An 81,881-nucleotide genomic window follows, 5' to 3' on the forward strand; every position below is an offset into this window, starting at 1 on the left:
GTCCCTGATATTCGAAATCCTCGAAAGTAGCGATCACCTTGTCTTTAATTGCAGCATCTACATTAAAGAAAGAAAAGTTGTTTTTTACCTCGACACGGTTCACATCATCTCTTCCCAGCTCTAAAGTTTCCTTTAGAAAATCTTTCAGGCTCATCCAGTCAAAATCATCTTTTACCCCAACATTAATGAAGAAACGTGTGCTGTCTCCTGCATCCTGATAAGTGTCTCCGCTCGTTTTCGCATTAAGATCTGAAGCGTTGTTATAGTAATTAAAGAAACGGGTAAATTCAACTGAAAAGAATTTTTTAATAAGCTCTTCTTTGCTGAAATCTTCCAGTACTTCGTTGATCCCGGGAAGGTAAGTATCAATCTCATGATTGATCTCGGTATTCTTGATTTGGTTTGCCAGGTGGAATAACTGCACTTCACAGATCTCCATTCCGTCAGGAATTTCCTTTTTCTCAAAAGTCTGGCCAATGATGCGTTCAATTCCTTTGATCTTCCTCACTTCGCTCTTTGCAGCGATCACCATGGAAACTCCGCTTTTTCCAGCTCTTCCGGTACGGCCACTTCGGTGGGTGTAGATCTCAGGCTCGTCTGGTAATTGGTAATGGATTACGTGCGTAATGTCATCTACATCAATTCCTCGGGCAGCAACATCAGTAGCAACTAGTGTCTGAATTTGACGTGCCCTGAAGCTCTTCATCACAAGGTCACGCTGATTCTGACTTAAATCTCCGTGTAATGCAGCAGCGTTGTAGCCGTCTTCGATCAATTGTTCTGCAACTTTCTGAGTATCTCTTTTGGTTCTGCAAAAAACCACAGAGAAGATATCAGGATTTGCATCAGATAATCTTTTTAAAGCTGCATAACGGTCTCTGGCATTAACAACATAGTATTCATGAGATACATTGGAAGTACTTTTGTTTTTGGTACCAACAGTAATCTCCACAGGGTTGTTCATGAATTTTTTAGCAATGACAGATACTTCTTTTGGCATAGTAGCCGAAAACAGCCAGGTGCTTTTTTCTTTAGGAGTATGCGATAAAATCGCAGTGATATCCTCAAAGAATCCCATGTTAAGCATTTCATCTGCTTCATCCAGCACGCAGTAATCAATAGAAGAAATGTCTACCAGTCTTCTGTTCACCATATCCTGCATACGTCCCGGAGTGGCCACGATGATTTGTGCTCCTCTTTTTATCTGGTTTGCCTGGTCTGTAATACTGGCACCACCATAAATGGCAACCGTGTTTAAACCTCTGGCATACTTGGAATAATTCTGTAATTCGTTGGTGATTTGTAAACATAGTTCCCGAGTTGGAGAAAGAATTAATCCCTGGGTCTTTTTGCTGTCTATGTTTATTTTTTGGATAAGCGGAAAACCAAATGCTGCGGTTTTTCCGGTTCCGGTTTGGGCAAGAGCAACCATATCGGTCTCCTCCTGCAGTAAAATAGGTATTGCTTTTTCTTGTACTTCACTAGGCTCGGTAAAGCCCATGTCTTCAATAGCCTTCAATAAGGCGGTATTCAATCCTAATAATTCAAATTTGTTCATATAGATATAATAAGTTGCAAAGGTACGGATAAGTTAGCAGCTTATTAGATAAAACTTTAGCGAATAAAAAAGACCTTATTTTGACAGGTAATCGATCAATTCACGCATGGCTTTACTACGATGACTTAGCTGGGATTTTTCTTTTAAAGTCATTTCTGCAAATGTTTTGTCAAATCCATCGGGTTGGAAGACAGGATCATAACCAAATCCATGCGATCCTCTTTTCGCTGTAGTGATACTTCCCGTACAAATTCCTGTAAAAAGAATTTCATGTCCATTCATGTTAAGTGCGATCACAGTTTTAAACCGGGCTCTTCGGTTTTGCTGCCCCTCCATCTCCTTTAAAAGTTTTTGAACATTGGCTTCGTCGTTCTTCTCTTCTCCGGCATAACGGGCAGAATAAACCCCGGGTGCTCCATCTAAAGCTTCTACCATAAGCCCCGTGTCGTCGGCAAAACAATCATACCCTAATTGATTTTTTACGAAATCTGCTTTTAAGATGGCATTTCCGTCTATGGTGTCGGCAGTTTCAGGGATATCTTCGGTGTGGTTGATATCCTTCAGGCAAAGAAGTTTGATGTTTTCAGGAAGCATGACCTGGATTTCTTCCATCTTGTTCCGGTTTTGGGTGGCAAAGACGAGTTCCAGTTTGGTGATTTCTTTTGTGCTCATATTATTTATGGTGGTAGGGTTCATTTTTAAGAATGGTGAATGCCCGGTACAGCTGCTCTACAAAGAACAGACGTACCATTTGATGGGAAAAAGTCATTTTTGACAAAGAAAGTTTACTTTGAGCCCGGCTATAGACCTCTTCAGAAAATCCATAGGGCCCGCCAATCACGAAAATTAGTTGTTTCATGCCGCTGTTTAAGCGCTTCTGAATATATTCTGAAAAACCTTCTGAAGAAAATTGTTTTCCATTTTCGTCAAGCAGTACTAAAAAATCTGAAGGAGCTATCTTGTCTAATATTAATTTTCCTTCCTTTGTTTTTTGTTGCTCGGTATCCAGGTGTTTGGTCTTTTTAAGATCGGGGATGACTTCAAATTCAAATTTGTTGTAGTGGCCCAGCCTGTTTACATAAGTGTCGATAAGGTTTTTAAGTGCAGTATCATCGGTTTTTCCTATGCTGAGCAATTTTATCGTCATGCTGTTAAATTAGTGTTTACTTTGTAACTTTAGCAAAAATAACGACTCCAATGATTTCAAAAGAACAATTTGAGAAGGAAATTGAATTAATTATTGAAAATGCCATTCGGGAAGATGTTGGTCCCGGAGATCATAGTTCCCTCGCCTGTATACCTCAAAATGCCACCGGAAAAGCAAAATTACTGGTAAAAGATGAAGGCATCCTCGCCGGAGTGGAATTTGCAAAACAGGTTTTTGAACGTGTGGATTCTTCTTTGCAGATGGAGATTGTGATCAATGACGGAGAAAAAATTAAATCTAAAGATATTGTTTTTTATGTAGAAGGCTCTTCTCAGTCCATTCTTAAAGCAGAACGTCTTGTACTGAATGCCATGCAACGCATGAGTGCCATTGCGACCAAAACCAAAACATTTGTGGATAAACTGGAGGGGACCAAGGCCAAGATCCTGGATACCCGAAAAACCACTCCCGGAATTCGTGCCCTGGAAAAATGGGCCGTGAAAATAGGGGGTGGTGAAAATCACCGGTTCGCTTTGTATGATATGATTATGTTAAAGGACAATCATATCGATTTTGCAGGCGGTGTCAAACCAGCCATTAGAAAGACCCTGGATTACCTAAGGGAAAATGATCTTGACCTAAAGATAATTGTGGAGGCCCGTAATATGTCAGAGATTCGAAGTATTCTTGAAATGGAAGGCGTTCATCGTATTTTAATCGACAACTTTAATTATGAAGACACTAAAAAAGCTGTACAACTTATAGACGGAAAATGCCAGACTGAATCCAGCGGAGGGATCACTTTGGAAAGTGCCCGAAAATATGCAGAATGTGGGGTGGATTATATTTCCAGCGGGGCATTGACCCATTCGGTTTACAATCTGGATTTGAGCTTAAAGGCAATGTAATAAATGGCAAAAAAGGCAGAATCTAAAACAAAGGCTTTAAAAGAGTGGTGGGTCCGCAATACAAAAGCTGTTATTCTGCCGGGCCTTGAAGGTCTTACTCTGTATGATCTTCTGGTAATTTTCTACGGTGGAATTTTAAAGGGAACCTTTTCAACTCGTGCCAGTGCAATTGCCTTCAGCTTCTTTATGGCGGTATTTCCGTTTTTGCTTTTTATCCTGAACCTTATTCCTTTTATTACTTTTATTGATGATTTTCAGATAGAGTTTCTTTATTTCATGGATTCTCTTTTACCTCCCGAAACTTCAGAGTTTTTTGATAGTATCTTTGAAGATATTGCTGCAAAACGAAGAGGAGGATTATTGTCTTTTGTATTTATTCTTTCGGTGTTTCTAATGGCGAACGGGGTGAATGCCATCTTCACAGGATTTGAATTTTCTTATCACACCAAAATAAATCGTTCCATAATTAGGCAGTATATCATTGCCGTGGGAATTTCCATTATACTGGCAATTTTGCTCCTCACAGTGGTGGTGGTAAACTTGTATTTAACCTATATCATGGAAGACCTGAAATCTGTGGGTGTGGTTTCGAACGCGGTGTTATGGGCAAATATTGGCAGGTATTTAATGTTTGTGATGATGATCTATATAAGTGTCGCAACGCTCTATTATTTCGGAACAAAAGAAGGCCGCCTTTCCCGTTTCTTTTCAATAGGTGCGTTTTTCACTACCATCCTTATTGTGATCATGACCTATCTCTTTGGGATTTACATAGAACATTTTTCTTCTTATAATGAGCTTTATGGCTCGATTGGTGCATTGCTTATATTTATGGTGTATATATGGATAAATTCTAATATATTGTTGCTCGGTTTTGAACTTAATGCATCATTAATCAAACTTAGAAAGAAATAATCTAATTCAATTCTCAAAATTATGAAAAACCTGTTTTTACTATTTTCTGCTGTATTTTTTGTAGCTGTTTCTACAGCACAAACCAAAGTAGGCGGCATAACAATGCCAAATACTGAAACTTATAAAAATCACAAGCTGGTATTGAACGGCAGTGGCGTTCGTGAAAAAATGTGGATTGACCTTTATGCTGCAGGCCTTTACCTTAACCAGAAAAATGGTGATGCCGCTAGTATATTGAACAGCGATGAACCTATGGCTATTAAATTGCATATTGTGTCGAAATTGATAAGTAGTGATAAGATGGTAGATGCGGTAACTGAGGGATTTGAAAATTCCACAAAAGGTAATACTGCGCCAATCCAAAAGGAAATTAATCAAATTTTAGGCTATTTTAAAGAAGACATCAAGAAGAATGATGTTTTTGACTTGGTGTATCTTCCCTCCGAAGGTGGTGTGGTAGCTTATAAAAATGGAGAAGAAAAAGGAGTTATTAAAGGAATGGAATTCAAAAAGGGGCTTTTTGGGATTTGGTTGTCTAACCGTCCTGCAGATGACGGATTAAGAGGTGATCTTCTGGGGAAGTAAACCTTTTTCTGTAATAAAATTATGATGAAGCCACTCTTTTAAGGGTGGTTTTCTTTTTTATGCTGAAAGAATTATATTTTTGCTGAAAACCCACTGAATGTCCCACTTTATAAATGTTATTTTACCTCTTCCGCTGGAAAAGCATTTTACGTACAGTGTCTCTCCGGCTGAAGCCGATTTTTTGCAGGTAGGAATGAGGGTGGCGGTACCCTTTGGAAAGTCAAAGATCTACACCGGAATTATTTCCAAAATTCACCAACAGGCGCCTGAAATTTATGAAGCCAAGCCCATTGAGCAGATCCTCGATGAGAAGCCTATTGTGACTGCTACTCAGCTTAAATTCTGGGAATGGATCGCTTCTTATTATATGTGTGCCGAAGGGGAAGTGCTAAGAGCTGCTATTCCAAGTGCTTTTCTTCTGGAAAGCGAAACGGTAGTGCAGCTTTATAAAAAGATAGAAATAGAAGAAAGGGCGTTGACAGATGATGAATTTCTTCTTTTTGAGGCCCTGCAGCGGCAGTCATCTATGAAAATACAGGAGATCATTCAGTTACTGGATAAAAAAACAGTGCTTCCTGTAATTAATTCTCTGGTGGAGAAAAGAGTGGTGGTGGTGAATCAGGAGATTTATGAGCAGTACAAACCAAAGCTGGAAAGATATGTTCAGTTGCACAGCAGTTATTCCGGTGAAGCCAGGATGCATGAGCTGCTCGATAATCTGGACCGGGCGCCCAGGCAACGGGAAGTGGTGTTAACCTTGTTCTCCCTTTCAGCAAGAACCAAAAAACCAATAAAGGTTTCAGAATTAGCGAAGGAAGCAAAAACCACCACGGCTACCATAAAGTCTCTCATCGATAAGAATGTTCTGGAAGAATTTCACCTTCAGACGCAGCGTGTCCAATACGAAGAAAGGAAACTGGCCGGCGAGATCGAATTAAATGAATTTCAGGAGCAGACTTTTAGCGAAGTGGAGCAGGCTTTTGAATCTGAAAGCGTCTGCCTGTTACACGGAGTTACTTCTTCCGGAAAAACAGAGATCTACATCAAACTTATCGAAAAAGTCATTGCAGAAGGCAAGCAGGTACTGTTTCTCCTGCCTGAAATTGCATTAACGGCACAGCTTATTTCCCGGCTTCAGAATTATTTTGGAGAGCAGGTGATGGTGTATCACAGTAAATATTCGGTGAATGAGCGGGTGGAGGTGTATCAAAATATCCTGAACAATAGTGAAAAAGCAAAGATCGTGGTAGGGGTGAGGTCCAGCATTTTTCTTCCTTTCCAAAAGCTTGGGTTGATCGTGGTAGATGAGGAGCATGAATCTACTTTTAAACAATATGATCCTGCGCCCCGTTATAATGCTCGCGATGCTTCTGTGGTACTGGGGAATTTGCATAGCAGCAACGTTCTTTTGGGAACCGCTACGCCGGCCATTGAATCTTATTTCAATGCAGAGCACCATAAGTACAAACTGGTGAATCTTAACCGTCGCTTCGGAAATGTGCTGTTGCCAAAAATCGAGGTGGTGGACATAAAAGAGAAGCACCGGAAAAAACGTATGATGGGACATTTCTCAGATCGGCTTCAGGAAGAAATTACCGAAACCCTGAAAAATGGGGAGCAGGTGATCCTTTTTCAGAACCGCAGAGGCTTTTCTCCAATTCTGGAATGCAATACCTGTGGGCATTCGCCGCAGTGCCCAAACTGTGACGTTAGTCTTACGTTTCATAACCATAACAATCAGTTGAGGTGTCATTACTGCGGATATCATATGGCGCTTCAGAAGAAATGTATGAAATGCGGGAGCCCCGAACTTACCACTAAAGGTTTTGGTACCGAACAGGTAGAAACTGAGCTAAAAGCTCTTTTTCCTGAACATAAAATTGGCCGTATGGATCTCGACACGACCCGCGGGAAACACGGCTATGAAAAAATAATCGCTGCTTTTGAAGCGAAGGAAATAGATATTCTGGTAGGTACCCAAATGCTGACCAAAGGGCTCGATTTTCGAAATGTAAGGCTGGTGGGGATTATGAATGCCGATACGCTGCTTAATTTCCCCGACTTCAGGGCGCATGAACGAAGCTTCCAGCTAATGCTGCAGGTGGCAGGCCGCGCCGGAAGAACCAAGGAGCAGGGGCTGGTCTTGATTCAAACCTATAACCCCCATCACAGGATCGTGCAGCAGGTTTCTACTAACAGCTATGTTGAGATGTATGAGGAGCAGACAGAAGAGCGCAGGCAATATAAATATCCGCCGTATTACCGGTTGATCCGTATTACTCTAAAAAGCAGGGATTATTCCAGGGTGAATGAAGGGGCAGACTGGCTGGCGAAAGGGTTGAAGCAGGCGTTTCAGGAAAATGTTCTGGGGCCGGAATTTCCACCGGTTGCAAGGATCAGGAATGAGTATTACAAAAACATCCTGATAAAAATTCCCCAGAAACAATCCATTTCCAAAACCAAAAAGGTGATGGAAAGGATCTTTACCAGCTTTAAAGCCATTGGAGGCTTTAGAAGTATAAAACTTGTAATAAATGTTGACCCTTATTGATTGGCAGCCAAAGCTTCAATAAGGTTAGATTTTTTATGACGGCTTAATGGTATTTGCTGCTTGTCAATTTCGATGTTCCTGCTGTTATATCGCTCAATCTTATCCAGGTTCACGATATAAGATTTATGGATCCTCAAAAACTTATCAGAAGGGAGTTGGTTTTCAAAAGACTTCATGGTAGCCAGTACCACGAAATTGTCTTTTTCGGTAACAAATTTCACATAATCCCCTAAAGCTTCTATATATTTAAGCTTGCTAAGGAATACTTTTCGGTTTTTGAGATTGCTTTTTACGAAGATGTAGTTTTCATCTTCTACTGCAGCTCCTTCATTTTTTAACCTGTAGAGGTTAATAGCTTTGGAGACTGCGTTCATAAACCTGTCTTTGGAAATAGGTTTGTGCAGGTAGTCTATGGCGTCATAATCAAATGCCTTAAAAGCATACTTTGTTTTTCCTGTAACAAAAATGATTTGCGGTTTGTTTGGCAAATCATCCAGTAGGTCGAATCCCGAAAGTATCGGCATCTCGATGTCCAGAAATATCAGATCAACTTCGGTGTCTAATAAGCCATTCTTTGTTTCAATGGCATTGTTGTATTCTGCTACTAGTTTAAGGGAAGGATGATCCTTTATCAGCTTTACAATAGACAAACGTTGTAAGCTGGAATCATCAACTACAGCACATTTTAGTATAACATCTTCCACAGTAGTTAAATAGGTTAGTTTTAAGCAATATTACACATAATTATCAAAATAGACAATTTATAATAGGAATAGAACAATATAAAATGCATTTTATCACTACACTATAGCTTTGAAAATAGAAATAATAGTTCTACTTTTGCAGCCAAATTAATTTAAAGTAAATTTTTATGAATCATTATGAAACTGTTTTCATCTTGAATCCCGTTTTATCTGATGACCAGATAAAGGAAACAGTTAAGAAATACGAAGATTTTCTTGTTTCTAAAGGTGCCAAGATGATATCAAAGGAAAATTGGGGGCTAAAAAAACTAGCTTATCCAATTCAACACAAAAAAAGTGGTTTTTATCACTTATTGGAGTACACTGTTCCAGGTGAAGCTATTTCTCCACTGGAACTAGAATTCAGAAGAGATGAGCGTATCATGCGTTATCTTACTGTAAGTTTAGACAAGCATGCAATTGCCTGGGCTGAGAAAAGAAGAAACAGAAACAAAGAAAAAGCGTAAGTATGTCATCTATAGAGCAACAAGCGAAAGGAAAAAAAGACGGGGAGATCAGGTATTTAACCCCGTTGAATATCGAGACCAACAAAGCGAAGAAATACTGTCGTTTTAAAAGGTCCGGAATTAAATATATTGACTATAAAGACCCGGATTTCTTAATGAGTTTTGTGAACGAGCAAGGTAAATTGTTACCTCGTCGTCTTACAGGAACTTCTTTGAAATATCAAAGAAAAGTGGCTGTAGCTGTAAAACGTGCACGTCATTTAGCATTAATGCCTTATGTTGGCGATTTATTAAAATAAAAAGGGGCTATTATGGAATTGATACTTAAAAAAGACGTAGAAAAATTAGGTTTTAAAGATGACGTTGTAAACGTGAAGAACGGATACGGCCGAAACTATTTGATCCCTCATGGTTTTGCTGAACTGGCAACTCCTTCTACTAGAAAAGTTTTGAATGAAACTCTTAAGCAACGTGCTTATAAAGAGAAGAAACAAATAGATGAAGCTAAAAAACAGGCTGAAAAACTTAACGGACTTGATATCAAACTTACTGCTAAAGCAGGAGCTGGTGACAAGATCTATGGTTCTGTAACTGATGCTGATTTAGCTGATGCTTTGGCTAAAGAAGGTGTGGAAATCGAAAAGAAATACATTAGTATTGCCGGTGGAAACATTAAGCGTTTAGGACAGTATGATGCTACTTTGCGTTTTCACCGTGAAGTAATTTCAAACTTTAGTTTTGATGTTGTTGCGGAAGCACAAGGTTAATTTGCCTAATATATAATCTAAAGCCTGCTTCTTTTGAAGTAGGCTTTTTTATTGTCGAAAGTCATAGTTTTATAGCATGAAATACGCCCGATTAACCAAAGAACAGTTTGAAGAACTTCACCAGGAATTTATTAATTTCCTGGCATCTCAATCTATTACAGCAGATGAATGGGAGGATATAAAGATCAATAAGCCACAAACGGCCGAAGAAGAACTGGATGTTTTCAGCGACCTTGTATGGGAAGGAGTGTTGAATCAGGCAAAATTTCTGGAACATTTCTCACCCCAGCAAATCTATCTCTTTAAAATTACAGAAGCTGCAATGTATCTCATTGCTATTAAAGTAGAAAATACGGCTATTGATGTCACTACAAGGGAAGGTTATGACTGGTTGCAGAAGAATCTTCTGGATGACTCTGTTTCCTTATACACTTCTTCCAAAGCCATTAGCGATGACAGGAACAAAGATATTTTTGCTTTGATCCAGCAAGGTGCGGCCATTACCAAAGGTGAATTATACGGATTTTTTGAAAAGCACCTGGAGCTGTAGATAGCTTATTGTTCATGGTTCGTGGTTTCTAGCACCGGGATTTTTTTTAATTTCTTCGTAACTCACTCTTGTTTAGCTGCCACGAATTCACGAATGATTTTGCTGTGTAGCTTCAAATATTACAGGTGAAAAAACAGACACTCCGCTGGAGCTCTGCTTTTTCACACTTCCCCAAATTCTATAAATTTTATGAACCTACGAGGCTCCCCCTTCCAAGTTTTTACAGTGACCTGATAAAATTTCAGATAAGAAATGACGCTCCTATGGACTTCTTTTTTTAGTTTAATCCCTGTGATGCTATAAGAATATCGACCTACGGAACTTCATTAAATTAGAAGAGTATACTTGTCTCTTTATTCTTTTTGAACTTCTGTCCTCGTACTTTCTGAACCTCTGACTTCAAAAATCACTCGTACCTCAACGATTCAATAGGATCCTGTTTTGCTGCCTTTGCGGCCGGATAACTTCCGGCGAGAACCGCTACTAGAATAGTAATTCCCGTTGCCCAAAGAATCGCAACCCACGGAGTGACAAAATTGAATCCGGCGGCGGCAGAAATTCCGAAGCCTATGAGGATTCCAAGTAAAATTCCGAGTAATCCACCCAACTGACCAATAATCAGGGTTTCCATAAAAAATTGCGTGGCGATCGTATTTTTCTTGGCTCCGAGCGCTTTCCTTACCCCAATTTCACGGGTTCTTTCGGTAACCGATACCAGCATAATATTCATCAAAGCTATGGAGGATCCAAAAATTGTAATGATGGAAATGGCCCAGGCGGCCATGTTCAGGTAGCTGGTGATGGAAAAGATCCTGTTGATGAGGTCATCACTACGGCCCATTCCGAAATTATTTTCTTCTATGGGATTTAATCCGCGAATGTTCCGGAAAGTAATAATAGCTTCATCTTCGGCTCCTTCCAGCATTTCCTTATTATCAACTTTCACACTTATATTGTAATTGATACTTGGCTGAGTAAAAACGGAACGGGCAATCTCAATGGGAATTAAAACTCGCAGATCCTGATTGTTTCCGAAGGTGGAACCTTTAGATTCGAGAATTCCGATAACGGTAAATTTAACTCCACGTACACTAATTGTTTTCCCAATTGGATCTTCATTCTCAAAAAGTCCATCCTGAAAATCTGATCCCAGGATGGCGACATTATTATTGTTCTGTACATCAAAATATGTAATATCCCTTCCGGCTTCTAATTCGAGTCCGGAATTGGATAAGAAAAATTCATTTACCCCAAGAATGCTTACTTCGGGATCGGTTTTTTCATTGCCGTATTTTACTTCAGCCGAAGAAGTTCCCGTAAAAGAAATGGATGTTTGTGTTCCCGGGTATTCAAAGGCTTCCTTGAACCTCTTTACTTCGCGATAACCAATAATGGGATTGATCTTTTCCCTGCCGCCATCCATTCGAACTTCAGATTCATAGCGCTGCAAATTAAAGGTGTTGGCACCCATAGAGGCAAAATCACTACTTATAGTGTTTTCCAGGGCATTAACAGCACTTAGAATCCCTACAAGCGCAGTAATCCCAATGGCTATGATCAAAACAGTGAGGATGGTTCTTAGAAGCTGACTTTTAATAGAATCAAAAGCGATCCTTACATTTTCTTTGAAAAGTGAAAACATTCGTTTGGCTAAATTTATTAATTAGACGCATTTCGGGTAAAGATGTTACAGAAGAAATTCTTTAGGCAGGAATTTTATCTGAAATAATTCCCGTAATTGGAGATAACAGATGGACAACCTCAGATTCTTATGAGGCGAAAGTCTCGGATTTGTTCATTTTTTATGATATTTGCACTTCTAAATTTAAAATGTAAAAATGGCTCAAAAACCTTCTATTCCTAAAGGAACCCGTGATTTTTCTCCAGCTGAAGTTTCTAAACGAAATTTTATTTTCGAGACTATTCGGGGGCAGTTTCAGAAATTCGGATTCCAGGCCATTGAAACTCCGAGTTTTGAAAACAGCGAAACTTTGATGGGGAAATATGGGGAGGAAGGTGACCGGCTCATTTTTAAGATCCTCAATTCCGGAGACTTTTTAAAGAAAGCAGATTCCCAAGCTTTAGGGCAAAAAGACAGCCATAAAATTACTTCTTACATTAGCGAAAAAGCCCTGCGATACGATCTTACTGTTCCGTTTGCTCGATATGTAGTGCAGCATCAAAACGAACTGGAATTTCCATTCAAACGTTACCAGATCCAACCAGTCTGGAGGGCAGACAGGCCTCAAAAAGGACGTTTCAGAGAGTTTTTCCAGTGCGATGCAGATGTCGTGGGAAGTACCAGTTTATGGCAGGAAGTTGAATTTGTGCAGCTTTATGATGCTGTTTTTACGGCTTTAGGATTGAAAGGAACTACAATAAAGATTAACAACAGGAAGGTTTTGTCGGGTTTTGCTGAAGTGATTGGAGAATCTGAAAGATTGATTGATTTTACGGTAGCACTGGATAAACTGGACAAAATAGGAGAGGACGGCGTGAAAAAGGAGATGCAGGAAAAAGGAATTTCTTCGGAAGCCATTGAGAAAATTCAGCCTATTTTCAACTTAACCGGAAGTTTTTCCGATAAAACGGAAGGATTAAAAGATATTCTTGCTACCTCTGAAGTCGGCAAAAAAGGGATTGAAGAACTGGAATTTATAAACTCATCGCTCGAATCGCTTGGGCTTCAAACAGCGACTTTAGACCTGGATGTTACCCTCGCCCGTGGACTGAACTATTATACGGGAGCCATTTTCGAAGTGGCTGCTCCAAAAGAGGTGAAATTAGGTTCCATTGGTGGTGGAGGTCGTTACGATGATCTCACCGGGATTTTCGGATTAAAAGACATGAGCGGAGTAGGGATCTCTTTCGGACTCGACCGAATCTATCTCGTTCTTGAAGAATTAAATCTTTTTCCGGAAACCGTTGCGCAAAACACGAAAGTGCTGTTTATCAATTTCGGAGAAAAAGAAGCCCTTTATGGGTTAAAAGCCATAAAAAAACTTAGAACTTCCGGCATCACGGCTGAATTATATCCCGAAGATGCAAAGATGAAAAAGCAGATGAATTATGCCAACCGCCGGGAGATTCCATTTGTTGTGCTTGCGGGCGCCGAAGAGATGGAACAGGAAAAATTTACGTTGAAGAACATGAAATCCGGCGAGCAGTTTTCGGTTTCTGTCTATGAGTTGGTGGAGAAGTTGAAATAAATGCTTTTTTTAAATATTGGTTAAAAAAAAGTCCGGAGCGTCGTGATTCGGGTTTTCTTTTTAATACGATTTCCGTTAGCGCAGATTTTCAAGCCTGCTGATTTACCTCTACTATTCTTTAATACAGAATACAATCCATGCCATCGTCAATTTTTTATTCTCCTCTTTACCTGAAATCTGACCTGCATCGCCTAAAAACCTTAAAAAGCTTCTTTTTATTTTAATGTAGTGTCTTACAAGGTCAAAAAAAGACCTTGCAGGTTAGTTGTAATAGGGTCGCCACTAAAGAACAAGATTCTGAAACAAGTTCAGAATGAAGACTAGTTACTCGCCTCGACTTTATCAAAACAAAGTGTCATTTCAACCGAAGGGAGAAATCTCAAATCTCAAATCGATCACTCACTCACTTCATTCAGCCTTTGCATTTCCTCTTCTGAAAGTTTCAGGTTTACAGCTTCCTGGAAAGATTTTAGGTGAGAGGATTTTGTTGCACTGGCAATCGGGGCTGTGATTCCGGGACGCTGAATCAGCCACGCTAAAGCTACTCCTGCATTTGAAACTTCATGATTGCGGGAAATTTCATCCATCGTGCTGATTATTTTCAAACCTTTTTTATTGAAATAAGCCTTTACCATATCTTTTCGGTCCTGTCCCTCCAGGTCTGCTTCTTTCCGGTATTTTCCGGTGAGAAATCCGCTGGCAAGGGAGAAATAGGGAATTACGCCCAGATTATTTTCCAGACAAATATCTTTAATTACTCCCTCAAATTTGCTGCGTTCTGCCAGGCTGTATTCTGGTTGAAACACTTTGTATTTTGGCAGGTTGTTGTTTTTGGCTGCATTAAGTGATTCCTGAAGCCTTTCTGCAGACATATTGGAAGCCCCGATATTTCGTACTTTCCCCTCATCGATTAGCTGTTGATATGCTTCCAGGGTTTCTTCTACCGGAGTTTTATTGTCGTCGTAATGCGTAAAATACAAATCGATATAATCGGTTTGCAGCCGCTTTAGAGAATCTTCCGAAGCTTTTAAAATATAGTCTTTAGAGATGTTTTTATCTCCACCCTGTTGCATGCTGGAGCCTACTTTGGTGATGAGAGTGATCTTATCCCGCACTTTCCGCTCTTTCATCCATTTTCCAATGATCCTTTCCGAGGTTCCGCCTTCCACACCTTCGGCCCAGCGCGAATAAACATCTGCAGTATCTATCGTGTCAAATCCTCTTTCAAAGATCTCATCCAGCATTTTAAACGATTCTTTTTCATTCAGGGTCCATCCAAAAACGTTTCCGCCAAAAACAATAGGAGAAGTCGTTAGAGGTGTATTTCCTAGTTGTATCTTTTCCATATTTGTAATTCTGTTGATTTCTTTTATAAAGATAGCCAGAGTATTATAGAATAATGACTGGGGAAGGGGGTTTTAGAATGATTTAACGTAAATAAAATGTATCAACTTGTGCTTTTCCAAATCCATTTTTTCAAAACCTTTATATTGCAGTACTAATTCCCACGAAATGAAAATAGTCTCTCTCATTATTTTTGTAGTATTTAGTTACGTACAGCTTTTTTCGCAGAACAGCGTTTCCGGTTTTGTAAATATGGAAACTACTGTAGGTCAGGAACAGCAAGTTGTACTGACCAAATTGACTCCTCAAGGCAATCCGGATCCCAATCAGGTGGTATCGACAGCGAAGATTCAGAAAGATGGATTTTTTGCCTTTGAGGATGCTGTTCTTTCAGCGAAGGACCAGGCGTATGCTGTTCAGGTGAAAGGAAAACCTTCAGAAGGGAAAAAGCAGCTGGATACGATTATTAGCGATTTCAGGTCTTTTATATTATCGGGTAAAGACACCTTATTTTTTCATAAAGGCAGTGAACTGTTTTCTGAATATTCCACTAATAGTAAGGCCGATCAAGAGTGGCAGAAACTGAAGGAATATGAGAAAAAAGTAAAATATCAGGATCAAATTACCCCAGATGAATATGCATTGCAAACCCGAAAATATACAAAGGATTCTTTACAAATTCTGCTGGTAAAGCTTTTTAGTATCCAGACTCTGGACAAAAAGAAACTGCTGGATAAGGACATTAAAGAAAATCCTGATTTTTACCTTGATCTGCTCAAAAAGCTGCAGCAGAGTGACCTTGAGCCTTCTTCCTATGCATACTTGGAAAACAAAATCATGATGACGCACCAGGATATTATCGAGAGAAAGTACACTATAAGCATGGTTTTTAATTTTCTCGGATTTTCAGGGATTTTAGGCCTGCTGTTTGTGGTCTTCAGGATGCGCAAAAAATCTCATTTTACTCCTACTGTACCTCTAAGCAAGCAGGAAAATAATGTAAAAGACCTGATCATGCAGGGCAAAACCAACAAAGAAATTGCAGCTGAGCTGTTTATCAGCATTAGCACTGTGAAAACACACACTTCCAACATTTACAGCAAGTTAAATGTATCCAATAGGAAGGAATTGCTGCTGAAACAATAAATCATACCGGTACTAGTACCTATTTCAGCTAAATTAAACCAGATTTTTGGAGTTAATCTGAAGTTATTTGTTTCAAAAGCATTTTTGATGAAACGAATCAATTTCAGTTTTAATTTTTTAAATCAGTTTTTGGGATGGCTGGTCTTTGTAATAGCTCTTGTTGTTTACACATGGACTCTTGAGCCCACTACCAGCTTTTGGGATGCCGGAGAATATATTGCGACTGCTGCCAATCTGGAAGTTGGTCATCCTCCCGGTGCACCTGTATATCAAATGTTTGGAGCATTTTTCGCCACTTTTGCTCTAGATTCGTCTCAGGTTGCTTTGATGGTTAATTTTATGTCTGCCCTATCCAGTGCCTTTACTATAATGTTTATGTTCCGGTCTATTGTTTTATTGCTTCTGAAAATTTCCGGCTCTAATGATGAATCATCTATCGGCAGTAAAATAGCGGTCCTGGGAAGTGCTTTAACAGGCGCGCTGGCATTTACCTTTACCGACAGTTTTTGGTTTAACGCCGTAGAAGCTGAAGTTTATGCCATGTCTACGTGTTTTATGGCTCTACTCTTCTACCTGGGGCTCCTTTGGGAACGGGATATGTTTAAGTATCGGGGAAATCGTTGGGTGATCCTTATTTGTTTTATGACCGGTCTGTCATTCGGAGTTCATTTTCTTACACTACTGGCGCTTCCGGCGGTGGGGTTGTTGTACTACTTCAAAAACTACCAGAAAGTGACCATTCGAAATTTTATCAGGGCAAATATCGTGGTGGTAGTTGTTCTGTTGTTCATTTTTAAATTCCTTTTACCGTATACCCTTAGGTTTACTGCTGCTTCGGAAATTTTTTTTACCAATACGATGAAGTTTCCGTTTAACTCCGGGACAGTGATTTCCGTAGTACTGATTATCTCCATTTTCTACTTCGGAATTAATTATACCCGCAGGAAAGGCTTTTTTCAGCTGAATACGCTTCTGCTGTGTATCCTTTTCATCCTGATAGGTTTTTCCGGCTGGACAATGTTGCCAATCCGGGCCAATGCTAATACGGTCATCAATGAAAACAGTCCCGATAATGCCCGGGAACTTCTGGCTTATTACAACCGGGAGCAATATGGAGAGGTCCCATTGTTTTACGGCCCACAATATACAGAGATGTACAGCGGATTAGATCCTGAAAACCCTTACAAAGATGATGCTCCCAATTACGAAAAAAACAAGGAATCGAACAGATATATTATTGTAAACGATTATGAAAATGCGCGATATAATTTTCACGACAAACATAAAACCTTCCTCCCAAGAATGTGGAGTAAAGAACATATTGCAAATTATATGAGGATTGCAGGTACACCTAAATTTAATATTAAACAGGAATATCAGGGAGAGGAGCAATTGGTACAGGCTGTTGCAGAATTCCGCCGAAATGTCAATTCAGGAAGAGTAGGAGGAGAGGAGTACCACAGCTTTCTCAACAGGTTCCGGGATTATCTGGAGATTGAAAAACCTTCTTTTCTTCAAAATGTTCAGTTCATGCTCGAATACCAGATGGGCTACATGTACTGGCGTTATTTCATGTGGAACTTTGTTGGTCGACAAAATGATATACAGGGAAAGTACACTGACCTGAATGGAAACTGGCTCAGTGGGATCGATGTTATTGATGAAGCAAGACTGGGTTCTCAGGAAAATTTACCGGCTGATATGGAGTCCAATAAAGCCCGAAATACATATTACTTTATTCCGCTCCTCCTGGGAATTGCAGGATTGCTATTCCATTTTCAGCGGGATTGGAAGATGTTTTGGGTGTTGACGGTTTTCTTCCTCTTCACCGGAATTGCACTCAAAGTTTACCTCAACGAATACCCTTTTCAGGTGAGGGAGCGGGATTATGCTTTGGTAGGATCTTTTTATGTATTTTCAATATGGATTGGATTTGGGGTTTATGCATTTTTCACAGCTTTGATCCGAATTTTTAAACCAAAATCTGCTTCCATATTCGCTACTGTTATTTCCCTCTTTGCGGGTCCGGTTTTACTGGCTTCAGAGAACTGGGACGATCATGACCGCTCCGGCAGGTATACAGCTCTGGCTATGGCAAAGATGTATTTGGATTCTGTTGATGAAGATGCCATTCTGTTCACCACAGGAGATAATGATACGTTTCTGTTATGGTATGTCCAGCAAATTGAGGGATACCGGCGGGATGTACGGATTGTGAACACAATGCTTCTTGGTACCGACTGGTATATTGACCAGATGAAGCGGAAAGCCTGGGACAGTGAACCTGTACCCTCTCAACTCGAGCATAAGCAGTATAGGGCAGGAACAAATGATTATATCATGCATCAGCCCGTAACCAGTGATACATTGAATATCAAATCATGGATGAATTGGATTGAAAGTGATAATTCTAGTACCATGGCAGAACTGCAGAGCGGCCGCATGGTAAAAACTTTTCCTACCAAATTAATAAGTGTTCCCGTGAACAAAGAAAAAGTATTGGAAAAAGGAATTGTACACCCCAAAGATGCCGATGAGATAGTAGATAACATTTATATAGAATTAAAGGATAATGCAATTTATAAAAACGAACTTCTTATGCTCGATATCCTTGCCAATAATGACTGGACCCGTCCTGTTTATTTTTCGGGAGGGAGCTTTGGTGACGAAGATTACCTATGGATGAAAGACCATCTTCAGTTGGACGGGATCGCCTACAAGCTGGTTCCGATAAAAACCTCCACAGATCCTGAAAATCCGTTGCAAATGGGTAGAATAGAGACAGATAAGATGTACGAAATTGTAAACAAGTGGGACTGGGGGAACATGGGAGATGAAACCATCTACCACGATCCTGAAACTCGTAGGAATAGTATTTCGTACAGGACGAGCCTGGCACGTCTTGTAAACCAGTTATTACAGGAAGGTGATGAAGAAAGAGCTAAAATAATCTTGGATATGGCAATGAAAAATATGCCGGTGGATTTCTATAATTTTTATTTCTTATATGATCCCTATATCAATGGATATTTTGAAGTAAATGAACCTGAAAAAGCATTAATCCTTTGGGAAAATGTGGCCGCTAAATATCAGGAAAACCTTCTTTATTACAGTGGCTGGGATCTGGAAAGGCAGTATGAAAACACCGATCAAATATTCAGGGACCTTCAGCAATATCATTCCTTGCTGGAGTTATTAAACTTGGATGCCGAAGAAGAATTTGCTGCTCAAAAAAAGGAAGAATTCAATCAGTATTTAAACCTGTTTCAATATTTTCTACAGCAGCAATAGATGTAAATTTTTTCAGGGAACTAATCTTCTTTGTAAAAAAATTGTATGAAATTGGGTAATAAAGATCAGCAATTCTCTTCCAGATCCTCTCGTATATCCTCGAGGTAAGCAATTTCCATTTCACTATTGAAAATACAGTCCTGGTCTTCGGGATTCTTTTTGATAGTCTCTATTAATACTTCAATCCTATCATAGATTTCTAGTAAAGTCATTTCGTAGGGGGTTTGAATTACATAGATAATACATTGGGAACTAATTTCAAAGCAGCTGGATTCAATTTTATTCTTTGGAAGAAGTTCTAAATTCTGAAAATATCAATACTCAGTTTTGTGCTGAAAGATGTTTAATTCAATAATATACTATCAGTCTATTCTCCTCCCGGCTTTTCAGAAGAACCTGTAAGCTTTATAATATTTCAAAAATAAATATATTCTTTACTACTGATTTTCAGTATAATGTATGCTTATTTTTTATAAATTTAAAGAAATAGCAGCCTTATGAAATTCCTGAAAATATGTCTTGTGGCTTTACCTGTGCTTCTGCTTTCCGGAAATTTGAAAGCACAGGAACATCTTGATCCTAATAGTTATAACGGGGATTTGATATCATATCTCACAGAAGTGAATTTATGGATGGAAAATCAAATGCTTCTTAATTCCTGTAGGTGTGCTGAGAATGAAGATTTTCTTACCGAATACCAAAATGTAAGATCGGCGTATAATTCCTGGATCAATAGTCAGCTAATGCATCTGGGGCTTTTAAAGCCCCGGAAAGCAGTCAATGCTTTTGAAGATATGAAACGAAATGGGAGGATGAAAGTCACTCCGGAATTATTTGAGGCCCATCGTGCTCTGGAACGCTTTTATGGATTTGGAGTTTCCTCCTGTAGAGAACAAAGTATAATTCCCGGAATTGTAACTGTGGCAGAATTGGTTTCTGTTGCAAACACGGTGGTAGGAATATTGAGTGAAACGCAGAAAAGGAGGGAAGCGCAAAAGTTATTGATAATCCAAACGCTTGAAGATTTTAAATTACCACCGGTTAGCGATTATAAGTGTTCAGAAAAATAATTAAAGATGAGAAATAGTATTTTTTCCTGTTCCTGTAAAAATCATAATCCTTTGTATTGCATTGTTCCTCCTTACATGCTGGAGGCAATGGCCACTTCTCGAAATGAGCAGGTTCGAAAAATGGCGATCAGGAATATTGAATGCTCTACAGAGATAAGAACTGAAAGACGTTTAACCGCTCCGGAAACTGTGGCTTCACTGCTGCCAAACAGGAAAGGAAAGTACAGGGAGGTGTACGATATGCAGAACAAACCAAACCGAAGGGATTTGTTGCCCGGAATATTGGTAAGAAAAGAAGGTGATTTAGCCGTAGAGGATAATGCAGTGAATGAAGCATATGATAAATCTGGCTGCACCTATGATTTTTACAAGGAAATCTTTGGTCGGGATTCTCTGGATGACCATGGACTTGCCTTAATTTCATCGGTACATCTTGATGAAAATTACAGCAATGCTTTCTGGAACGGAAATCAAATGGCGTATGGGGATGGTGACGGAATTGTTTTCAGGAGATTTACCAGGTCTCTGGATGTAATTGGGCACGAATTGACCCACGGAGTTATTTCATATACCTCAAATCTCGTCTATAGAAATGAACCAGGAGCGATCAATGAACACTTGGCCGATGTGTTTGGCAGCCTGGTAAAACAATGGGTAAATCAACAGGATGTAGAAATTGCTGACTGGCTTATAGGGAACGAGGTGATTGTTCCAGCTCCAACCCGAAGAGCCATTCGGGATATGAAAAATCCGGGAACTGCTTACATTAATGATCCCGATTTGAACGGAACAGATCCTCAGCCCGATCATATCTCCAAAAAATATACCGGCTCCCGGGATAATGGAGGAGTACATATCAATTCCGGTATACCTAACAAGGCATTTTGCGAAGCAGCAATACAAATGGGCGGATATGCTTGGGAAAAAGCTGGGAGGATATGGTATGAAACCATGTTGCAGCTTACACCAAACTCCGATTTTAATCGGTTGGTGAAGATCACAAAAAATATTGCAGAGACTACCTATGGTGCAAACAGTGAAGAATATAAAGCCGTTTCATACGGCTGGAAAACAGTGGGTTTATGATCATTAAATGTATGAAGAGCGGGGGATTTTTGGGACAGACAAAAAGCTGTGACCTTGTGTTAGAGGAATTAGATGCCACTGAAGCCAATGCGCTGCGGGAAATTCAAAAAAGCAGCCGAAGGAATGAGGATAGCCGGGATTCTTACCTGTACCATTTTGTGTTTTTTGAAGAAAATAAGGAAAGAGAGGTGGTCATAGACGAAACCCTTATTAATAATGAGATGCTGCCAATCATTAAAAAAGTTAATGAAAAGCTGAGATGAAGGAAGTGTTAGTGTTTACTGATCTTATTTTTTTTCCTGCTTTCTGGATCCTGGAAGTTTTGGGAGGACCTGCTGGAATATTTCCCGTGAATTGGTATATCCTGATTTCCGCTGTTACAGGATGTGTGATTCAGGAATTTATCTACTGGTTTGAACTGCGACATCAAATAGCCCGGGGACAGGCTCCGCCAGAGTTAACTTCTACGCCCTATTGGATCATCACCATATGTTCTATTCTAGTTTTTTCGCTTGGTTCTTACTTCTACTTTGCATTAAATGAAAACAGGGCTGATCTCAATTTTTTTACCATAGCAATATTTTCAGCCGGATTTCCAAGGCTTTTTAAAGGAGCTGTACAACAACTGGGGGCTACCCCGGAAAAATCTAGAAATAAAACCTTTACAGCAGAACCTGAAAGAAAGTTCGGTATAAAGGATTATTTAATGATGAGGTCGGATAAGAGGTAATCTTCTTTCTTTGTCGGCTGGCAAGAAATTTAGTTTGCTGCTGAAGATATGTTTCGAATTAACAACATTTTCAGGTTCTGCCTTTGCCGTAGTAGATTGGTGGATATTCAGCTTTTCTAACATGTGAATTTTACAGAGCGGCAAACTCATGGAAATGAAGTTTTTACTACGGGTTGGAACACAATGAATACTCCAGGAATTTTAGGCGGAATAGGTTATCTTTATTTCCACATGAATTGGGGCTGGGGTGGAAATTACATTGGCTGGTTTGCCTTTAATAATATAAATTAAGGCAATGGTAATTATAAATACGCAAGAAAAGACTTTTATATTGTCTAAACAATGAACACTATGAAAACGTTAAAAATATTTGGCTTGGTAGCTTTGATCATGATATCATCATCTTGTGAACGCCCTCCAATTCATGTTGAACCAGAGTTCATATCCTATAATTTATATTTGAGCTTTCAGGATATTTCAGGAAATGATTTAGTAAAAGGAATAGAATTCAATGACTCTTCAGGCTCTGTTAAAGACTCTTTATATACCTTAGATATTATTGTTTCTGAACCATGTTGGAATTGGGATAATGATATTTACAATGCTCCTGCCAGACCTGGCTTTGAACCAGATGTTAACCGGCCAACATTCGGATTGTCGAGATTTAATGGTTATTCTTATTTGACAAATCAGTTTGGTTTACCTGTAAACGATTGTCCCGAACAGAAAATACTTACTTACAAATTAAAATGCCCTTATTTATTTGGCGATGATGCGGTACATGAATTGGTTACCTATTGGGATATTTCAAAGGATAAAAGAAATCCTTCTGCTAAATGTTACCGGATAGATTTTGAAGATAATGAGATAACACCAGCCCCTATGGATAATTATGAATATAATTATACAGCTGCTATAATCCTAGAATAGAACGGACTTTGTTTTTTGACGATGGTAAAGTTTTCCCGAAGGCAATTGTCTAAATTGTAAATATGAACTTAGAGGATTTTTAAAGAACTAAATATAATGGCCGGATATTTAAAAAGTAGGTAGGGAGTATTATAAGGAGGTGGCTGTTTTGGAGTAATGATGGCTCTTCGTCACTTTTGGAAGTTGCAATTTGACCTCCAAGGGACTTGCACAGGTTCAAATTCCTTCTAGAAATTATTATCAGCAAGGTACATATGCTTTTAATTCTGTAATTATTCATCATAAGTTATAGAATAATATATAATACCAGTCAACCTATCTATAGTAGATAAAATGGTAGTATAATAAATTGATTTTTCTTTAGCAGCAAAAATAAATGAGATTTTCTCTTTAGATATTAGCGGAACATTAAAAAATATTATTATCAGAAAGCATTAGACACATCTTTCTCATTAGTAATAAAGTGCTCCTCACTCAAAATAACCGTGCTAAAAATAGTATAGTTGGTTTAAGCATAGGTATATGTACTTCTATATAGAAGTAGTAATTTAAAATTCGTTTCCAGATCTTGCATATTTCAATAACTGTGATTAGTATATCTTAACAGGGTTACAGTACAAGTTGCTTGATTAGGATTGTAAAAATTTTAAAATTTAAAAACATAAAATTTTTACCTAAAACAAAAAACTTTCAAGTTTAATCAAAAAATGTCTCTGAAACGGAAAGATTATAAGTTTCAGTAAATATTACTATTTTTTTTCGGAAGGAATAAATAAATAAGGTTTCAATCTGGATTCAGCGAATCCATCAAAAATCTTTGAGCTGGAATGAAGAGCTCCAATTTTGTTCAGTTTTAAAGGAGCTATGGACGTCTCAATCATAGTCAAGAGCAGTATGAAATAAAATGGTAAGGCTCAAGAAATTTTAATGCCTTGCGAATCAGGAAACCCTTGTCCGATTAAAACTTGTTCGTATATTTGCAGCCAATTATCAAGAATCTCAAAAAGAGATAGCAACCTGCATAACGAGCAAGGTGCTAAAAAAGATAAGCCATTCTCTGGAAAAAACGTTACTCCTCAGCTACGCTTATTATTCTTGAAGGTTTTAAAACTTTAAATTAATGAGCGAAACATCATCATCTTCAAAAGGAAGCTTTATTGCCCTTTTACCGTTAGTATTATTTGTAGCTACCTTTCTTGGAGCAGGTATTTATTTAAATGATTTCTATGCATTTCCATCTCCGATTGCCGTCACCCTGGGAATCATTCTTGCCTTTTGCTTGTTTAAAGACCCTATAGAAGCTAAAGTCTCAACATTTCTGAAAGGATGCGGAGATGAGAAAATAATGACCATGTGTTTAATCTATCTCCTGGCAGGTGCTTTTACGGTAGTAAGTAAAGCTACAGGTAGCGTCGATGCGATTGTAGATCTGGGAATAAATTACATTTCTCTTCCATTCCTTTACGCCGGGATATTCATAATAAGTGCTTTTTTATCATTTTCAACGGGAACTTCTGTGGGGGCTATTGTTGCCCTTGTCGCAATAGTGATCAGCTTAGCGGAGAAAACAGGCGCTTCGCTACCTGTATTAAGTGCCTCCCTGTTAGGAGGAGCGATGTTTGGGGATAACCTCTCTTTTATTTCAGATACTACCATTGCGGCTACCCAAACCCTTGGGTGCAAAATGAAAGATAAATTTAGACAGAATCTGAAAGTTGCTCTTCCCGCCGCGCTTTTAACGATTATGGTTTTAATATTCCAGGGATTCTTACTGAACGATCAGGCAATTGAATTCAGCAGTACAGAAGTTGAATTGGTGAAAATTATCCCTTATCTCCTGGTAATTTCCCTTGCCATAGCAGGGTTGAATGTCTTTGTAGTATTAATGATAGGAATATTTTCAGCAGGAATAATTGGTATAATTAATAACAATTTTAGCTGGCTGGGGTTTGCAAAACTTGGTTATGAAGGATTTGAAGGGATGACAGAAATATTTTTGTTATCTCTACTCACAGGAGGACTCGCTGCCATGGTCGCAAAGGCAGGAGGATTAAATTATATCACTCGGATCATCACCGGGAAGATCAATAAAAAATCTGCATATTTAGGAATAGGAGGCCTTGTAGGTATGACTAATATTACAATTGCCAACAATACTGTTTCTATACTTGTTACCGGAAATATAGCTAAAGAGTTGAGAAGCCAAATGAAGTTGAAAAAAGTAAAAGTAGCTTCTGTCCTCGATATATTTGCTTGTGTTGTTCAGGGGATTCTTCCATATGGTGCCCAGGTGCTGCTCCTTTTGAGTTATGCAGAAGGTAAAATGGATTACCGGGAACTCATAGGCAATGCCTGGTACATCTGGTTTCTTCTGGCAGGGACCATTGTTTATTTCGGAGAGTTCAAAAAAATGAACCATCTAAAAAAGAACAGAACATTAAAAAGAATACAGGTAAAGCAGGCAGCATAGGAATTTGAAATTCAAGGGGGCGTAAGAAGGATGAATTTCATTCCCTAAAAAATATGACATCTACCGTAGTGGATGGTGCCCAAGAGGTTCAGGTGGTTTACAAATTTTGCCTGGGGTAGAATAGGTGAAAATCTTTTGCTGGAAATAGTATAGAAAATGATCAAATTGAACAGGAAAGGCCCAAAAGCGGTAGAAAAAACGTTGGGGTACAAAAAAAAGTTTACATTTGAAGCCATTCAACTGAAAATTAAGAGAATTTTTGGTAGTTGAACCAAAGAATCTAAATAGAATGAGCATAAGAATCTTCTTGTTTTTTTTATTAGTTACAATTACTTCTTCCTGGGTCAGAAGTCAAGAAACTTCTCATGACTATGTGGAAGTTTATAAGGATTTTGATAGTATTTTTGGATTGGAAAACACTTCACTTTTCCATGGTGTTGAATATATTGAAGAGCACCGAATGGTTAATGAAAAACAAAAGTTTTTCAAGACAAGATATTTCACAAAAGCCAGAATAGAGTATGATGGTAAAGTCTTTTATGATGTACCTGCTAAATACTCCATCTGGGATGACGAATTGCTCGTAAGTGTGGAAGGGAAAACACGTACCTCCATTTTTAAATTATTAGAAAACCGGTTAACCAGGTTTAATTTATTTTCTCAGGAATTTGTGAATATTTATTCTCCTGAATCATCTTTTTCAGGTATTTACGAACTGCTTTTGGAAAACAGTTTGATTCAGGTTTTGAAGAAACACAGCGTTAGGGAAAAAAAGATTTCCGAAAACAGATATATCCACTATGAATTTGAGCCTGTTACTCCTAAATATTTCTTTCTGTATGAAGGAGAGGTAAAGGAAGTCACTAGAAAAAACATACTGGCAGCTTTTCCTGAACAAACATCCCTGGTGCGGGAAAAATTCAGGATATACCGTAATCAACCCAGGCATCTCCAGGAACAATCAATTGTCAACATGTTTGAAAGTATAATTCAAACACCTAAAAATTCAAGTTTGTGAAGAATATAATTTTTTGCATGTTTTGTGTCTTCACCTTCAGTCTACAAGCCCAAAATTCCAGGAAAATTACTATATCTATTCAAAATGCTCCTTTACAAGAAGTTTTGTTCAGGATTGGAGAAGAAGCAGAGTTGGAAATATTTTTTCTTCCGGAGTGGTTGCCTCAGACTAGTTTCTCGGCGAATTATTCTAATACACACGTGCGACAAATAATGGAGGAGCTCTTAGATAATACTGCGTTGAACTATTATCTTCTTGAAGATCGAATCATTCTTACCAGGAACAATGTACTTTACGACGATTTGCCAGAACAATTTTTTGGAATGTCTGCAGAGGACACTGCTGGAATAATAAATGAGGTTAATGAAAAAGATCATCTTCCGGTATTTTCAGATTGGGAAAAATCGTCTTCGCCCTCTAATGTTGAAAGCGTAAACATTGGGAAAGCGAACCCGGCAACAGGAACAAATCGCTTTTTTCTCAGCGGTACGGTGGTAAGCGCAGTAGATGGAAAACCGATATCTAATCTAGCATTGACCGTTCAGGGAAGTGACCAGGGAACGGCCACAAATGAAAACGGGTTCTATAGTATTCAATTACCTGCTGGAGAAAACTATATTAAAACTCAATCCTTTGGGTACGAGGAGACAGTAAAGAGAGTAGTAATATATAATGATGGGACACTAAACTTCCGGCTTAGGGAGGATTATGAACAATTAAATGAAGTTTTGCTGGAGTCAGGTTTAGATGAGAATGTGAGTCAGGCGGTAAGTGGTGCTGAAGAGGTAGACGTGGAGGAAATAAAGAACATTCCTCTTGTACTGGGAGAAAGAGATATTCTGAAAGTAAGTGCGACATTACCAGGAATTTCCACAGCGGGTGAAGGTGCTGCAGGGTTTAATGTACGTGGCGGGAGAGCAGACCAGAACCTGATTCTTCTGGACAATGCAGTAATCTATAATCCAGCACATTTTTTTGGTATTTTTTCGGCTTTAAATCCCTTTACCACCGGTACAGCTAATATTTATAAAGGACACATTCCAGCCCAATATGGTGGTCGCTTATCATCTGTTTTTGATCTCAGGACGAAAAAAGCAAGTACTTCGGATTTTGCAGGGGAAGGTTCTATCGGTCCTGTAACCGGAAATCTAACCCTCGAAGCGCCCATAATCAAAGAAAAAGCCGGACTCATGGTAGGAGTGAGAAGTACTTATTCTGACTGGATATTGAAATCGCTTGATGAAGAATCTTTAAAGGACAATGAAGCCTCTTTTTATGACGTTACAGCTAAGTATAATCACAAAATAGGAGAGAACACTGATCTGGATGTTTCGGGATATTACAGTAAGGATAAGTTTAATATTACGTCGGACTCTCTTTATTCCTACAACAACAGACTTTTTTCAGTTGAATTAGGCCACAGGTTCAATGATCGGCATCGGGGAGGAGTTATACTAACCAACTCTAACTACCAGTTTGACATTGACTATACGGGGGAATTTAGCAATGATTTCAGATCAGGTTATCAGATCAACGAAACAGGAGCAAAGATACACATGAGGTACAGGCTGAATAAGAAAAATTCCTTACAATACGGTTTAGCTTCCAAATTGTACCTGATAGAACCCGGTTCCATTAAACCGACCGGTTCTGAATCTGCAATAACTGCTTTAAGTATTCCACAGGAAAAAGGTATTGAGGCAGGTATTTTCGTGGCAGATGAATTTCAGGTGAATGAGAAATTATTAATCAATGCTGGTTTCAGGTTTTCGATGTTTGCGGCACTGGGAAAAGGAGAGGAGAGAATTTACCAGGGAGGTGCGCCAAAAAGAGAATCCTCTGTGGTTGAAATCAATCACTATGGACAGAATGAAGTTATGAAGACCTATGGAGGTCCGGAAGTAAGAGTTTCTGCCCGGTACCTCTTACAGGAGGATTTATCAGTTAAAGCCAGCTACAACAGCGTTTATCAATACATTCATACTCTGTCCACCAATACTACAGTTTCCCCCACAGATACCTATAAATTATCTGACGGGACTATAAAACCTCAGAAAGCCAATCAGTACTCTTTAGGATTATTTAAAAACTTTCTTGACAATACCTATGAACTCAGCTTGGATGGATATTATAAAACTTCAGATAATATTGTAGATTACAAAGTTGGAGCATCGCTTTTCCTAAATCCTACCATTGAAACTGAAGTTTTACAGGGGAAAGGGAGGTCGTATGGAGTTGAATTTCTTGTTAAAAAAACGAAGGGAAAACTTAATGGCTGGCTGGGGTACAGTTATTCTAAATCCCTCATACAGCTGAAGGGAGATTTTCGGGAGGAGACAGTGAATAATGGGGAATACTTTCCGTCAAACTTCGACAAACCACATGATTTTTCCGTGGTAGCCAATTACAAACTAACCCGGAGATTCAGTTTTTCTGGAAATTTCGTATATCAAACGGGACGACCGATAACCTATCCCGTGGGTAAATACAATTACAACAATTCAGAATATGTAATGTATAGTAACAGGAATGAATTCAGGATTCCAGACTATTACAGGTTGGACCTCAGTCTGAATATTGAGGGAAATCACAGGATCGACAAACTGGCGCATAGCTTCTGGAGTATTTCGGTATATAATGTGCTGGGAAGGAATAATCCCTATTCAGTTTTCTTTGTGACGAAAGATAATGAGGTAAAAGCATATCAGAGTTCTATCTTTTCAATCCCCGTTCCGACTATTACCTATAATTTCAAATTTTAATTCCTCCAGATGACCATGAAGCAGAATTATTTAATAAAAAAGGTAGGGTCGATACTTTTACTGGTGCTGGTTTTTGCCTGTGTTGAACCTATTGAAATTGAGTCCCAAACTTATGAAGATACTTTAGTAGTAGAAGCCATAATAACGGATCAATTGGAATATCAGGAGGTACAGTTGCGCCGTACTTTTAGTCTGGAAGATTCCGGGCCGGTGCAGGAAAGAAATGCAGCAGTAATTGTTAGGAGTGAAAACGACATTTATGAATTTACTGAAACCGAGCCCGGGCAATATGTTTCAATTGAACCTTTTCAGGCTTTAGAAGGAAGGTCATATACTGTTGAAATAACTTCAAAAGACGGAAGAACATATTACTCAGAATCCGAGCAGCTTCCCCAAAGAGCTGAGCTAAAAGAACTGTATGCAGAGCGATCTATGTATGAAGGAGAAGATGGAGTAGCTATTCTTGTGGATTTGGAAGGACCGGAATCCACTTCAGGATATTATAAATATGATTATACTGAAACTTACAAAATCATTTCCCCTTTTTCTTTTCCAGCGGATTTAATCATTAGAAACGGAGAATTCATTGAAATACCTAAAACCAAAGAGGAGAAGACATGTTATGTAACTCAGGAATCAAGTGATATTCTTTTGGCAAATACCAGTTTTCAGGCAGGAAATGATGTAGATGGATTTTTAGTGAAATTCATGAACTCCAGGAATTTTAAAACGGCTTATCGTTATAGCATTTTAGTGCGTCAGTATTCCCTGAGCAGTGAAGCATTTTCTTTTTATGAAACCCTGGAGGATTTTTCTGATTCCGAAAGTCTGTTTTCCCAAAATCAGTTAGGATTAATAAGTGGAAATATTATTTCAGAAACTGATTCAAATGAAAAAGTGATAGGTTATTTTGCAATAGCAGGAGTAAGTTCCAAAAGGATTTTCTTTGATTTTGAAGATATATATGAGCCCTTCGAATTTTCCCCGGCCAGTCATGTGGAATGTGAAGTGGAAATACCCGATATGACACCCCAGGCTCTCCCTGTCTTAGGAGAAAAGCTTGATAACGGAATACTTAAGTACATAGGGTTTTCCATGGTATCTGTAGAGGGAGGTACCGGAGCAAAAAAAGTACACAGATTTACTAAAGCTGAATGTGTGGATTGCACACTGTTTGGAGAGAATGTCGCACCCGATTTTTGGGAAGAATAGATTTAATATGAAATACAAATTAATATTATTAATTACCTGTTGGTTGGTTCTTTCAGCCGGGGCATCTGCCCAGGTAAAGCGAACCTCTGTTCCAGTCGATTTTATAAGTGAGATGCCACGGGAAGATATCCATGTACATCTAAATTCGACTGTTTTCTTTCCAGGTGAATATCTGCTATACAGTCTGTATACATTAAATGCACAAACAGGAAAAGCTTCCACACTCAGTAAAGTAGCTTATGTTGAGCTAATCGGTGAAAAGCAGGGGCAGGTGTTTCACCACAGGCTTAACCTTGAGCAGGGAAAGGGGAGCAGCGATTATTTTGTCACCACAAATATTCCATCCGGAAAATATAAACTGGTAGCTTACACTAACTGGATGAGGAATTTTAAAGATAATTTTTTCGAAGGAGATGTGATCATAATTAATCCTTATCAGTCAGACCAAAGAAATTTATTAAACCAGAATAAAAAAGTTTCAGATATAGCAATTCCTATGAAAGGAAATGCAAAAAATGAAGCAATAGATAACCGATTTTTTGAATTCAGTTTAAACAAGCGGCATTTCAGGAAAAGAGACCAAGTTTTATTGAATTTGAGCAAAAACGGAAATTTCAACGGAACTTTTTCGCTTTCAGTTCGAAAGCTGAGTGAATTACCTTCTCCCGAGAGAAAATCAGCAGCAGTCTTTCCTTCAGGAAAAACGACTTCACCGAAAAATGTTGATGAAGAATTCTTTCTACCTGAATTACGTGGTCCAATATTATCAGGAAAGGCGGAACACACTGATTCAAAAGACACTAAAATACAGGGAAACATTATATTTTCGATACCTTCCGATGATTACCTGGCTCAGATTGTTAATTTAAGGCAAGATGGAAAATTTTTACTCAATCTGGACGGGAAAAACAGGGGTGGGGAGGCTGTGATATCCTTTAACGGAAACGATAAAGAACAAATAGAAATTCATATTGATGAATTTAAGAGCTTAGGACGGAAAGAACTTGTATTCGCTGATTATACTATTTCTCCGGAAATGGAGGAAATCATTATAAAAAGAAGTTTGTACAATCAGATCGAGAATGCTTATTTTTCAGCTAAGCCTGATACTTTAGTAACTGAAGCAGCAAGGGATATATTACCTGCTGAGCTGGTTGAAATTTATCATCTTGATGAATTTACAAGGTTTGAGACAGTCTCTGAGACTGTTGTCGAGATCATTAAATCTGCCTGGACCACAAGGACTTCTGAAGGCCATTCAATTATTGAAGTTCGAGGATTTGAAAATACCCTGGGAATGGGGCAGCAGGCATTAGTAGTTATCGATGGTATTGTGGAGCAGGATCATGAAAATTTTATCAGGATGGATGCGGAGGAAATAAAGAATATAAAGATTGTTCGGGATATGTTGTTTATAGGCCCGGAAAATTTTCCAGGAGCTGTGGTAGTAGAAACTCATGAAGGAGATTATATCGATAGAATATCCACTGCTTCTGGTGAGAGAGTAAAAATACCCACTGCTCAAATTCCTAAGAAATATTTCCGGCAGACATATGAGAATCAATCTGAAGGCAATACTATTCCAGACTACAGGTTTCAATTATTTTGGAATCCAGATATAACGATTCAGGATGAAAAAACTGTACTGGAATTTTTCACCTCAGATGTAGAGGGCGAATTTGAGATAGTACTGGAAGGATTTACGAATGATGGACAGGCGGTTTCGTTAAAGGAACAATTTATAGTAGAATAATTGCCGTAAAATGAATAGAATCTATTTAATCTTATTGACTGTTAAATACCTAGGTTGAGTGACGGTGCCTATTAGGAGTGCCCTCTTTCATTTCCTGAAGGAAGTTTTAATCTATTAGATTAGGGTCTATACTCTTTTATAAAATTACAATTTTCAGGGAACACAATCCCCAAAAAACATTGTATTTGGGGAATACAATCCCTAAATATGATCAAAAGAGCGCTAGAAGAGAAGATCAAGATTCGTTTTTGTTTTCCAATGGTGATTCGCATAAACAACTACTTGCCAGGAGCAGATACCTACTCTAAAAAGGGATCAATCTCACAAGTTGTGGAGGAATTGAAGTAAAATCTGATATTTCCAGAAAAACTAGAGGTGGATAATTACCTGGATTTACTCAAGCTTGTACTACCACAGTTCCTTGTGGAGAATTTCGATTTGATAAGAAGTAATAAAGAAAAAGAAGTACTTCATCTTTACTTTGAAGAGCGTAATGTCCCTCCTCAGGAACATTCCTCCAGATTGTTAGCATCTAAGGTTTCCACAAAGAAGTCACTATTCAGGATTTTCCGCTCCGGGGGAACACAGTTTATCTTCATGTTAAACGCCGTAGATGGATAGATAAGGATACCGGTCAGGTAGTACAAAGGGACTGGAATTTAGTAGCACAGGGAACGCGTATGACCAACGAGTTCGCTGCTTTTTTAAAAGAAATTAGTCGATACGAAGGCCTCTGATTGCCATACCATCGGATCGTTCTTTGCTTTTAATGGAAAGAAGTTGCAGCGCCAGTATAAGGACCATCTGAGTGACTTTACCCAATGGAAGGAAAAGAAACATGCAAAGCGCTATTTAATTTTCCCTGAAAATATTGGTCCTCATCTCTCCCTGGATGAAACAGCTTTATCCCAGGGAGAACTCTACACCATAATCACCAACAAAAGAGCTAAAGGAAAGAAGGGTGCTTTGGTTGCAATAATAGCGGGAACAAAGGCAGAACCAATCGTTAATCAGCTCCTTAAAATACCCTCACCCCTTCGCAGCAAAGTCCGGGAAATAATTTTGGATATGGCCTTTTCGATGAAGCATATCGCCTCGAAATGCTTCCCAAAAGCCATTCAGGTAACTGATAGATTCCACGTTCAAAAGTTGGCTATAGAGGCACTTCAGGATCTAAGGGTTAAACATCGCTGGGTGGCCATATATAAAGAAAATGAACAGCTGCAAAAGGTTAAGAAAACAAAAGAACGCTATATACCATAATTATTGAAAAATGGTGATTCTCACAGGCAACTGTTAGTTCGAAGCAGATATCTTCTCTACAAAGCAGCTTCCAATGGACAAAGAAGCAATCAAAGCGGGCAGAGATCCTCTTCAAGGAATATCCCGATATCCACCAGGCGTACTCTCTGGTAAACAATCTAAGAAACATCTTTAACCAAACAAAAGATAAAGGTGTAGCCTTCACAAAATTAGCACACTGGTATAGAGAAGTGGAAGAAACTGGTTTTACAGCTTTCAACACTGTAGTCAATAGCATTAAGCTTAATTACAGATCAATCCTAAATTACTTCACAAATAGAAGTACTAATGCCTCTGCAGAATCTTTTAATGCAAAAATAAAAGCCTTTAGGAGTCAGTTCAGAGGAGTAAAAAACATTAATTTCTTCCTCTTCAGAATAACTAGAATATTTGCTTAATCCACAACATTTAGTCATGATCCGAAAACTCCTACTTTGGTTTCCATGATTTTCGACATTTCCATGGCCATCGATTTGTACACCGAATAGGATGATAAAAAATGATATTATTTGATATGGGTAAAAATGAAAAAGCCCGCAAACGCTGAGTTTACGGGCTTTTTACTTTAAATTGGAAGTTATCCAGCGGAGAAAGAGGGATTCGAACCCCCGGAGGTGTGACCCTCAACAGTTTTCAAGACTGCCGCATTCGACCACTCTGCCATTTCTCCTTAGCGGATGCAAATATAGAAAGCTTTTTCAATTTCAGGAAAGAATTTTACTCTTTTTTGAAGCTAAATTTTTCTTCCGCTGAAAATCAGATGGTTGAAATCAAAAAAAATCTACTTCAAGTGCTTCAATTTGCTTTACAAGGTTTTTGTAGCTTTTTGATGTTTAAAAAACAGCTGTGAGACAGGAATGAACATCATTCCTGCAATAAGAAATAATACGAAGGAAACCTGTAGATTAAACAGGTGTGCGAGGTAACCTACCAGTGGAGGACCTAGCAACATGCCAACAATAGCATAAGTAGTGATAATGGAAATGGCCATTCCGGGAGAATATTTTTCAGAAGTACCTGCAAGAATAAAGGTCATGGGCACCACGGCAGCAACCCCCATTCCTACGAGACTGAATCCTATGATAGCCGGCCAGAAGTACGGAAAAGAGATCATCATCAAAATTCCTGTGGCAATAAAAGAGGAACTTATAATATAGGTTCTTGGCATTCCAAGCCGCTCCATGATCTTGTCTGAAAAAAAACGGGAAAGCGCCATGAACAACATGAAAATCAGGTATCCTAAGGTAAATACCTCTTCTCCGACCACTTCTTTGAAGTAAACTCCGCTCCAATCAAACATGCCTCCTTCGCATAAAGAGGCAAAGAAAACCAGGAGCCCCAGGTAAAGTATAAATTTATCAGGTTTTCCAAATTTAATTTTATTTCCGGCGGTTGATTTATCCTTAGTGAGAAGAAAGGTGTAGGAGGAGAGTGCTGCAATTAAACCCAGCCCCGCCACCATTAAAAAGTGCTGGTGCATGGGGATTTTAAGATCTATAATGAGTGTTGAAAAAGCCACCCCAGTAAGTCCGCCGGTACTCCATAATCCGTGGAAGGATCCTACGATTTTTTTGGTGAAACTTTTCTGTAGGGTGATTGATTGGGTATTCATGGAAATATTAAAGATCCTTATGGAGAAAGCGAAAATGGAAACAGCTGCCACAAGGGCAAAAATATTTTCGGCAAAACCAATCCATGACAAGGCAAGCGCCAGTAAGATAAAGGAATTTAAAAGCGGAAACCGGCTTTCATACTTCGATACCAGCCAGCCTGAAATTGGAAGGCCTATAAGAGACCCAATGGGCATGGCAAGAAGCAGGTTTCCCAGTTCGGCTTCGTTCAGGTGAAAACTCTCTTTTATACTCGGAATTCTGGAAGCCCAGGATGAAAAGAAAAACCCGGAAATAAAAAAGTAGGTGCTTAAAGAGATGCGTTGTTTTGATCTGGTTTCCATATGCTCTTTTGAGAAGCTGCAAATATCTGTTCAAATTCCAGAAGGATAAAATTTTTCGGAATTATTTACTTTTTGGAAACATAAAATATTGGAAATGCCTAGATAAAAAGAGGAATTTCATTCCTTCCTGAAGGACCTTTTTCATCAAACTTCTTTCTACAAGTCAAAAAAATGCTAATAGTTTATGATTTTCAGATTCACAATTTCGCCCGTAAAAAAATTAATTAGATTTAATCTAAATAAGTGATTGCAGATTATATTTTCCTTTTATATTTGCATCTGTTTATAATAAGTCTAAATAAAGAAGTCATTACTAGCAGCATGAAAATTCTTCATTTTACCATATCCTATATTGTTTTAATGCTATTTAGTAATGGAATACTTGCCCAGGATGCACGCGTTTTCGGGAAAGTGGAATCCCAGTCAGGTGAAACAATTTCAGGGGTAACGTTGCTTCTTAAAGGTACAGGTATGGGAACAATGACCAACCTTGATGGGGATTACGAGATCAACAATCTTAAAGCGGGCAAGTACCAGTTACAGGTAAGGTTTTTGGGTTATGAAAGCAGGGAGTTTACCCTGGATCTTTCAGAAAATGAGGAAAGAAATCTTGATGTGGTGCTGCAGGATAAAACAGAAGAAATAGAAGTGGTTACGGTGCTTGGTAAATCGGTTGCCGGGCAGGTAAGGGAACAGTCTTACATGGTAAGTGCGATTTCTACAAAAGATCTTTATAACAGTACATCAGATGCTCAGCAGGTGTTAAACCGAGTACCCGGAGTCCGGATACTGGAGGAGGGCGGACTTGGATCTGACATGAATTTTACCCTCAACGGATTTTCCGGAGACCAGGTCAAATTTTTTATGGACGGAATCCCGATGGATCATTTTGGTTCTGCCCTCGGTCTCAATAATATTCCGGTGAATTCCATTGATAGAATAGAGGTATACAAAGGTGTAGTTCCCGTATGGCTGGGAACAGATGCTTTGGGTGGTGCAGTCAATATCATTACCAATCAGGGTGCGAACTTTCTGGATGCTTCCTATTCGCTTGGCTCTTTTAATACGCATCGTGCTTCGGTTAATGGTGCCTATACGCAGCTTGAATCTGGTTTTACTTTCCGCGGAAACATCAATTACAATTATTCAGATAATGACTATAAGGTATGGGTTCCCATTAGAGAAGGGAATAATATTATTGACACGACCGAAGTGGAACGTTTTCACGATCGTTACCGCTCTGGTAGTGCCAAAATAGAAACCGGCCTGGTGAATAAAAGTTATGCCGATCAACTTCTGGTTGGAGTCCTTGCAGCTGCAAACGATAAGGAAGTGCAGCATGGAGCAACCATGAAAAGGGTTTTTGGCGGGATTACCCGTAACAGTGAATCAATTGTTCCAACCTTGAAATATAGCAAGGAAGATTTGTTTACTCCAGGGCTCGATGTTAGTTTTTATACAGCTTACAATATGACCAAGAGTGAGGTTATTGATACACTAAGCGGAGTCACTTACAACTGGCTTGGCGAAGCGACCTACATTCCAGGTTCTACAGATGGGGAACTTCGAAGGACTTTCACGACCATGGATGATAATGATTTCAGCAGTCGTTTAAACGCCGGGTTTGAGTTCAATGAGCAGCATTCTGTTGCTTTCAATTATTCATACTCTCATTTTTCCAGGGACATTTTTGATGCAGAGAACCCCGACAGGATCGAGAATATGTTTCCTAAATCTTTGGGGAAGCAGGTAGGAGGGCTGGCTTACAAATTTGATCCTAATAAAAAATGGAGTACAACGCTCTTCGGAAAATACTACAATATTTTAGCTGAAGGAAGCAAACAATATGATTTTGGACTGGAGACGCAGCGGATTGATTCCTTTGAAGCCTCGCAGGATAATTTCGGGTATGGATTGGCAACTTCTTATTTTTTGTTGCCACAGCTTCAACTGAAGGCTTCTTATGAACATACCTACAGAATGCCTACTGCTACCGAAATGTTTGGGGACGGACTCTTTACCAATCCCAATCCAGACCTGGGACCGGAGCAGAGCAATAATTTTAATTTCGGAGCAGGGTATAATATGACCATAAAGGATGAGCATTTTTTATCTGTTGGAAGTAGCTTTATTTACCGCAATGCACAGGATCTTATCTATCAGGTGGTAACCGTTGCCAGTCCGCAAACGCGGTTCGACAACCTCAGTGAGACCCGTACGCTGGGGGTAGAAGGAAACATTAACTACGAGTGGGGAAATTTTTTCCAGCTGGGAGGAAATGTAACCTATCAGGATATTACAGACCAGGCAGATTTTGTGTACAATGAATCCTATACCAATACAGGGTACCAGCGAAATTTTCAGAAGGGATTCCGGTTGCCCAATACTCCTTATTTCTTCGGAAATGCAACTGCAGGATTTACTTTCAAAAATGTTTTTTCAGAAGAAACTTTGCTGAATGTGCTTTACAGGTATAACTATGTGGAAGAATATTTCCTTAGCTGGGCCGAACTGGGATCCAGGGATTCCAAAAAGATCATTCCTACCCAGTCTTCTCATGATCTTGAACTCTCTTATTCTCTCAACAACGGGAAATATAATATTTCTTTTGAAGTAAGGAACCTTACCAATGCAAGATTATATGATAAATATTTTCTGCAAAAACCGGGTAGGGCGTTCTACCTGAAACTTAGATATGCTTTATAAAAACAAATAATATGAACCCTAAAACGAAGATCAATATGTTTTCAATTAAAAGAGCAGGCAAAATGGTGCTGCCGGCATTAGGACTTTTTGCAACACTTTTTGTAACTTCCTGCAGCAGCGATGATGATGAGGTAAACCCAAACCCAAATCCAACCCCTGAACCTACAGAAGAGCCTTTTGTGCTTTCACTGTCCATCATGGGAAGTGAAGGGAATTTCACCTATTACACAGTACTCTTTGACGATGTAATGTCGGGAACGCTATCTGCTGCAGGGCAGGGAATCGAACAGCCGGGATATTACGATTTCAAGCAAATCGACAATGCCATTTACAGTATTGGAGGTCTGGACGATGTGAATGTGGTAGGAATTACCAGGGGAGAAGACGGGGAACTTGTACAAACAGGAGATGTGTCTTATGACAGGAGTCTTTCTGATATTATTAAGGCAGATGATAATACTTTGGTAGCAGTAAGTATTGACGGAGATTCAGATGTGATTACATTTCACACCTTAAATGAAACTTCTGTCACTGCAACAAGTACGGTGAGCCGTCCAGTTTCTGATCTTACAGAAGTTGATGCTCCCGCTTATTCCGGAATGCGAATAGAGGGAGGGAACCTGTTTCTTAGCTACTACATCAGCGATCCGGTAAGTTTTGAGACCAATATGACTGATGTGGCAAGAGTTGCCGTGTATTCTTACCCGGGATTCGAATTTCAGGAGGTGATCACAGATGATCGTGTGGGACCCATTGGAGGTTTTAACACCAAATCTGGATTGATAGAGGATGAGAACGGAAGGATTTATGCATTTTCTCATTCCAATCCCGCTAACGGTTTTAGTCAGGTAACCAATGACAGTGGAATTCTGCGTATCAACAGCGGTGAAACTGCATTTGATGAAGAATATTATTTTGATATTGCAGAAGTAGCAGGTGGTACTCCTGCACATGTAAAATATCTTGGTAACGGAAAAGTTTTTGCTGAAATGAATATGGCTTCCAGGAATGAGCAGGAAAGATGGTCTGATAGTCCTTTACAATCTGCCATCATCGACCTGAATGATCAAACGGTGAATTTCATAAGTGGCATTCCTGAGCATAACGGCGCCGGAAGGAGACTCGCTGCTCTTCATGATGGAGATTACGTTTATCTTACAATTCCTGAAGATAACGTGGTTTCGGTTTACAGGGTAAATACAACAGATTATACTGCTACAAAAGGAGCCGAAGTGGAAGCTAATTTTGTTGCCGGATTTTTTAAATTTTAATATTTAATAACCTTATCACCGGCTTCACATTATTCGTGAAGTCGGTTTTTCTAATATCTTATGAACCGCAAGAAGAAGCCCAAAAAAAGCACTTTTAGAAAGATCAATGACTGGCTTCATTTATGGCTGGGATTGTTTTCCGGGATCGTTGTTTTCATTGTGAGCATTACCGGTTGTTTCTACGCTTTTCAGCAGGAAATAAAAGATGCCATGGAGCCATGGCGTTTTGTAGAAGCAAGGGATCAGGCTTTTGTGCCTCCAAGTCAGTTACTCGATACCGCGCGGGTTCACATGCCGGGAATGGAACCTACGGGGCTTACCTACAGCAACAGGGAAGGTGCAGCCGCAGTGGGATATCACACCTTTGGAGAAAAAGAGGGATTTTCGGTTATTTTCCTGAATCCTTATACTGCAGAACCAATAAAAAGTATGCAGACAGTGGGCAACGGCGAATTCGATTTCTTTCATTTCATTATCGACGGGCACCGGGCCTTGTGGTTGCCTTATTCCATAGGCCAACCTATAGTAGGAATTGCTACTTTGATCTTCCTGGTGATGTTGATCTCGGGCCTTATCATGTGGTGGCCCAAAAAATGGAATAAAAATACCTATAAGAAGAGTTTTAACATCAAATGGAATGCAAAATTTAAACGGGTGAATTATGATCTTCATAACGTGCTCGGTTTTTATTCCCTGGTATTTGCTTTCATTATTGGAGTAACAGGACTGGTGTGGAGCTTCGAATGGTTTGAGGATTCGCTTTACTATGTGACTTCAGGAGGGGAATCGCATCCCGGACATCATCATCCACATTCTGATATTTCAAAGGCAGAATTGGCAGAAAATGAAATTATTCCGGTGCTGGACAGGGCATGGTATAAAGTGGTGAAACAGGAGCCCGATGCGCAGGGAATGTATCTTACACCAACCCCTGAAGATCCCGAAGATGCCATTGAGATCATTGCTTATCAGGACAAGGGTACCTGGTACAACCGAAATGAATATTATTTTGATCAATACACCCTGGAACGCTACAGGGTTCAGGGAGATGTGTATGAAGATGCGGGTTTTGCAGATCAGCTAATGATGCTTAACCACGACATACATGTAGGAGCTGTATGGGGATTAGCCGGCAAAATTCTTGCTTTCCTGATAAGCCTTGTTAGTGCCAGCTTACCCGTAACGGGATTCCTGGTGTGGTGGAACAAAAAGAAAAAAGATAAAAAAGTGGTGAAGCGGGAGCTTGAGACTGCTTAAGAAATATTTCTAATTTATTCTGAAAGAGGCCAGTTGATTGGCCTCTTTTTTATTTACTGAAAAATCATCAGGCTGTAACCCCCGGATGATTAAAAGATAAGATTCCTCCTGAAAGCAGCATTTTTAAGTCTGGAATTATTCATCATTCCCATGAAGCCCATTATCCACAATTGATTCGCTGTTAAAATGCTGATTCTGCCGGGAAAATCTATTCTGATTTTCAGATTTAATCACTGAGCTGATTATTTAATAAACTTTCTTACGAGGTTATAAGGTAGGTGACATATATAATATATAGGATCAGAAATAAAAATCCTTCCCATCGTTCTACCTTTCTTCCTTTTCCGGTAAAGATGAAAAGGAATAGCAGTAAACTGGCCGCAATATTTGTGAAAATATCCACAAAAGATCCTGCATTTATAGCCACCGGAGTAATGGTGGTCGAGAGTCCCAGGATAAAGAAAATATTGAAAATATTGGAGCCCACCACGTTTCCTATCGCTATATCCAGATTCTTTTTACGTACGGCTACAATGGAAGTGGCAAGTTCAGGAAGTGAGGTGCCTATAGAAATAACAGTAAGGCCAATTACCCTTTCGGAAAGTCCTGCTACCCTGGCAATTTCTACTGCATTATCTACAATTAGCCTGCCTCCCAGGATAAGTCCGGCAAAGCCCAGGATGATATAAACCACAGCCTTTCCTGTAGCGTATTCTTTCGTTTCCATCTTTTCTGTGGTTTCACTTGACTTTGCAATTAAAAGATTATATACTAGGAAAATGATGAAGAATAACAGCATGATCAATCCTTCAGATCTTGACACCAGGTTTACCGATGCACTATCCAGTGCCACGTCTGCTGCGACAATTAAAACACAAACGGCGGCCAGTAGGCTTAAAGGAATTTCCAGCCATGTAGTGGTGGATTTCACCGTAAGGGGATAAATAATTGCTGAAATACCAAGGATCCCCAGGATATTGAAAATATTACTTCCAAGGACATTTCCCATAACAACCTCAGTACTTCCGCTAAAAGCTGCCATAAGGTTTACCACCAGCTCAGGTGCAGAAGTACCGAAAGCTACAATGGTAAGACCTATAACAATACTGGGTATTCCCAGCTTAACGGCAATACTGGAAGCAGCTTCTACCAACTTTGTTGCTCCAAAAACAAGAGCAACAAAACCTGCCAGTAACAATAAAAAATTTAATATCATATCAGCTTTTTAAACGGTGTAAATATACTATTCCTGGCGAATTTTAAACAGGTGCTAAAAAGAATTTTTCAGGGCTTAAGTGATACATTTTCAGTTAATTATTTCAGATTCTTTTTTCTGAAATTCATATTGATTACTCGGCATTAGAGCTTGATTTTCCTAAGGGTACCTGGATAGAATTCGGAGATCTGGGTTTATCAAAACAGGCGTAGTTTCGCAGTTCCTGGAAAGTTAAGTTTTACAACCTTACGTCATATGCAATAAAGTAGATCTGCATCCATTTACCGTTATTGTAGTGGTGCTGCTGGGCGGTGCTTGTGGGGAATCATTGGAATTATCCCGGCTATTTCTGTAATGGCTATCGCAGCAGTCATTTTTCAGCATATTCCGCCTTTGCAGCTTTTCGGATTTTTATTCAGCAGGAAGAATTCACCAGATTGAATTTTTAAATACACGACCTGCTGCTTAACTGCGGACTAACTCTTTTAAAAAAATCAGGTTTCAGGATTGTCTTTTTTATCATGGATAATTCCAAGGCGCCGGGCTCGCTTTTCCCAGTTTTGTCTTGCAAGTTCCTGCATGTCTTCCACATTATCGCTTTCATCCATTATTTCAAGACCAAGAAGGGTTTCTATAATGTCTTCCATGGTGACCAGACCAACGGCATTTCCATAGTCATCTACGATAATGGCCATGTGAGATCTTTCTTTAACGAAACGGTCAAAAAGATCTGTAATAGGAGTTTCCATGGAGGCAAAAGGCATATTCTTTTTGATGGAACTCAATGGCTCCGGACCTTTATCATCCAGCATTTCTTCCAGAACTTCATCTTTAAGTATAAAGCCTGTGACATTTCCGGGGGTGTTTTCATAGATCGGAATCCTGGAAAAGATTAGGTCCTTGTTTGCTCTGTGAAAGTTTTCTATGGAAATAGATTGATCTGCAATAACAGCTACAGAAAATGGCGTCATTACATTTTTAGCCTGTACAGATTTAAACAAAAGGATGTTGCGTATTAAGGTGTTTTCACTTTCTTCAAAAACACCTTCTTCCACGGCAGCATCTGTCATGGCAAGATATTCTTCCCTGCTTAAGGCAGAACCTTCACCAGATTTTCCTATCAGCCGCGTGATCTGCATCATGATCCATAACAGTCCGGTGTATTTCATTGGGATGATTAATGCCTTTAACGTAAGTGCAGTAAATTTCCCTAAAGACTGCCAGTAAGTGGCTCCGATAGTTTTGGGAATAATTTCTGACAAAACCAAGATGGCAAAGGTCATTACTGCCGATATGATCCCCACCATATTTTCCCCGTTCTCGAATGCTTTCTCTGCCTGGACTCCCACAAGAATAGCTCCAACAGTGTGGGCAATGGTATTAAGAGTTAATAATGCGATAAGAGGTTGATCTACATCTTCCTTCAATTTTTCGAGCAAATTTGCATAAGATTTTCCTTCGTTTCGTTTAACCCGAATATAACTCGGGGTCATGCTTAGAAAAGCAGCTTCAAGAATGGAGCAAAGGAATGAGAAGAAAATTGAAATAATTGCATAAAAAATTAATAGACCCATTTAGCTGATTTTTTTGTAAAGTTAGCTATTTTTAAAAGTAGAAGTGAATAAAACAGTATGGTTTCAATGAATTTTCTTTTACATAATGCTATTTTTGATCACAAATTCTGCCAGCATTGGGAAATGATCAGACCCAAAAGGAGGCAATCTTTCCAGGTGGCGCACAGAAACTCCGGCGGTGACGAAATAATGATCCAGTGGCCATCTCAATAATTTGGAATTTGCATCAAAGGAATTATATAACCCTCTTCCAATTCTTACATTATTCAGGTTTCCGGTGTCTTCAAATAATCTGGAGGTATTGGACCAGGAAACATCATTAAAGTCACCGGCTACAATAGCGGGTAGTGATTCTTCTGCGACAAGTTCGGCTGTTTTGAGCAAGGCTACCTCCTCTTTTCCAACATTGTCGGGATATCTTCCGCTGGGGACAGGAGCCACTGGGTGAACCCCGTGAAAATAAAACTCCTTATCTGAAGGTAACGTTACCCTGGCATGAAAAGAAGGAACATCATTGTGTTGAAAAAAGCGCATTTCTCTTTCTTCCAGCGGAAATTTAGAATAAAGTGCCATTCCGTAGGCATTATCCAGCGGATATTCCATGGTATGAGGATATTGCTTTTTAAGAGGCTGAAGTTGGTCCAGCCACCATTGATTCAATTCCATCACCAGGAGCATATCGGGTGCGGCATTTGTTACGATCTCAAGAAACTTTTCGCTTTCTTTATTGGTGATCAGCACATTTGCTATTAAGATGCTGACGTTGTCACCCGCGTCTGCCACTGCTTCACGTGCATCGGGAACTGTCTTTTCAGCGGCAAAATAAGGCAGGATCTTAGCAGATTGGATCCCAATGGAAGCGAACAAGCCAATCCCGATCATCATAGAAAACAAGTTCCACTTTTTATTTACGGCAATGAAAAGCAAAAGAAACAGCACTCCCGTAATTAAATATTGTAGCCTGGGAAAATCCAGAACTTTAGAGTACCACAGGGAAAGGTTGTGGATTAGGGAAAGAAAACTAACTACTATCAAAATAATAGAACCTGCGATGATCAGATAGTAGAAGATTTTTCTGGTGATGGACATTTTAAAAAATTAGTTTAAGAATTTGATTAGGTTTTATATTTAAAAAGAGCCAAATGCTGGATGAGGGTTTTACTTTCCAATCCTCCCGCCAGGGCACCAGTTGTAACTCCCACAGTGCTTATAAATGCCGCAAGACGGATTTTGTCTGCAAGGGTAACTTCCGGTTTGTTTAAAGTGGGCCAGGTGGTTATTAAATCGGGAGGAAATACGTAGAGCTCAATGATCATCATTAATCCGCCCACCAGTATGAACAAGCCTATACAGGCTAAAAATACACTGGTGTAAATGACCGCATTTGCTACGGCTAAATGTTCGGTAAGGATTCTTTTTTCTTTTCTGGGGAGGAATAAATTCTGAACCCTCACCAGGTAAAAACTTCCGAACATAATGCTTATAATAGCAAAAAATGTGGCGGTTCCATTGGTCATTCCCAATCCTACATCCCAAATCTCTGCAGTAAAAACAAGAATAAGTGCCGGTGCAACCGCTGCTGTGGCCAGGTTAGGAAGGGAAAGAGGGAGCAGGATCGCCCAGTTTCTAAGCAAGGGTTTAAAGTATTTACCCAGGTGCCTGAATGTCATTAGGAGATGAAAAATGAAAGTTTCCAGAAAGTTTCCGTTTTTCAGTTCCCTGTCCGGTAGATTGGCTGAGTTTTTTTTCAGGAAAGCTCTTTCTTTTTCTGTAAAAGAAGGTACTGCAGCAATGGATTTTTTAAAATTGAAATCCCGCATTAACGGACTAACTGCAGAATGTTTTACTCCCAGAATATGTCCTATAAGGTGAAGGAGCAGATAAACGGTGTTTAATTGTACCGGTTCATCATGATATGTTCGGGTTGCTACCCTTCTTTGGGTAGAGAGAATATTTTTGGTGGAAATAACAGCCACCCTGGTTACCGAGGATCCCAGCCCTGCACTTAAAATGTTTTTCCTGGACATCAATGCCACATCTGTCACTACCACCACCAAATCATAAGGACCTTCTGCCATCTGCAGGCTTGCCCTATCCAGGAAATCTGATGGATATCGTGGGTTATCGTTCTCGAGGTGAGTAGTATCTGCAATATCAAAGAACCATTGGGTACCTGTACTCATTTCCATTTCCCGCTTTACATGGTCACTTACCCGGTGAATGAAATTTTTTATTTGTTCCTGCTGCTCTTTATCTGCGGAAGCAATGAGGATGCCTACATTCATTTCGGGAGAAGGCTGAGGCCCCTGAGCTTCTTTTAAAGCTGAAAAAAATCTTTTTCCCGACGTCAGTGCCCGAATAATATTTGTGGAAGTGATTAATCGAACCGAACCCAGGATGCGGAAGGCATTCAGTAATCTTAAAACCCGAAATGCCGGAATGATCAACGCCACAATAGTAATGATATTCTGTTTAAGGTAACCTATTTTACGAGGAGCCAGGAACAGTTTTAGCAGGAATTCCAGGATGAAAATCCCCCAGATACCGTAAATTAAATACTCTTGGGTAGGGCTAAGGCCTTCAACGATTTCAATGATAAAGAAGTATAGCCACAACACTGCAAGCAGGAACATTGGGATCTCCAGGTGCTCTTCAATTTTATAGAACAATCGATATTTCTTGCGGTTGCTGTTCATTCCAAAGAAAGTTACAACAATTACGAGGTGATGCTGTTAATTTTTTTGTAAGATAGGACTACAACTGCTAATAGGATTTCACATATTGGTGCATGGAGCCATATATTTAACTTAAAAAAGATTAGTTTATTGAAGCTGATGTAGTTGTAAAAGCTGTAATTATGGAGTTGTAATATTACATTGTAAGTATTATTGATTTTGAAATAAATTAAAAATTTTTTATCTGACAAACTTGCTGGGAAAACCTATGGAAGTTCTGGTATTAAATAATTCTGGAGTTTTGAAGTGTTTAGGTAGGGCGGAGAATTTGCTCATTTTCTCCAATATGATGAAGTGGAAATACGCTCGCAAATGGCTGGCAACTAGCTCCTATTTCGATTGGAATGAAGTGATGATTTTAATGAACAGGAGACATTAGAATTAATAAAAGATGAGATGCTTAGATCGGTTAGTAGAATATAAAATATGAAAAAGAAACCTTTAGGTTTTGACTACGGCGGTTTACAAGGAGCTCTCAATTCTTTCCTGAATCGACTAACAATTTTCAAGAAAATTCTTAGTCGAAAAAAATTGCTATCTTAAGTCGATTAGGACTTTAAAATCTATTGCAATGAAAACCAACGTTAAATGGTACAACGACCCACAGATGGTTGGCACTTTGTTGATCTTTTGGCCTCCGGTTGGGATTTACGGGGTGTACAAAAGTGAAACTATAAAGTCCAATTGGAAAAAAACAGTATACGGAGTTCTTTTCTTTGTTCTTATTTTGTTTGTGATAAAGTTTCTGACCTAATTTTTTTTAGATTCCTTCCAGCTCCAAAGCAATAACTGAAATTTTATGTATTGCTGATAATTAGAATAAATTCTGAAATATTTAATTTTCAAATTTTTGCCAGCTATAATAAAACGGAAGCACAACATAAAATGAACTCTTCAGTTGTAGATAAGAACTCTGTGGTTACCTGCAGCACCAAATTTTTCAGGCTGGTTTCTTAAGCGTCTGGAAATCTGACAGGGAAATTCTGAATTAGGAGGTAGTATAATATTAAGTTTCAGAAATGATCACAGAAATCAAGAATGCGATAAGGCCCTTAGCCGAATTACCAGATTCAGAAATTTCTGAACTTACCGGTATTGCGACCATTAAAAAGTATCCTTTTAAATCTCATTTTATAAAAGCCGGACAAATCCCCACTGAATTTGGAATTGTTATAAACGGGCTGTTCCGATACATTTATATTTCAGAAGAAGGCAAAGAGTTTACCAAAGTTTTCATGCCTGAAAAGAGTTTTATTAGTTCCTATACTGCAATGATTTCGGGAACAACTTCTTTCTTCTTCATAGAAGCAATAGAAGATTCAGAAGTACTGGTAATTCCCTATCACAATTGGCAAAAATTGAACTCACATAATTCTAAATGGAATTTATTGCTGGAGAAATTACTGGAAAAAGGATATGCAGCAAAGGAAAAAAGGGAACGGGAATTTTTATTGCTGGATGCGGAGAGCAGATACAGAATTTTCCTGGAAGAATTTCCAACCCTGGAAAACAGGGTTAAACAGCATATGATAGCATCATACCTTGGCATAACTCCAATAGCTTTAAGTAGAATAAAGAAAAAATGAAGGCATAAACCTATGTTAATGCAATTGGGCTCACTTCAAAATATATTTGTGGAAACAATTAATTTTTTGAGGTATGAGAAAAATAATCCCACCTTTACTTTTTCTGTTCTGCATTCTTCTTATGGTTGCTATGAAATATCTTGTGGTCATCGTGGAAATTGTTCCAAAACCATATAATTATTTGGGCATAGTTTTAATAATCCTGGGTATTGCGCTTACTATTGTAGTTCGTAAAAGATTTGAAAAAACAGGCACAGAAATACATACATTTAGACAACCCAGAAAACTGGTAACCAACGGACCGTTTAAAATTAGTAGAAATCCCTTCTATCTCGGTTTTACGATCAGCTTACTTGGAGTATGGATCTTACTCGGAACAATTCTTCCGGTAATTGGAATGTTCATTTTTATTACAATCACAAATTTCTATTATATTCCCTTCGAGGAACAGATGATGCAAAACACTTTTGGAAAGGAATACAAAGAATACAGGTTTAAAGTGAGGAAGTGGATATAAAACCTACCTTTACTATTCAGATTTGAAAAATATAGTAAGGGTTGTGTAAATCTATGGTCCTTCAGGAATGGAAGGCTCTGTAAACTAAAATATATATATGGATTGGATATTTGATGAAAGTGATCCACTTATGGAGACGGTGATTGGGAGTTTCATTTTATTCCTGGTAATAATTGGAATCACCAGGATAGTGGGATTGAGGTCATTTGCGAAGTTTACGGTCTTTGATTTTTCCTTCACCATTGCTGTTGGTAGTATCATTGCCTCTACACTTACCTCAAGTACTTCTATTGTTCATGGTACTGTTGCAATAGCAAGTCTGTTGTTTTTAACTTTCATTTTTTCAATACTTCAGAAAAAAAGTCCGGCTTTAAGTGCTGTAATCTCCAATAAGCCGCTCATGTTGATGAAGGGGAATAAAATTCTTGAAAATAACCTGAAACATGCACGAATCGAAAGATCACAGCTGATAGCGAAATTACGGGAGGCAAACGTATCACAACTAGATCAGGTGTTGGCGGTCGTTCTTGAATCTACAGGAGACATTTCTGTGATCCACACAGCCAAAGAGATGCGCGAGCATGAAATTGATCATGTATTGCTGGAGGAAGTTCGGGAAACTCCCTGAACAAAAATCCTTACTTTTCATAAACTGAAAAATATCCCTAACTCCATCTTTTTTGATTACTGAATTTTCAGCTGACTTCAGGATCAAATTATCTTAAGTGCTTTCTGAACAATTTCTGTTTATAACAGGGAACTCTCTAACTTAAATTCTATTAATTTCTTAATTTATGTACATTCGCATAACCTGATCATACCTGCTAAACTCCCATGAAAGAAATTAAAGATAAAAATGTTTTAATTACCGGAGGTGCTTCGGGAATTGGAAAAATAATGGGAAAAATGGTACTGCAGAAGGGTGCTGGCCTAATAATCTGGGATATCAATCAGGAAAATCTGGATAGTACGGTTGCAGAATTTTCTGAAATTGGAAAAGTTACCGGTTATAAAGTAGATATTTCCAATCATCAGGAGGTTAAAGCAGCCGCTTCTAAAGTAAAGGCAGAGCAGGGGGTGGTTGATATTCTTATTAATAATGCAGGAATTATTGTAGGGAAATATTTTCATGAGCACACTTCAGAAGATATTGGTGAAACAATGGCCATTAATGCCAGTGCACCCATGTATGTAACGCTGGAATTTCTTCCCGATATGATGGAACAGAATTCCGGACATATTTGCAATATTGCTTCTTCGGGCGGATTCATTTCCAATCCAAAAATGTCGGTCTATGCGGCCAGCAAATGGTCGGTGATTGGCTGGTCCGACAGTCTGCGGCTGGAAATGCAGCAGCTTAAAAAAAATATAAATATCACCACTGTGACGCCTTATTATATTAGCACCGGAATGTTCAAAGGCGTGCGCTCCAGGATTCCCATTCTAAAACCCGAAAAGGTGGCGCAGCAGGTGATAAAGGCCATAGAGAAAAATAAGATATACCAGAGTATGCCGTTGAGTATGCATTTCATTAGGCTTAGCCAGGGAATATTACCAATTAAACTTTTTGATCTTGTAGTGGGAAAAGGCCTGGGGGTGTACACAACCATGGAACATTTTGAAGGTCGAAAAAAATAATTTTGAAAAGTTAGAAATGAAGGAAACAAGTGAAGCAACCATAGATAAGATTCTCAAAGCACAGCGGGAATTTTTTGGAACCCATAAAACAAAGTCGGTTGAGTTCAGGCGCAACCAACTCAGGAAATTTAAATCGGCCATTGAAAAGAACGAGAAGAAAATTACTAATGCCCTGCACCAGGACCTGCATAAATCCTATGAAGAAGCTTATCTTACAGAAGTTAGTATCGTGCTTCAGGAACTTCAAAACCACATTAAAAATGTGAAGAAATGGAGCAAGCCGCAAACTGTATCTACTCCGCTTCACCTTTTGCCTTCCAGGGGTAGTTTGCATCATGAGCCGCTGGGCGTATCTTTAATTATTGCGCCCTGGAATTATCCTCTTCAGCTGCTTATGAATCCTTTGGTGGGTGCCATTTCTGCAGGATGTTGCGCTGTTTTAAAACCTTCGGAATTCACTCCGAATACCTCGCAGGTAATGCAGGAGATCATTGCTGAAACTTTTGTAGAAAATTATATTACATTGGTACAGGGCGGACAGGAAACCGGAGAAATGTTGCTCCGGAAACGCTGGGATCTCATTTTTTTCACCGGAAGCACCGCTGTTGGAAAAATAGTTATGAAAGCAGCAGCTGAACATCTCACTCCGGTGGTGCTGGAACTGGGAGGTAAAAGCCCATGTATTGTAGATGAAACTGCCAATCTTGAAGTTGCCGCACGACGAATTGCCTGGGGAAAAACCATCAATGCAGGACAGACCTGTATAGCACCAGATTATCTCCTGGCGCATGAAAGTATTAAAGAAGAACTCATTGAAAAAATAACCGACTCTTTTAAAGAAATGTTCGGAAGTTATCCCCAAGAAAGCAGGTTTTATCCGCGGATCATCCATCAAAGAGCTTTTGACAGGTTAAAAGGATTGATGCAGGATGGTAAGCTGAAATCTGGCGGGGAGTTGGACAGGGATAACAGATACATAGCACCCACGATCCTGGACAAGGTTGATAAAAGTGACCCTGTCATGCAACAGGAGATTTTTGGCCCAATTCTTCCGGTGCTTTCCTATTCCAATGTGGAAGAAGCACTTTCTTATATCAATCAAAACGAAAAGCCTTTAGCCTTATATTACTTCGGAAAAGAAAAAAATGCCCGGGAGATCCTTACAAAAACCACTTCGGGCGGTGTTTGCATCAATGATACGCTCATGCACATTACCAATCATCATCTGCCTTTTGGAGGTGTAGGTGGCAGCGGAATGGGGCAGTACCATGGTAAAGAAAGTTTTAAAACTTTCAGTAACCAACGCGCCGTTGTCAAAACCCCTACCTGGATCGATATGTCATTTAAATATGTGCCGTTCAAACATTTTAAATGGATCAAAAAATTCATTTAGAATGGGAGTTTTGACGAAAGAGATTGAGACCATGATCCAGGTTCAGGGTGACGATTTGTAAATAAATTTCTTTAATAATATTACTTAAGAAGGACGATATGGAAAATGACCGGTACAATGTATTTAATTAACTTCTCGAAAAGATATGCAGCAATATTAAAATATGAAATCCTTATTTAATAAAATAACAGCTTTTTATCGCACTATTAAAAGTAAAATAGCTTTTTACCCCACCTTCTTTGCTCTTTCAGGTCTTCTGTTTGCGCTTTTGATGATGTACCTCGAGCGATCTGGTATTTCAGATTATCTTGTGGAACACGCTCCGCTACTGGTAGTGAACAGCGGAGATACAGCGCTTACTATTCTGAGTGCCTGTATTACCGGATTAATTTCCATGATGGTATTCAGTTTTTCTATGGTCATGGTACTTTTAAATCAGGCTGCCAGCGATTACTCACCACGTCTACTGCCGGGGTTGATTTCCGATCACAGACATCAAATCATCCTCGGAATTTATATTTCCAGTATTTTGTACTGCATCTTCATCCTGTTTTCCATTCAGCCTACAGGAGACAAGTACCAGGTGCCGGGATTCTCTGTGCTTTTGGGGATACTTCTTACCGTTATCTCTATCTATGCCTTTATTTATTTTATTCATAATATTTCTGAAACCATTCAGATTACAAACATTCTTGAAAAAATATTTTTAAATGCCCAAAAGAGACTTTCTTTCCTTTTGGAGCAGGAAAAATCAATGCCCCGAAATTTTCCTGTTTCAGATGACTGGTTTGAATACAGAAGCAAAAAAAGTGGCTATTTTCAGGATTTTTCCAGGAATGACCTTCTTTTGTTCTGCAAAAAGAATAAAACCTTTTTAGAAGTTTTACCGGTTAAAGGAACCTTTGTTTTAAAAGGTTTGCCAGTTTTCAGATCCAAAGAAAAACTGAGTGATGAAGCTGTAAATGGCCTGCTCTCCAACTTTCATTTATCAAGAAAAGAGCTTGTCACCTCTAATTATGTGCTGGCTTTTAAACAAATTACAGAAGTAATTGTAAAGGCGATGTCTCCAGGTATTAATGATCCGGGCACGGCCTTAAATTCTATAGATTATCTCTCTGAACTGATAAGACTCAGAATGTTAAAGTCTGATGAAAGTTTTATTTCAGATTCCGGTCAGGATTATGTCAGGGTGAGATCGGTTACTTTTGAGGAATTGTTGTACCAGATCAATGCATCATTGAGAAAGTATTGCAGTGATGATATTGTGGTAGTTCAGAAACTAGCATACATGTTTTTGGCGCTGAAGGTACAGGTGGCTTTTGATCCTTTTTACCATCAGGTCCTTAAAAAAGAAGCGGAAATATTATTGACAGAAGCCAGAACAAACCTGAGAAATGAAGCCGATCTGGATACGCTGGACATCCTCGCAAAAAAACTCGATCTTCAGGGTTGAGGTTACTTTTACTTTCTTCTCCCTTCTTCTCCTTTTTTCTTTTCGTAATTAAAGATTCGCACAAGAACCACGATGATGGTAATAATGATGACCCACTTAATCATGTATATAATTTGATGCTAAAATAACGGTTTTTTCTTATCAGGAGCAATCACGTGCAGCAGCAAAAATAATATAGATTCTTCAGGTTCACGTCCTGCTTTGTTGGATTAGTTAATTCAGAACAGCATAAACCCTTTCTCAAGAATTCTTCTTTTTCAGGTAATGAAAAAAATATTTTTGATTTGGTTTCATTTTTCGATCTTCTTCTTATATTGTTAAAAATTTAACAGGTGGAATTCAGTATCAATTATCTGGTATATGCTGAAAAAAAACTTGTTGATCAATACAGGCAGCGTTCCCCTACAGGTTGTCCATTTAATTAGTAAACCAGCGTGCAGACGGAACAGATCTTATTTTTAGGAAATCTCTACAACTTGTCATTAAGTAAAACCGGCGGATTATTATTTCCGGAAGTCGGTCCAGTTCATTCTGCTTTACAGGTTTCAGTCACTTAAAATCACACATAACCACAAAACATGCAACAGTTTACAATTCTGCTTTTATTGAGTCTCTTCAGCTATACAAATATTTCCTGTACTGAAGTAGCAAACAGTCCTGACAAAGAACTCTTTATAGAAAAAAATATTTCTGAGATAGAAAAACTTTCAGCAACGGCGAAGATCTGGGGTTTCCTGAAATATTATCATCCGCAGGTGGCAAAAGGAAAATACAACTGGGACGAGCAACTTTTTACAGTGCTTGAGAAAGTTGAAAAAGCAGAGACTTACGAAGATTTATCTGAAATCTTCAGTAATTGGATAGACAGCCTGGGAGAGGTTCCGGAATGTACCAAATGTTTATCTGTGCATCAGGATGAAATTTTTCTGAAGAATTTTGACCTTTCCTGGATGGAATCTGGCAACTTCAGCAAAGAACTTAGGGAAAAACTAAAATACATCGAAAGAAACCGTGTACAGGGGGATCAACATTATGTTACTCTGGCCCCGTCGGGAAATATCACTGTTAAAAATGAGCCGGAATATGAAGATTTTATCTGGGAAGAAAAAGAGCTAAGGCTGCTTTCGCTGTTCAGATACTGGAATCAGGTGGAATATTTCTTTCCGTACAAATACCAGATGGACCGAAACTGGGATGAAACTCTTTTGGCCCTAATGCCGCTTTTTCTCGATGCTACCAGTGAAAAGGAATATCACATGGCAATGCTTGAATTAACTTCTAGTTTAAATGATTCTCACGCCTGGTTTATTACAGATCTTACCAATAGGTATTTTGGTTATTACTGGGCGCCGGTGAAGCTAAAAATGATTGATGGTAATGCCGTTGTTGCGGGAATGTTTGATCCTTCCAGGGCAGAGAAGGATGACTGGCAATTGGGAGATATTCTTACATCGGTGGCGGGTGTTCCTGTATGGCAGATTCTGGAGGAAGATGATAAATATATGACCGGTTCCAATCAACCCGCCAGGCACCGAAATATTGAGATTAGCCTGTTAAACGGCAGTTCTCCCTCGGTGGAAATTGAAATCCTTAGAGATGGCAATATTCGGCAAAAAAAGATCAGCCGGTATCTGAAAACAGAATTTAAAAATGAAAAACCGGAAAGTCCTGTGTGGGAAACCCTGGATGATAACATAGGTTATGTCAATATGGGAACTTTGGAGCGGGGAGACGTATCTAAAATGATGAAGGAACTGGAAGATACGAGAGGAATTATTTTTGACATCAGGAATTATCCTAATGGTACGATGTATGAAATCGGAAATAAACTCAATCCAGAAACGCAACCTTTTGTAAAGTTTACAGCGCCCGATTTAAATTATCCGGGACGGTTTACCTGGACTGACCCTATATATATTGGATGGAAAAATAAAAATGCCTATAAAGGTAAGGTGGTCCTGCTGGTTAATGAGCATACCCAAAGTCATGCAGAATTTACTGCAATGGCACTGCAAACAACACCCGGAGCTGTCGTTATTGGAAGCCAGACCTCGGGAGCAGATGGCAATGTGAGCGACATTTCTTTCCTCGGAAAATTCCACACTTATATGAGCGGAATTGGTGTGTTCTATCCTGATGGGCGGGAAACGCAAAGAATTGGGATAGTACCCGATATTGAGATCAAACCTACCATCGAGGGGATTATAGAGGAAAGAGATGAAGTGCTGGAGAGAGCTGTGGAGGTCATTCAGAAAACTGCAGAACAAAAAAGTCTCTAGTTGCTTTTTTCCAGATATATTTTACCGTTTTTCATAACGAATGCCAGGTTCTCGAGGGTGTTTAGAAAATCATTTTCAAGATCTCCTTTTACAGCAATGATATCGGCAAAAGATCCTGGTTTGAGAATCCCGATTTCATTCTCCTTGTTAAGATGTTTGGCTGAAACAAAAGTAGCAGCCTGGAGTATGTCCAGAGGTTTCATTCCCGCTTCATAGTAGGCACGAAACATATCTCTGGAAGAAGCACCTCTGGGAATTCTGATATCTGTATAATTATCAGATCCTGCGACTATGGGAACGCCATTTTTTATTGCTCTCAATAACCTGTTTTTCGAGTTCTCAAAATAACGGTTCAGCCAGGTGAGTTCTTCGGGGTTGCTTCCGGAGAGTTTATAATAAGAGTGCATATAGGCACGGCTGTTTTCGGTAGGCACCAGATAAATATTTTTTTGAGCCATTAGTGCCAGGGTGGAATCTGCCAGATTAAAACCATGTTCTATTCCGTCTACACCGGCTGTTGCTGCTTCCCATGCCGATTGATTGGTAACGGAATGTGCTGTAACAGTGAGGTCATACGAATGTGCGGTTTCCACAATAGCTTTCATTTCATCTACTGTTAATCGGGTGTTATTCGGAAGGTTGTCTGCACAAATTTTGATGATATCCACCTTTTGATTGACATGTTCCCGCACTGCATTTTTTGCATCTGCTACACTTGTAATAATACGATACTCCAGTCCCACGAGATCCTGGTGCTCATGAGAGACTCCATAGAGCTGGCCACCGGGAGCACCTATAATGGGCCCGGAAGCAAAAATGCGGGGGCCGTCCACAGTTCCTTCATTAATGGCATCACGAAGAGCAACGTCCAGAAAAAGTCCCGAGTTTCCAAGATCTTTAATACTTGTAATTCCGACGTCGAGATAAGATTTTACACTTTTAGCGCCACGCAAGGTCCTAAGCGCCGGATTTTCCAGAACTAATGTGGCGATGCTTTCTTCAGTAAAATCATCTTGTGGTTCCTGGGAGAAAAGCACATGCGTATGTGCATCTATTAACCCGGGAAGGACAGTATATTCCCCAAGATCTATCACTTCTGCATCTACTGGTATTTTTTCTGGATCCTCAATGCTCTGGATTTTATTACCAATTACATGGATAACCCTGTTTTCTAGCATGATGTTTTCCTGACTATCGTACAGCAGTCCGGCTTGGAGATAAAATTCTTTTTCCTGGCTAGAGACATTTATAGTGTATCCTATCATCAGAAGCATGTATATGAGAAAAGCTTTCATATTCAGATTGTTAGGTGGAATTTTCGTTCAATATAAAAGTTTAATAACAGAATTTATTTTTCTGGTGAGAAAAAATTAAAGAATATCCGGTTTCAATAGAAAAGGCTGTCTAAAGAGCATGATTTACGTCAACCTGAACTTGTTTCAGGTTCTTATGATTACTGGAAATCAGTATTATAAGATTCTGGCAATAAATTCAGAATGACGAATTAAAAGCTTTTTAAACAGCCTCTATAGAGATATTCTGTAAGTTAAGTCTTAAAATTTGTAACCTACACCTACCAATAAACTATTGATGCTTCCATCAACATCTTCGGGCATACCCTCCAGATCATTGTTGGTACGGTTTGTTAATTCAAAAGAATAGCGAGCCTGAAGGAAGAAATTTTCGGTAATGTCATAAGAGGCTCCAAAGGTCAAATCCACACCAAAAGTATTTACATTGTTTCCTACTTCGTCAAGAATAATAGTTCCCTGAGGTCCTGCCAAAAGACTAAAACCTGATTCGGATATGTAATATTTTGCTAAGACAGGTACAAAAAGAAGATTAAGTTCTTCTGCATTCCCATAAATAACTGCGGGTTCAAGATGAAATGACCCCGACAAAGGAACATCAACCAATACTCCGGCGTAAAATCCTGAAGCATCTGCAGAAACATCCATGCCCATATAGGATTCGGTAGCTTCAACGTTAAGATAACCCGCTGTCAATCCAAACTTAGTGTCCTGGGCATTGGCTGTAGAAGCGAAAATAAAAGTAATAGCGATGAGAAAAATTTTTTTCATTTTTTAAGTTTTGAAGATTATTTTTTGAATTAGTTTAAGTATCCGTTTTTTGTTACAATTTTTCCTGTTAAAAATTAAATAGGTATGTGAATTGATTATAAGAGCATAGCTAAATAGAAGGGTTTATGATGAATGCTTCGTGCCTGGTATGGTAGAAGGAAACAGCAGTAGATTGTAAGAGTCTAAGTCATGTCTAACTATTATTTTTGATAGTTAATTATTATTTGCACCTATTTCAGTCCACTTCAACATTTTTAAATAATCCACCAAATCAAAATTATCTGTAGTTTCTTTTTATCTTTGGGATCCTTTAAATAAATCCCCGAATAGCTGAAAAAATAGCTGATCATCTTTCCGGGGTCATAAATTAAAATCACCAATTTGGAGAAAATAACCATAGCAATCGACGGATTTTCCTCTACAGGAAAAAGTACAGTAGCAAAACAGCTAGCAAAGGAATTAGGGTATGTGTATGTAGATACCGGAGCAATGTACAGGGCGGTTACATTATTTGCAATGAGAAAGTCCTATATAGATGATGATGGTTTTGACAAAGAAGGCCTGGTGAATGATCTATCCCAAATCAGGTTACGGTTTGTATTTAATCCTGAAGCTGGTTTTGCTGAAATGTATCTGAATGATGAAAATGTAGAAAAAGAGATCAGGCAGATGGAAGTTTCCAGGTTTGTTAGTCAGGTAGCAGCTGTGCCCCAGGTACGTGAGATTCTGGTGGCTCAACAGCAGGAAATGGGCAGGGAAAAAGGGATAGTAATGGATGGTCGTGATATTGGAACCGTTGTTTTTCCGGATGCTGAACTGAAGATCTTTATGACCGCCAGTGCAGAAGAAAGGGCACAACGTAGGTTTAAGGAGCTTCAGGAGAGAGGGGAAGAGGTCACTTATGCAGCAGTACTTGAGAACGTGCAGCAGCGGGATGAACTGGATACCACCCGAAAAGATTCTCCGCTGGTAAAGGCTGAAGACGCGATAGAAATCGATAATTCCCATCTTACACTTGCTGGACAATTTGAAAAGATCCTGGAATTGTATGAGGGAACGAAGAAGTGAAAGTTTTAATTTCAAATTCCAAAATCCATAATTCTGAAATAGGATATTTTGCACAACATTTATGGGGTGTTTACGTAAAGATCAAGTAAAATTGAAGAGAACAGAACAGCAAACAGTAAACAGGGAATAGAAAACAGTATACAGAAGACAAGTTCAGAAGGGCAAAACACCCACAAAGTTTTTTTAACTCACAACCCACAACTCACAATCAGCAACCGGATTCCCAAACCTCACGTCTCAGATCTGTAATCTCACATCTCATTTTTCAACTTCCCCGATAAACATTTGAAAATCACAAAATAAGTTGTATTTTTGCACACCTTTTGGCAATCTCAGGGAAGAGTAAAAGGGTTGTAAGTCAATTTATTAAGAACGCTTCTGTGTTTTTTTATTGCGCATTCTTCCGAAGAAAACAGGATACAAATAATTAATCAGCAATGGCTGAAGAAAACAAAAATCAAGAAGTTCAGGATTCTCAGAACACTGAAGTTCAGGAAGTAGCAGGTATGGATACTGCTTCTCAACCGGAAACTGTTGCACAGCAACAAGATCCTGAATCTTTCTTAAAAGAATTCAACTGGCACAACTATGAAGAGGGGATCGACCCGATTGATGACAGTAAGCTGGAAGAATTTGAAAAGTTAGTAGCAGAAAATTTCGTTGACACTTTAGATGATGAAGTTACTACAGGTAAAGTAATCAACATTACAGATCGTGATGCGATTATTGACATTAATGCAAAGAGTGAAGGTGTAATTTCATTGAACGAATTCCGCTACAATCCAGATCTTAAAGTTGGAGATGAGGTTGAAGTGTTAATTGATGTACGTGAAGATGCAACAGGACAATTAATCCTTTCTCACCGTAAGGCTCGTGTTATTATGGCATGGGATCGTGTGAACAAAGCACATGATGAAAGTCTTATCGTAAACGGATTTGTAAAATGTCGTACCAAAGGTGGTATGATCGTAGATGTTTTTGGAATTGAAGCATTCCTTCCGGGATCACAGATTGATGTGAAGCCTATCAGGGATTACGATGCTTATGTAGGTAAAACAATGGAATTCAAAGTGGTTAAGATCAACCATGAATTCAAGAACGTTGTTGTTTCTCATAAAGCGCTTATCGAAGCAGATATTGAAGAGCAGAAGAAAGAGATCATTGGTCAGTTAGAAAAAGGTCAGGTACTTGAAGGTACTGTGAAAAACATTACTTCTTACGGAGTATTTGTTGATCTTGGTGGTGTTGACGGACTTGTTCACATTACAGATCTTTCATGGTCACGTATCAACCATCCAAACGAGATCGTTGAACTTGATCAAAAACTCAATGTTGTTATCCTTGACTTTGATGAGGCTAAAACAAGAATCCAGCTTGGTCTTAAACAATTGAGCAAACACCCATGGGAAGCTTTAGATGAAGATCTTAAAGTTGGTGACAGAGTGAAAGGTAAAGTAGTTGTAATCGCAGATTACGGTGCATTTATCGAAGTCGCTGAAGGTGTTGAAGGTCTTATCCACGTTTCTGAAATGTCATGGAGCACGCACTTGCGTTCTGCACAGGATTTCGTAAATGTTGGTGATGAGGTTGAAGCTCAAATCCTTACGTTAGACCGTGAAGACAGAAAAATGTCCCTTGGTATCAAGCAATTGACTCCAGACCCATGGACAGATATCACATCTAAATATCCTGTAGGTTCAAGGCATAATGGTATTGTTCGTAACTTCACCAATTTCGGAGTATTCGTTGAGTTGGAAGAAGGTATCGACGGACTTATCTATATCTCTGATCTTTCTTGGACCAAGAAGATCAAGCACCCAAGTGAATTCACTAATGTAGGCGATAAACTTGATGTGGTTGTTCTAGAATTGGACGTTGAAGGTCGTAAGCTAAGCTTAGGTCACAAACAAACTGAGTCTAACCCTTGGGATAAATACGAATCTGAATTCGCTGTAGGAACTACTCATACTGCTGAAATTTCAGAGATCGTTGACAAAGGTGCGACTATCGAGTTTAATGAAGACATCACTGCTTTTGTTCCAACCCGTCACCTTGAAAAAGAAGATGGTAACAAACTGAAGCAAGGAGAGTCTGCAGAATTCCAAATCATTGAATTCAATAAAGAATTCAAGCGTGTAGTAGCATCTCATACTGCTATTCACAGAGAAGAGGAGCAGCAAATCGTTAAGCAAGCTGCCAAGAAAGCTGCACAAAATGACAAAACCACTATTGGTGATGTTAATGCAGATCTTCAGGCACTTAAAGATAAAATGGAAGGAAAATAATCCATTCCCGCGTAGGTAGGAATTTTTTCACGCAAGTGAAGATCATTTTAGAATAGAAAGAAAAACCTTCTTAGAGCAATCTAAGGAGGTTTTTTTATGAGCTTATGTCAGATGAGGCTGGCTTGGATTCAGATGAAGATTATAGAGCTTAAACCTGAAACTTTAAACATTTTTTGGGAATAGAGTTTTGGTGATTTCCTGTATTCAGAGTATTTTCTACTATCAATCCAAATATAAGTGCAATGAATAAAAGTATTCTTTTTGTAAACCGCCCTAAAGGTAAACCTTCCCTGGATGATTTTAAGATCGTGGAAGAAGACGATCCGCAGCCGGGCGATGGCGAACTTCTTTTAAAATCTGTATATATTTCTGTAGATCCATACCTGCGTGGCAGAATGCGGGATGAGGAATCTTACATTCCGCCTTTTGAACTGAATGAGCCACTGGAATCAATGGTGGTGGCAGAAGTAATGGAATCGAAGAATGAGCATTTTAAAAGAGGGGAATACGTAAGCGGAATGCTGAAATGGAAAGAATACCAGACTTCCAGAGGAAACGGATTAAATAAGGTGGATAAGAATGCAGCTGCTTTATCGGCATATCTCGGCATTCTTGGACTTACAGGCTTAACTGCATACCTGGCGCTGGAAAAGATTGGGAATTTGAAAGAAGGTGAGACTTTGCTGGTTTCCGGAGCTGCAGGAGCAGTGGGCAGTGTTGCAGGACAAATTGGAAAACTAAGAGGCTGTAAAGTTGTTGGTATTGCCGGGAGTGATGAAAAGATAGATCACATCGAATTTAAATTTGGCTATGATGAAGGGATCAATTATAAATCTACCGATAATATGGCAGAGGCCATCCATACTGCGTGTCCTGATGGCGTAGATGTCTATTTTGATAATGTTGGGGGTGAGATACTCGATGCAGCGTTGGCAAATATAAATAAAGATGCCAGGATCATTAATTGTGGTGCAATCGCAAGTTATAATGAAAAGAAAATACCTACCGGTCCACGTCCTGAAGGAGCTCTCATTAAAAATACAGCCCTGATGCAAGGTTTTCTCATTCGGGATCATGCCAAGGATTTCGGGTTGGCGATAAGGCAACTGGCAACATGGTTACAAGAAGGAAAACTAAGATATGATGAAACTGTTGTTGAAGGATTTGAAAATACACCCCAGGCATTTCTTGATTTATTCGATGGGAAAAATCAGGGGAAAATGGTGGTGAAAGTTTAACAGCAGCTGTTCTCAATTCATCTGAAAAAAGATCACTGAATTGGGATATCATCGAGAGCCGAATTCAGTATTAAAAATAAGAAGCCTGAAGTAACATTTTAATATGTGCTTCAGGCTTTGTATTTAAATTATTTGTGCAAACCTTTAATCTTCTTGTAATCCGGCAGAAATTTCAGATTTAATCATTGATTTTCTTTGAGAGTATACCTCATTGAGTTTTCTGATATAACGGTCCATTTCTTCAGAAACAGCTTTTATTTTAGAAACATGTTTTTTCAGGGTTTCTGAATCAAGATCGTAATCGTCAATGGTGCTGGTAAGCCCCAGCATATTTGCCACAGGTTTTCTCATTACATGGGAAATATCAAACAGAATTTGCTCCAGCGTGTTCACATATTCTTTACGCTCGGTAATATTCTGGAAATTGCCATACCAAACCACGGTGCCATTCTCCATTTTTTCAGGCTTTGCAATAACCCAATGCCAAGCCGGCTTTCCGTCTTCAGAAATAACTTTGTATTCTTTATTCCAGATACTCCCGTTTGTATAAGATTCCATTAAACTGGCCTGCAGCATTTCAAGATCATCGGGATGAACCACATCAAAAGCGATAGCGGCGTTTTTTCGAACTTTGTGTAGATCAATTCCGGGATGTATGTCATTAAATCCTTTGCTTAGAAACGGAAAATACATTTTCCCTTCTTTGGTCATCTCCAGCTGAAAGATAGCACCGGGAGCGTGATTGGTAAGTTTGTTCAGCCTTGCAGCATTTCCTTCGATCATATTCTCCTGCTCGAGCAGTAGCTTTCTTGTCTCCAGGTGATTCATTATTTTCTTAGCCAGGAGCATTAAGGCTGCTTTTTGAGTTTCGGTAATCTTTCTTGGCTTATTATCTATAATGCAAAGAGTACCAAGTATATTTCCAGTAGCCGTTTCCAGAGGCGCTCCTGCATAAAATCTTATATGAGGACTGCCAACAACTAAAGGATTGCTTTTAAATCGTTTATCGATCAAAGAATCCTCGATTACAAGTACCTCCTTTGGATTATGCATGGTATGCTGGCAAATGGAATGTTCCCGGGAAATTTCGGTAACCTCCAGGCCATGATTCGCTTTAAACCATTGTCTTTTCTCTCCAATGAGGGATAGCAGTGAAATGGGGGTATCGCATATTGCAGAAGCGATTTCTACCAACTCGTCAAATTCTGCCTCTGGGGCACTGTCGAGAATTTTGAAACTTTCCAGTTCCTGTAACCTTAAAGATTCATTCATTACTATCTGCTTATCGTTTTCACTATCCGAAAATTGATCCTGAAGTGGATTTTTTAACCGTGGATCTAAGGGTGCAAAAATAATCCTTTTTCTGAAAAGGAATTTGTAAAAATTTAAAATCACCTTTTCTGTAGGTGTTGAATTTGAGGTAATTACAGAAATGTAGTCTATATTTCCTATTATATTCAAGTATAGAGGCTATAAGATCTTCTTTATTCTCCTGAAAATGGAAATGCCCTACCTCGCCTTGCCCGAAGATAGCTTTTGGAAATTTTACATCTTTGGAATGAGTATATATCCTGGCCGAAACAAAAAAATCCTGAACGTGGAGTTCAGGATGGGAGGAGGAAATATTTTTATTGATTTATAAAACAAAAATGTCCGGCGATTTCGTTCGCCGGACATTTTTGTGGTAGTTAAAAACCGAATGGTTTTTATATGCTATTCTTTGTCGTCTTCGTCTTCCTGGTCAACTTCGCTTTCCTTCTCCTGATTTTGTTCAACTTCATTGGGTTCTTTTACCTCTTTGGGTTTTTCCTCTTTATAAAGCTTAACATTTACAGCGTTGAGACCTTTTTGTCCCATTTCGGTTTCAAAACTAACTTTGTCACCTTCTCCTACCTCGTCTTCCAATCCATTGATGTGAACAAAAATACTTTCCTGGTTGGCATGGTCTTTAATGAACCCATAACCTTTTGAATCGTTGAAAAAAGTGACCGTACCTTTCCTTACAAGGTCTTCCGGCTCTATATCTTCTCTTTTTGTGGCACCAAGCTGAATATCTTCAGCCTTGATCTTTTTCTTCTTCGTAGGATCTGGTGGAGTATCTGTTAAATGTCCATTCTCATCCACATAAGCCAGCATGTCTTCGAAACTTTTTCCTTTTTCAGAATTCGCTTTACGCTCTTTTCTTTTAAGTTCCTTTTCCTGCTTCTTTTTCAGCTTTTTCTTTTCTTTTTCTTTTTTATTAGAGGTTTCTTGTGATCTACCCATGTACTTATTTTGGTTTATTTTAAATGTGATACTGCAAATCGGTGCAGTTTCCGGAGAAGTTTTTACATCGACCTGATACAAAGATAATTAAATTAATTGTTCTTTTTATCTTTCCCGGTCCACTTAAGAACATCTCTTGGTGTTTATGCTCTTCTCCTTTGTCTGTTCCCGTTTCGCGGCCTCTGAGTTTCCTTTTGGGGAACAGCATTTTCATCTAGTGGAAAAGGGTGTCCCTGTACCACAGGAATTTTTATGGATGCTAGTTTTTCGATGTTTTTAAGGTCAACTCTTTCTTCTGCGGCGCAAAAAGAAATGGCAATTCCTTTATTTCCGGCTCTTCCGGTACGTCCAATGCGGTGAACATAGGTTTCCGGAACATTGGGTAAATCGAAATTGAAAACGTGTGTAAGTTCATCAATATCAATTCCGCGGGCAGCAATATCTGTTGCAACCAGCACATTTAGATTTCCGTTTTTGAAGCTTTTTAAGGCATTCTGGCGGGCATTCTGACTTTTATTTCCATGAATGGCAGCCGATTTGAAATCTGATTTGCTAAGGAATTTCGCTACTTTATCTGCACCGTGTTTGGTACGCGTAAATACAAGCGCCGTAGAAATATCATTTTCTTCCAGCAGGTGAAGTAAAAGTTTACGCTTATCGGGTTTATTGGTGAAATAAATGCTTTGTTCGATTTTATCTACTGTAGAAGATGGTGGAGTAACTTCTACTTTGGCAGGATCCTTTAAAAGCATGTTCGCAAGATTCTGTATTTCCTGTGGCATAGTGGCCGAGAAAAACAGGGTTTGCCGCTTTGCCGGAAGACTTTTGATCACTTTCTTAACATCGTGAATAAATCCCATATCCAGCATTCTGTCAGCTTCGTCCAAAACAAAGATCTCCAGTTGCTTTAAATCAACATGGCCCTGGTTCATTAGATCCAGTAACCTTCCGGGAGTAGCGACTAAAATGTCCACCCCGCGTCGAAGTTTATTTACCTGGGTAACCTGTGAAACTCCGCCAAAAATGACAGCATGTGAAGGTTTGGTATACTTTCCATAAGCAGCAAGGCTTTCTTCAATTTGTATGGCAAGTTCCCTTGTTGGTGTTAATATAAGGGCTTTTACACCTTTTCTATGATTTTTCTGCTCATCGAGGATCTGTAAGATTGGGATCCCGAAGGCAGCAGTTTTTCCTGTTCCTGTTTGGGCAACTCCAAGAAGATCTCTTCCTTTTAATACCAAAGGTATGGACTGTTGCTGAATAGGAGTGGGGGTAGTATATCCCTGGGCGTCTAGTGCTTTAAGGATAGGTTGTGTTAATTCTAAATTTTTAAATGACATTAATTGTATATAAAATGCTGGAAAAGACGTTGCATTTTCTGAATCAGCGGATTGATTTTTATTATTCTAAACCGGCTTACAACCTGCCGTGTCTTTCGCGTAAAGAAGAACGCAAATATAGCGTTTTTTATTAAGGAAGAATTTGTGTAGAAATTTAGTGGGATTTAATCCTTAAACGCAGCTCCATTTTTCACGTTTAAGATACCTTTCAGCAGTGTGCAAAACAGGTGCCACAAATGATTTTGATGCCTTTTCTTTTTGTGATAACCTAAAAACCTTTCTTCTGAAAAATATATTTATCCGGAAATATTCCTTCTGAATTAACCTTATCTTTGCCAGATAAACTTAGTGTATGTTATTTGAAGATCTTTCCCTATCTCAACCTTTACAACAGGCAATTGCCGAACTGGGCCATAAAAATGCCACTCCTGTACAGGAAAAAGTAATTCCTGAAATACTTCGCCGGAATGATGTGCTTGCCAGTGCCCAGACCGGTACGGGGAAGACCGGCGCTTTTGCCATTCCGCTATTACAGCTACTCAATAAAAAGATTTCAGGACCTCATAAGGACCGGAAGCTCGAAATACTTATTCTTAGTCCTACAAGGGAACTGGCGGTTCAAATAGAAGAAAACATACGAGCGTATGCGAAACATACCGAAGTGAAATCTGGGGTGGTTTTTGGAGGAACTTCAATTCAGCCACAGATAAACCTGCTCAAAAACGGACTGGATATCCTGGTTGCCACACCGGGACGTTTGCTGGATCTTAGAAAGCAAGGTTATGTAGATCTTGAAAAAATATCTGTACTGGTACTCGACGAAGCCGATTTGATGCTGGATATGGGTTTTATAGATGAAGTGCAAAAGATTATTCATCTATCCCACAATTTGGAGCAAAGACTTATGTTTTCTGCTACAATTCCTGTTAAAGTGGAATACCTGGCGAAAACACTTTTACAAAATCCGGTGAGGGTAGAGGTAGATCAGAATTCATCTGCAGCATCCGAAGTGGATCAGAAACTCTATATGGTTCCAAAGCCACAGAAGATTGAACTCATGCTTTATGTGTTGAGAAATGTGGTGCAGGGAGGATCTGTTTTGATCTTCAGAAGAACGAAACACGGAGTGGAAAAAGCACTGGAATCCCTGGCAAAAAATGGATTTAAAGCTGAATCCCTTCACGGTGATAAGAGTCAGAGTGAAAGATCACTGGCTTTAAATGCTTTTAAAAATAAGGAAGTAAATATTCTGGTTGCAACCGATGTTGCTGCCCGCGGACTGGATATCGATCTGTTGGATTACGTGCTCAATTTTGATATTCCCAACCTTCCTGAAGTGTATGTGCACCGAATAGGACGCACAGGTCGTGCAGGAAACGTGGGTACTTCCATCTCTTTCTGCAGTGCGGACGAAAAGGAGTATATCAAAAATATTGAGAAGTTACTCGGCGGAATAATCCCTGTCGAAGAAAATAATCCGTATCCTTTAGAGAAAGATGCTACTCCTGCAGTCCATTTGAAGAAAGGCAGCAAGCATAAAAAAGGTAGGAAAGGCAGCGGATCTAAAGCTAAAAAGAAGCGCTGGTATTAGATTACAGTCTAAGGTCTCAAATAGGAAACAATTTAATGATTTTAAAATCTAAGAGGAATAGCTTTTTCTGAAAGGATTTTACTTTATGATTATCTGATATTTATCGAGTAATCCTGAAATATTTTCTTTCGAAAATTTTGCTTTTTTGATCCTGTTGATTTCTGGATCAATGGAGAAATTAGAAGAAGTTTCCAAATCTGCACTTTCCAGATTAGTGTTGCTGAAAATCGCTCCGCTCAAATTACATTTTTTAAATCCCGCTCTGGAGAGATCCGCTTCAGAAAAATCTACCTGCTCGAGTTTACAGTTGCTGAATTTTATTCCTTTAAGTTTCAGTTTGTAAAACGAAGAGAAATTCAGGAGGCAATCTTCAAAATTAAAGGATAACAGAAAAGAGGTGCATTCATCAAAACGTACCCCCAGCATCTTACAGTTTTTAAAGCTCACATCCCTAAAGGAAGTTCCGCTTACAACAGTGTTGCTTAGATCACAGTCAATAAATTCACATTCAGAAAAGGATCTTCCGGTGAGGCTGCTTCCGGCGAAATTACAACCCGAAAAAGTACAGTTTTCATACTCGCCTGCCGGTAGTGGATGGGAAGTATAATTTGCTACACGAAAGTGTTGATCATCGATATATGACTGGTCCATTAAAGTCTGGTTTTGTGTGAAACTGGAAATTTTAGCAAAGGGTAAAAATAACATTCTTCAATCTCTCAATCTCAACAATGATTCTAAATTTTTCACTAAACATGAGAAAAAATTCAAAAATAAAATATGCTTTTTCCCCTTTCTCACTTTATAAAATTCACATTTAATTAAACATTCCTGTAAGAATAGTGGTACGTCATTTGCTTATCTTTATTTAAAATTCCTTCTGTGAAAAAAATATTTACTCGATCCAGTGTTCCGGTTTACCTGACAATGTTTTTAATGGTTCTTTTTGTGGTGTCATGTAACAGAGATTCTGAAAATGGGAATTTCGAAATGACAGTTCATGAAGCTGTGAATGATAGTATTGCGGAGAAGGAACAGGAAGAAGAGATAAAAGAAAAACCGGAACCCAAACCGGTGGTGAGATATCATCTTGATAGCATTGCTTCAGCAGAAGAGGTTGATAGTTTTCAAATCCGCTATTCTGACGAAGAAAGGAAGATATTATTTGCATTGAATAGAATGGATGCCTGGAGGTTATCTGCCGGGACCCAGTTAATTATTCCAGATTCCATTTCAGACAATTTGCTTACCTATTCCCCTTTTCCTGAGGAACTGGAGTTGCTCGATTCCATTCCTAAAACAGTATTAATCAATCAACGGGTGCAGGGGTTTGCTCTATATGAAAACGGAAAATTAATACGCTGGGGACCTACAAGCTCCGGAAAACAAACTACTCCCACACCAAATGGACTTCATTACGGAAATCATAAATCCAAAAGAAAAGTGAGTACCGTAAATTCTGACTGGATTTTGCCTTTTTATTTCAACTTTATGAATTTTGAAGGAGTAGGAGTACATCAGTATTCTATGCCGGGCTATCCTGCCAGTCATGCCTGCGTACGTCTTCTGGAAGAAGATGCACGGTTTATTTATGATTGGGCAGAGCAGTGGCAACTGAATTCCAACGGGCAGGTAATTGTGGAGAATGGAACTCCTTTTATGGTTTTTGGAGAATATGATTACGAGCAACCTTCACCACCATGGTTAAGACTGGCTACCAACTACGAAGATAATTTTTTAAACAAAGCAGAGCTTGATACGCTGAAAAATTATGTGCAACGTTATTTTGAGGACGAAAAGAATTTTGTTCAGGAGGAAACTGAAACAGAAGAGGAGCCTGAACTCACTGTTTAATTACTAAATTAAAGAATTACTCGGTAACCAGATAGGCCACACAATCTCCCAATTCAAACTTTAAAGTACCACGCCCAAAATCTTCAGCTAACTGAATTTGACCATTGATTCTGATCTCTTTGAATCCGCTGATGGTAAATTCTTTGGTTATTCTGTTGTAAACGATCTTGTCGGCCTGGGCAATCTCTACTATAGAGGTAGAAAATTGTACATTTCCCTTTAATTCCAGAATCTGACTTTTTGAGTCAAAGGTGGAAGAATCGCCTGAGAAAGAAATATCCAGTTGATTGGCATGCAACTCGGGAAAATTAGGTAGTTCCTTAGTCGGGAATTTCTGGGTCATGTGAAATTCCTGTGCGTACATTCCTGTACAAAATAAAAATGCAACTAACATTAATAGAGTCCTCATAGCATGATTTTAGAAGTGTCGCTAAGGTATTAAATATATCTTAATAAATTAATTCTGAAGGGGAATTCCTTAATATTTTAATTTTAAGAGACTTATTCTGCGTGTGCTTTTTGGAGGATGTCCAGAAAAGTCTCTGCAGGCTGAGCTCCCGAAACCCCGTACTTACTGTTAATGACAAAGAATGGAACTCCCTTTACTCCAAGGTCTCTTGCCTGCAACTGGTCCTTCCTCACATCATCGGCATATTTTTGCGAAGAAAGGGCTTCCCTGGTAATTTGTTCTTCAATCCCTATAGAAGCTCCGGTTTTTGCGAGCACATTTTCATCGTCAATATTTTCAAGATCTGTAAAATGAACTTTAAAAAGAGCTTCTTCAACTTCATTTCCCAGGCCTTTCTTTTTTGCAAGCTGGATCAATTGATGTGCTTTAAAGGAGTTGGCGACCTTGGAGTTTTTAAGATCCATATCTAACTTAGCTTCCCGGGCCATTTGTTTGGCTACGTCAAGCATTTGTTCTGCCTGTTCTTTAGACACCCCTTTTGCCTGCACGAAATAATCAATGGTATTTAAATATGGCTGGGTTTCCAGAGTTGGATCCAGCTCGAAGCTATGCCAGGTTATTTCAACTTCATTTTTGTGAGTAAACCTTTCTAAAGCAACTTCAAAATTCCTTTTTCCAATGTAGCAAAAAGGGCAGCGTACATCACTCCATATATCGACTTTCATAGTTGTTGTATTTTATTATAGGAAGAAAATTTTTTCTGAATTAAAACTAATATTCTAAGGCTGAAACTACTTCCAGGATAATGGAATATCCAATTCTCTCCTCAATTTCAGATTTGATCCTTTCCAGTTGCTCGGGTTCAATATTTTTAGGGCCAACCGCTTTTACAGAAATCCTGAAAGGATCTCCATACCGTACTTTTACGTCCCGAAGGATATAATCTTCAAAAGAGGCTCCTTCCAGTTCCCTGGTAATACTTGATTCCTCCTGTACCCTGTTGAAGGTAAGAGATAACGGAACTGTTACAAATAAAATGATGATGGTGGTATAGATCAATCCCATTTTTGCTCTTTTAAACGGCGCGAAGCCCAGGAATAAAAAGGTAATTCCTGCAAAGAGGATAATACCAGCGAGGTTGGTGAGGTATAATAAAAATGCGCCCGAAAATACTTCCCAATCCCACCAGCCAATACCTATTCCTGCTACGGCAAGCGGAGGTACCAAAGCCACCGCAATGGCTACGCCTGCAAGACTTCTTGCGATCTCTTCATCGGCATGGGCATAGGCGGCAGCAATTCCCGAAGCAATGGCAATTCCCAGGTCGAGGAGGTTGGGGGAAAGCCGAGCAGAGATTTCAGAAGTAAGGACTTGTAAGGGGACCAGAAGGGTTACTCCCGCAGAGAACAATAAACAAACGATGGTTCCCGCCATGATAGTTATGATCCCTTTTTTAAGCATACCAATTTCATACCGTACCATACCCATGGAAAATGAAACGATTGGTGAAATAATAGGAGCGAGGATCATGGCTCCAATAATAACAGGTGATGAATCTGAAAAGAGTCCGAAAGTGGCAATGAGCGTGGACAGGATCATCATGATCATGAAAGCAGCACTCAGTTTTGCATTTTCCCTCAATACCTTAAAAAGATCCTGAAACTCTTCGGTGGTAGCCCGGGGCATCCACGGAAGTTTTCTGCGAATCAGTTCATTTTGTTTTTCTCCCTTAGGCAGGTGGTTAAGCTTTACACTCTTTTTTTCACTGGCCTTTCCTTTTTCTGCATTGTAAATGCTCGATTGCTGAAGTACGAGTGCTTCGTAATGTACTTCCAGGTTTATTTCTGAAGATTTTGTCTTTACTCCATCAATGGTGAATTCTATTTCCTGCTCCGGCAGTATTTGCAGATTGGAAGTTTTGATGCTCCCAATAAATTTTGGTAACTGCTGCATGGTATTGCTAATGGGTAGCAGGCTTCGCAGGAAGAACCAAAGTAATTCCAGGATGTTTTGCGGAGAAAGTATAAGCACATGGAACATACCGTCATTTACAGCACTTCCGGTAACAAGTCGTTTTGAGACTACAGAGTTATGAGGGTGTTCAACCACGATCATCCCAAGGGCAGAGGTGCGAACAATTTTTTCTTCGTCGGTCTTTATTTTAAATGAGCGGTGGGAAAGACCTGTAAAGCGTTTAATATTCTTTAAAAACCTCCATACTTCCGCAGCAAAACCTGCTTTGTCTTCTCCTTCTGTAAGAATGAATACGTCCCCAATATTAACCGATTGGAATACCGGATTTCCATTACAATACAAAAGATCAATAGTTTCCCTTTCTTGTGTATGTACGATTTCTTCAATGGCTTCTTCAAGATTATTGGAAATACCCAAACCTCTGATGGTGTAAACCACTTCGGGATGTGGCAGGACCCCAATGCACCATTTCTTTTTTCCGGCGAGTGGCAACAGGTTTCTTAAGTGACTATCCCCTAAATAGGTAATAATAGTATCTTCTTCAGAAAATTCCAGGTTATCGCTGGGATAAGAAATAAGTTCATAATTTTTATCCTTTAGTAGAGGAACGATCTTTTTCTCAACGGCATCTTTTTCTTCCTGTTGATGGAGTATGTACAGCATTCTTATTTTTCGGTTAGGATATGTGCAAGATAAGATTTTACCAAAATAAATATTTTATCGGGTACATAAGATTAAGTTAAACGTATACAGCTTGTTTCTGCGAGGAGTTTCCGGTTTTTTTTAGATGCAAACATTTTGAATTTTCGCTCTCACATCTCCCAAAAAATATCTTACTTTTGCTTTTATAACTACCGCACAAAAATTTAATATGGGCCAAAAAGTGTTGCTTAATTCCAAAGAGGTAAACATTATTCTACATCGCCTGGCCTGTCAATTGATTGAAAATCATACAAATTTTGAGAATTCCGTCTTAATCGGTATTCAGCCGAGGGGGATTTATCTGGCAGAAAGGATCAGTAAAATTCTGGAGGAAGAATATCATCTTCAGAAAATTAAACTTGGGGCTCTGGATATTACTTTTTACCGGGATGATTTCCGAAGAAGTGATAAACCGCTTGAGGCCAATAAAACTAAAATTGATTTCATTGTAGAAGATAAGCGGGTGGTATTTATTGATGATGTGCTTTACACCGGAAGGAGTATTCGTGCTGCGCTCACTGCCATTCAATCCTTCGGAAGACCAAAAGACATTGAACTGCTTACCCTGATTGATAGAAGGTTTAGCAGGCATTTGCCCATACAGCCCGACTATAACGGAAGGCAGGTGGACTCCATCAATGAAGAAAAAGTAAAAGTGCACTGGAAGGAAAATGAAGGTGAAGATGCTGTGTATGTTATAAATAAATAAAGAATAGGCCCCGTTTATGAGTGAGTTAAGTGTCAATCATTTATTAGGAATAAAATATCTTCAAAAGGAAGATATTGAACTCATTTTCCAAACTGCCGATCATTTTAAAGAAGTCATCAACCGACCTATCAAAAAGGTGCCTTCCTTACGGGATATTACCATTGCCAATCTTTTTTTTGAGAATAGCACCAGAACGCGACTTTCTTTTGAACTTGCTGAAAAAAGATTAAGTGCAGATGTCATCAACTTTTCTGCTGCTTCTTCCTCTGTTAAAAAAGGGGAGACCCTAATTGATACGGTGAGTAATATCCTTTCCATGAAAGTAGACATGGTGGTGATGCGGCATCCAAATCCCGGAGCGGGAATTTTTCTTTCGCGGCATGTAAATGCCAGTATTGTGAATGCAGGAGACGGTGCACATGAACATCCTACCCAGGCACTTCTTGATTCCTATTCCATTAGGGAAAAACTGGGCGGTGTTGAAGGTAAAAAAGTAGTCATTGTAGGAGATATTTTGCACAGCAGGGTGGCTCTTTCTAATATTTTTGCTTTAAAACTTCAGGGAGCCCAGGTAAAAGTATGTGGCCCAAAAACTTTAATTCCAAAATATATTGAATCTTTAGGGGTAGAGGTGGAGCCTAACCTGCGTAAAGCACTGGAATGGTGTGATGTGGCCAATATGCTTCGGGTGCAGAATGAACGCATGGATATCAGCTATTTTCCTAGTACACGGGAATACATTCAGCTTTTTGGACTAAATAAAGCCATGCTTGATTCGCTGAGCAAGAAAATAGTGATAATGCATCCGGGCCCTATAAACAGGGGGGTGGAGATTACGAGTGATGTTGCAGATTCAGACCAGGCCATCATATTAGATCAGGTCCAGAATGGAGTGGCAGTTAGAATGGCCGTGATTTATCTACTGGCTTCAAAAATAAAACAGTAGGTAAACTTTATCTTTTTACTAACTTTAGCTTAAAGCAGGAATTCGATGAAAAAGACACAGGAAAAGAATTATATAAGAATTGAATGTCAGGAGGAGAACATTACCGATTTTTCTTCAACACTTACCAAACGGCACGAAGAGTTTAAAAATGATAATGTGGTAATTGATATAGAAAATTTCAAGGACTTGCACCATGAGCATCTTTTGAGTTTTCTGGAGCTATCGGACAGACATCGTATGGAAAAAAAATCTTTTGTTATCGTAAATAATGCGGTGGATATTGATAAGATCCCCGATGAACTAATGGTTGTACCTACATTGCGGGAGGCAGAGGATGTGATTGAAATGGAAGAAATTGAACGGGATCTTGAAGATTGATCTATATTGATATCTTTGGAATTGGCTGCAGGAGCCATATTCCATACTACGCTAAAAATTGATGAAACTTACCATTCTTGGCTGTTACGCTGCCACCCCCAGGACCTTTACAAATCCTACTTCACAGGTACTTGAAATAAATAATGAACTGGTTTTAATAGATTGTGGGGAAGGAACACAGGTGGAATTACGGCGTAATAAGGTTAAATTCTCCAGGATAAAACACATTTTTATCTCTCATCTTCATGGAGATCATTTCTTCGGATTAGTAGGCTTAATCTCCACCTTTAGACTGCTAAACAGGGAATCTGAACTTCATATTTACGGGCCAAAAGGAATTAAAGAAGTTATTACTCTTCAGTTAAAGCTATCAAGTTCCTGGACGAGTTATCCGCTGTACTTTCACGAACTGGACAGCAAAGAACCTGAAAATATTCTTAATACTAAGAAATTCTCTGTTGAGACCATTCCTTTAAAACATCGTATTTATGCTAACGGATTCCTGTTCCGGGAAAAACCGGGAGACAGGAAGTTACTAATGAATGAGGTGCTCAACCACAATATTGATGTAGCTTATTACCGCGGAATAAAAAAAGGAAAAGACGCAATCCTGGAGGATGGTACTGTCATTGCTAATTCAAAACTAACATCTGATCCCGAGCCATCAATGAGCTATGCTTTTTGTAGCGATACAAAGTACAATCCCGATATGGTGGAACAATTAAAGGAAGTTACGGTGCTCTACCACGAATCCACCTTTTTGGAAGAACATGCATACCTGGCAAATCCTACCAAACATTCTACTGCAAAAGAAGCCGCAGCAATTGCCAGGGCGGCAAACGTTTCTACACTGGTATTAGGTCATTATTCGACGCGATATAATGACATTCAACTATTCAAAACTGAAGCTGAAGAAATCTTTTCTTCCGTTGAACTTGCAGATGATGGAAAAATCTTCTCCTTTTAATTAATCTTCCCTTTTTTAATGCTTCTTTTATCGATTATCTGGCGTGATAATTCGATGAAATACAGCTTATGAATGCTGCTGCCTGTAGGGTAGAAGGTTATTTTGTGTTAAAATATCTTATATTTGTGTAGTTCATCGATTAAAATGCTCTTTAATCGAATATTTTTCCTACTTTTCAAGTCCCAAGTTTACCATTGATTAGTATGAAAAAAATTACCTGTCGGTTCTGGATATTAGCACTCTGTGTGTTTACCCTTGGATCCTGCTCAAAGGAAAGTCTTGATGAAGGAGAGACTTCCGATTTAGTATCGGTTGTTGCTCCTGTCAGTTATAATGAGATTGAATTAAACATTATGGATCTTGTTAACGATTACAGGTTTAGCAAGGGTTTAAATGAGCTGGATTATAAAGATGAAGTATCCTGGCAGGCAGAAGATCATAATTTTTATATGATCCAGAAGAATAAAGTGAGCCACGATGGTTTTGCAAACCGTTATTCATCTTTGGCAGAATCTGTAGATGCAAAAGCAGTGAGTGAAAATGTTGCCTTCGGTTATAATACTGCTGAAGCTGTAGTGAAAGCTTGGATAGAAAGTGAAGGACACCGGAAGAACATGGAAGGTGATCTTACCCACTTCGGAATCTCTGTAAAAGAAGATGCCAACGGGAAAAAATACTTTACTAATATTTTTGTTAGAATATAATTTTTGCCCCTTATTTAAAAATCCCCCTTTTCTCATGTTTGAGTTAATTAAAAAACGAGGCCTTTGGACCTCGTTTTTCGTGGTTGGTTAGATAGAGCCTATTCCATCCGGACCACATTAAAAATGGATCTTCTGTTTAACTGATGTTGTTTTTCACTGCAGGTATCGCAATCCACATCGGGTTCCAATTCTCCGTAGCCTTTGTAAGTTACAATTCTTTTTGGAGAAATGCCTTTAGAAATGAGGTAGTTATAAGTAGATAGTGCCCTTCTGTCTGCTAATTTCCTGTTATACTCTATGGAGCCTCTAAAATCTGTATGGGAACCTATCTCGATCACCAGGCCGGGATACTCATGTTTCATCAGGTTAACCAGTTTATCTAATTCGGCAGCAGCATCAGCACGAATGTTATGTCTATCAAAATCAAAATAGATCTTATTAATTTCTGCTAAATATTCTACATCGTTTATGGGAGACAATTCAATGTCATAGATAAGCTCTGTTTGCTCATCCATATTGAAACTGTTCACTGTACCTGATTTTTGGTCGTACTTTATGTGTTTTGCTTCGATAGGGTACATGAAGTCTCGACGGATTTCTTTTTGATAAAATCCAAGGCTGTCGGTTTCTAAAAAAGCGATCTGGTTACTGTTTTCATCCATCAGCCTTATTGTGGCTTTAGCAATAGGTTTTCCGTTAATGGAATCCGTCACGGTTCCTTTTAACATCAGAGGCGCTAGCATTTTCATTTTGTAAATATCATCACCTCCCTGTCCGCCGGGCCTGTTGGAAGCAATAAAGCCTTCGGAAGTTTCTTCGGAAGAGACAGAAAACGAAAAATCATCCAGATTACTGTTGACGGGTTCACCGAGATTGTAAAGGTTTTTCTGACTTTCCAGATCGATCACGAAAATATCCAGCATTCCGAAACCCTTATGCCCATCGGAAGAAAAATATAATTTAGCATCTTCAGAAGCAAACGGAAAAACCTCGTTTCCGGCAGTGTTTATGTGAGGGCCAAGATTTTCAGGAGTGCCAAAAATGTCATTTTCAATGTTAACTTTATAAAGATCAGATCCTCCAAATCCGCCCGGGGCTTCAGAAGCAAAATACAGCATTTTTCCATCTTTTGAAAGCGCAGGATGTCCAACTGAATAGTTGTTATTGTTAAAAGGCAGCTCGTGAATGTTGGTCCAGTTGCCATCCACCAAAGAAGCTTTGTAGATCTTCAAATGGTTAACATTGTCCTTATCTTTTTTTCCGTTCTTATTGTTGATATAGTTGTTCCGTGTGAAATACATAGTCTTTCCGTCTTCAGAAATCACCAGCGGACCTTCATGACGTATAGAATTCACATCTCCGGAAAGGGACTGTACAGTATCACTTTTTGAACTGGTATATACATCGAGAAAAGGTTCTCCATTCCAGTCATAGATCTTCGGATTTTTCGCTCCTTTAGCCCTTGCGGAAGTGAAATAGATCACTCCTTTGTTTTCATAAGCTCCAAAATCACTGAAACCTGAGTTAAATTGTACCGGCAGTACCCTGAAGGTTTCCAGGCCCGGAAAAATATTTATCTCATCTTCATTAAGGTGATTCTTTACCAGGTTCAGATTTTTTCCTTCTTGTTGATATTTCTGAAGCCAGTTTCTGGATTCTTCATATTCCCGAACCCCACGCAAAACCTGGGCATATTTATAGTAATATTCCGGAGAAATTTCCGGTTGTTGAACCACTTCAGCATATAATGCAACAGCCCTTTCTGGATCTCTTAACTGAAGATAACTATCGGCCAGTTTCCTCTGATTATAATCTTTATTGTATTCCTTTTCCAGAAGCTCACGGTAAACATCTATTGCTTTTGTGTATGCAAAATTCTCATACAACCGATCTGCTTTCTTTTGCTTTCCCGACTGCGCAGAAAATACAAACGACTGGCAAATAAAAATAAATAGTAGAAAGTAGTTTTTATTCATAATCCGGGGAGTTATTTAAAAGAACCTTGGGGATTTGTATTTAGTGTTTTGTCTTCGGAATTCATAGATCAACAGGATCTCGTGGGTACCGGAAGTGTAAGGCTGCAAATCTGAAACAGAATACTCATACGCATATCCAACCCTGAAGGAAGGAACTATCTGGAAATCAACAAAGGCTCCCACAGCATCGTCAAACCTGTAATTTGCGCCAAAATAGACTTTCTCATCATAAATAAGCGTGCCCGAAATATCCAGCGAAAGTGGAGCTCCTTTTGTTGCTTTCAACAGCGTGGAAGGTCGTAGTTTCAGAGATTCATTAAGATCAAAAACATAACCACCGGTTAAATAATAATGTACCTGTTCCAGCGCCACATATTCACTGTGGTTGTTGTTGTCATTGTTCAGTAGTTTCGGAGCAGAAAATCCGATGTACCAGTCCTGCGCAGAAAGAAATAATCCGGCGCCAAAATTGGGAGTCCACCGGTTAAAAGTGTCTCCGTTAAAAAAAGGATCATCGGGCACATCTGTCAGAAGTTCTTCATCCAGGTTGTAATAGCTCATTCCGGCTTTAATTCCGAAGGAAAGGGTGGTGAATGCACTCAGATTAATGGTATAGGAAAAATCTCCGTAGGCATAGGTGTAATTCTCGTAACCTGCTTTGTCATTGATAATGGAAAGTCCGAGGCCGATTTGTTCATTCCGAAGCGGGGAGTGGATGGACAGCGTCTGCGTTTTTGGCGCACCTTCCAATCCTGACCACTGACTCCTGTGAAGCCCAACCACAGATATGGCATCCCGGTTTCCTGCATACGCCGGATTTATCGAAATGGTGTTATACATATACTGCGTAAACTGCGGCAGTTGCTGCGCATACGTCGTAACACCGGCAAACAGGATAAAAATTATGATATAGAATCTTTTCATTTCCAACAAGTTATTTTGTTCCCAGGTAGATGTAGCTTTGAATTGGTTCAAATCCACTTTGGTTGATATTTATAATATAATAGTAGGTTCCTGCAGGGAGTTGATTTGAACCGGTCACCGAACTACTGGAAGTTCCATCCCAGTCATTCTGGTAATTTCTGGCTTCATACACTTTATTACCCCATCTGTTAAAGACCTGTAGGTCGTATGAGAATCCGCAGTCAATATCAAGTCCAACAGTAAAGAAATCGTTGCGGTTATCACCGTTTGGAGTAACAGTCTTGGAAATACTGCCTATAATATCTTCAACACCACAAGGAAGCACGATACAATCATCATTAATATTTACCTGTACAGTCGTCGTGGTAGAGCAGGCACCGTCATTGATCACATAATTAAACGAATACAACCCGACCTGAAGCAGGGAAGGTTCAATTGCACCGTCTTGTAGTGCCCCTGTTTGCTGCGGATCTTCCCAGGTTCCGGTTTCATTGAATTCGCCGACCAGAAGATCAGATAATTCAAAAGTCACATCTTCAATACAAAGATCGATAGTAGTTGTTTCTATTTCATTGGAAGCAGGATTTACATTTACGGTCTGGGTATATACAGCTTCATTTCCGGGGCAATCTGTTACAGTCCAGGTTCTGGTGATGGTAAAACTTCCGTTTTCTGCATCTGTCATAGTTTCTTCAAACTCGACATTTACTTCGGAAGAACAATTATCGGTGAACTCCAGTTCCGGAGCCAAAGGAATTTCTTCACAAGTAATATTGATTACTTCCTGAAGCTCGCTCACTAGTGTTGGAGCCGAATTATCTTCTACGGAAATGATCTGCGTGTGAGAAATAGCATTTCCGCTAATATCTGTGGCTGTCCAGGTTCTTGTAAGAAGATATTCTGAAGCACAATCTGAAGGCACCATTTCTTCGGAAAATGTCACATTCACCCCACAATTATCTGCTGCATTTAAAGTTGCTGCTTCCGGAATGTTGTTACATTCAGCACTAACATCCTGAGGTAAAGCTGAAGTCCATTCAGGAGCTGAAGTATCTTCAATTATAACCTTTTGAGTAGCGGTGGAAATATTTCCGTTCCCGTCATCGAAAGTCCAGGTGATAGAATACTCACCACTCTCGGTATAGTTTAGCGGATCCTGGGTTGTACCTGTGATCTCCCCGGCGCAACCGTCTGTTGCAACAGGAACGGTAATGTTTACTTCACAATCTCCGGTAGCATCGGCAATAAACGGAGCAGTTGGAGCGATGTTATCAACCACAGTTACCGTGAAAGTAGTAGTTACTTCGTTTCCTTCAGCATCGGTTGCTGTGTAGGTCACAGTAGTTTCACCAAGTGGGAAAACTTCTCCTGAAGCTAAACCTTCAGTTAATGTCACAGTTACACCATCACAATTATCAGTGGCAGTTGGCAGTTCATATTCCACAGTTGCAGAACATGAATCTACATCTACATTTTGAGTAATGTTTGAAACTGAAGTGATTTCAGGATCCTCATTATCAGTTACTGTTACATCAAAGCTACAGGTTGCAGTATTTCCGGAAGCATCTTCCACCTGGAAAGTTACAGTCGTAGTTCCCACAGGGAAAACTTCTCCTGAAACCGGACCGGCAATTTGAGTTACAGTTACATCTCCTGAATTGTCATCACCTTCTGGAGTTGTAAATTCTACCACCGCGCCACAGATTCCGGCATCAACATTTACGTTGATTGGAGCAGGGCAGGTGATTGTTGGATCTTCATTATCGGTGATGATTACGTCAAAGCTACAGGTAGCGCTGTTTCCGGCAGCATCGGTTACTACAAAAGTGTTGGTAGTGGTTCCCAATGGGAATTCACTTCCTGAAGGAAGTCCGGCAGTTTGTTCAACGGTGAACTCGCAGTTATCAGAAGCTACAGGAGCATCGTAAGTTACAACTGCAGTGGTTCCACCGGAAATTACAGTATCAAAAATGTCATTTGTACAAACAATTTCAGGAACGATATTATCAACCACGGTTACAGTGAAAGTAGTAGTTACTTCGTTTCCTGCAGCATCAGTCGCTGTGTAAGTCACAGTAGTTTCACCAAGTGGGAATTCACTTCCTGAAGCTAAGCCTTCAGTTAAAATTACTTCAACCCCTTCACAATTATCAGTGGCAGTTGGTAGTTCATATTCCACAGTTGCAGAACATGAATCCACATCTACATTCTTAGTGATGTTAGCAACTGAAGTGATTTCAGGAGCTTCGTTATCATTTACAGTTACATCAAAGCTACAGGTTGCAGTGTTTCCTGAAGCATCTTCCGCCTGGAAAGTCACAGTAGTAGTTCCCACAGGGAAAACTTCTCCTGACACCGGACCGGCGATCTGAGTTACAGTTACATCTCCTGAATTGTCAAAACCTTCCGGAGTTGTAAATTCTACAACTGCGCCGCAGATTCCTGCATCAACATTTACGTTGATTGGAGCAGGACACTCAAGCGTTGGATCTTCATCATCCGTGATAGTCACATCAAAGCTACAGGTAGCAGTGTTTCCGGCTGCATCAGTTACCACGAAAGTATTGGTAGTGGTTCCCAATGGGAATTCACTTCCTGAAGCTAAACCTTCAGTTTGTTCAACGGTGAACTCGCAGTTATCAGAAGCTACAGGAGCATCGTAAGTTACAACTGCTGTAGGTCCATTTTCTCCAACAGTTTGAGAGATATTTCCAGCACAGGTGATTTCCGGAGCGATATTATCAACCACAGTTACAGTAAAAGTGGTAGTCACGGTATTTCCTGCAGCATCGGTAGCAGTGTAAGTTACTTCAGTAACTCCAAGCGGGAATTCACTTCCTGAAGCTAAACCTTCGGTTAAAGTAACTTCCACACCTTGACAATTGTCGGTGGCAGTCGGCAATTCGTATTCCACAGTTGCAGAACATGAATCCACATCTACATTATGAGTGATATTGGCAACTGAAGTAATTTCAGGAGCTTCGTAATCATTTACAGTTACTTCAAAGCTACAGTTTGCAGTATTTCCGGAAGCATCTTCCACCTGGAAAGTCACAGTAGTAGTTCCCACAGGGAAAACTTCTCCTGACACCGGACCGGCAATTTGAGTTACAGTTACATAACCTGAATTGTCAAAACCTTTAGGAGTTGAGAATTCTACAACCGCGCCGCAAGTTCCTTCATCAACATTTACGTTAATAGGAGCAGGACACTCAAGCGTTGGATCTTCATCATCGGTGATCACTACGTCAAAGCTACAGGTAGCAGTGTTTCCGGCAGCATCGGTCACCACGAAAGTATTGGTAGTGGTTCCCAATGGGAATTCACTTCCTGAAGCTAATCCGGCAGTTTGTTCAACGGTGAACTCGCAGTTATCAGAA

The 81,881-nt window shown here is 39.3% G+C and carries 70 protein-coding genes, 1 tRNA gene and 1 riboswitch (1 of these 72 only partly in view); of the genes, 46 read left to right on the forward strand and 25 right to left on the reverse strand.

Annotated elements, in window-relative coordinates; all coding sequences use genetic code 11:
- From IE056_RS07995 to rlmH, 3 genes are all read right to left on the reverse strand, one after another.
- A protein-coding gene (locus IE056_RS07995; RefSeq protein ID WP_189604177.1) for a DEAD/DEAH box helicase crosses the window boundary here: on the reverse strand, positions 1 to 1,558 show its 5' portion. The gene continues 260 nt to the left of window position 1, outside the view; the window shows 1,558 of its 1,818 coding nt (coding positions 1-1,558); it begins with the start codon at positions 1,556 to 1,558; its stop codon lies off the left edge, out of view.
- A gap of 75 nt (positions 1,559 to 1,633) precedes the next feature.
- Positions 1,634 to 2,206: a non-canonical purine NTP diphosphatase gene (locus IE056_RS08000; RefSeq protein ID WP_189604246.1), complete on the reverse strand. Its 573-nt coding sequence runs from the start codon at positions 2,204 to 2,206 to the stop codon at positions 1,634 to 1,636.
- Positions 2,207 to 2,231: 25 nt separating this feature from the next.
- Complete coding sequence (rlmH, locus tag IE056_RS08005; RefSeq protein WP_189604178.1) at positions 2,232 to 2,705, reverse strand: 23S rRNA (pseudouridine(1915)-N(3))-methyltransferase RlmH; 474 nt, start codon at positions 2,703 to 2,705, stop codon at positions 2,232 to 2,234.
- 50 nt (positions 2,706 to 2,755) lie between these two features.
- On the opposite strand from rlmH, the gene nadC reads away from it, so the two are divergent.
- From nadC to priA, 4 genes are all read left to right on the forward strand, one after another.
- Entirely contained in the window at positions 2,756 to 3,613 is an 858-nt protein-coding gene (gene nadC, locus IE056_RS08010; RefSeq protein WP_189604179.1) for a carboxylating nicotinate-nucleotide diphosphorylase, read from the forward strand.
- 3 nt (positions 3,614 to 3,616) lie between these two features.
- Positions 3,617 to 4,528 carry a YihY/virulence factor BrkB family protein gene (locus tag IE056_RS08015; RefSeq protein ID WP_189604180.1) on the forward strand — a complete coding sequence of 304 codons (912 nt, stop codon included), beginning with the start codon at positions 3,617 to 3,619 and terminating at the stop codon, positions 4,526 to 4,528.
- A 21-nt stretch (positions 4,529 to 4,549) separates the two neighbouring features.
- Positions 4,550 to 5,113, forward strand: a complete 564-nt coding sequence (locus tag IE056_RS08020; RefSeq protein ID WP_189604181.1) for a chalcone isomerase family protein — start codon at positions 4,550 to 4,552, stop codon at positions 5,111 to 5,113.
- A gap of 97 nt (positions 5,114 to 5,210) precedes the next feature.
- Positions 5,211 to 7,664, forward strand: a complete 2,454-nt coding sequence (gene priA, locus IE056_RS08025) for a replication restart helicase PriA (RefSeq protein ID WP_189604182.1) — start codon at positions 5,211 to 5,213, stop codon at positions 7,662 to 7,664.
- Here the strand turns inward: priA and IE056_RS08030 are convergent.
- On the reverse strand, positions 7,658 to 8,368 hold the full coding sequence (locus IE056_RS08030; protein WP_189604183.1) for a LytR/AlgR family response regulator transcription factor: 711 nt from the start codon (positions 8,366 to 8,368) through the stop codon (positions 7,658 to 7,660). The two genes, priA and IE056_RS08030, sit on opposite strands and share 7 nt — an antisense overlap.
- A gap of 167 nt (positions 8,369 to 8,535) precedes the next feature.
- Here IE056_RS08030 and rpsF point away from each other — a divergent pair, with 167 nt between their 5' ends.
- From rpsF to IE056_RS08050, 4 genes are all read left to right on the forward strand, one after another.
- Entirely contained in the window at positions 8,536 to 8,874 is a 339-nt protein-coding gene (gene rpsF / locus IE056_RS08035; protein ID WP_189604184.1) for a 30S ribosomal protein S6, read from the forward strand.
- Between the two features lie 2 nt (positions 8,875 to 8,876).
- Entirely contained in the window at positions 8,877 to 9,173 is a 297-nt protein-coding gene (gene rpsR / locus IE056_RS08040; protein WP_029036469.1) for a 30S ribosomal protein S18, read from the forward strand.
- Between the two features lie 12 nt (positions 9,174 to 9,185).
- Positions 9,186 to 9,641 (forward strand): 50S ribosomal protein L9, encoded by a 456-nt coding sequence (gene rplI / locus IE056_RS08045; protein ID WP_189604185.1) that lies wholly within the window; start codon positions 9,186 to 9,188, stop codon positions 9,639 to 9,641.
- Positions 9,642 to 9,717: 76 nt separating this feature from the next.
- Positions 9,718 to 10,191 carry a DUF6495 family protein gene (locus tag IE056_RS08050; RefSeq protein ID WP_189604186.1) on the forward strand — a complete coding sequence of 158 codons (474 nt, stop codon included), beginning with the start codon at positions 9,718 to 9,720 and terminating at the stop codon, positions 10,189 to 10,191.
- A gap of 406 nt (positions 10,192 to 10,597) precedes the next feature.
- Here IE056_RS08050 and IE056_RS08055 read toward each other — a convergent pair whose 3' ends face one another.
- On the reverse strand, positions 10,598 to 11,833 hold the full coding sequence (locus IE056_RS08055; RefSeq protein WP_189604187.1) for an ABC transporter permease: 1,236 nt from the start codon (positions 11,831 to 11,833) through the stop codon (positions 10,598 to 10,600).
- 196 nt (positions 11,834 to 12,029) lie between these two features.
- Between IE056_RS08055 and hisS the strand changes: the two genes are divergently transcribed.
- Positions 12,030 to 13,400, forward strand: a complete 1,371-nt coding sequence (hisS, locus tag IE056_RS08060) for a histidine--tRNA ligase (protein ID WP_189604188.1) — start codon at positions 12,030 to 12,032, stop codon at positions 13,398 to 13,400.
- Between the two features lie 395 nt (positions 13,401 to 13,795).
- Here hisS and IE056_RS08065 read toward each other — a convergent pair whose 3' ends face one another.
- A complete protein-coding gene (locus IE056_RS08065) occupies positions 13,796 to 14,746 on the reverse strand; it encodes an aldo/keto reductase (RefSeq protein ID WP_189604189.1) in 951 nt (316 codons plus the stop codon).
- A 166-nt stretch (positions 14,747 to 14,912) separates the two neighbouring features.
- Here IE056_RS08065 and IE056_RS18680 point away from each other — a divergent pair, with 166 nt between their 5' ends.
- Together IE056_RS18680 and IE056_RS08075 are read left to right on the forward strand one after the other, a co-directional pair.
- The gene (locus IE056_RS18680) at positions 14,913 to 15,890 is read left to right on the forward strand and encodes a helix-turn-helix domain-containing protein (protein WP_308427609.1); all 978 of its coding nucleotides are present in this window, start codon (positions 14,913 to 14,915) and stop codon (positions 15,888 to 15,890) included.
- 87 nt (positions 15,891 to 15,977) lie between these two features.
- On the forward strand, positions 15,978 to 19,181 hold the full coding sequence (locus tag IE056_RS08075; protein WP_189604190.1) for a glycosyltransferase family 117 protein: 3,204 nt from the start codon (positions 15,978 to 15,980) through the stop codon (positions 19,179 to 19,181).
- A gap of 65 nt (positions 19,182 to 19,246) precedes the next feature.
- On the opposite strand, the gene IE056_RS08080 is transcribed toward IE056_RS08075, so the two are convergent.
- Positions 19,247 to 19,393 carry a hypothetical protein gene (locus IE056_RS08080; protein WP_189604191.1) on the reverse strand — a complete coding sequence of 49 codons (147 nt, stop codon included), beginning with the start codon at positions 19,391 to 19,393 and terminating at the stop codon, positions 19,247 to 19,249.
- A 285-nt stretch (positions 19,394 to 19,678) separates the two neighbouring features.
- Between IE056_RS08080 and IE056_RS08085 the strand changes: the two genes are divergently transcribed.
- The 14 genes from IE056_RS08085 (at position 19,679) to IE056_RS18845 (ending at position 33,912) form a co-directional block, all read left to right on the forward strand.
- Positions 19,679 to 20,251, forward strand: coding sequence for a hypothetical protein (locus tag IE056_RS08085; protein ID WP_189604192.1), 573 nt, complete (start codon positions 19,679 to 19,681; stop codon positions 20,249 to 20,251).
- A 6-nt stretch (positions 20,252 to 20,257) separates the two neighbouring features.
- Positions 20,258 to 21,337: a M4 family metallopeptidase gene (locus tag IE056_RS08090; protein ID WP_189604193.1), complete on the forward strand. Its 1,080-nt coding sequence runs from the start codon at positions 20,258 to 20,260 to the stop codon at positions 21,335 to 21,337.
- A complete protein-coding gene (locus tag IE056_RS08095; RefSeq protein WP_189604194.1) occupies positions 21,334 to 21,600 on the forward strand; it encodes a hypothetical protein in 267 nt (88 codons plus the stop codon). Before IE056_RS08090 ends, IE056_RS08095 begins: the two co-directional genes overlap by 4 nt.
- A complete protein-coding gene (locus IE056_RS08100; RefSeq protein ID WP_189604195.1) occupies positions 21,597 to 22,067 on the forward strand; it encodes a hypothetical protein in 471 nt (156 codons plus the stop codon). The genes IE056_RS08095 and IE056_RS08100 overlap by 4 nt, the downstream gene beginning before the upstream one ends.
- A gap of 351 nt (positions 22,068 to 22,418) precedes the next feature.
- A complete protein-coding gene (locus tag IE056_RS08105) occupies positions 22,419 to 22,997 on the forward strand; it encodes a hypothetical protein (protein ID WP_189604196.1) in 579 nt (192 codons plus the stop codon).
- 982 nt (positions 22,998 to 23,979) lie between these two features.
- Positions 23,980 to 24,074, forward strand: a riboswitch (SAM-I-IV-variant riboswitch).
- A 43-nt stretch (positions 24,075 to 24,117) separates the two neighbouring features.
- Positions 24,118 to 25,467 carry a Na+/H+ antiporter NhaC family protein gene (locus IE056_RS08110; protein WP_189604197.1) on the forward strand — a complete coding sequence of 450 codons (1,350 nt, stop codon included), beginning with the start codon at positions 24,118 to 24,120 and terminating at the stop codon, positions 25,465 to 25,467.
- Between the two features lie 289 nt (positions 25,468 to 25,756).
- Positions 25,757 to 26,485: a hypothetical protein gene (locus tag IE056_RS08115; RefSeq protein WP_189604198.1), complete on the forward strand. Its 729-nt coding sequence runs from the start codon at positions 25,757 to 25,759 to the stop codon at positions 26,483 to 26,485.
- Entirely contained in the window at positions 26,482 to 29,247 is a 2,766-nt protein-coding gene (locus IE056_RS08120) for a TonB-dependent receptor (RefSeq protein WP_229793701.1), read from the forward strand. The genes IE056_RS08115 and IE056_RS08120 overlap by 4 nt, the downstream gene beginning before the upstream one ends.
- Before the next feature lie 9 nt (positions 29,248 to 29,256).
- Entirely contained in the window at positions 29,257 to 30,459 is a 1,203-nt protein-coding gene (locus IE056_RS08125) for a DUF4249 domain-containing protein (protein ID WP_189604199.1), read from the forward strand.
- 7 nt (positions 30,460 to 30,466) lie between these two features.
- Positions 30,467 to 32,212: a hypothetical protein gene (locus IE056_RS08130; RefSeq protein ID WP_189604200.1), complete on the forward strand. Its 1,746-nt coding sequence runs from the start codon at positions 30,467 to 30,469 to the stop codon at positions 32,210 to 32,212.
- A 375-nt stretch (positions 32,213 to 32,587) separates the two neighbouring features.
- The gene (locus IE056_RS08135; protein WP_308427610.1) at positions 32,588 to 32,833 is read left to right on the forward strand and encodes a hypothetical protein; all 246 of its coding nucleotides are present in this window, start codon (positions 32,588 to 32,590) and stop codon (positions 32,831 to 32,833) included.
- Complete coding sequence (locus IE056_RS18835; RefSeq protein ID WP_444544489.1) at positions 32,770 to 32,949, forward strand: ISAon1 family transposase N-terminal region protein; 180 nt, start codon at positions 32,770 to 32,772, stop codon at positions 32,947 to 32,949. Before IE056_RS08135 ends, IE056_RS18835 begins: the two co-directional genes overlap by 64 nt.
- Positions 32,950 to 32,959: 10 nt before the next feature.
- Entirely contained in the window at positions 32,960 to 33,475 is a 516-nt protein-coding gene (locus tag IE056_RS18840) for an ISAon1 family transposase (RefSeq protein ID WP_444544490.1), read from the forward strand.
- 104 nt (positions 33,476 to 33,579) lie between these two features.
- On the forward strand, positions 33,580 to 33,912 hold the full coding sequence (locus IE056_RS18845; RefSeq protein WP_444544491.1) for a transposase: 333 nt from the start codon (positions 33,580 to 33,582) through the stop codon (positions 33,910 to 33,912).
- Between the two features lie 187 nt (positions 33,913 to 34,099).
- Here IE056_RS18845 and IE056_RS08145 read toward each other — a convergent pair.
- Together IE056_RS08145 and IE056_RS08150 are read right to left on the reverse strand one after the other, a co-directional pair.
- A tRNA-Ser gene (locus IE056_RS08145) sits at positions 34,100 to 34,184 on the reverse strand.
- A 135-nt stretch (positions 34,185 to 34,319) separates the two neighbouring features.
- Positions 34,320 to 35,468, reverse strand: coding sequence for an MFS transporter (locus IE056_RS08150; RefSeq protein ID WP_189604201.1), 1,149 nt, complete (start codon positions 35,466 to 35,468; stop codon positions 34,320 to 34,322).
- 321 nt (positions 35,469 to 35,789) lie between these two features.
- Between IE056_RS08150 and IE056_RS08155 the strand changes: the two genes are divergently transcribed.
- Genes IE056_RS08155 through IE056_RS08165 form a run of 3 tightly spaced genes read left to right on the forward strand, consistent with a single transcriptional unit; the run spans position 35,790 to position 40,702 of the window.
- Complete coding sequence (locus IE056_RS08155; protein ID WP_229793702.1) at positions 35,790 to 38,174, forward strand: TonB-dependent receptor; 2,385 nt, start codon at positions 35,790 to 35,792, stop codon at positions 38,172 to 38,174.
- Positions 38,175 to 38,185: 11 nt separating this feature from the next.
- Positions 38,186 to 39,445 (forward strand): DUF4374 domain-containing protein, encoded by a 1,260-nt coding sequence (locus IE056_RS08160; RefSeq protein WP_229793703.1) that lies wholly within the window; start codon positions 38,186 to 38,188, stop codon positions 39,443 to 39,445.
- Between the two features lie 60 nt (positions 39,446 to 39,505).
- Positions 39,506 to 40,702 carry a PepSY-associated TM helix domain-containing protein gene (locus tag IE056_RS08165; RefSeq protein WP_189604202.1) on the forward strand — a complete coding sequence of 399 codons (1,197 nt, stop codon included), beginning with the start codon at positions 39,506 to 39,508 and terminating at the stop codon, positions 40,700 to 40,702.
- A 259-nt stretch (positions 40,703 to 40,961) separates the two neighbouring features.
- Here IE056_RS08165 and IE056_RS08170 read toward each other — a convergent pair whose 3' ends face one another.
- The 4 genes from IE056_RS08170 to IE056_RS08185 all read right to left on the reverse strand — a co-directional run bounded on the left by IE056_RS08170 (position 40,962) and on the right by IE056_RS08185 (position 46,188).
- The gene (locus IE056_RS08170) at positions 40,962 to 41,918 is read right to left on the reverse strand and encodes a calcium/sodium antiporter (protein WP_189604203.1); all 957 of its coding nucleotides are present in this window, start codon (positions 41,916 to 41,918) and stop codon (positions 40,962 to 40,964) included.
- A gap of 494 nt (positions 41,919 to 42,412) precedes the next feature.
- A complete protein-coding gene (locus tag IE056_RS08175) occupies positions 42,413 to 43,492 on the reverse strand; it encodes a CNNM domain-containing protein (protein ID WP_189604204.1) in 1,080 nt (359 codons plus the stop codon).
- A gap of 78 nt (positions 43,493 to 43,570) precedes the next feature.
- Complete coding sequence (locus IE056_RS08180) at positions 43,571 to 44,581, reverse strand: endonuclease/exonuclease/phosphatase family protein (RefSeq protein ID WP_189604205.1); 1,011 nt, start codon at positions 44,579 to 44,581, stop codon at positions 43,571 to 43,573.
- A 26-nt stretch (positions 44,582 to 44,607) separates the two neighbouring features.
- On the reverse strand, positions 44,608 to 46,188 hold the full coding sequence (locus IE056_RS08185) for an ion transporter (RefSeq protein ID WP_189604206.1): 1,581 nt from the start codon (positions 46,186 to 46,188) through the stop codon (positions 44,608 to 44,610).
- A 610-nt stretch (positions 46,189 to 46,798) separates the two neighbouring features.
- Between IE056_RS08185 and IE056_RS08190 the strand changes: the two genes are divergently transcribed.
- From IE056_RS08190 to IE056_RS08225, 8 genes are all read left to right on the forward strand, one after another.
- Entirely contained in the window at positions 46,799 to 46,981 is a 183-nt protein-coding gene (locus IE056_RS08190; RefSeq protein ID WP_189604207.1) for a hypothetical protein, read from the forward strand.
- A 265-nt stretch (positions 46,982 to 47,246) separates the two neighbouring features.
- The gene (locus IE056_RS08195) at positions 47,247 to 47,813 is read left to right on the forward strand and encodes a Crp/Fnr family transcriptional regulator (RefSeq protein WP_189604208.1); all 567 of its coding nucleotides are present in this window, start codon (positions 47,247 to 47,249) and stop codon (positions 47,811 to 47,813) included.
- Between the two features lie 73 nt (positions 47,814 to 47,886).
- Positions 47,887 to 48,330 (forward strand): methyltransferase family protein, encoded by a 444-nt coding sequence (locus IE056_RS08200; RefSeq protein WP_189604209.1) that lies wholly within the window; start codon positions 47,887 to 47,889, stop codon positions 48,328 to 48,330.
- A gap of 97 nt (positions 48,331 to 48,427) precedes the next feature.
- Positions 48,428 to 48,958 carry a DUF421 domain-containing protein gene (locus IE056_RS08205; RefSeq protein WP_189604210.1) on the forward strand — a complete coding sequence of 177 codons (531 nt, stop codon included), beginning with the start codon at positions 48,428 to 48,430 and terminating at the stop codon, positions 48,956 to 48,958.
- Positions 48,959 to 49,164: 206 nt separating this feature from the next.
- Complete coding sequence (locus tag IE056_RS08210) at positions 49,165 to 49,968, forward strand: SDR family oxidoreductase (protein ID WP_189604211.1); 804 nt, start codon at positions 49,165 to 49,167, stop codon at positions 49,966 to 49,968.
- Positions 49,969 to 49,984: 16 nt separating this feature from the next.
- Positions 49,985 to 51,361 carry an aldehyde dehydrogenase gene (locus IE056_RS08215; RefSeq protein WP_189604212.1) on the forward strand — a complete coding sequence of 459 codons (1,377 nt, stop codon included), beginning with the start codon at positions 49,985 to 49,987 and terminating at the stop codon, positions 51,359 to 51,361.
- A gap of 163 nt (positions 51,362 to 51,524) precedes the next feature.
- Positions 51,525 to 52,814, forward strand: a complete 1,290-nt coding sequence (locus IE056_RS08220) for a DUF2254 domain-containing protein (protein ID WP_189604213.1) — start codon at positions 51,525 to 51,527, stop codon at positions 52,812 to 52,814.
- Positions 52,815 to 53,392: 578 nt separating this feature from the next.
- Positions 53,393 to 55,093 carry a S41 family peptidase gene (locus IE056_RS08225; protein ID WP_189604214.1) on the forward strand — a complete coding sequence of 567 codons (1,701 nt, stop codon included), beginning with the start codon at positions 53,393 to 53,395 and terminating at the stop codon, positions 55,091 to 55,093.
- On the opposite strand, the gene IE056_RS08230 is transcribed toward IE056_RS08225, so the two are convergent.
- Positions 55,090 to 56,388: a metal-dependent hydrolase family protein gene (locus IE056_RS08230; RefSeq protein ID WP_189604215.1), complete on the reverse strand. Its 1,299-nt coding sequence runs from the start codon at positions 56,386 to 56,388 to the stop codon at positions 55,090 to 55,092. The genes IE056_RS08225 and IE056_RS08230 overlap by 4 nt on opposite strands.
- Positions 56,389 to 56,646: 258 nt before the next feature.
- Positions 56,647 to 57,174 (reverse strand): outer membrane beta-barrel protein, encoded by a 528-nt coding sequence (locus IE056_RS08235; protein ID WP_189604216.1) that lies wholly within the window; start codon positions 57,172 to 57,174, stop codon positions 56,647 to 56,649.
- 381 nt (positions 57,175 to 57,555) lie between these two features.
- Here IE056_RS08235 and cmk point away from each other — a divergent pair, with 381 nt between their 5' ends.
- The 3 genes from cmk (at position 57,556) to IE056_RS08250 (ending at position 61,765) form a co-directional block, all read left to right on the forward strand.
- Entirely contained in the window at positions 57,556 to 58,242 is a 687-nt protein-coding gene (gene cmk / locus IE056_RS08240) for a (d)CMP kinase (RefSeq protein ID WP_189604217.1), read from the forward strand.
- A 437-nt stretch (positions 58,243 to 58,679) separates the two neighbouring features.
- The gene (gene rpsA / locus IE056_RS08245; protein WP_189604218.1) at positions 58,680 to 60,527 is read left to right on the forward strand and encodes a 30S ribosomal protein S1; all 1,848 of its coding nucleotides are present in this window, start codon (positions 58,680 to 58,682) and stop codon (positions 60,525 to 60,527) included.
- A gap of 242 nt (positions 60,528 to 60,769) precedes the next feature.
- Positions 60,770 to 61,765: an NADP-dependent oxidoreductase gene (locus IE056_RS08250; RefSeq protein WP_189604219.1), complete on the forward strand. Its 996-nt coding sequence runs from the start codon at positions 60,770 to 60,772 to the stop codon at positions 61,763 to 61,765.
- A 144-nt stretch (positions 61,766 to 61,909) separates the two neighbouring features.
- Here IE056_RS08250 and IE056_RS08255 read toward each other — a convergent pair whose 3' ends face one another.
- The 3 genes from IE056_RS08255 to IE056_RS08265 all read right to left on the reverse strand — a co-directional run bounded on the left by IE056_RS08255 (position 61,910) and on the right by IE056_RS08265 (position 65,370).
- Entirely contained in the window at positions 61,910 to 63,037 is a 1,128-nt protein-coding gene (locus tag IE056_RS08255) for a GAF domain-containing protein (RefSeq protein WP_189604220.1), read from the reverse strand.
- Between the two features lie 441 nt (positions 63,038 to 63,478).
- Entirely contained in the window at positions 63,479 to 64,030 is a 552-nt protein-coding gene (locus IE056_RS08260; protein WP_189604221.1) for a cold-shock protein, read from the reverse strand.
- A gap of 143 nt (positions 64,031 to 64,173) precedes the next feature.
- Entirely contained in the window at positions 64,174 to 65,370 is a 1,197-nt protein-coding gene (locus IE056_RS08265) for a DEAD/DEAH box helicase (RefSeq protein WP_189604222.1), read from the reverse strand.
- A 352-nt stretch (positions 65,371 to 65,722) separates the two neighbouring features.
- Between IE056_RS08265 and IE056_RS08270 the strand changes: the two genes are divergently transcribed.
- Positions 65,723 to 66,961: a DEAD/DEAH box helicase gene (locus IE056_RS08270; protein WP_189604223.1), complete on the forward strand. Its 1,239-nt coding sequence runs from the start codon at positions 65,723 to 65,725 to the stop codon at positions 66,959 to 66,961.
- A 78-nt stretch (positions 66,962 to 67,039) separates the two neighbouring features.
- On the opposite strand, the gene IE056_RS08275 is transcribed toward IE056_RS08270, so the two are convergent.
- Positions 67,040 to 67,612: a pentapeptide repeat-containing protein gene (locus IE056_RS08275; protein WP_189604224.1), complete on the reverse strand. Its 573-nt coding sequence runs from the start codon at positions 67,610 to 67,612 to the stop codon at positions 67,040 to 67,042.
- 228 nt (positions 67,613 to 67,840) lie between these two features.
- On the opposite strand from IE056_RS08275, the gene IE056_RS08280 reads away from it, so the two are divergent.
- On the forward strand, positions 67,841 to 68,812 hold the full coding sequence (locus tag IE056_RS08280) for a L,D-transpeptidase (RefSeq protein ID WP_229793704.1): 972 nt from the start codon (positions 67,841 to 67,843) through the stop codon (positions 68,810 to 68,812).
- Positions 68,813 to 68,828: 16 nt separating this feature from the next.
- Here IE056_RS08280 and IE056_RS08285 read toward each other — a convergent pair whose 3' ends face one another.
- The 3 genes from IE056_RS08285 to IE056_RS08295 all read right to left on the reverse strand — a co-directional run bounded on the left by IE056_RS08285 (position 68,829) and on the right by IE056_RS08295 (position 71,858).
- Positions 68,829 to 69,221: a hypothetical protein gene (locus IE056_RS08285; protein WP_189604225.1), complete on the reverse strand. Its 393-nt coding sequence runs from the start codon at positions 69,219 to 69,221 to the stop codon at positions 68,829 to 68,831.
- Positions 69,222 to 69,313: 92 nt separating this feature from the next.
- Positions 69,314 to 69,946 carry a DsbA family oxidoreductase gene (locus tag IE056_RS08290; protein WP_189604226.1) on the reverse strand — a complete coding sequence of 211 codons (633 nt, stop codon included), beginning with the start codon at positions 69,944 to 69,946 and terminating at the stop codon, positions 69,314 to 69,316.
- 46 nt (positions 69,947 to 69,992) lie between these two features.
- Entirely contained in the window at positions 69,993 to 71,858 is a 1,866-nt protein-coding gene (locus IE056_RS08295) for a DUF389 domain-containing protein (protein ID WP_189604227.1), read from the reverse strand.
- A gap of 208 nt (positions 71,859 to 72,066) precedes the next feature.
- On the opposite strand from IE056_RS08295, the gene pyrR reads away from it, so the two are divergent.
- From pyrR to IE056_RS08320, 5 genes are all read left to right on the forward strand, one after another.
- Entirely contained in the window at positions 72,067 to 72,606 is a 540-nt protein-coding gene (pyrR, locus tag IE056_RS08300) for a bifunctional pyr operon transcriptional regulator/uracil phosphoribosyltransferase PyrR (RefSeq protein ID WP_189604228.1), read from the forward strand.
- A gap of 16 nt (positions 72,607 to 72,622) precedes the next feature.
- Positions 72,623 to 73,552, forward strand: coding sequence for an aspartate carbamoyltransferase catalytic subunit (locus tag IE056_RS08305; protein WP_189604229.1), 930 nt, complete (start codon positions 72,623 to 72,625; stop codon positions 73,550 to 73,552).
- A gap of 45 nt (positions 73,553 to 73,597) precedes the next feature.
- On the forward strand, positions 73,598 to 73,930 hold the full coding sequence (locus IE056_RS08310) for a ribonuclease Z (RefSeq protein WP_189604230.1): 333 nt from the start codon (positions 73,598 to 73,600) through the stop codon (positions 73,928 to 73,930).
- 61 nt (positions 73,931 to 73,991) lie between these two features.
- A complete protein-coding gene (locus tag IE056_RS08315; RefSeq protein ID WP_189604231.1) occupies positions 73,992 to 74,897 on the forward strand; it encodes a ribonuclease Z in 906 nt (301 codons plus the stop codon).
- 203 nt (positions 74,898 to 75,100) lie between these two features.
- Positions 75,101 to 75,601, forward strand: coding sequence for a CAP domain-containing protein (locus IE056_RS08320; RefSeq protein ID WP_189604232.1), 501 nt, complete (start codon positions 75,101 to 75,103; stop codon positions 75,599 to 75,601).
- Positions 75,602 to 75,699: 98 nt separating this feature from the next.
- Here IE056_RS08320 and IE056_RS08325 read toward each other — a convergent pair whose 3' ends face one another.
- From IE056_RS08325 to IE056_RS08335, 3 genes are all read right to left on the reverse strand, one after another.
- Positions 75,700 to 77,577, reverse strand: coding sequence for an OmpA family protein (locus IE056_RS08325; protein WP_189604233.1), 1,878 nt, complete (start codon positions 77,575 to 77,577; stop codon positions 75,700 to 75,702).
- A gap of 15 nt (positions 77,578 to 77,592) precedes the next feature.
- Positions 77,593 to 78,501 carry a PorP/SprF family type IX secretion system membrane protein gene (locus IE056_RS08330; RefSeq protein ID WP_189604234.1) on the reverse strand — a complete coding sequence of 303 codons (909 nt, stop codon included), beginning with the start codon at positions 78,499 to 78,501 and terminating at the stop codon, positions 77,593 to 77,595.
- Positions 78,502 to 78,511: 10 nt separating this feature from the next.
- Positions 78,512 to 81,881 (reverse strand): HYR domain-containing protein (locus tag IE056_RS08335; protein ID WP_189604235.1); only part of this gene is annotated, 3,370 nt, incomplete at its 5' end.

Source organism: Salinimicrobium marinum (assembly GCF_014651535.1).
Lineage (GTDB): Bacteria > Bacteroidota > Bacteroidia > Flavobacteriales > Flavobacteriaceae > Salinimicrobium > Salinimicrobium marinum.

Excerpts from the sequence above, each read along its gene's own strand:
- rlmH (WP_189604178.1), bottom strand. The coding sequence starts at position 2,705 with ATGACGATAAAATTGCTCAGCATAGGAAAAACCGATGATACTGCACTT.
- nadC (WP_189604179.1), top strand. The coding sequence starts at position 2,756 with ATGATTTCAAAAGAACAATTTGAGAAGGAAATTGAATTAATTATTGAA.
- IE056_RS08015 (WP_189604180.1), top strand. The coding sequence starts at position 3,617 with ATGGCAAAAAAGGCAGAATCTAAAACAAAGGCTTTAAAAGAGTGGTGG.
- IE056_RS08020 (WP_189604181.1), top strand. The coding sequence starts at position 4,550 with ATGAAAAACCTGTTTTTACTATTTTCTGCTGTATTTTTTGTAGCTGTT.
- priA (WP_189604182.1), top strand. The coding sequence starts at position 5,211 with ATGTCCCACTTTATAAATGTTATTTTACCTCTTCCGCTGGAAAAGCAT.
- rpsF (WP_189604184.1), top strand. The coding sequence starts at position 8,536 with ATGAATCATTATGAAACTGTTTTCATCTTGAATCCCGTTTTATCTGAT.
- rpsR (WP_029036469.1), top strand. The coding sequence starts at position 8,877 with ATGTCATCTATAGAGCAACAAGCGAAAGGAAAAAAAGACGGGGAGATC.
- rplI (WP_189604185.1), top strand. The coding sequence starts at position 9,186 with ATGGAATTGATACTTAAAAAAGACGTAGAAAAATTAGGTTTTAAAGAT.
- IE056_RS08050 (WP_189604186.1), top strand. The coding sequence starts at position 9,718 with ATGAAATACGCCCGATTAACCAAAGAACAGTTTGAAGAACTTCACCAG.
- IE056_RS08055 (WP_189604187.1), bottom strand. The coding sequence starts at position 11,833 with ATGTTTTCACTTTTCAAAGAAAATGTAAGGATCGCTTTTGATTCTATT.
- hisS (WP_189604188.1), top strand. The coding sequence starts at position 12,030 with ATGGCTCAAAAACCTTCTATTCCTAAAGGAACCCGTGATTTTTCTCCA.
- IE056_RS08065 (WP_189604189.1), bottom strand. The coding sequence starts at position 14,746 with ATGGAAAAGATACAACTAGGAAATACACCTCTAACGACTTCTCCTATT.
- IE056_RS18680 (WP_308427609.1), top strand. The coding sequence starts at position 14,913 with ATGAAAATAGTCTCTCTCATTATTTTTGTAGTATTTAGTTACGTACAG.
- IE056_RS08075 (WP_189604190.1), top strand. The coding sequence starts at position 15,978 with ATGAAACGAATCAATTTCAGTTTTAATTTTTTAAATCAGTTTTTGGGA.
- IE056_RS08080 (WP_189604191.1), bottom strand. The coding sequence starts at position 19,393 with ATGACTTTACTAGAAATCTATGATAGGATTGAAGTATTAATAGAGACT.
- IE056_RS08085 (WP_189604192.1), top strand. The coding sequence starts at position 19,679 with ATGAAATTCCTGAAAATATGTCTTGTGGCTTTACCTGTGCTTCTGCTT.
- IE056_RS08090 (WP_189604193.1), top strand. The coding sequence starts at position 20,258 with ATGAGAAATAGTATTTTTTCCTGTTCCTGTAAAAATCATAATCCTTTG.
- IE056_RS08095 (WP_189604194.1), top strand. The coding sequence starts at position 21,334 with ATGATCATTAAATGTATGAAGAGCGGGGGATTTTTGGGACAGACAAAA.
- IE056_RS08100 (WP_189604195.1), top strand. The coding sequence starts at position 21,597 with ATGAAGGAAGTGTTAGTGTTTACTGATCTTATTTTTTTTCCTGCTTTC.
- IE056_RS08105 (WP_189604196.1), top strand. The coding sequence starts at position 22,419 with ATGAAAACGTTAAAAATATTTGGCTTGGTAGCTTTGATCATGATATCA.
- IE056_RS08110 (WP_189604197.1), top strand. The coding sequence starts at position 24,118 with ATGAGCGAAACATCATCATCTTCAAAAGGAAGCTTTATTGCCCTTTTA.
- IE056_RS08115 (WP_189604198.1), top strand. The coding sequence starts at position 25,757 with ATGAGCATAAGAATCTTCTTGTTTTTTTTATTAGTTACAATTACTTCT.
- IE056_RS08125 (WP_189604199.1), top strand. The coding sequence starts at position 29,257 with ATGACCATGAAGCAGAATTATTTAATAAAAAAGGTAGGGTCGATACTT.
- IE056_RS08130 (WP_189604200.1), top strand. The coding sequence starts at position 30,467 with ATGAAATACAAATTAATATTATTAATTACCTGTTGGTTGGTTCTTTCA.
- IE056_RS08150 (WP_189604201.1), bottom strand. The coding sequence starts at position 35,468 with ATGGAAACCAGATCAAAACAACGCATCTCTTTAAGCACCTACTTTTTT.
- IE056_RS08155 (WP_229793702.1), top strand. The coding sequence starts at position 35,790 with ATGAAAATTCTTCATTTTACCATATCCTATATTGTTTTAATGCTATTT.
- IE056_RS08160 (WP_229793703.1), top strand. The coding sequence starts at position 38,186 with ATGAACCCTAAAACGAAGATCAATATGTTTTCAATTAAAAGAGCAGGC.
- IE056_RS08165 (WP_189604202.1), top strand. The coding sequence starts at position 39,506 with ATGAACCGCAAGAAGAAGCCCAAAAAAAGCACTTTTAGAAAGATCAAT.
- IE056_RS08170 (WP_189604203.1), bottom strand. The coding sequence starts at position 41,918 with ATGATATTAAATTTTTTATTGTTACTGGCAGGTTTTGTTGCTCTTGTT.
- IE056_RS08175 (WP_189604204.1), bottom strand. The coding sequence starts at position 43,492 with ATGGGTCTATTAATTTTTTATGCAATTATTTCAATTTTCTTCTCATTC.
- IE056_RS08180 (WP_189604205.1), bottom strand. The coding sequence starts at position 44,581 with ATGTCCATCACCAGAAAAATCTTCTACTATCTGATCATCGCAGGTTCT.
- IE056_RS08185 (WP_189604206.1), bottom strand. The coding sequence starts at position 46,188 with ATGAACAGCAACCGCAAGAAATATCGATTGTTCTATAAAATTGAAGAG.
- IE056_RS08190 (WP_189604207.1), top strand. The coding sequence starts at position 46,799 with ATGAAAACCAACGTTAAATGGTACAACGACCCACAGATGGTTGGCACT.
- IE056_RS08195 (WP_189604208.1), top strand. The coding sequence starts at position 47,247 with ATGATCACAGAAATCAAGAATGCGATAAGGCCCTTAGCCGAATTACCA.
- IE056_RS08200 (WP_189604209.1), top strand. The coding sequence starts at position 47,887 with ATGAGAAAAATAATCCCACCTTTACTTTTTCTGTTCTGCATTCTTCTT.
- IE056_RS08205 (WP_189604210.1), top strand. The coding sequence starts at position 48,428 with ATGGATTGGATATTTGATGAAAGTGATCCACTTATGGAGACGGTGATT.
- IE056_RS08210 (WP_189604211.1), top strand. The coding sequence starts at position 49,165 with ATGAAAGAAATTAAAGATAAAAATGTTTTAATTACCGGAGGTGCTTCG.
- IE056_RS08215 (WP_189604212.1), top strand. The coding sequence starts at position 49,985 with ATGAAGGAAACAAGTGAAGCAACCATAGATAAGATTCTCAAAGCACAG.
- IE056_RS08220 (WP_189604213.1), top strand. The coding sequence starts at position 51,525 with ATGAAATCCTTATTTAATAAAATAACAGCTTTTTATCGCACTATTAAA.
- IE056_RS08225 (WP_189604214.1), top strand. The coding sequence starts at position 53,393 with ATGCAACAGTTTACAATTCTGCTTTTATTGAGTCTCTTCAGCTATACA.
- IE056_RS08230 (WP_189604215.1), bottom strand. The coding sequence starts at position 56,388 with ATGAAAGCTTTTCTCATATACATGCTTCTGATGATAGGATACACTATA.
- IE056_RS08235 (WP_189604216.1), bottom strand. The coding sequence starts at position 57,174 with ATGAAAAAAATTTTTCTCATCGCTATTACTTTTATTTTCGCTTCTACA.
- rpsA (WP_189604218.1), top strand. The coding sequence starts at position 58,680 with ATGGCTGAAGAAAACAAAAATCAAGAAGTTCAGGATTCTCAGAACACT.
- IE056_RS08250 (WP_189604219.1), top strand. The coding sequence starts at position 60,770 with ATGAATAAAAGTATTCTTTTTGTAAACCGCCCTAAAGGTAAACCTTCC.
- IE056_RS08255 (WP_189604220.1), bottom strand. The coding sequence starts at position 63,037 with ATGAATGAATCTTTAAGGTTACAGGAACTGGAAAGTTTCAAAATTCTC.
- IE056_RS08260 (WP_189604221.1), bottom strand. The coding sequence starts at position 64,030 with ATGGGTAGATCACAAGAAACCTCTAATAAAAAAGAAAAAGAAAAGAAA.
- IE056_RS08265 (WP_189604222.1), bottom strand. The coding sequence starts at position 65,370 with ATGTCATTTAAAAATTTAGAATTAACACAACCTATCCTTAAAGCACTA.
- IE056_RS08270 (WP_189604223.1), top strand. The coding sequence starts at position 65,723 with ATGTTATTTGAAGATCTTTCCCTATCTCAACCTTTACAACAGGCAATT.
- IE056_RS08275 (WP_189604224.1), bottom strand. The coding sequence starts at position 67,612 with ATGGACCAGTCATATATCGATGATCAACACTTTCGTGTAGCAAATTAT.
- IE056_RS08285 (WP_189604225.1), bottom strand. The coding sequence starts at position 69,221 with ATGAGGACTCTATTAATGTTAGTTGCATTTTTATTTTGTACAGGAATG.
- IE056_RS08290 (WP_189604226.1), bottom strand. The coding sequence starts at position 69,946 with ATGAAAGTCGATATATGGAGTGATGTACGCTGCCCTTTTTGCTACATT.
- IE056_RS08295 (WP_189604227.1), bottom strand. The coding sequence starts at position 71,858 with ATGCTGTACATACTCCATCAACAGGAAGAAAAAGATGCCGTTGAGAAA.
- pyrR (WP_189604228.1), top strand. The coding sequence starts at position 72,067 with ATGGGCCAAAAAGTGTTGCTTAATTCCAAAGAGGTAAACATTATTCTA.
- IE056_RS08305 (WP_189604229.1), top strand. The coding sequence starts at position 72,623 with ATGAGTGAGTTAAGTGTCAATCATTTATTAGGAATAAAATATCTTCAA.
- IE056_RS08310 (WP_189604230.1), top strand. The coding sequence starts at position 73,598 with ATGAAAAAGACACAGGAAAAGAATTATATAAGAATTGAATGTCAGGAG.
- IE056_RS08315 (WP_189604231.1), top strand. The coding sequence starts at position 73,992 with ATGAAACTTACCATTCTTGGCTGTTACGCTGCCACCCCCAGGACCTTT.
- IE056_RS08320 (WP_189604232.1), top strand. The coding sequence starts at position 75,101 with ATGAAAAAAATTACCTGTCGGTTCTGGATATTAGCACTCTGTGTGTTT.
- IE056_RS08325 (WP_189604233.1), bottom strand. The coding sequence starts at position 77,577 with ATGAATAAAAACTACTTTCTACTATTTATTTTTATTTGCCAGTCGTTT.
- IE056_RS08330 (WP_189604234.1), bottom strand. The coding sequence starts at position 78,501 with ATGAAAAGATTCTATATCATAATTTTTATCCTGTTTGCCGGTGTTACG.